General features: G+C 28.2%; 108 protein-coding genes, 1 tRNA gene, 1 riboswitch and 1 other annotated feature. Of the genes, 100 read left to right on the top strand and 9 right to left on the bottom strand.

Features of this window, described 5'->3' with window-relative positions; all coding sequences use genetic code 11:
• Positions 1 to 132 precede the first annotated feature (132 nt).
• From TY07_RS06820 to TY07_RS06805, 4 genes are all read left to right on the top strand, one after another.
• Positions 133 to 1,221 (top strand): iron-containing alcohol dehydrogenase family protein, encoded by a 1,089-nt coding sequence (locus TY07_RS06820; RefSeq protein ID WP_042397155.1) that lies wholly within the window; start codon positions 133 to 135, stop codon positions 1,219 to 1,221.
• 102 nt (positions 1,222 to 1,323) lie between these two features.
• A riboswitch (SAM riboswitch) is annotated at positions 1,324 to 1,546 on the top strand.
• A 244-nt stretch (positions 1,547 to 1,790) separates the two neighbouring features.
• Positions 1,791 to 3,542 carry a YeiH family protein gene (locus TY07_RS06815; RefSeq protein WP_042397153.1) on the top strand — a complete coding sequence of 584 codons (1,752 nt, stop codon included), beginning with the start codon at positions 1,791 to 1,793 and terminating at the stop codon, positions 3,540 to 3,542.
• A gap of 25 nt (positions 3,543 to 3,567) precedes the next feature.
• The gene (locus TY07_RS06810) at positions 3,568 to 3,801 is read left to right on the top strand and encodes a hypothetical protein (RefSeq protein ID WP_042397150.1); all 234 of its coding nucleotides are present in this window, start codon (positions 3,568 to 3,570) and stop codon (positions 3,799 to 3,801) included.
• A 328-nt stretch (positions 3,802 to 4,129) separates the two neighbouring features.
• Positions 4,130 to 5,122 (top strand): M28 family metallopeptidase, encoded by a 993-nt coding sequence (locus TY07_RS06805; protein ID WP_042397148.1) that lies wholly within the window; start codon positions 4,130 to 4,132, stop codon positions 5,120 to 5,122.
• Between the two features lie 248 nt (positions 5,123 to 5,370).
• Here the strand turns inward: TY07_RS06805 and TY07_RS06800 are convergent, their stop codons facing one another.
• The 3 genes from TY07_RS06800 to TY07_RS06795 all read right to left on the bottom strand — a co-directional run bounded on the left by TY07_RS06800 (position 5,371) and on the right by TY07_RS06795 (position 6,401).
• Positions 5,371 to 5,754: a hypothetical protein gene (locus tag TY07_RS06800; RefSeq protein WP_042397145.1), complete on the bottom strand. Its 384-nt coding sequence runs from the start codon at positions 5,752 to 5,754 to the stop codon at positions 5,371 to 5,373.
• 64 nt (positions 5,755 to 5,818) lie between these two features.
• Positions 5,819 to 5,950, bottom strand: coding sequence for a hypothetical protein (locus tag TY07_RS18715; RefSeq protein ID WP_278244472.1), 132 nt, complete (start codon positions 5,948 to 5,950; stop codon positions 5,819 to 5,821).
• 73 nt (positions 5,951 to 6,023) lie between these two features.
• A complete protein-coding gene (locus TY07_RS06795) occupies positions 6,024 to 6,401 on the bottom strand; it encodes a GNAT family N-acetyltransferase (protein WP_078061304.1) in 378 nt (125 codons plus the stop codon).
• Positions 6,402 to 6,808: 407 nt separating this feature from the next.
• Between TY07_RS06795 and TY07_RS06790 the strand changes: the two genes are divergently transcribed.
• The 3 genes from TY07_RS06790 (at position 6,809) to TY07_RS06780 (ending at position 9,512) form a co-directional block, all read left to right on the top strand.
• Positions 6,809 to 8,182 carry an MATE family efflux transporter gene (locus tag TY07_RS06790; RefSeq protein ID WP_341349573.1) on the top strand — a complete coding sequence of 458 codons (1,374 nt, stop codon included), beginning with the start codon at positions 6,809 to 6,811 and terminating at the stop codon, positions 8,180 to 8,182.
• A 300-nt stretch (positions 8,183 to 8,482) separates the two neighbouring features.
• Positions 8,483 to 8,558: transfer RNA gene (locus tag TY07_RS06785), tRNA-Met, on the top strand.
• 87 nt (positions 8,559 to 8,645) lie between these two features.
• A complete protein-coding gene (locus TY07_RS06780) occupies positions 8,646 to 9,512 on the top strand; it encodes a hypothetical protein (RefSeq protein ID WP_042397136.1) in 867 nt (288 codons plus the stop codon).
• Between the two features lie 96 nt (positions 9,513 to 9,608).
• Here the strand turns inward: TY07_RS06780 and TY07_RS06775 are convergent, their stop codons facing one another.
• Positions 9,609 to 10,310 carry a ferric reductase-like transmembrane domain-containing protein gene (locus TY07_RS06775; protein ID WP_042397133.1) on the bottom strand — a complete coding sequence of 234 codons (702 nt, stop codon included), beginning with the start codon at positions 10,308 to 10,310 and terminating at the stop codon, positions 9,609 to 9,611.
• A 417-nt stretch (positions 10,311 to 10,727) separates the two neighbouring features.
• Between TY07_RS06775 and TY07_RS06770 the strand changes: the two genes are divergently transcribed.
• The 14 genes from TY07_RS06770 to larC all read left to right on the top strand — a co-directional run bounded on the left by TY07_RS06770 (position 10,728) and on the right by larC (position 23,886).
• Positions 10,728 to 12,380: an EAL domain-containing protein gene (locus tag TY07_RS06770; protein WP_052330632.1), complete on the top strand. Its 1,653-nt coding sequence runs from the start codon at positions 10,728 to 10,730 to the stop codon at positions 12,378 to 12,380.
• Positions 12,381 to 12,595: 215 nt separating this feature from the next.
• The gene (locus TY07_RS06765; protein WP_042397128.1) at positions 12,596 to 13,189 is read left to right on the top strand and encodes a GNAT family N-acetyltransferase; all 594 of its coding nucleotides are present in this window, start codon (positions 12,596 to 12,598) and stop codon (positions 13,187 to 13,189) included.
• Between the two features lie 132 nt (positions 13,190 to 13,321).
• Positions 13,322 to 13,993, top strand: coding sequence for an amino acid ABC transporter permease (locus TY07_RS06760; protein WP_042397125.1), 672 nt, complete (start codon positions 13,322 to 13,324; stop codon positions 13,991 to 13,993).
• Positions 13,962 to 14,639 (top strand): amino acid ABC transporter permease, encoded by a 678-nt coding sequence (locus TY07_RS06755; RefSeq protein WP_042397122.1) that lies wholly within the window; start codon positions 13,962 to 13,964, stop codon positions 14,637 to 14,639. Before TY07_RS06760 ends, TY07_RS06755 begins: the two co-directional genes overlap by 32 nt.
• 1 nt (position 14,640) lies before the next feature.
• Positions 14,641 to 15,390 carry an amino acid ABC transporter ATP-binding protein gene (locus tag TY07_RS06750; RefSeq protein ID WP_042397118.1) on the top strand — a complete coding sequence of 250 codons (750 nt, stop codon included), beginning with the start codon at positions 14,641 to 14,643 and terminating at the stop codon, positions 15,388 to 15,390.
• A gap of 38 nt (positions 15,391 to 15,428) precedes the next feature.
• Positions 15,429 to 16,322 carry a cysteine ABC transporter substrate-binding protein gene (locus TY07_RS06745; protein ID WP_156327807.1) on the top strand — a complete coding sequence of 298 codons (894 nt, stop codon included), beginning with the start codon at positions 15,429 to 15,431 and terminating at the stop codon, positions 16,320 to 16,322.
• A 204-nt stretch (positions 16,323 to 16,526) separates the two neighbouring features.
• On the top strand, positions 16,527 to 17,975 hold the full coding sequence (locus tag TY07_RS06740; protein ID WP_042397112.1) for a leucyl aminopeptidase: 1,449 nt from the start codon (positions 16,527 to 16,529) through the stop codon (positions 17,973 to 17,975).
• Positions 17,976 to 18,044: 69 nt separating this feature from the next.
• Positions 18,045 to 18,428, top strand: a complete 384-nt coding sequence (gene gloA2 / locus TY07_RS06735; protein WP_042397109.1) for an SMU1112c/YaeR family gloxylase I-like metalloprotein — start codon at positions 18,045 to 18,047, stop codon at positions 18,426 to 18,428.
• A 107-nt stretch (positions 18,429 to 18,535) separates the two neighbouring features.
• Positions 18,536 to 19,147 (top strand): hypothetical protein, encoded by a 612-nt coding sequence (locus TY07_RS06730; protein ID WP_042397106.1) that lies wholly within the window; start codon positions 18,536 to 18,538, stop codon positions 19,145 to 19,147.
• Positions 19,148 to 19,166: 19 nt separating this feature from the next.
• On the top strand, positions 19,167 to 19,376 hold the full coding sequence (locus TY07_RS06725) for an ATP-binding protein (protein WP_042397104.1): 210 nt from the start codon (positions 19,167 to 19,169) through the stop codon (positions 19,374 to 19,376).
• Between the two features lie 377 nt (positions 19,377 to 19,753).
• Positions 19,754 to 20,398, top strand: coding sequence for a YoaK family protein (locus TY07_RS06720; protein ID WP_042397101.1), 645 nt, complete (start codon positions 19,754 to 19,756; stop codon positions 20,396 to 20,398).
• A 189-nt stretch (positions 20,399 to 20,587) separates the two neighbouring features.
• Positions 20,588 to 21,706 (top strand): aldo/keto reductase, encoded by a 1,119-nt coding sequence (locus tag TY07_RS06715; RefSeq protein ID WP_042397098.1) that lies wholly within the window; start codon positions 20,588 to 20,590, stop codon positions 21,704 to 21,706.
• 46 nt (positions 21,707 to 21,752) lie between these two features.
• Positions 21,753 to 22,505, top strand: a complete 753-nt coding sequence (larB, locus tag TY07_RS06710) for a nickel pincer cofactor biosynthesis protein LarB (protein WP_042397095.1) — start codon at positions 21,753 to 21,755, stop codon at positions 22,503 to 22,505.
• Complete coding sequence (gene larC, locus TY07_RS06705; protein ID WP_042397090.1) at positions 22,498 to 23,886, top strand: nickel pincer cofactor biosynthesis protein LarC; 1,389 nt, start codon at positions 22,498 to 22,500, stop codon at positions 23,884 to 23,886. Before larB ends, larC begins: the two co-directional genes overlap by 8 nt.
• A 63-nt stretch (positions 23,887 to 23,949) precedes the next feature.
• Here the strand turns inward: larC and TY07_RS06700 are convergent, their stop codons facing one another.
• Complete coding sequence (locus tag TY07_RS06700; RefSeq protein ID WP_042397087.1) at positions 23,950 to 25,017, bottom strand: PTS sugar transporter subunit IIC; 1,068 nt, start codon at positions 25,015 to 25,017, stop codon at positions 23,950 to 23,952.
• 204 nt (positions 25,018 to 25,221) lie between these two features.
• On the opposite strand from TY07_RS06700, the gene TY07_RS06695 reads away from it, so the two are divergent.
• The 3 genes from TY07_RS06695 to TY07_RS06685 all read left to right on the top strand — a co-directional run bounded on the left by TY07_RS06695 (position 25,222) and on the right by TY07_RS06685 (position 28,518).
• On the top strand, positions 25,222 to 26,442 hold the full coding sequence (locus tag TY07_RS06695) for a hypothetical protein (RefSeq protein ID WP_042397084.1): 1,221 nt from the start codon (positions 25,222 to 25,224) through the stop codon (positions 26,440 to 26,442).
• 778 nt (positions 26,443 to 27,220) lie between these two features.
• Positions 27,221 to 27,511, top strand: coding sequence for a hypothetical protein (locus TY07_RS06690; protein WP_042397081.1), 291 nt, complete (start codon positions 27,221 to 27,223; stop codon positions 27,509 to 27,511).
• 212 nt (positions 27,512 to 27,723) lie between these two features.
• On the top strand, positions 27,724 to 28,518 hold the full coding sequence (locus tag TY07_RS06685; RefSeq protein ID WP_042397077.1) for a histidinol-phosphatase HisJ family protein: 795 nt from the start codon (positions 27,724 to 27,726) through the stop codon (positions 28,516 to 28,518).
• A gap of 28 nt (positions 28,519 to 28,546) precedes the next feature.
• Here the strand turns inward: TY07_RS06685 and TY07_RS06680 are convergent, their stop codons facing one another.
• Positions 28,547 to 29,080, bottom strand: coding sequence for a hypothetical protein (locus tag TY07_RS06680; protein WP_042397074.1), 534 nt, complete (start codon positions 29,078 to 29,080; stop codon positions 28,547 to 28,549).
• A 432-nt stretch (positions 29,081 to 29,512) separates the two neighbouring features.
• Here TY07_RS06680 and TY07_RS18030 point away from each other — a divergent pair, with 432 nt between their 5' ends.
• The 56 genes from TY07_RS18030 to TY07_RS06405 all read left to right on the top strand — a co-directional run bounded on the left by TY07_RS18030 (position 29,513) and on the right by TY07_RS06405 (position 87,801).
• Positions 29,513 to 29,653 carry a hypothetical protein gene (locus TY07_RS18030; RefSeq protein ID WP_156327395.1) on the top strand — a complete coding sequence of 47 codons (141 nt, stop codon included), beginning with the start codon at positions 29,513 to 29,515 and terminating at the stop codon, positions 29,651 to 29,653.
• 129 nt (positions 29,654 to 29,782) lie between these two features.
• Entirely contained in the window at positions 29,783 to 30,925 is a 1,143-nt protein-coding gene (gene ytvI, locus TY07_RS06675; protein WP_172684719.1) for a sporulation integral membrane protein YtvI, read from the top strand.
• Between the two features lie 426 nt (positions 30,926 to 31,351).
• Positions 31,352 to 32,194, top strand: a complete 843-nt coding sequence (locus TY07_RS06670) for a helix-turn-helix transcriptional regulator (RefSeq protein WP_042397069.1) — start codon at positions 31,352 to 31,354, stop codon at positions 32,192 to 32,194.
• A 202-nt stretch (positions 32,195 to 32,396) separates the two neighbouring features.
• Positions 32,397 to 32,897, top strand: a complete 501-nt coding sequence (locus TY07_RS06665) for a PRC-barrel domain-containing protein (protein ID WP_042397066.1) — start codon at positions 32,397 to 32,399, stop codon at positions 32,895 to 32,897.
• Complete coding sequence (locus TY07_RS06660; protein ID WP_042397063.1) at positions 32,881 to 33,909, top strand: AI-2E family transporter; 1,029 nt, start codon at positions 32,881 to 32,883, stop codon at positions 33,907 to 33,909. The genes TY07_RS06665 and TY07_RS06660 overlap by 17 nt, the downstream gene beginning before the upstream one ends.
• Positions 33,910 to 33,971: 62 nt before the next feature.
• Positions 33,972 to 34,150 (top strand) — a binding site (T-box leader).
• 107 nt (positions 34,151 to 34,257) lie between these two features.
• Complete coding sequence (alaS, locus tag TY07_RS06655) at positions 34,258 to 36,906, top strand: alanine--tRNA ligase (RefSeq protein WP_042397059.1); 2,649 nt, start codon at positions 34,258 to 34,260, stop codon at positions 36,904 to 36,906.
• A gap of 137 nt (positions 36,907 to 37,043) precedes the next feature.
• Positions 37,044 to 37,301 (top strand): IreB family regulatory phosphoprotein, encoded by a 258-nt coding sequence (locus TY07_RS06650; protein WP_042397057.1) that lies wholly within the window; start codon positions 37,044 to 37,046, stop codon positions 37,299 to 37,301.
• A gap of 139 nt (positions 37,302 to 37,440) precedes the next feature.
• Positions 37,441 to 37,863 (top strand): Holliday junction resolvase RuvX, encoded by a 423-nt coding sequence (ruvX, locus tag TY07_RS06645; protein ID WP_042397054.1) that lies wholly within the window; start codon positions 37,441 to 37,443, stop codon positions 37,861 to 37,863.
• A gap of 224 nt (positions 37,864 to 38,087) precedes the next feature.
• Positions 38,088 to 38,363 (top strand): DUF1292 domain-containing protein, encoded by a 276-nt coding sequence (locus TY07_RS06640; RefSeq protein WP_042397050.1) that lies wholly within the window; start codon positions 38,088 to 38,090, stop codon positions 38,361 to 38,363.
• Positions 38,364 to 38,386: 23 nt separating this feature from the next.
• Complete coding sequence (locus TY07_RS06635) at positions 38,387 to 38,857, top strand: Fur family transcriptional regulator (protein ID WP_042397047.1); 471 nt, start codon at positions 38,387 to 38,389, stop codon at positions 38,855 to 38,857.
• A 55-nt stretch (positions 38,858 to 38,912) separates the two neighbouring features.
• Entirely contained in the window at positions 38,913 to 40,580 is a 1,668-nt protein-coding gene (locus tag TY07_RS06630; protein WP_042397044.1) for a ribonuclease J, read from the top strand.
• 337 nt (positions 40,581 to 40,917) lie between these two features.
• Complete coding sequence (typA, locus tag TY07_RS06625; RefSeq protein WP_042397041.1) at positions 40,918 to 42,744, top strand: translational GTPase TypA; 1,827 nt, start codon at positions 40,918 to 40,920, stop codon at positions 42,742 to 42,744.
• Between the two features lie 92 nt (positions 42,745 to 42,836).
• Positions 42,837 to 43,886 (top strand): endolytic transglycosylase MltG, encoded by a 1,050-nt coding sequence (gene mltG, locus TY07_RS06620; RefSeq protein WP_052330631.1) that lies wholly within the window; start codon positions 42,837 to 42,839, stop codon positions 43,884 to 43,886.
• A gap of 18 nt (positions 43,887 to 43,904) precedes the next feature.
• Positions 43,905 to 44,549, top strand: coding sequence for an O-methyltransferase (locus TY07_RS06615; protein ID WP_042397038.1), 645 nt, complete (start codon positions 43,905 to 43,907; stop codon positions 44,547 to 44,549).
• A gap of 4 nt (positions 44,550 to 44,553) precedes the next feature.
• Positions 44,554 to 45,798, top strand: coding sequence for a peptidase U32 family protein (locus tag TY07_RS06610; RefSeq protein ID WP_042397036.1), 1,245 nt, complete (start codon positions 44,554 to 44,556; stop codon positions 45,796 to 45,798).
• A 15-nt stretch (positions 45,799 to 45,813) separates the two neighbouring features.
• Complete coding sequence (gene udk, locus TY07_RS06605) at positions 45,814 to 46,431, top strand: uridine kinase (RefSeq protein WP_042397032.1); 618 nt, start codon at positions 45,814 to 45,816, stop codon at positions 46,429 to 46,431.
• Between the two features lie 44 nt (positions 46,432 to 46,475).
• Positions 46,476 to 48,104, top strand: coding sequence for a peptidoglycan D,D-transpeptidase FtsI family protein (locus TY07_RS06600; protein WP_042397029.1), 1,629 nt, complete (start codon positions 46,476 to 46,478; stop codon positions 48,102 to 48,104).
• A gap of 89 nt (positions 48,105 to 48,193) precedes the next feature.
• Positions 48,194 to 48,889, top strand: a complete 696-nt coding sequence (gene sigK, locus TY07_RS06595; protein ID WP_042397027.1) for an RNA polymerase sporulation sigma factor SigK — start codon at positions 48,194 to 48,196, stop codon at positions 48,887 to 48,889.
• 115 nt (positions 48,890 to 49,004) lie between these two features.
• A complete protein-coding gene (locus tag TY07_RS06590) occupies positions 49,005 to 50,060 on the top strand; it encodes a type IV pilus twitching motility protein PilT (protein ID WP_042397024.1) in 1,056 nt (351 codons plus the stop codon).
• A 550-nt stretch (positions 50,061 to 50,610) separates the two neighbouring features.
• Positions 50,611 to 51,732 carry a cell division protein FtsZ gene (gene ftsZ, locus TY07_RS06585; RefSeq protein WP_042397021.1) on the top strand — a complete coding sequence of 374 codons (1,122 nt, stop codon included), beginning with the start codon at positions 50,611 to 50,613 and terminating at the stop codon, positions 51,730 to 51,732.
• Positions 51,733 to 51,987: 255 nt separating this feature from the next.
• The gene (locus TY07_RS06580) at positions 51,988 to 52,788 is read left to right on the top strand and encodes a sigma-E processing peptidase SpoIIGA (protein WP_042397018.1); all 801 of its coding nucleotides are present in this window, start codon (positions 51,988 to 51,990) and stop codon (positions 52,786 to 52,788) included.
• A 9-nt stretch (positions 52,789 to 52,797) separates the two neighbouring features.
• Entirely contained in the window at positions 52,798 to 53,505 is a 708-nt protein-coding gene (gene sigE / locus TY07_RS06575; RefSeq protein ID WP_042397015.1) for an RNA polymerase sporulation sigma factor SigE, read from the top strand.
• Between the two features lie 82 nt (positions 53,506 to 53,587).
• The gene (gene sigG / locus TY07_RS06570) at positions 53,588 to 54,361 is read left to right on the top strand and encodes an RNA polymerase sporulation sigma factor SigG (RefSeq protein ID WP_042397011.1); all 774 of its coding nucleotides are present in this window, start codon (positions 53,588 to 53,590) and stop codon (positions 54,359 to 54,361) included.
• A 191-nt stretch (positions 54,362 to 54,552) separates the two neighbouring features.
• Positions 54,553 to 54,834: a YlmC/YmxH family sporulation protein gene (locus tag TY07_RS06565; protein ID WP_042397008.1), complete on the top strand. Its 282-nt coding sequence runs from the start codon at positions 54,553 to 54,555 to the stop codon at positions 54,832 to 54,834.
• Positions 54,835 to 54,894: 60 nt separating this feature from the next.
• Positions 54,895 to 55,353, top strand: coding sequence for a transcriptional regulator NrdR (nrdR, locus tag TY07_RS06560; RefSeq protein ID WP_042397164.1), 459 nt, complete (start codon positions 54,895 to 54,897; stop codon positions 55,351 to 55,353).
• Positions 55,354 to 55,590: 237 nt separating this feature from the next.
• Positions 55,591 to 56,331 (top strand): peptidoglycan editing factor PgeF, encoded by a 741-nt coding sequence (gene pgeF, locus TY07_RS06555; RefSeq protein WP_042397004.1) that lies wholly within the window; start codon positions 55,591 to 55,593, stop codon positions 56,329 to 56,331.
• A 19-nt stretch (positions 56,332 to 56,350) separates the two neighbouring features.
• The gene (locus TY07_RS06550) at positions 56,351 to 57,049 is read left to right on the top strand and encodes a winged helix-turn-helix domain-containing protein (RefSeq protein ID WP_042397002.1); all 699 of its coding nucleotides are present in this window, start codon (positions 56,351 to 56,353) and stop codon (positions 57,047 to 57,049) included.
• Positions 57,050 to 57,052: 3 nt separating this feature from the next.
• Positions 57,053 to 58,732, top strand: a complete 1,680-nt coding sequence (locus TY07_RS06545; protein WP_042396998.1) for a HAMP domain-containing sensor histidine kinase — start codon at positions 57,053 to 57,055, stop codon at positions 58,730 to 58,732.
• A gap of 243 nt (positions 58,733 to 58,975) precedes the next feature.
• Complete coding sequence (locus TY07_RS06540) at positions 58,976 to 59,824, top strand: phosphate ABC transporter substrate-binding protein (RefSeq protein ID WP_042396995.1); 849 nt, start codon at positions 58,976 to 58,978, stop codon at positions 59,822 to 59,824.
• 90 nt (positions 59,825 to 59,914) lie between these two features.
• On the top strand, positions 59,915 to 60,808 hold the full coding sequence (pstC, locus tag TY07_RS06535) for a phosphate ABC transporter permease subunit PstC (RefSeq protein ID WP_042396993.1): 894 nt from the start codon (positions 59,915 to 59,917) through the stop codon (positions 60,806 to 60,808).
• A gap of 2 nt (positions 60,809 to 60,810) precedes the next feature.
• The gene (gene pstA, locus TY07_RS06530) at positions 60,811 to 61,635 is read left to right on the top strand and encodes a phosphate ABC transporter permease PstA (RefSeq protein WP_042396991.1); all 825 of its coding nucleotides are present in this window, start codon (positions 60,811 to 60,813) and stop codon (positions 61,633 to 61,635) included.
• A gap of 96 nt (positions 61,636 to 61,731) precedes the next feature.
• On the top strand, positions 61,732 to 62,496 hold the full coding sequence (gene pstB, locus TY07_RS06525; RefSeq protein WP_042396990.1) for a phosphate ABC transporter ATP-binding protein PstB: 765 nt from the start codon (positions 61,732 to 61,734) through the stop codon (positions 62,494 to 62,496).
• Between the two features lie 96 nt (positions 62,497 to 62,592).
• Positions 62,593 to 63,249 (top strand): phosphate signaling complex protein PhoU, encoded by a 657-nt coding sequence (gene phoU, locus TY07_RS06520; RefSeq protein WP_042396988.1) that lies wholly within the window; start codon positions 62,593 to 62,595, stop codon positions 63,247 to 63,249.
• A 109-nt stretch (positions 63,250 to 63,358) separates the two neighbouring features.
• Complete coding sequence (locus TY07_RS06515; protein WP_042396986.1) at positions 63,359 to 64,696, top strand: radical SAM protein; 1,338 nt, start codon at positions 63,359 to 63,361, stop codon at positions 64,694 to 64,696.
• Positions 64,696 to 66,015, top strand: coding sequence for a ribosome biogenesis GTPase Der (gene der / locus TY07_RS06510; protein ID WP_042396983.1), 1,320 nt, complete (start codon positions 64,696 to 64,698; stop codon positions 66,013 to 66,015). The genes TY07_RS06515 and der overlap by 1 nt, the downstream gene beginning before the upstream one ends.
• Positions 66,016 to 66,017: 2 nt before the next feature.
• Positions 66,018 to 67,010, top strand: a complete 993-nt coding sequence (locus TY07_RS06505; protein WP_042396980.1) for an NAD(P)H-dependent glycerol-3-phosphate dehydrogenase — start codon at positions 66,018 to 66,020, stop codon at positions 67,008 to 67,010.
• A 258-nt stretch (positions 67,011 to 67,268) separates the two neighbouring features.
• The gene (spoIVA, locus tag TY07_RS06500) at positions 67,269 to 68,747 is read left to right on the top strand and encodes a stage IV sporulation protein A (RefSeq protein WP_042396977.1); all 1,479 of its coding nucleotides are present in this window, start codon (positions 67,269 to 67,271) and stop codon (positions 68,745 to 68,747) included.
• 187 nt (positions 68,748 to 68,934) lie between these two features.
• Complete coding sequence (locus TY07_RS06495) at positions 68,935 to 69,339, top strand: PBECR3 domain-containing polyvalent protein (protein WP_042396974.1); 405 nt, start codon at positions 68,935 to 68,937, stop codon at positions 69,337 to 69,339.
• A gap of 393 nt (positions 69,340 to 69,732) precedes the next feature.
• Entirely contained in the window at positions 69,733 to 70,701 is a 969-nt protein-coding gene (locus TY07_RS06490) for an asparaginase (protein WP_042396970.1), read from the top strand.
• Positions 70,702 to 70,970: 269 nt separating this feature from the next.
• Positions 70,971 to 72,335 carry an NCS2 family permease gene (locus TY07_RS06485; protein WP_042396967.1) on the top strand — a complete coding sequence of 455 codons (1,365 nt, stop codon included), beginning with the start codon at positions 70,971 to 70,973 and terminating at the stop codon, positions 72,333 to 72,335.
• A 273-nt stretch (positions 72,336 to 72,608) separates the two neighbouring features.
• Positions 72,609 to 73,490: a YicC/YloC family endoribonuclease gene (locus tag TY07_RS06480; RefSeq protein ID WP_042396963.1), complete on the top strand. Its 882-nt coding sequence runs from the start codon at positions 72,609 to 72,611 to the stop codon at positions 73,488 to 73,490.
• 13 nt (positions 73,491 to 73,503) lie between these two features.
• Entirely contained in the window at positions 73,504 to 73,773 is a 270-nt protein-coding gene (gene remA / locus TY07_RS06475) for an extracellular matrix/biofilm regulator RemA (protein ID WP_042396960.1), read from the top strand.
• The gene (gene gmk, locus TY07_RS06470) at positions 73,773 to 74,405 is read left to right on the top strand and encodes a guanylate kinase (RefSeq protein ID WP_042396957.1); all 633 of its coding nucleotides are present in this window, start codon (positions 73,773 to 73,775) and stop codon (positions 74,403 to 74,405) included. The genes remA and gmk overlap by 1 nt, the downstream gene beginning before the upstream one ends.
• A complete protein-coding gene (rpoZ, locus tag TY07_RS06465) occupies positions 74,386 to 74,604 on the top strand; it encodes a DNA-directed RNA polymerase subunit omega (protein ID WP_042396952.1) in 219 nt (72 codons plus the stop codon). Before gmk ends, rpoZ begins: the two co-directional genes overlap by 20 nt.
• A 2-nt stretch (positions 74,605 to 74,606) precedes the next feature.
• Positions 74,607 to 75,794: a bifunctional phosphopantothenoylcysteine decarboxylase/phosphopantothenate--cysteine ligase CoaBC gene (gene coaBC, locus TY07_RS06460; RefSeq protein ID WP_042396949.1), complete on the top strand. Its 1,188-nt coding sequence runs from the start codon at positions 74,607 to 74,609 to the stop codon at positions 75,792 to 75,794.
• Between the two features lie 86 nt (positions 75,795 to 75,880).
• Positions 75,881 to 78,088 carry a primosomal protein N' gene (priA, locus tag TY07_RS06455; protein ID WP_042396947.1) on the top strand — a complete coding sequence of 736 codons (2,208 nt, stop codon included), beginning with the start codon at positions 75,881 to 75,883 and terminating at the stop codon, positions 78,086 to 78,088.
• A 12-nt stretch (positions 78,089 to 78,100) separates the two neighbouring features.
• The gene (def, locus tag TY07_RS06450; RefSeq protein ID WP_042396944.1) at positions 78,101 to 78,544 is read left to right on the top strand and encodes a peptide deformylase; all 444 of its coding nucleotides are present in this window, start codon (positions 78,101 to 78,103) and stop codon (positions 78,542 to 78,544) included.
• An 11-nt stretch (positions 78,545 to 78,555) separates the two neighbouring features.
• Positions 78,556 to 79,482, top strand: coding sequence for a methionyl-tRNA formyltransferase (gene fmt / locus TY07_RS06445; protein ID WP_042396941.1), 927 nt, complete (start codon positions 78,556 to 78,558; stop codon positions 79,480 to 79,482).
• 17 nt (positions 79,483 to 79,499) lie between these two features.
• Positions 79,500 to 80,195, top strand: coding sequence for a zinc metallopeptidase (locus TY07_RS06440; RefSeq protein ID WP_042396938.1), 696 nt, complete (start codon positions 79,500 to 79,502; stop codon positions 80,193 to 80,195).
• A 10-nt stretch (positions 80,196 to 80,205) separates the two neighbouring features.
• Positions 80,206 to 81,519 (top strand): 16S rRNA (cytosine(967)-C(5))-methyltransferase RsmB, encoded by a 1,314-nt coding sequence (rsmB, locus tag TY07_RS06435; protein ID WP_042396936.1) that lies wholly within the window; start codon positions 80,206 to 80,208, stop codon positions 81,517 to 81,519.
• A gap of 45 nt (positions 81,520 to 81,564) precedes the next feature.
• Positions 81,565 to 82,596: a dual-specificity RNA methyltransferase RlmN gene (gene rlmN / locus TY07_RS06430; protein WP_042396932.1), complete on the top strand. Its 1,032-nt coding sequence runs from the start codon at positions 81,565 to 81,567 to the stop codon at positions 82,594 to 82,596.
• Between the two features lie 16 nt (positions 82,597 to 82,612).
• Entirely contained in the window at positions 82,613 to 83,329 is a 717-nt protein-coding gene (locus TY07_RS06425) for a Stp1/IreP family PP2C-type Ser/Thr phosphatase (protein ID WP_042396928.1), read from the top strand.
• Positions 83,330 to 83,331: 2 nt separating this feature from the next.
• Positions 83,332 to 85,479, top strand: coding sequence for a Stk1 family PASTA domain-containing Ser/Thr kinase (pknB, locus tag TY07_RS06420; protein ID WP_074431751.1), 2,148 nt, complete (start codon positions 83,332 to 83,334; stop codon positions 85,477 to 85,479).
• A 170-nt stretch (positions 85,480 to 85,649) separates the two neighbouring features.
• Positions 85,650 to 86,513 carry a ribosome small subunit-dependent GTPase A gene (rsgA, locus tag TY07_RS06415; protein ID WP_042396927.1) on the top strand — a complete coding sequence of 288 codons (864 nt, stop codon included), beginning with the start codon at positions 85,650 to 85,652 and terminating at the stop codon, positions 86,511 to 86,513.
• A complete protein-coding gene (rpe, locus tag TY07_RS06410; protein ID WP_042396923.1) occupies positions 86,513 to 87,160 on the top strand; it encodes a ribulose-phosphate 3-epimerase in 648 nt (215 codons plus the stop codon). The genes rsgA and rpe overlap by 1 nt, the downstream gene beginning before the upstream one ends.
• Before the next feature lie 2 nt (positions 87,161 to 87,162).
• Entirely contained in the window at positions 87,163 to 87,801 is a 639-nt protein-coding gene (locus TY07_RS06405) for a thiamine diphosphokinase (protein WP_042396919.1), read from the top strand.
• 312 nt (positions 87,802 to 88,113) lie between these two features.
• On the opposite strand, the gene rpmB is transcribed toward TY07_RS06405, so the two are convergent.
• Positions 88,114 to 88,305, bottom strand: a complete 192-nt coding sequence (gene rpmB, locus TY07_RS06400; protein WP_005213497.1) for a 50S ribosomal protein L28 — start codon at positions 88,303 to 88,305, stop codon at positions 88,114 to 88,116.
• A 219-nt stretch (positions 88,306 to 88,524) separates the two neighbouring features.
• On the opposite strand from rpmB, the gene TY07_RS06395 reads away from it, so the two are divergent.
• The 6 genes from TY07_RS06395 (at position 88,525) to TY07_RS06370 (ending at position 94,536) form a co-directional block, all read left to right on the top strand.
• Positions 88,525 to 88,875 carry an Asp23/Gls24 family envelope stress response protein gene (locus TY07_RS06395; RefSeq protein ID WP_042396914.1) on the top strand — a complete coding sequence of 117 codons (351 nt, stop codon included), beginning with the start codon at positions 88,525 to 88,527 and terminating at the stop codon, positions 88,873 to 88,875.
• 11 nt (positions 88,876 to 88,886) lie between these two features.
• Entirely contained in the window at positions 88,887 to 90,527 is a 1,641-nt protein-coding gene (locus TY07_RS06390) for a DAK2 domain-containing protein (protein ID WP_042396911.1), read from the top strand.
• 164 nt (positions 90,528 to 90,691) lie between these two features.
• Complete coding sequence (gene recG, locus TY07_RS06385) at positions 90,692 to 92,722, top strand: ATP-dependent DNA helicase RecG (protein WP_042396907.1); 2,031 nt, start codon at positions 90,692 to 90,694, stop codon at positions 92,720 to 92,722.
• 212 nt (positions 92,723 to 92,934) lie between these two features.
• The gene (rsmD, locus tag TY07_RS06380) at positions 92,935 to 93,486 is read left to right on the top strand and encodes a 16S rRNA (guanine(966)-N(2))-methyltransferase RsmD (RefSeq protein ID WP_042396904.1); all 552 of its coding nucleotides are present in this window, start codon (positions 92,935 to 92,937) and stop codon (positions 93,484 to 93,486) included.
• A gap of 15 nt (positions 93,487 to 93,501) precedes the next feature.
• A complete protein-coding gene (coaD, locus tag TY07_RS06375; RefSeq protein ID WP_042396902.1) occupies positions 93,502 to 93,981 on the top strand; it encodes a pantetheine-phosphate adenylyltransferase in 480 nt (159 codons plus the stop codon).
• 18 nt (positions 93,982 to 93,999) lie between these two features.
• Positions 94,000 to 94,536 carry an ATPase gene (locus TY07_RS06370; RefSeq protein WP_042396899.1) on the top strand — a complete coding sequence of 179 codons (537 nt, stop codon included), beginning with the start codon at positions 94,000 to 94,002 and terminating at the stop codon, positions 94,534 to 94,536.
• On the opposite strand, the gene ylbJ is transcribed toward TY07_RS06370, so the two are convergent.
• Positions 94,522 to 95,694, bottom strand: coding sequence for a sporulation integral membrane protein YlbJ (ylbJ, locus tag TY07_RS06365; protein WP_042396896.1), 1,173 nt, complete (start codon positions 95,692 to 95,694; stop codon positions 94,522 to 94,524). The genes TY07_RS06370 and ylbJ overlap by 15 nt on opposite strands.
• A gap of 48 nt (positions 95,695 to 95,742) precedes the next feature.
• On the bottom strand, positions 95,743 to 96,948 hold the full coding sequence (locus TY07_RS06360) for a nucleotidyltransferase (protein ID WP_042396893.1): 1,206 nt from the start codon (positions 96,946 to 96,948) through the stop codon (positions 95,743 to 95,745).
• A 230-nt stretch (positions 96,949 to 97,178) separates the two neighbouring features.
• On the opposite strand from TY07_RS06360, the gene pta reads away from it, so the two are divergent.
• The 14 genes from pta to TY07_RS06290 all read left to right on the top strand — a co-directional run bounded on the left by pta (position 97,179) and on the right by TY07_RS06290 (position 110,992).
• Positions 97,179 to 98,186: a phosphate acetyltransferase gene (gene pta / locus TY07_RS06355; RefSeq protein ID WP_042396889.1), complete on the top strand. Its 1,008-nt coding sequence runs from the start codon at positions 97,179 to 97,181 to the stop codon at positions 98,184 to 98,186.
• 34 nt (positions 98,187 to 98,220) lie between these two features.
• The gene (locus tag TY07_RS06350) at positions 98,221 to 99,420 is read left to right on the top strand and encodes an acetate kinase (RefSeq protein ID WP_042396886.1); all 1,200 of its coding nucleotides are present in this window, start codon (positions 98,221 to 98,223) and stop codon (positions 99,418 to 99,420) included.
• Between the two features lie 159 nt (positions 99,421 to 99,579).
• Complete coding sequence (locus tag TY07_RS06345; RefSeq protein ID WP_042396884.1) at positions 99,580 to 100,077, top strand: YceD family protein; 498 nt, start codon at positions 99,580 to 99,582, stop codon at positions 100,075 to 100,077.
• 12 nt (positions 100,078 to 100,089) lie between these two features.
• Positions 100,090 to 100,275, top strand: coding sequence for a 50S ribosomal protein L32 (gene rpmF, locus TY07_RS06340; protein ID WP_005213472.1), 186 nt, complete (start codon positions 100,090 to 100,092; stop codon positions 100,273 to 100,275).
• A 56-nt stretch (positions 100,276 to 100,331) separates the two neighbouring features.
• A complete protein-coding gene (gene plsX / locus TY07_RS06335) occupies positions 100,332 to 101,333 on the top strand; it encodes a phosphate acyltransferase PlsX (protein ID WP_042396879.1) in 1,002 nt (333 codons plus the stop codon).
• Positions 101,334 to 101,468: 135 nt separating this feature from the next.
• Positions 101,469 to 101,699 (top strand): acyl carrier protein, encoded by a 231-nt coding sequence (gene acpP / locus TY07_RS06330; RefSeq protein WP_042396875.1) that lies wholly within the window; start codon positions 101,469 to 101,471, stop codon positions 101,697 to 101,699.
• A 126-nt stretch (positions 101,700 to 101,825) separates the two neighbouring features.
• Positions 101,826 to 102,524 (top strand): ribonuclease III, encoded by a 699-nt coding sequence (gene rnc, locus TY07_RS06325; protein WP_042396872.1) that lies wholly within the window; start codon positions 101,826 to 101,828, stop codon positions 102,522 to 102,524.
• Positions 102,517 to 103,545, top strand: a complete 1,029-nt coding sequence (locus tag TY07_RS06320; protein WP_042396868.1) for an elongator complex protein 3 — start codon at positions 102,517 to 102,519, stop codon at positions 103,543 to 103,545. Before rnc ends, TY07_RS06320 begins: the two co-directional genes overlap by 8 nt.
• A 383-nt stretch (positions 103,546 to 103,928) precedes the next feature.
• Positions 103,929 to 107,486, top strand: coding sequence for a chromosome segregation protein SMC (gene smc, locus TY07_RS06315; RefSeq protein WP_042396865.1), 3,558 nt, complete (start codon positions 103,929 to 103,931; stop codon positions 107,484 to 107,486).
• A gap of 14 nt (positions 107,487 to 107,500) precedes the next feature.
• Positions 107,501 to 108,415: a signal recognition particle-docking protein FtsY gene (gene ftsY, locus TY07_RS06310; protein WP_042396862.1), complete on the top strand. Its 915-nt coding sequence runs from the start codon at positions 107,501 to 107,503 to the stop codon at positions 108,413 to 108,415.
• 308 nt (positions 108,416 to 108,723) lie between these two features.
• Positions 108,724 to 109,053, top strand: coding sequence for a putative DNA-binding protein (locus tag TY07_RS06305; RefSeq protein WP_042396859.1), 330 nt, complete (start codon positions 108,724 to 108,726; stop codon positions 109,051 to 109,053).
• Positions 109,054 to 109,069: 16 nt separating this feature from the next.
• Positions 109,070 to 110,419, top strand: coding sequence for a signal recognition particle protein (ffh, locus tag TY07_RS06300; RefSeq protein ID WP_042396856.1), 1,350 nt, complete (start codon positions 109,070 to 109,072; stop codon positions 110,417 to 110,419).
• Between the two features lie 38 nt (positions 110,420 to 110,457).
• The gene (gene rpsP, locus TY07_RS06295; protein ID WP_042396852.1) at positions 110,458 to 110,703 is read left to right on the top strand and encodes a 30S ribosomal protein S16; all 246 of its coding nucleotides are present in this window, start codon (positions 110,458 to 110,460) and stop codon (positions 110,701 to 110,703) included.
• 49 nt (positions 110,704 to 110,752) lie between these two features.
• Positions 110,753 to 110,992 carry a KH domain-containing protein gene (locus tag TY07_RS06290; RefSeq protein WP_042397158.1) on the top strand — a complete coding sequence of 80 codons (240 nt, stop codon included), beginning with the start codon at positions 110,753 to 110,755 and terminating at the stop codon, positions 110,990 to 110,992.
• Positions 110,993 to 111,018 lie beyond the last annotated feature (26 nt).

Here is a 111,018-nt window from a genome sequence, read left to right as displayed (position 1 = left end):
ATTTATCATTACCTTTTTTTATAGTGAAGTGATTTTGATATAGATAGAAAAATAAATTTTTATATGTAAAAATAGAAATTAAAGTATTATAATGGAAAATGTATAAAGATAAAGATTGGGGAGGAAATATTTATGAATAGTTATAGTGTATTTTTACCAAGTTATAGTGTAGGAGTTGATTCATATCAACAAATACCATATGTAACAAGAAGATATGGGAAAAAGGCAATAGTTATTGGGGGCAAAACAGCAATATCAAAATCAAAAGAAAGTATTTTAGAAGGAATAAAAGAATCTAACATAGAAGTTTTAGATTTTGTATGGTATGGGGGAAATGCTTCATATGAAAATGTAGAAGCATTACTTAATAATATAAAAGTTCAAAATGCAGATTTAATATTTGCAGTAGGTGGAGGAAGAGCTATTGATACATGTAAAGTTGTAGCAGATAAGTTAGACAAGCCAATGTTTTCATTTCCAACAATAGCATCTAACTGTGCTGCATGTACTGCTATTGCAGTAATGTATAATTCGGATGATACATTTAATGGATATTATTATCCAAAGGAACCAGCAGTTCATACTTTCATAAACACAAATATAATAGCAGAAGCACCAGATAATTTTTTATGGGCAGGCATTGGAGATGCATTATCAAAGCAATCTGAAGTACTGCTTGCAACAAAAGAAAAGAACCTTTCGCATACACCTTTATTAGGATCACAATTAAGTTGTGCTTGTGATGAACCATTGTTAAAATTTTCAGTTAAGGCATTAGAAGATTGTAAAAAGAATATTGCTTCATATGAGTTAGAGCAAATAGCTTTAGATATTATTATAAGTACAGGTTTGGTATCAAATTTAACTAGTGATGCTGAAAAATATTATTATAACAGTAGTTTAGCTCATTGTGTTTATTATGGTTCAACGGTTGTACCAGCATGTGCTAGTCATCTTCATGGTGAAATAGTATCATTTGGAGTTTTATGTTTATTAACTTATGATAAACAATTTGAAAAGCGTGATAGAATTTATGAATTCAATAAGAGTATTGGGTTACCAACATGCTTAGATGATATTGATGTTAAAAAAGAAGATGTTGCAAAAATGGTTAAGAAGATGAATGGAGTTACAGAGTGGTATTGTGCACCTTATGAAGTAACAGAAGAAAACTTTATTCAAGCAATTTTAGAAACTGATGAATATTCAAGGAATAAATAAATAATTATAAAATGTTAAAAGGAAAAAAGTATAAAAAAAGTTATTGACATACATTTATAAGAGGGTTATATTAATAACAACAACATTAAAATTAAATAAATATTCTTATCAAGAGTGGTTGAGGGACTGGCCCTATGAAACCCAGCAACCTGTTAATAGTTAGAAGTTAGCAGTTAGAAGTTAATAGTTTATATAAAAACAAAAATAGTTTTTATATTTTAGAAATTTGGTAGAATTTTAAAAATAACTAGTAACTAATAATTAAAAGCTCAAAACTATGGACGTGGTGCTAATTCCTGCAGCTTTTATAGCTGAGTGATAAGAGAGTAAATTAATAGGTGATTTTGCATGCACTAGAGTTTATTCTCTAGTGCTTTTTATTTTGCAAAAAATTATACATGTATATAAATTAAATTCTTATTTTAGAGTAGAGGAGGGTGAAGATCTAAGGAAAAATTCCTATTTAAAAATCAGTAATAATTAATAGCGCTATTAAAATTTAAGGTATTTAAAATTGGGGAATTAAAAAAGAATATTAAATTTTAAATAAATCAATAGGGGGTTATTCAATGTCAACACAAAAAATATCTAGCAAAAAACATAATATTAAAAACTTATTAAAATTTGAGGACTATTGGGCTATTATATTGGGGTTTACAATATTACTATGTACATTATTAGTATTTTCAATAAATTATACTAAGAGTATAAAAGCAGATTTAAACACTTATAACAGTATTCTGGAGGTAGAAGGAGAAAAGGCTCCATTTAAAACTATAGAATGGTACGAAGCAAATGATGAAAAAAGTTCGCTGAAATTTACTAGTATACCTTTCATATCTCAAATAAGTGAACTTTTCTCTAAACCATATTCTTGGAATGATGATCCATTAAAATCTATTTATTTAAGTAAAGAAGAGGCTTCTAAACTATCAGCTGAAAATGAAGCCAAATATGAACAAGCTATAGCTAATACAAGTGATGCAAAAGAAATAGCACAAGAATCTCAAAATGCTGCTGCAGAAGCAAATTATGAAGATAAAGATTTAAATGCAAAAGCTGAAGAAGATATAAATACTTGGTATGAATTAAAAGGAATTGAGGCTTCAGCTAAATCTGATAGTATTGTTGAACCTTATAATTTAATACCTGAATTAATAATTTTAGGAATTGTTCTTTGTATATTATTTTCAATTGGAATTCATTTTATGGGGAAATCAGTTAAGGAGTTTGCTCTTGGTTTTCCAGTAGTTTTTATAGTTGCAGTACTAGCATATATACTTGCAGCTCAAGTGAATTTAAAGGCTTGGGGACTTGAGTATGTTGTATGGGCATTATTAATTGGCTTTTTAGTAAGTAATACTATAGGAACACCTAAGATTGTACTAAAGGCTTCAGAAACTGAATTTTTCATTAAAACAGGATTAGTTTTATTAGGTTCAACAGTTTTGATTAATAAGATGCTTTTAATTGGTATTCCAGGTATATTTGTTACTTGGTGTGTAACTCCAGTTGTATTAATAACAACTTATTGGTTTGGACAAAAAATACTTAAGATAGAATCAAAATCTTTAAATATAACTATTTCAGCTGATATGTCAGTAAGTGGTGTATCTGCTGCAATAGCTGCTGCAAGTGCAAGTAAAGCTAAAAAAGAAGAGTTAACATTAGCTGTTGGAATATCTATTTTGTTTACTTCATTGATGATGGTAATAATGCCTTTAATAATAAAAAAGTTAGGGTTAAATCCAGTATTAGCAGGAGCGTGGATAGGAGGAACTGTAGACTCAACAGGGGCAGTTGTTGCTGCTGGTGAATTGCTTGGACCAGTAGCTCGTGATGTTGCTTCAACTATAAAAATGATACAAAACATTTTGATAGGGGTTATGGCTTTTGGAGTTGCTACTTATTGGAGTTTAAAAGTTGAAAGAAATCCTAGTAGTGAAAAGAATATTTCGGCAAAAGTATTGTTTAAAGAGATTTGGGTTAATTTTCCGAAATTTGTATTAGGTTTTCTATTTGCATCTATTTTATTTTCAGTTATTTATTTTATTCTTGGTAGCGATGTTGCTAATGTGTTTATTGATAAAGGTATGGTTAAATCTATAATTAGTCCATTGCAAGGATGGTTATTTTGTTTAGCATTTGCCAGTATTGGGTTATCTACTAACTTTAGAGATTTATTTAAGTATTTTAAAGGTGGAAAACCAATTATATTATACGTTTGTGGACAGGCATTAAATATATTATTAACTTTCTTAGCTGCTTATTTAATGTTTAATGTTGTATTTACAAATATAACAGAAAAGCTTTTGAAATAGTTAAATAAATGGGGAGGTTTTTATTATGATCTCAAAAGGGAAAAGTAAATTTTTAAGATGGTGTTATTTTATCGTAGGAAGTGGTTTATTATATTTATTTGCATTTGTATTTTTACCATATGCCTCTAAGGGATTGGGATTTGAAAATGCTCATAATAAAATTATAGAGGAAAAGATTGAAGCAGGGGCTTGGTATTATATATTTGTTGAAAAGGCTGAGCCTAGTGCTAATAATATTAAAAATAAATTGAGGTATTAATTATATAGATTTGTTTTGAAATAATATTATTTATAATTACTATAGTATAGATAGTAGATAATATAAGTATAAAAAAATAAGGGATGTCTATAATGACATGACTCACCTATAGTAGACAGTTAAAATAATAAAATTTTATATCATTTTAACTGTCTACTTGATAGGGGCAGTTTAGTTTCATATATTTTTATTGCATATTATAATACACTTGTTAATAAATCTTCAAATTAAATTTTTATAAACAAATTATTTAATATAGATTAATATTTACATAATATGGATAATATAAATAGATATAATAGTTTATTTAAGGAGAAGAAAGAAAAATATGATTTATAAGAAAATACTATTAGTTTTATCTATTTCAATTATTTCATTATCATTAATAAGTTGTAGTAAAAATGATTTATCTATTGATGCTACAGAAAATTCAAAGTCAATTGAAAGTAATGATTTAAAAGAAGAAGAGAATGAAGAAACTGTATCAATAGATAAGCAAGAAGTAATCAATAAGTTATGTTCATATGAATTTGAAGGTAGATGGATTGGAAGTGCAGGAAATGAGCTTGCTGAAGAATATATTAATGATTTATTTGGACAAATAGGATTAATTCCAATATTTAATGAAAGTTATAAGGAGGAATATACACAAGAAGTATATAAAAATTATGGATTGATTGCAGAAGATGACTATGGAGAAGTAAAGACGATTAATAATATTGTTGGGAAAATAGAAGGTAACTCTAATAATGCCGTAATAATTTCTGCCCATTTTGATCACATAGGAATACAAGATGGGAAAATAATAAGAGGAGCAATTGATAATGCATCAGGAGTATCCGTATTATTAGACTTAGCAGAAATTTTAAATAATAAATATTCAGTAAATGAACCAGCATTTGATATAATATTTTGTGCTTTTAATGGCGAAGAGTGCGGATTAACAGGAAGTGAAAAGTTTATTGAAGATATAAATGGAAAATATGATAATTTAATAAATATTAATATAGATTCTGTTGGATATAAAGATGGAGGGAAAGTAACTTTTTTAGATAGAAATACGGATACATCATTATATGAACCAATGAAAGAAGTTATAGAAAATAATGGGCTAGAAGTAGAGTTAAATACAGGCTTAAAAGGAACTGCTGATAGTGTTGAGTTTGACAGAGCAGGAATATCAGCAATATGTATAATTGATGAAAATGTAAAAGAGGTAATTCATACGGAAAATGATACACCTGAGTTAATAGATTATGATAGGTTAGATAAAGTAGTTAAATCAGTAGATGATTTTGTTAGTTCATTTAAATTTAATTAATATCTGTATAGTTAGATATAGAATTGTATTTACTATAATAAAGCGGATGTAATATATGATTTTATTTTAATTAGAAATTGAATTAGCAATTGTAGCTGTGGTTTTTATAAGTGTAGAGTATGTTTTAAAGAAAGGCTTTTATAAGAAAATAGATGACTAATAGGGTTGTTAATAATATTTTTGAATTGATCATAGAAAATAACGCATATTCAAAAATAGAATATGCGTTATTTTTAGTAAGTTATTATTTAAAATTGGTCTTCTATAATAGTATTCTTTTTAAAATAGAAAACTATTAGATAAAGAATTATGGATAATATAGTAGCTATAATATCATTAATATCAAAAGGGCTTTCTAGATACATGTCATGTATTATCTCTGATACTAAAGCTAATATAAAAATTATACTAGATGAAAAAATAGCTCTTTTAATTGTAAAGTTAAGCTTTTTAATATTAAGTGTAAATTCAGCCATCCAAATAAAGAACCATGTGGCAGATATATTTGGCATAATTCCTAATATAAAATTAATAATAGAATTATTAATTGATTGTTCTCTTAAAAATATTGTTATACTCCAAGTGATTATTCCAATAATTCCAAAAAAATAAGTTGTTGTTTTCTTGTTCATGATTCTCCTCTCATGTAGAAATTTTATCCTTCACTTTTAAGCATGATTTATTTCCCTTTTAATATTAATTATTTTTTCTTTCTCTATCAATTTCTTTAATTGCATCCTTTACTGCTTTCTTAATTGTAAAATATGCTACTAATGCAAATGCTCCAATAATTAACGTATATACAAATAATAATGCTAATAAGTCCATCTTTAAATTCCTACTATTACGTCAAGAATACTATATTACAATTATTCATAAGATCTATTTGATAAATTAAAACTTATCTAGTTAAATGAACTAAATATTCAGTAGTACCTTCTTCAAATTTTTTTTCACCAGTTAATTTGAATCCATGTTTTATATAAAAAGAAATTGCCTTTTCATTTTTTTCTAATGCCCAAAGATTATTAGCATCATAATCATTAATTACATATTCCATAAGTTCTTTTCCAATTCCTTTACTTTGAAAAAAAGTATCTACATATATTTTACAAATCTCTCTTTCTTTCATTTCAATAAATCCCTTTATTAAACCATCATCATAAACTAATATATTTTTTAATATTTCATCTTTTCCAAAATAATTATCAACCATAGTAACTACTTGTAATTCGCCAAAGGAAAATCCATCATCCTTAAAAATTGGCCAATAATTCATTCTATTATTAAAAACATATATTTCTGCTATTCTTGATAGATCTTTTTTGTTGCTTTTCTAATACTCATTTTTCCTATCTCTCTTTATAATCACCCATTAAATTACATAATAACATATTTTTTACAAACTATTTAATAGAATATTAACATGAATTAGAAAATAACTCCATTATTTTGTGTTCAGTAGTAAATTTTAAATTAAATAATAGAAAACAAAAAACATGTCAATGAAGAGTGCAATTTGTAATTCTATATTTAGAGTAATAATAATTAAGTGGCAAAATTAAGGGGATTTAATAATGACTAGCTTATTAAAAACATTAATAGTTTATTTATTTTTTATAAATAAACTGTATTTTACAAATAATATTTAAAAAGTAAAAGAATATGAAGGCGAGGGAAAATAAAATGAAGAATAATTTAGGTACGCAGCCAATAAATAAATTGTTAAGAAATTTTGCAGTTCCAAGTATAATAGCAATGCTTGTAAGTGCATTATACAATATAGTAGATCAATTTTTTATTGGAAGAAGTGTTGGAGAATTAGGGAATGCTGCAACTAACATAACATTTCCACTTACAACCTCATGTATTGCTTTAGCTTTATTATTAGGAATTGGAGCAGCATCAGCTTTTAATTTGACATTAGGTGAAGGAAAAAAGGAAAAGGCATTATATTATATAGGAAATTCTGCATTATTACTTTTTCTTTCAGGGATAGTTTTATGTATTATAATTCAGATATTTTTGGAACCTATGCTTAGATTTTTTGGATCACCTGATAATGTATTAGTTTATGCTAGGAATTATACAAGGGTAACTGCAATAGGTTTTCCATTTTTAATATTTTCTACAGGTGGGGGACATTTAATTAGAGCAGATGGTAGTCCTAAATATAGCATGTTATGTAATTTATCTGGAGCCATAATTAATATAATTTTAGACCCTATATTCATATTTGGATTTAATATGGGTATGGTAGGGGCAGGATTAGCAACAATTATAGGACAAATTTTTGCTGCATTTTTAGTATTAAGATATTTATTAAAATATAAAACAGGTAAAATAGAAAAGAAGCATTTAATACCGAAGTGGAATTTTGTAAGTAAAATAATTTCATTAGGTGCAGCACCATGCTTTAATCAGCTTGCAATGATGATTGTACAAATTGTAATGAATAAGTCTTTAACATATTATGGCGCATTATCTGTATATGGAGAGTCAATACCACTTGCATGTGCAGGAATTATAACAAAGGTAAATCAAATTTATATGTCAATAGTAATTGGGCTTTCTCAAGGGTTACAGCCTATTGTAAGCTTTAACTATGGAGCTAAGCTATATGATAGAGTTAAAAAGGCATATACTACAGCAATATCTTATGGTTTAGGTGTATCAGTAGTAGCTTTTCTTGCATTTCAGTTTTTGCCAAGGCAAATAGTATCTATATTTGGTTCAGGTTCTGAAGTTTATTATACTTTTGCAGTGAAGTATTTTAGGATATTTTTATTTTTTACATTTTTAAATTGTCTGCAACCTATATCATCTAATTTCTTTACTGCTATAGGAAAACCAAAGAAGGGTATATTTCTTTCTTTAACAAGACAGATTTTATTTTTGTTACCATTAATAGTTGTATTGCCTTTATTTATTGGAATTGATGGAATAATGTATTCTGGTCCTATTGCTGACTTTATTGCAGGAACTGTATCAATATTAATGATATATGTTGAGTTTAAGAATATAGGTACTAAGAGGGTTTCTCAAAAGAAGATTGTTTAATAATATTATTTTTATGAAACAGGGTTACCTATTATAAAGGTAGTAAAAGAAATGTTTAAAGTATTTCTTTTACTACCTTCAATCTTTGATAAACATTGTATGGAAGTAAACAACTTTATTTCTTGAAATAATAGATTGGAGCTCTAAATGATATTTAGTATTATCTGCTTGCATTTAAGACTCTAAGCTATCTCTTACACTTTAAAGCCATAATACAACATAATTCAACTTTGACTACAAATACTTATTAGATTATACTAAGGATACAAGTTAAGCAAGAGAGCTTATAAAACATAATATCGCGGGGTGGAGCAGTTGGCAGCTCGTTGGGCTCATAACCCAAAGGTCGTAGGTTCAAGTCCTGCCCCCGCAACCAAAAAATAAATCTTATATTTTTATAAGATTTATTTTTTTGCATAAATTATAAATAAAATTAAATTCGACTATGTAAGGAGATTAAGCTGTGAGAATAATACTAGAAAATAATCTATGTGAAAATAGACCATATATTAACCTAAAAAAACTATCACCAAAGACATCATTAAGAGTAGGTTCAATTGATGATCTTGGATTTAAAGGTACATATATAATAAATCAACATACACAAGCATTATCTAAAGATGAAAATTATACAGCAGAATATAGAAATGGAATTGAAAAAGTAACATTTTATACAGAAGATTTAAATGAAATGTTATTAGTTGATATAAATTACTCATTTAGAAGTGGTGATAGCTCTGCTAAATTTAAAGTATATTTGATTTTAAATAATATTAAATATGCATTACCATTTAATTATTTTGAAGATATTTATAGAAATTGTATGGATATATTATCAAAAGAACTAAATGGAACTGAAGAATTGTCTTACATAAAAAAAGCCTTTGATAATTTAAAAAAGGAAGAAATACCTGTAGATATAAACCTAAACTTAAAAAGGTTAGCAGAGTTTAAGGAAAGGGTAGATTATAAGAGAAATGTTGATTATTTTGTAATTAATAATATAGCTTCATCTATTTCAAAGTATGATATAAATAATAAAACTAATAAAATTAAAGTTACTGATAAAGTAAAGGTCTTAAGACATAATTATAAGACTAGACTTTATGAAGTTGTAACTCCTAATGATAATAATATTGTATCTTTAAAAGAAACAGATATTATCTGTAATTTAGGAGATGAAAATAATTTTCCAACAGTTGATATATATACTGAATATGGTCTTGGAAAGATATTAGACATTAATAATAATGTTATTCCAACTAATAACACTTTATCATTATTTGCTAATTTATTAGATTTAAAATTAGATGGTTTATTTAGAAATTAAAATAAAAATGGGGCTGTATCAGATTGAATTTATTAATTCAATCTGATACAGCCCTGTTATTTGGCGTTTATTAAGATAAATGTAAATTTATAGATTTTAAGACAGTACTGCTAGTTTCTTATTTTTAGATAAAGCTTTATTAATTCTAAGTACAGCATATGTTAAATAAACAACACTATAAACTAAAACATTTATAATATATTTAGTATTACCAGTTTTAGCTATAGGCATCATTATAAGCATTATGTGAAAATAAGTTAATCCATAAAAAGCATAAGCAAATCTTTGAAGGTTTTTCCAAGATTTGTACTTAATTTTTTTCCTTATGTTAGGGAAAGATGTAATCATAAGTGGAAGCATAATTGCAATTAACATTAAACTAACTATTGCAGCTAAAAGCATATTAAATGACATTGATTTTGGGTTAGTAAATAACGCAACAAAGTGATATCTACCAAAAATTATATTATGAGCAAGAGTAAGAATACATGCAATTATTGATAATTCAGCTCTTATAGGAAATAAAAGCTTCATAAGCTTACTACCATTTTTTAATGCACCAGTATACATAACTACTATAAATAATGATGTTGCAAAAGCACTATTTGTAAACAGTGGTAATATATAAAATCTTATGAATTCAGGGATATTAGCAATAGCACCAGTATATGAAATTGTAATTAGTATTATAGATATTATAGTAGCTAAAATATAACAAAATTTAGAGTGCTTTTTTATAAAAGCATGTCCAACTCCTATTATTAAAATAGTAAAAAATAAAGAAATTAATAAATTCATATAGTTCTCCTTTATAAAAGTATTTTTTTATTAAATTAAGTATATCTTAAGTAAAAAGTTCAATCAATAATAATTTTCAATTGATATATATTTTCAAATAAAACTTATGGAGAAATCAAATATAGAATTAAATTGAAATTTCAATATTGATATTAATAATATTCATTAAAAAACGTTATTTATAAATAAGAATTTCTTTATGTTTTAAATGATTTAAGTTGCAAATGAAAGTTCATAATTAAGGTTATAAAATTGTAAATGATTAAAAAATAAAAATAAGATATAAAAATAGTCAAAAGGGTTGAAATAGAATATGATTTTAGTAAAATAATAAAAGTAAAGATTGCGAAACTTGTCGAAAGAATATTATAGAAATGATAATAGTTAACAATATTATTAGTTGATTGGGTGATGAGAATGAATAAAAAAGGAATATTTATAATTGTTTCTATATTAATTATTATTTGTGGTATAAATTGTTTTTTTTATAAAGATACACATTTCATGTATATGAAGTCTAATTACAAAGAGAGAAAAATAAAGGTTGGATATTATTCATATTATCCCTATTATTATAAAGATAAAAAAGGGAATGTTCATGGATATTATCATGAATTATTAGATACTTTATGTTCTAATTTAAATATAGATTATGAATATGTAGATGTTAATATTAATACTGCAATAGAGATGTTAGAAAATGAAGAAATAGATATTTTAATGGGATTATATAATATACCAAATAAAAATTCTAAATTAATATATTCTGATAATCATATACAGTTTGATAATCGATACATATATATATATGGTGATATTAATGAAGTTAGATATGGAAATTTAAATTATTTAAATGGGAAAAAATTTACATATGTTGCTGGAGATATAAAAAGTGAATGGTTAATTCAACTGTTAAAGTATTATGGTATAAATGTTAAACCAGTAAAGGTTAAGACAAAGGATGAGTGTATAAAATTATTAAATTTAAAAGAAGCAGATGCACTATCTTCGAATAGAATTAATGAGGGGTTAGAAGCTTATAAAGAAACAATGAAGTATTATATAGGTGCTGTTTATATTGTTGGTAATGAGAAAAGTAAAGATGTCATAAAGTACTTTGATTTTTTCTTAAATAATAGTTTTACAAATAATAAAGTTGATAAACTTAGGTTTATATATAATAAATATTTTCGTAAAGATATAATTTTTAGGAATATTATATTAAGTACTCTTTCAATAGTAACAATTTTGGGTATTATATATATGATAATATATCCATTTATAAAAAAAATAATTATAAAACAAAGAGTTACTAAAAATATGAAAGCTGGAAACTTTTTATTATATTATCAGCCAATAGTAGATCCTTTTAAAAATATTGAGGTAGGATTTGAAGGTTTATTAAGATTAAAAGATAAAAACAATAAAATATTAACTCCTTTTACTTTTATTAAAGATATAGAAGCAGGAGATATGTTTTATGAACTAACACTTTGGATATTAGAAAAAGCAATTTGTGATTATAAAATAATAAGTAATTATGAAAATTACAAAAATAAAAATTTTTATATATCTATTAATTTATCATTTAGGGAGCTTGAAAATACAGAGTTTATAAATAAAGCAATTAAATTAGCAAAGGATTATAATATTAAAAAGGGAAGTATTTCTCTTGAAATTGTAGAGAAAGTTTATGCTAGAGATTTAGAAAAAATACAAATAGCAATATCTTTATTAAAAGAAAGTGGATATAAAATTGCAATAGATGACTTTGGAGTAGAATATTCTAATTTAAGTATTTTGGAAGAAATAGATTTTGATAGTATTAAATTAGATAAATGCTTTGCAGATAATATTTCAATATCAAAAATTACTAATGAGGTAATAGCATTTATATCTAAAATAACCTTAATAACAGATAAGATGCTTGTTATTGAAGGTGTTGAACAGAAATATCAAATTGAAGAAATAAAAAAAATAGTCAATAAAAATGTATATATACAAGGATATTATTATAGTAAGCCTATGAATATTGAAGAGTTAAAAGGGTTTTCAATAACTTTAAAGTAAGCAGCCTTCATGTAAGGTTGCTTTTTATTTTAGATAATTATATACACTTAGTATTTATTTAAAGGACATTTGTACAAAATATAATAAAACTTAACAATAATTAAGGGTACATAAGTACATTTTTTTAGTACCACAAAGCCTTAAATACAAAATTAATTAAAAATATAATAATTATATAAATAATTTATATTATATTAAAAAAGAGAGGAATTTTTATGGAAAGTTTCACGTTAAGAGAAGCAACAAAAGGAGACTCGAAAACTATTGCAGAGCTGGTTTATAAAACAGAAGATGATGCTGAGCACGTCTGGGGTTATGGAAATAAGGTTGAAATAATAAACAGAATAAAAATGTTAGTTGAATGCGAGGGTTCTAGGTATTCTTATAATAATGTGAAGGTGGCAGAAAAAGACGGAAAGGTTTGTGGAGCTATTATATTATTAAAAGGTAAAGACTTATCAAAGTTAGATCTAGCAACAAGTATAAAGTTAATTAAAAATATAAATGGAATAAAAAATAAGCTAAGATTTATTAAAGACCTTATTTTAGAGTTTAATTTTTTTGAATGTGAAGAAAATGAGCTTTATATTGCTAATTTAGCAACCTTTGAAGAGTATAGGGGAATGGGAATTGGAAAAGCTCTTATTAAATTGGCTGAAAATAATGCTAAGGAAGAAGGATATAAGATTTGCTCTTTACTAGCAAAGGATAAGAGTGTTAAAGGATTTTATGAAAAGTTAGATTTTGTTTTTGAAATGGAAGAGCCTTATTATTCACATGTTTTATATCGAATGGTTAAAGCTGTTTAAATATTAGGGTTTTATAATAAAATGTTATTTTTAAGATAAGAAGGAAAAACAGGTAAATGTGTAATAAGCATTTACCTGTTTTTTATATATATAGTATAGGTCAAATTTTATTATTGATTGGGGGGATAAAATATGGATATGAACTTTATACAAACTCACTATAAGTTATATGTAGAAGCTGGAATTTTAACTATAAAGATTGCAACAATAGGAATACTAGTATCATTAATTATAGGAATTATTTGTAGTTTAATTAATACTATGAAAATACCAGTACTTAAAACAATAGTTTCGATATATATTGAATTATCAAGAAATACTCCGTTATTAATTCAGTTATTTTTCTTGTATTTTGGATTGCCAAAGATAGGAATTGTCTTAAGTTCAGAAACTTGTGGAATTGTAGGACTAGCCTTTTTGGGGGGAAGTTATATGGCAGAAGCATTTAGATCAGGAATTGAAAATGTATCTGTAGTGCAACATGAATCAGCTTTAAGTTTAGGTATGACAAAATCACAAGTTTTTTGGCATATTATATTGCCACAGGCATTTGAAACTTCAGTTCCAGTTTTATGTGCAAATATTATTTTCTTAATAAAGGAAACTTCAGTATTTAGTGCTGTTGCTTTAGCAGATTTAATGTTTGTAGCTAAGGATTTAATAGGTATTTATTATAAAACAGATGAAGCATTATTTATGTTAGTTATAGCATATTTAATTATCTTGCTTCCTATTTCTTTAATTTGTACATTCATAGAAAGGAGGGTTCGTTATGCAGGATTTGGGGATTCGAGTGCTATTTGAGGGTAGTAATTTCTTAAGGTTATGCCAAGGTATTTGGGTATCTTTAAAAATTGCTTTAATTTCAATGATTCTTTCAGTAGGACTTGGAATTTTAATGGGAATAATAATGACCAGTAAAAATAAGGTTATTCGGGCAATTTGTAGAGTATATCTTGAAATTGTAAGAATAATGCCACAGCTTGTTTTATTATTCTTAGTATATTTTGGTGCAGCAAAACACATAGGAGCTAATTTTTCTGGTGGAATTGCTGCAATAATAGTATTTACTTTTTGGGGCACAGCAGAAATGGGGGACTTAGTAAGGAGTGCACTTATTGCAGTACCAAAACATCAATATGAAAGTGGATTTGCACTTGCAATGACAAAAACACAGGTATTTATACATATTATAATACCTCAAACTATTAGAAGGTTAATTCCATCAGCAGTGAATTTATTAACAAGAATGATTAAAACAACTTCTTTAGTAGTACTTATAGGTGTAGTTGAAGTTGTTAAAGTTGGAAAGCAAATAATAGATGCAAATCGTTATACTACACCAGATGCAGCACTTTGGGTATATGGGACAATTTTTATAATGTATTTTATAATTTGTTTTCCATTTTCAAAGTTGTCTGAAGTATTAGAGAGGAGGCTAAGGGATTAAAATGGGTGATAAAATATTAGAAGTTGAAAATTTAACTAAGTCATATGATAAATCAAAATTAGTTTTAAATAATCTTTCATTTTCATTAGAAAAAGGTGAGGTTGTAGTAATAGTAGGGCCTTCTGGGTGTGGTAAAAGTACTTTTTTAAGGTGTTTAAATAAGCTAGAAGAAATAGATTCAGGGAAAATTGTTTTAAATGGAAAGGAAATATCATCTGATAATAATAAGGTTCATGAAATTCGTGAAAAGATAGGTATGGTATTTCAAAGTTATGAGTTATTTCCAAACATGAATATAATGAAAAACTTAATTTTAGCACCAACTTTAGTACAAAAAAGAAATAAGGAAGAGGTTAAAGCAGAAGCTGAAAAACTTTTAGAAAGAGTAGGACTTTTAGATAGAAAAAATGATTATCCAAGGCAATTATCTGGAGGACAAAAGCAAAGGGTAGCTATTGTTAGAGCTTTAATAATGCATCCACAAATATTATTATTAGATGAAATAACTGCAGCATTAGACCCAGAAATGGTAAGGGAAGTTCTTCAAGTTGTATTAGAGCTTGCAAAGGATGGAATGACAATGTTAATTGTAACACATGAAATGGAATTTGCTAGAGCAGTAGCTGATAGAGTTATCTTTTTAGATAGTGGGAAAATTGTTGAAGAAGGATCACCAGAAGAATTCTTTACTAATCCAAAAACTGATAGGGCTAAGCAATTTCTTAATACATTTAGTTATGAAAGTGTATAAAGAATTAAAATTAATAAATTTAAAGGGGGATTTTTATCATGAAAAAATTCTTAGGAGTACTTTTATCAATCATGCTAGTTATGGGGCTTTTAGTTGGATGTGGTTCTAGTACAAATGGCTCAAGTAGTGCATCAAATGATGCGGGAAGTAGTGACACAAGTGGAAGTGCTAAGGCAAGAACTTTAGATGAAATTAAAGAGGATGGAAAAATTAAAATAGGCGTGTTTAGTGACAAAAATCCATTTGGGTATGTTGATTCTAATGGAGATGTTCAAGGTTATGATGTAGAGTTTGCAAAAAGAATAGGTAAAGATTTATTAGGTAGTGAAGATGAGGTAGAGTTTGTTTATGTTGAAGCGGCAAGCAGGGTTGAATATCTTAAGTCAGGTAAAGTTGATATAATATTAGCTAATTTTACAGTAACAGATGAACGTAAGGAAGCTGTTGATTTTGCACTTCCATATATGAAGGTTGCATTAGGTATAGTATCACCTGATAATGAATTAATTACTGATGTTGACCAATTAAAGGACAAGAAGCTAATTGTTGTTAAGGGAACAACTGCAGAAACATATTTCTCAGAAACTTATCCTGATTTGACTCTTGTTAAATATGATGAATATCAAGAAGCATATGATGCATTATTAGATGGAAGAGGAGATGCTTTTGCAACTGATAATACTGAAGCTTTAGCTTGGTCAAACCAAAATGAAGGCTTTACTACTGGTATAGAAAGCATAGGTAATATTGATACTATTGCACCAGCTGTACAAAAAGGAAATACAGAATTATTAAATTGGATTAATGATGAAATTAAAAGCTTAGCAGATGAAGAATTCTTCTTAAATGATTATAAAAAGACATTAGAACCTGTATATGGTGATGCTGTAAATCCTGAAGATATAGTAGTTGAAGGTGGAGAAGTAAATTAATATAAAGTTGATTGCGTAATGTAAAATTGCCTCTATGGAAAGTTTAACATTGTAGCTTTCTATAGGGGTAATTTTATGTTCAAATTGAAAAATTTGTAGAATGTAGTATAATAAAGAAAAGTTAGTAAATAAAATAGGAGATATACTATATAAAGTTTTAGGTTAAATTATATAGTATAAAGGATGAAAAGGAGAATAGTAGATATGATACAAGTAAAAGATTTAACTGTTGGTAGCTTCGAAGGAGCTATTACTCTTGTTTATGAAGATAAGCCAGCAAATAATGAAACTGTTGATATTTTAAAATCTAAGAAAGTTTTTGAAGGAAAAAGTGGCCAAGTATTTTATAAGACTACAAATGATTTAAATTATGAAATTTTTGTAGGTCTTGGAAAATATGAAGAGTTAGAAAGAACTGACTTAGTAAATGCAGTTATAAGAGGAATTAAACAAGCTGAAAAATTAAAGATAAATGAATTAAGTATTAATTTTATAAAAGCAAATGGATTATGCACTGGTGGAGTTACAAAATCTATAGCTCAAGGTGTAAAATTAGCAAGTTATAAATTTGATAAATATAAAGGAAATAATGAAGTTTATACTCCTAATGTAACTATAATAGGCGGGCCAAAAGAAAAGTTTGATAAGATGAGAGCAAAGATTGAAGAAGCAAGCAATGTTGCTGATGGAATTATTTTAGCTCGTGACTTAGTAAATGAACCAGCTAATATCTTATATCCTGAAACTTTAGCAGAAAGAGCTGTAGAAGCAGGAAAAGAAAGTGGATTTGAAGTAGAAGTATTTGATGAAAAGCAAATCGAAGCTTTAGGAATGAAAGCATTCTTAGAAGTAGCAAAGGGATCAGTTCATAAGCCAAGATTAATAGTTATGAGATACATGGGTAATGAAAATAGTGATGAAAGAGTTGGTCTTGTAGGAAAAGGTCTTACTTTTGACACTGGTGGATATTCACTTAAACCTTCAACATCTATGGATACAATGAAGAGTGATATGGGTGGAGCTGCAGCAGTTATAGGAACAATGCAAGCTCTTGCTAAAAATAAGGTGGAAAAAAATGTAGTTGCAGTAGTAGCAGCTTGTGAAAATGCTATTTCAGGTGGAAGCTACAAACCAGGTGATATTATAGGTTCTATGGCAGGTAAGACTATTGAAGTATTAAATACTGATGCAGAAGGTAGATTAACTTTAGTTGATGCTGTGACTTATATTATTGAAAAGGAAAAAGTAGATAAGGTAGTTGATGTTGCAACTCTTACTGGAGCTGTGTTAGTTGCACTTGGAACTGAAGTAACTGGAGTTGTAAGTAATAATGATGAGTTTTATGATGAACTAATTGTTGCTGCAAGAAGAAGTGGAGAAAAGTTCTGGAGATTACCTAATGATAAATGCTATAAAAAGTTATATAAAGGTGATTTTGCAGACCTTAAAAATACTGGTGGACGTTATGGTGGATCAATTACAGCAGGTATGTTCATTGGAGAATTTGTACAAGATAAGCCTTGGCTTCATTTAGATATAGCAGGAACTTCTTGGAGTGATAGTGGAAATGATACAACACCTAAGGGAGGAACTGGAGCACCAGTTTCTACTTTATATGAATTAGTTGTAAAGCATGAGTGTAAGCATAAATAATATATAGAAATTTATAAAGGGCAATCTTATATTTAGATTGTCCTTTATTTATAATAAGGAGCACAGTTTATGAGATTAAATAAGATACATCATATTGCAATTATTGCATCAAATTATGAAGTTTCAAAAAAGTTTTATACTGAGATTTTAGGCCTTGAGGTAATAAGGGAAGTTTATAGAAAGGAAAGAGATTCTTATAAGCTTGACTTAAAGCTTGGTGATAGTGAAATTGAGTTATTTTCATTTCCTAATGCACCAGTAAGACCAAGTTATCCTGAAGCAAGAGGGCTTAGACATTTAGCTTTTGAAGTAGATAATATTGATGAAGCTATAGCAGAGCTAAATTTACATGGTATCGAATGTGAACCAATTAGAATTGATGAATTTACAGGAAAAAGATTCACTTTCTTTGAGGATCCTGATAAATTACCGTTAGAATTATATGAAAGATAAATTTAAATATTATAATCATATAATATTTATTTTAGAAATTTAATATAGTATATTTTATAAATAATAAGTGTAATATTATAGTGGAACCATATTTTGGAGGAAGATCCATGTCATCAGACATTAAAGAAATAAGCAAGCTAAAAGAATTATTGTGTAGAAAAAAAGTTTCTAAAATAAAAAGTAAATACTACAAAGCTGAAAAGAAGATTTATAAAAAATATATAAGAGATAAAGAAGAGGATTCAGAGTTTTTACTAAAAAGTAGCTTTATTGAATTTAGAAAAAGATATTTTAACAATTTGTATACAACCATTAATAATATAGTTGATAATTCTATAGGTAACTTAGAAAGTGATATGCTTGAATATATTTCAGAACGAGATAGATATAGAACCTTTGAAGTTATATCATTAATAAAGAGCATATTTGATAGAAATCATATAATATGGGCACTTTATGATGAATATATTGAATGTAGAAAGGATGGGAAATGTCCTGAAACTATTATTATTGTTGTTGGACAAGAATATAGAAACATAGCTTTAAATATTTTCAATGTATTAGGGGAAAGAGTAAATAATGTAGTTTTTCTTATAAATAATATAAAAGTTCAACTTGCATTTACTTTTGAGATTGAAAATAATACTTATTATTTAACTAATAATAATATAAAATACTGCATTTTAGAAGATGAAAGAATACCTATATTAACACCATAAATAAAAATAATATAAGAAAGTGGAAATTGGACTTTCATTAGTTAAAGCTTTGGTTGAACTTCATAATGGATGTACTTATGTAAATACAGAAATTAAAGATGGGACAGAGTTTTGTGTTGAACTACCAATTAGAAAAATAAAAAATTCTCTTAATACTGATCTTAGAGAAAAAAGTATGGTTTCTAAGGTAGAAAAATTTAATATAGAATTTTCGGATATATACAATTAATAAAGGCATTCTTCATCATAATTAAATGATGATGGATGCTTTTATTATATTTTTTATACTATAAATAAGTTTTATTTTTAATAGAAAGATGAATATTTCTTTTTCTTATGTAAAATATTGTTTAATTGTACTGTGAAAGTTAAAATATTAATGTGGTAGGTAAAAATTTACATGTTAATTAGCTATAACTAAGATTTAAAATTTTAATTTAGTTAATGAAACTTGCTTTAAATATCAAATTTTAACCAATACTTTATATCAAAGACTTAGTAAAAGTTACATACTTAGTGATTTGGTTAGTTTAAAGTAAGCTATAGTGTACTCAGTGTGTGGAAGAATCAGAATTTTCTAGTTTAAATATAGTAAGGAGGCTAAATATGAGTAGTAGACAATATTCAGATTCATTAAGAGTAGGAATTTTGCTGGCATTAACAGGAGGATTTTTAGATGCATACACTTATATAAGTCGAGGCAATGTATTTGCTAATGCACAAACAGGAAATATGGTTATGCTTGGAATTAATTTTATGGAAGGTAATTTCAGAGGAATTATAAATTATATTATTCCTATTATTGCTTTTGCAATAGGAGTTTTGTTAGCTGAAGTAATAAGAACAAAATTATCAAAAAGTGAAAAGCTCCATTGGAGACAAGCTGTTTTAGCAATAGAAATAATATTATTAATATCTGTTGCTTTTATACCATTTGATTATGTGGCAAATACAATAATATCATTTATTTGTGCAATGCAAGTAGAAAGCTTTAGGAAGTTTCATGGAAATGCTTATGCAACAACAATGTGTACAGGAAATTTAAGAAGTGGTACAGAAAAGTTAGTTATATTTATAAGAAATAAAGATAAAAAACATTTAAAAATAGCATTTCAATATTATTTCATTATATTGATTTTTTGCTTAGGAGCAACAATAGGCGGTTTAATAACTTTAAATATGGGCTTAAAGGCTGTGTTAATTGCAATTATTCCATTAATATTAGCATTAATAGTAATGTCTTACGAATAAAATTATGAAGGGCATATAAAACTTTGAGTTTAGAATGTTTTGGATATTTAAGAGTTAATAAATTCCATAAAGTCCTTGACTTGGAGTTAACTTCAAGGAGTAACATTAATATAAAGGTTAAATTTTAACTAAAGAATAATTAAGGATAAAAGGAATTAGAGAAATTATTTTTTATATGAGGTGAAATTAATGGAATCAAAAAAGCTAGGATTTGGACTTATGAGACTACCGCTTACAGAAAAAGATAATCAAGAAAGTATTGATATGGAACAGTTAAATAAGATGGTGGATACTTTTATAGAAAGAGGATTTACTTACTTTGATACTGCATATATGTATCATAATTTTAAAAGTGAAATTGCTTTAAGAGAAGCAGTTGTTAAAAGACATAAAAGAGATACTTTTACTGTTACAACAAAAATGCCAACAATGTTTTTAAAAAAGGAAGAAGATTTAGAAAGAATTTTTAATGAGCAAATGGAAAAGTGTGGTGTAGATTACTTTGATTATTACTTGCTTCATAACTTAGGAGTAACTAATTATGAAATAGCTAAAAAGTTTAATGCATTTGATTTTGTTCAAAAGAAAAAAGATGAAGGAAAAGTTAAAAAGATAGGTTTTTCATTTCATGATACAGCAGATGTTTTAGAAACTATATTAACTGAACATCCAGAAGTTGATTTTGTACAATTACAAATTAATTATCTTGATTGGAATGATGGGGGAATTCAATCTGGTAAGTGCTATGAAGTGGCTAAAAAACATAACAAGCCAGTAATAGTAATGGAGCCAGTTAAAGGTGGAACATTAGCAAAAGTTCCAAAGGAAGCTGAAAAACTTTTTAAAGATTATAACAAGGATATGTCTATACCATCTTGGGCAATAAGATTTGTTGCTAGTTTAGATAATGTAATGATGGTTTTAAGTGGAATGTCTAATATGAATCAGCTTTTAGATAATACTGGGTATATGCAAAACTTTAAGCCATTTACAGAAGAGGAACATAAAATAGTAGATAAAGCAGTTGAAATTATTAATGAATCAATAGCTATTCCTTGTACAGCTTGTGAATATTGTGTTGCTGGATGTCCTAAAAATATAGCAATTCCAAATTATTTTGCATTATATAATGCTGAAAAACAAGCATTAAATTCAGGATTTTCAACTCAAAAGGTATATTATGATAATTATATAAAAACTAATGGAAAAGCTTCAGATTGTATAGTCTGTAGAAAGTGTGAAAAGAGTTGTCCTCAACACATAAAAATTACAGAAGAGTTAAAGAAGGTAGCTAAATTATTTGAATAATAATTTTAATATTATAGGGTAAAAGAAGGGCAATATGGAGGTAACTATGGAGACACGTGAGATATTAGAAAAAGTTAAAAACAAAGAAATTTCTATTGAAGAGGCTGAAGGATATTTTAAAAGAAAGCCTTTTGAGGAAATGGGATATGCAAAAATTGATACTCATCGTAAAGTAAGATCAGGATTTTCTGAAGTTATATTTTGTAGTGGAAAATCTGATGAGCATTTAATTAATATATTTAGCAAGCTATATGAAGCTGATGGTGAGGTATTTGGGACAAGAGCTAGTAGCCATCAATATGATTTAGTAAAAGCAAAATATCCAGAAGTAAATTATGATCCTATATCAAAAATATTAAAGATTGAAAAACAAGATAAAAAGCATGTTGGGAAAATAGTAGTATGTACAGCAGGCACTGCAGATATCCCTGTAGCTGAAGAAGCTGCGCAAACTGCAGAATATTTTGGTTCAAAGGTAAAACGTATTTATGATGTAGGAGTAAGTGGTCTTCATAGGTTACTTTCACAGTTAGAAGATATTCAAGATGCTAATTGTATAATTGCAGTTGCTGGAATGGAGGGTGCTATTGCAAGTGTAATAGGAGGATTGGTAGATAAGCCTGTTATTGCAGTACCAACATCTATTGGATATGGAGCAAATATGCATGGAATATCTGCATTATTAACTATGATTAACTCATGTGCAAATGGGATAGCTACAGTTAATATAGATAATGGATATGGTGCAGGTTATATTGCTACACAAATCAATAGATTGGGGGTAAGAAGTTATGAATAAGTTATACTTAGAATGTTACTCTGGAATTAGTGGAGATATGTTTGTAGCATCACTTATTGATTTAGGTGCAAGTGTTGAAGTTTTAGAAAATGCTTTAAAAAGTATACCAATACAGGGTTTTGAAACTAAAATAACTAGAGTTTCTAAAAGTGATATTGATGCTTGTGATTTTAATGTTATTTTAAATGAAGAATATAATAATCACGATCATGATATGAAGTATTTATATGGAGATAATAAACAAGAAAATTTAGGTGAAAATCATAATCATAATATAAATAATAATAGTAATAATGAGGAAAAAGAAATTTTAATTGAAGATCATAATATAAATAATCATTTGGATAATCATGAGGAAAAAGAAATAGCAGATTTAACAGCACATAATCATAGCCACCATGAACACAGAGGGTTAGAAGAAGTAATAGAAATTATAAATAATACTGACATTACTAAAAATGCTAAAGAAATTGCAATTAAGATTTTTAAAATCTTAGGTAAGGCAGAAGCAAAGGCGCATGGAGTTGAAATATCTAAAGTTCATTTTCATGAAGTTGGGGCTATAGATTCAATAGTTGATATTATAGCTGCAGCTGTTTGTTTGGATAATTTAAATATTTCAGAAGTTATTGTACCTGTTTTATATGAAGGAAGAGGATTTATAAGATGCCAGCATGGAGTAATTCCCGTACCAGTTCCAGCTGTAGTTAATATTGTTTCTGAATGTAAATTAAATATAAGTATAACGAATACAGAAGGAGAGCTAATAACTCCAACAGGAGCAGCAATAGTTGCAGCAATTAGTACTTCAAATAAACTTCCAGAAAAGTTTTCTATATCTAAAATAGGAATTGGTGCAGGTAAGCGTAATTATGAAAAAACAAGTATTTTACGTTCTATGATTATTGATGATATTTCTAATGAATATGAGGAATGTAACATTGAAAAAGATGATTATATTTATAAGTTAGAAAGTAATATTGATGATTGCAGTGGAGAAGCTTTAGGATTTGTAATGGAAAGGCTTTTTGAAGCTAAAGCAAGAGATGTATATTACACACCAGTTTTTATGAAGAAAAATCGTCCTGCATATAAAATTAGTGTGATTTGTAAAAAAGAAGATATAGAAAATATTGAAGAAATAATTTTTAAAGAAACTACTACTATTGGAATTAGAAAGCAAAAAGTAGAAAGAACTATATTAAAGCGTGAAATTATTAATATGAAAACATCATTAGGAGAAGTTCAAGTGAAAGTTTGTGAACTATCAAATGGAAAAAGAATTTATCCTGAGTATAGTTCTATAGTAGAAATATGTAAAAGTAGTGGTTTATCATATCAAGAAGTATATGACATTATAAGAAAAGAAGTAAATTTATAATTTTATAAAATAAATATGCCTCTAGAGTAATCTAATATTTAGATTGTTTCTAGAGGCAGTTTTTTATAAATCTAATGCCATATCACCATAATTAATCCATTGCTTCTTACGCATAAATTCAGAAATTATAAATGTAAGAAGAGCAGGAAGTACAAAGTGCATAACTATAATTTGTAATAATACTATTTTTGATGAAGCAGTTTGAGTCATAGTTTGATAAGCCATGATTTGTCCTACAAAACCGGCAGATCCCATTCCAGATCCAGTTGCATTATTGGTCATTTTTAAGAAGGTTGATGAAATAGGACCAAGAATAGCACTAGAAATTATTGCAGGAAGCCAAATAACTGGTTTTTTTATTATATTAGGAATTTGAAGCATAGATGTTCCAACACCTTGTGCAAGCAATCCACCAAATTTATTTTCTCTATAGCTTGCCACAGCAAATCCAACCATTTGACAACAGCAACCAATAACAGCAGCTCCTGCTGTAATTCCATCTAAATTTAATATTACACCAATTGCAGCAGAACTTATTGGTAAAGTCAATAATATACCCATAATTACAGAAACAAGCATTCCCATTATAAAAGGTTGTTGTTCCATTGCAAACATAATTATTGTTCCAAGCCAAGTCATAAATTCAGAAATTGGAGGGCTTAAAAGTAACCCAACTGTAGATCCAGCCCCTATACAAACAAGAGGAGTAATAATTATATCTATTTTTGTTTTACCAGCAATAAGATGTCCAATTTCTATTCCAACTAAAGCTGCAATAAATGCACCTAAAGGTTCACCAGGGCCAGCTAAAGTTATAACACCAGTATCAGTCATTATACTACCAGCAAGCAATTTTGTTGCAAATCCACCTACCATACCTGATACTGCAGCAGAAATTACTACTAAAGGAGTTTCTTTAAATTTATAAGCAACCCCAACACCTATTCCTGCACAAGTTGCAGCAGCAGCTATTTTACCTATTAAAAATATAGTTGACCCTAAATTACCAGAAATAAGATTTCCGATTTGTTGAAGAATTGTACCTATTATTAATGTTGAAAATAAGCCTAAAGCCATTCCACTTAAGCCATCTATAAATATGTGATGTAAATAATTCTTAAATTTTTGCATTTTGTTAATCCCCCTTTAACAAATCTGTGTATATACACATGTTTACATTAATTAAGTTTATCATAAATTTTACAATAAGGTCAAATACAATATGTTTTTATAAAAGGTGTTAAGTAATGTTATAAAAAGTGAAAATGTTGGTAAAACTTAATAAAAGTGAAAAGAAAATAAGTTTAAGGAATTGCAGAAGAGGAGAGAATATTAATGGTACAAAAATGTAATATATGTGGTAAAATTGCAAGTTATTTTGATGCTAATTTAGGAGAGTGGCTCTGTGAAGAGTGTTATAAGAAAAATTATAATAAAGTAAATTTAAATGATTATAGAAATAAAGTTAATTCTGAAAAATATGATGAAGAAATTCAAAATATGCTAAATGCTATGGAAAATATAATTGATGATATGATGAAAAATAAGATGGCAAAGCTAGATAAAAGATTTAATAGTACAAAATTTACTAATGATATAGAAGAAATATTAAAATCTATGCCTAGAAGTGATATAGAAAGTATAGCGGAAAGATTAAACTTTGCTAAAACTTATAAGTATAATAAAGATAAATTAATACATAACTTAATTAGTAGTTACAAAGAAAGAGTATTAGAAAAAATTTATCTTTTTAATGATAATGCATTAAAGGCGTTTAAATATTTTTCTAAAAATGATGGAATCACAATTTTAAATAATAGTGATCATAAATATATAAGATTTATGGAATATTTTATGTCTATAGGAATTTTATATCCAGCAAAAAATGAAGAAAAAAAAGCAGTATTAATAATGCCTTCTAATGTAAGGGATTTATTATCTGATTTAAATGATTTTAATTTTAGATTAAAAGTAAAAAACAATTCTAAAATTATTACTTTAGTTTCTGGAATGGCAAATGTTTATGGCGTATTAACTATAAATAATGTAGTAAATAAATTAAATAAATTTGGATTTGATAATATGGAATTTAAAGAAAAGTATGATGTTATTAATTCTGCCAGTAATTATAGTGTTTCTTACGTAATAAAAGATGGATATGTTTTTAATTGCAATATTAAGCATTATAAAAAATTATATGAAAAAATTGAAAGTGAAAGTAAATCAATTGAGTATAGAGAATATTCAGAAAAAGAATTATTAACATTTGGAAAAGATAATTGGCTAAGAAATAGTAAATATGGTAAAGAGTTTATTATAAATTTTACGAATTGCTTTGAACTTGATAATGAAGAAATAGATGAATTCTTAAATCAATTATATTATATAATTCAAGAAGATAGTTTAGATAATCTTCTTGATGAAGTTAGAGATATGATTGTTGAAGAAGATGGTAAAGAAGTTGGAGTAAATATTATAAAAGAATATGTATGTAACCTACCTATTTGGTACAAAAAGGGAAAAAGCATTAATGAAATAAAAGGTAAAAGTATTTAATTGTTAATAATAACAAGGTTTATTTTAATAAATTAATATAAAAACTAATAGTATTCCCTAAAATAGAAAATAAATTTCTTTTTTAGGGAAAATCTTTAAAAAAATATAGAAATATATATAAAGTGTGATATAATAAATTTGTAGAGGGAAAACGTATACAAATTTATGGGAGGGTTAAAAATGAAAGAGGATTTAAGAGTTGTAAAAAATGAAGAGGTAGTTAATGAAGAATTAAATAAAGATAAAGATGAAAATAAAAAAATTCTCAAAGAATATGAGGATGAATTAGGATACTAGAAATAACACACCAATTATTAGTATTAAAAAGATTTATTTAATTTTATTATTAACATATAAGAACTCATAAATGTAAGGTTATGGTATTGCGAAAATAAAAATTAGAGGGTAAATAATTTTTATAATTTCTATGGTATAAGGGTAATTTTTTAATTAGGTATAAAAGGGTATAAAGGGTATAAAGGGTTAAAAAGATAGTAATTAGGATAACTAAATTGCTATCTTTTTTTTGTTATAAAAGTGAAAAAAACTAGCAGTAAAAATATAAGAAAATATGTAAATATAACCTTTAAACTGATCTATAAATTAAATTAATTTTTTAAAAGAAAATAACTTGAAATATGATAATAATATCCAGCATAGTGGTGATTGTGGATTAAATTACCAACAAATCGATTGCAGGTTTCGACATAGGAAAATTAAAAGAAGCTATATAATAAGGTTGTAAACACTTTTGAAGTAAGTTCTAGGGGGATGGAATATGGGTAGACAAGAAAAGTTATTACAGGAATCAATAAAAGCTATAAATTTAATTAATGAAGTTAAAAATAGTACAAAAAAAGAAAATACATTAGTAGAAGTTACTGCTAATGAGTGTGGGGACACTATATTCTTTAAATTTAATAATGGGAAGATTGTAGAATATAGTTTAAGTGAAATTGGGTATATCTTTGAAGATGATTTAGAAGGGTTTGGGATATTTACTATTGAGGATTATAAGGATATATATGATAATCTTAAGTTAATTCAAAAGGAAATTGAAATTTTATAAAAGGTTACGGGTTTGTTTTAATAATTTAACTACTTATGTGTGATTATAAAAAGTTAGTACAGTATAAAATACAATAGTATTTTATATAGAAAGGGTGTACTGGCTTTTTATTTTTGTATTTCCTAGGAAATATTCCCAAATGTACAGGCGTTTTTAATTTGTGTTATACTTAATAGGTCATAGTAAAATTTATAGTATACAAGGAGAATTATATGTACTTAGTAGATTATCATTTACATTCTAATAATTCATTTGACAGTAATGCAACTATAGAATCAGTTTGTGAAGCTGCAATTGAAAATAAAATTAACGAAATTTGCTTCACAGAACATTTTTCAGTTAAAGAAGGAATAAAAAGTTATGGCTTTTTAAATTTAAAAAAATATAGTGAAGAAATAAGAGAATGTAGAGAAAAATACAAAGATAAATTAAGCATTAAAGTAGGAATAGAAGTATGTGAACCACATGAAAATGAAGAGGAGCTTAGAGAAGCAATAGAATATATTCCTTTTGATTTTATATTAGGCTCTGTACATAATTTTGATTATAACGTAGGGCTTAATACATATATGAGCAAAAATACAAAAGAAGAAAGTTATAGTAGATATTTTAAGGAAGTAAATAAGGTATGTACATCACCATATATTGATGTAGTAGCTCATTTAGATTTAATGAAAAGATATGCATTTAATACACATGGTAATTATGATTTTAATGAGTATGTTGATATGATTAAAGAAGTATTAACTAACATAATTAAAAGTGGAAAAGGTATTGAAGTAAACACTTCAACTTTAAGGTCAGTAGTAAATGAAACTATGCCATCAGTAGATATTTTAAAGTTATATCATGAGTTAGGTGGAACAATTATTACTGTAGGATCTGATGCTCACAAAAGTGAAGATGTTGGAGCTGGAATTAGAGAAAGTATTGAAGTTTTAAAGAATATTGGATTTAAGAATATATATAGATTTGAAAATAGAAAACCTATAGCAATAGAAATTTAATTAAAGCAAAAATAAAAGAATCAACAGCTTATTTAGCTGCTGATTCTTTTATTTTTATGTTTTTTGGTAAATTAGATTTAATTTGTCTTAATAAGCTTTTTGCATCATCACTTACTACGGTACAAATTAATAAATCAAATTTAGTAGTTACCTTTAATTCATAAAGATTTTCTTTACCTTTTTTTGATTTTTCTAAAACAACACTTTGTATTTCATTTAATTCAGCATAATTATTTTTTACTACAACGCAATCATTATAAATACCAAAAGTTGTGCAAGAAAGATGAATACAAGCAAATACAACTATATTAACTGCAACTAAGGCTATTAAATAGTAAGGTGATATATTATTTGCTATAGAGTATATTGCAAAAATAATACTAATAATAGCAAAAATAATTGAAGGTAGATAAGTTGTAATTGATGTTGTTTTAAAGCTAAATTTTAAATTGTTTTTATTTTTTAATATCTTTTTATAGTAAATAGAATAAACAACTGTTAAATAGTATACAGGTACTATTGTAAAGATTATTAAAAATATTGTGATCCAAATATTACTCATGGTTAGTCCCCCTAAAATATTTAATTATTACAAAAAAACGTATAAATAATATTTTAAACCAATAAATTTACATAATCAATATTATTATATGTTATAAATTTATGAATGTTTTATGAAATGAAAAAGATAAATATTTTAAGAGATAAATTAAAGTTATAAGTAAAAAATATTTATAACAAAAAAATATTTAAAGATTGAAAAATATATAAAAAGGTAAAATAAATAAATTTAATTTAAAAATAAAAAGACAGAATGTAGTATAAAAGTAGAAAATATAAAAAAAAGGTGCATGGAAAATATTTACAAATAATAATAAGAATAGTATACTAAACACATAGTAGTTCTTAGTTTTAAGTAATTCTTTATTATAAATTCTAACTACTAAATTTAAAGATTTTATAATGTATAAAGCTAAAGGGGTGATGCTTCTCAATGTCGTTATTAGAAGATGTTCAGTTCATGAACAAATATGATAGGGAGGGGGCTTGCGGAAAAATTAAAAACAGGCTTTTAATTAGTAATAAAATCAAGCCTTATAACGGGTGGAAAAAGGAGATGATCCGATTTATCTAATATACTTAGAAAGGAGGATAGACTTTTTTTATAATCATAAAGTAGATTTCGATTTTAATAAATAATTAAATAATGTATATATTAAGGAGCTACTTAAAAATAGCTCCTTTTATTTTTAAGTTTAAAAAGGTGGAAAGAATAAAAATGGAATATATTACTGCAATAGTTAAGAAAGTAAGACCTTTTGTAAGCATTTTAATTTTCTTTGGCGTATTTACAGTTGTGTTTATGCTTGTATCAGGAACTATAAAATATACTTTGCCATTTATTATTGGAATAATTGCAGCATCAATCTTAGAAAAGCCAACGGAAGCTCTTATTAAGAAGTTTAATATGCGAGGTGAAATAGCAGCGATTATTTCCACATTAGTTTTTTATGCTATTACAGTTACATTATTGGTGGTTGGGATTGTTTATTTTAGTTCTGAAATTAAGGATTTAGCTACAGATGGATATGAATATATTTATGATAATGGTTCTAAAATAGGAAATTTAGTTCAAAATTCACTATCAACATTTGAAAATATTGATGAGTCAGTTTTAGATACCTTAAGAAGTAATATTAATAAATTAATTTCAGATGCATCAAATTATATTTTAGAGCTTAGTGGAAGTGTAGTTAATTATATAATCAACATAATATCAGCACTACCTTATATTGTTTCGGTAATAATATTTGCTATATTATCAAGTTTTGTGTTTTTAAAGAAGTTTATCCAAAAGAGTTATTCACAAAATAAAGAAAATAAAATCAAAGAAGAAAGTGAATACGATAAATATATTAAAATAATCCTTGAAATTAAGGATGTTGTATTTAAGTATATTGGAACATATTCAATTTTAGTTTTTTGTACATTTATAATTACTTTTATAGGTTTTAGTATTTTAAAAATTCCATATACTTTACTGCTTAGTTTTATGTGTATGATTTTAGATTTGTTACCTATAGTAGGTATGATATTGGTCTTTTTACCTCTTATGGCTATTTACTTTTTTAGTGGTAAATATATAACTGTTATCTTCTTAATTATTTTATTTTCAGTAATAATGATAACTAGAAATATATTAGAGCCTAAATTATTATCAGCATCATTAGAATTATCACAATTAAGCGTATTAATTGCTATATTTGTTGGTTTAAATGCTGGTGGATTTAAAGGTATGATATATCTGATAGCATTATTTATTGGGTTTAATTTTTATAAGAAGTATGCAAATTTTGAGGGAAATTTTATAGAATGTAAAGATAAAATTAAAAATGAAGAACAGTAATAAAGTTGTAATGTTTTATTATAAAACAACTCTTCTAAGAATCATTATAGGTAGTAATATTAACTAATTTAAAGTTGGATTGAAAATTTTAATTTAGTTAATTTAAATTAATTGATATTCTAAGTCATAGATTTAGTTAGTATTAGTGTATGTTGTATATGGTATGCTAATTAAAACTATAAAGGAAAAAATTTAGATTAAATTAATTTTAAAAATAATTATGTAGTATATTATTTATTCAATATTACTATATATATAGTAGTATATAGATGAATTAATAATAAAGATTTATTTTAGTATTTGAAATTTAACTGTAGTAATTAATTATAAAAAGCAATAGTTTAGAACGAAAAAGATTTTAGGAAATATAGTTATACTGTAAGTCAAAATAAGAAGGTTAAGAAAGGAATACAGGGGGGAGTTGCTTTGGTTAAAATTTTAGTTGCTGATGATGAAGTTAAATATGGTGAGAAATTGCAATACAGTGTTGAAAAGGATATATTTTTAAAAGAGTGGATGCTAGGAAAAGTACAAAGTTGCGATTTAAAAAGGAAAATTAATAAGTTTGGTATAATATATACTAAATCTATGGCTTTAATTGTTATTAAGCCTTTAATAAGAAATGAATCATCTGATAAGATTGGTATTGAAACTGAAAGATTGAGTTTTGCAATTAGTAGTGTTGTTAAAGAAATAATGGGTAAATTTAAGGGGTTAAATATATTTGTTGATTCTAAAGACCAAGTGGTTGTTTTATGTGATGTAAATCCTATTAAGGAATGGCATTCGGTTGTAAATAACATTGAAAATGCAATTAATGCTAAATTAAATATTAATGTAGTTATTTGTGCATCATTTTTAAGAGAAGATCCTGTTCAAGTAAACATAGTATATAAATCTTTATGCAATAGATTAATAGACAAGAGTAAGAGACCAGATATGCTAATAGAGGTGCAAAAATATATTAATAGACATTATTTTAAAGAAGATTTGTCTATAGCCGAAATAGCAAATAAGATGGAAGTAAGTCAGACTTATTTAATAAGGCTCTTTAAGAGAAATTTGAAAATGACATTTGTTGAGTATTTAACAAATGTAAGAATAAAAAATGCTATAATTTTAATGAGGGATCCAACATTAACTTTAAGTGAAATTGCTGAATTAGTTGGCTATAACACACAACATTATTTTAACAATGTTTTTAGGAGACATGTTGGTATTTCACCTCAAGAGTATAGATTAGGTATAAGTAAAGAAAATAGATTATAATATAATTTAAATAATAAATAATGGAAAATAAAAATTTATAATGGATAATGGAAAAAGCAATTATGGTAAAACTATTACTATAGTTGCTTTTTATTTTGAAATAAATATCCAATAAATATATAAATGATAAATATAAAAAATTACTAATAATAACCATGAATTTTGTAAATACTAAATTTATTATCTTTATAGAGGTGAAATTATGGTTAAATGGAGAAACTTTTATTTAATGAAGATTTATGATTCTAAAAATAAATATATAGGAGTTGTAGATGATATTTCTATAGATTTTTATAATGGAGTTGTAAAGGGGTTTACAATTTCACCAGCATCTATATTTAAAAAACATACATATGTTTCTGTGGATTCAATTATTTCAGTTGATGAAATTATGAAAATTAAAAATACAAGTAGATTTGAAGGATTAAAGTTTAAGGAAATAAAATATATGGATATAATAAATAAAGAAAAGAAGCTTCTTGGAGTTCTTGAAGATTTAATTATAGATGAAAAAACTTTTGAAATAAAAGGTATGATTATAAGTTCAGGAATATTTGATAAAATGTTCAAGGGAAAGGAAGTTATAACTTTAAAACATTGTTCGCTTTGTGATGAGTATATTTTATATAATGGTAATTCAACTGTTAAGTTAAAGACTTTACCTCATAATTTAGGAGGAAATAAGGATGTTCAAAAAGTATAAAGGGTTAATTATAAAGTTAATAATTTTCATAATTATTGCTATTAGTATAGTAATGATATACGCTTTTGTTGAACCAATAAGGGCAGTTACTAATTTACTAATAATTTCAATAGTAATTGCTTATACACTAAAACCTTTAAGAAATTACTTTTGTGAAAAGCTCCATATTTCTTATAAAAAAAGTTCACTTTTAATTATATTATTACTTTTATTATCATTTGTAGGATTGATATATTGTATAGTTCCAACTATGTTAAATGAAAGCGGAAATTTTGGAGTTATGCTTGATAGTATTGAAGAATATATTTTAAGCTTAGCAGCAAGGTTTAAATTAGATAGGTTACCAATATTTGAAACAATTTATATACAAATTGGTGAAAAGATTAATATGATACTTAGCAATACATCTACTCATTTAGTAGATAATTTAATAGATATGGGAGAAAATTTAGTTACTCTTGCTATAGTACCTATTACAACTTATTATTTTTTAGCGGATTCAAAGCTTATTTATAATAAGCTATTATTAGTTCTTCCAACTGACAAAAGGGTAATAGTAAAAAATATAAATAAAAATATTGATAAAATATTAAGTAGATATATTTTAAGTCAATTATTGTTATGTTTAATAATAGGAGTTTTATCTTTCATTTTATTATTGATACTTAGAGTTAAGTTTCCTTTAGTTTTATCAATTATTAATGCAGTTGCTAATATTATTCCTTATTTTGGACCAATAATAGGGGGTGTACCTATTATATTTATAGCACTTACAGGGTCAGTTACTAAAGGAATAATTGCAGCTATTGGTGTTATTTTAATACAACAAGTTGAAGGTAATTTTTTGGCACCTAAGATTACTGGTGATAGCACTAATATGCATCCAATTATAATAATTATTTTGTTAGTTTTAGGTGATAAGATTGGAGGAGTAATTGGAATGGTATTAATAGTTCCAATTGCAGTAATAATAAAGGTAATTTATGACGATATAGACTATTACTTATTTTAAGTGTAAGACTGTTTATTGACATAAATGAATAAATGAAATATAATTTTGTCATAAATTAATAGCATAAAGCGATGAAAAGAATGAGTAAATATGATGTAAATATTAAGAGAGGAAGTGGGTGGTGAAAACTTCTTATTTAGCATATTGAAGCTATCTTGGAGCTTATTTTACTTTAAGTGATGTATTATTTTTATACATAATTAGGGTGGTACCGCGGAAATTATAAGTTTTCGTCCCTTTGTTTTTAGGGATGGAGACTTTTTTTATTAGTTGGATTCCTAAGAAACAAAAATTTGATTTAAGTTATTAATTAAATTACTAATAGAAAAAATGGAGGTAGTAAGAATCATGAAATTCATGGGAGCAAATGAATTAAGAGAAAGCTTTATTAGCTTTTTTGAATCTAAAGAACATTTAAGAATGGAGAGTTTTCCATTAGTACCTAAAAACGATAATAGTTTATTATTAATAAATGCAGGTATGGCACCACTTAAGCCATATTTCACAGGTATACAAAAACCACCAAAAACTAGAGTTACAACTTGTCAAAAGTGTATTAGAACTGGTGATATAGAAAACGTAGGAAAGACTTCAAGACATGGTACTTTCTTTGAAATGTTAGGTAACTTTTCATTTGGAGATTATTTTAAAAATGAAATTATTCCATGGTCATGGGAATATGTAACACAAGTTTTAAAATTACCTAAAGATAAATTATATGTAACAATTTATTTAGAAGATGATGAAGCATATGAAATTTGGACTACAAAAACAGATATAGATCCAAATAGAATATTTAGATTAGGTAAGGATGATAACTTCTGGGAAGTTGGAACAGTTGGTCCATGTGGTCCTTGTACAGAAATCCACTTTGATAGAGGTGTTGATGTAGCTCCTGTAACAAACGTAGATGATTTTGTTGCTGCATCTGATGCAGATAGAATAGTTGAATTCTGGAACTTAGTATTTATTCAATTTGATAAACAAGAAGATGGAAGCTATGCTCCATTAAAGAATAAAAACATTGATACAGGTATGGGACTTGAAAGAATTGCAACTATAATGCAAGGTGTTGATAACATATTTGAAATTGATACAGTTAAGAATATCTTAAATAAGGTATCTTCTTTATCGGGTGTAGAATATGGAAAAGATGCAAATTCAGATGTTTCATTAAGAATAGTAACAGACCATGTTAAAGCTGTAACTATGCTTATATCTGATGGAGTTCAACCAAGTAATGAAGGTAGAGGATATGTTTTAAGAAGACTTTTAAGAAGAGCTGCAAGACATGGTAGATTACTTGGAATAAAGGGATTATTCTTAAAGGATGTTGTAGAAGCTGTTGTTGAAAACTATGGTGGAAATTATCCAATATTAGTTGAAAATAAAGATTATATAACAAAGATAATCACTTTAGAAGAAGAAAGATTTAATGAAACTATTGATAGTGGAATGAACATCTTAAATGGATATATTAAAGAGTTAGAAGAAGCTAAATCTACAGTACTTTCTGGAGAAAAAGCATTTAAATTATATGATACTTATGGATTCCCATTAGAATTAACAGAAGAAATTCTTGAAGAAAAGAATATGACTGTTGACCACGAAGAATTTAAGAAGGAAATGGAAGCTCAAAGAGAAAGAGCTAGAAGTGCAAGAGGAGAAACTTCTTACATGGGAGCTGATGAAAACCCAATTAATAAAGTTAAAGCTGAAGTTGAAACTGAATTTGTTGGATATACAACTACAGAAGGAACTGGAAAAGTTGTAGTTCTTGCAACTGATGAAGCATTTGTAGAAGAATTAAATGAAGGAACTAAAGGTTATATCTTAACTGATAAGACTCCATTCTATGCTGAAATGGGTGGTCAAATTGGTGATACAGGTATAATAACTGGAGCTAATGGTTCTGCATATGTTTATAATACTAAGAAAAATGTTGGTGGTAAGACAATTCACTATGTTGAAGTTAAAAATGGAAGCATTAAAATAAATGAAGAAGTTACATTAACTGTTGATAAAGTGAGAAGAGCTTGCGTTTGTAAGAATCATACAGCAACTCATATGTTACAAGCTGCATTAAAAGAAGTTGTTGGAGCTCACGTTCACCAAGCAGGATCTTTTGTTGATAATGAAAGATTAAGATTTGACTTTACTCACTTCCAAGCTATGACAGCTGAAGAAATTCAAAAGGTTGAAGATTTAGTAAATGATAAAATAATGGAAGTTGATACTGTAGAAACTAAGCTTATGACAATTGAAGAAGCTAAAGAATCAGGAGCAACTGCACTTTTTGATGAAAAATACGGAGATAAGGTAAGAGTAGTTGCAGCTGGAGAGTTCTCTAAGGAACTTTGTGGTGGTACTCACGTATCTAACGTTGGAGAAATTGGATTATTTAAAATAGTTTCTGAAACAGGTGTAGCTGCTGGTATCAGAAGAATAGAAGCTTTAACAGGTAGAGCTGCTATAAAATATATGGAAGAAAAGCAAAGATTATTAAAGGAAGCTTGTGCAGCACTTAAATGTACTGAAAAAGATGTTTTAAAGAAAATATCTACTCAAGGTGCAGAAATTAAGGAAAAAGATAAGGAAATTGCAGAGCTTAAATCAAAACTTACAAGTGGAGCTTTAGATGATATCTTAAACAGTGCAAAAGATATTAACGGTGTTAAGACTATAGCTTATGGACTTGAAGGTGTTGATGGTAATGCATTAAGAGACTTAGCTGATAAGATAAGAAGCAAGATGGGTTCAGGAGTTGTTGTTTTAGTAAGTAACTTAGGTGATAAAGTTAACTTAATTACTATGGCAACTAAGGATGTATTAGATAAAGGAATACATTGTGGAAAGATAATTAAAGAAGTTGCAACTATTGTTGGCGGAGGCGGTGGTGGAAGACCAGATATGGCTCAAGCCGGTGGTAAAAAGCCAGAAAATATCCCTCAAGCTATAGAAGCAGCATTCCAAACAGTAGAAAATTTAGTAAAATAGTTAGTTGAAATAGTATACAATTATGTAAATTTAGGTTATAATATAGTTAGATAAAGTAATTAGTTAATATTTCAAATGATTAAAAATAAATAAAATACTTTCGTAAGGGGGTGAAGCTGCAAGTGTGCAGCCACGATATGGAAAATAATCTTGATAGAACAATGCAATTTGACTTAAACATTAACAAAGAGGATTTAACTAAATCAATTTTAAATGATGTATATACAGCATTGAAAGAAAAGGGATATAACCCAATAAACCAATTGGTAGGATATCTGATTTCAGGGGACCCTTCTTACATTACTAGTTATAACGGAGCAAGAGCTTTACTTAGAAAACTTGAAAGAGATGAAATACTTGAAGAGGTAATAAAATCTTATCTAGATATTAAATAAAAGGTGCCCGTTAACCGGGCACCTTTTGTTTATAAAAAAATTTAAAGTGTTATAAGTAAATAAAAGCTAGAAAAATAATTGGATAAAAGTTATTATAAATAAATACGTTACTTATTAAAAGAAATGCAAAGGAGTTTCTATGAGAATATTAGGACTTGATATGGGTTCAAAAACTATTGGAGTTGCTTTAAGTGATCCATTAGGATGGACAGCACAAGGTATAACAACTATTAGAAGAAGCAAAAAGGAACAAGATTTAGAAGAAGTTCATAAGATATGTAAGGAATACGGCGTTGAAACAATAGTAGTTGGATTACCTAAAAATATGAATGGAACTATTGGTGAAGCTGGAGAAAAGGCTTTAGAATTTTCAGAATTACTTAAAGAAAAAACAGGATTACCTATAGAGATGTGGGATGAAAGATTAACAACGGTTGCGGCACATAGAGCCATGTTAGAAGCCGATCTTTCTAGAAATAAAAGAAAGAAAATTGTTGATAAAATTGCAGCTACATATATATTACAAGGTTATTTAGATCGTATAAGATTAACATCTAAATAAGATAAAAAGTAATAGGTAAATATAAGTAAAAATAGATTTCCCAGGTGTTGGGTGAATTGGTTTTGATATAAAGTTATATAAATATCAAAAATTTTTTAAAAAGTTTTTATTGATAATTATTATTTATTAATTATTACCTTTTACTTAAAATTAACTGTTTGCAGTTTTAGTTTTTTATGTAATAATATAAGAAACAATTATGATGATAAAGAGGAGTTAAAATAATGGAAAAAGATTTAAAGACAATACAATTATTCGATGAAGATGGAAATGAAATAAACTTAAATGTGATAGCATTCTTTGATATGGTTAATCCAGAGACTGAAGAAAAAAGTGAATATGTTATAGTTCAAGAAGTTGGATATGAAGATGAAAATCCTTTTGCTTTAAAGGTAGTTAAAGATGAAGATAATGAAGATATGTTTGAATTAATTGATAACGAAGTTGAGTTAGCAGCTATAGAAGAAGCTTATAACACAATTTTCATGGATGAAGAATAAAAAAAAGAAATGAGGTGTTAAATATGAGCACTGTTAATGTGGATATTGAATTATTAAAAGAAAATTTAAAACAAAAGGGATATAAGTTAACGCCTCAAAGAAGAGCTATTGTTGATATAATCATCGAAAAAGAAGGAGAACACTTAACCGCAGAAGAGATATATGATGAAGTAAAGAAAGTATGTCCTGATATTGGTTTAGCTACAGTGTACAGAACGGTTTCGCTGTTAGAGGAAATAGGTGTTATTTTTAAATTAGATTTAAATGATGGTTGCAGCAGATATGAATTAGTGCATAGTGAAGAACAACATAGACATCATCATTTAGTATGTAATGAGTGTAAGGCTGTATATGAAGTTCAAGATGATCTTCTAGATGAATTAGAAGCAAGAATTGAAGGTACATATGGATTTAAAATTTTAGACCATAGTGTTAAGTTCTTTGGAATTTGTGCTGAATGCTGTAAAAAACATAAGGGTGAAAGTGAAGAGTAGTATTTAAATAGGTATTACTTGTAATTACATAAAAGAGAAAAGAAGGAGGGGACATATGAAGAATGAAAAAGCTAAGGTTAAGATTATACCTTTAGGTGGAGTTAATGAAATTGGGAAAAATTTAACTGCAATTGAATACAAGAATGATATTGTTGTAATTGATTGTGGATTAAAATTCCCTGATGAAGATATGTTCGGAATTGACTTAGTTATACCTGATATAACATACCTTATAAAAAATAAAGAAAAAGTATCTGGGATTTTCTTGACACATGGTCATGAAGATCACATTGGTGCATTACCATATGTATTAAAACAATTAAATGTTCCGGTTTATGGGACAAAATTAACATTAGGAATTGTTGAAACTAAATTAAAGGAGCATGGTTTATTAAGTGCTACTGAACTTGTTAGAGTAAAACCAAGAGATGTAATTAGATTAAACTCTGTTTCTGTTGAATTTATAAAGACAAACCACTCAATTGCAGATTCTGTTGCAATTGCTGTTCATACACCATTAGGAGTAGTGCTTCATACTGGTGACTTTAAGGTGGATTATACACCTATAGATGGAGAACCTATGGATTTTGCAAGATTTGCTGAATTAGGTAAAAAAGGTGTTTTAGCAATGATGGCTGATTCAACTAATGTTGAAAAGCCAGGATATACAAAATCAGAAAAAATTGTTGGAGAAAGTTTAATAAGAATATTTGGAAAAACTAAGGGAAGAATAATTATTGCAACATTTGCTTCTAATATTCATAGAATCCAACAAATAATACAGGCTGCTTCAGTATATGGCAGAAAAGTTGCTGTATCAGGAAGAAGTATGGAAAATATAATGAATGTTGCTATTGAATTAGGATATATTGAGGTTGATGATAATACATTAGTATCAATTGACCAAATTAATAAATATAATAACGATCAAGTTGTTATCATTACTACTGGAAGTCAAGGTGAGCCAATGTCTGCATTGTCTAGAATGGCTGCATCTGAGCACAGAAAGGTAAATATAGTTGAAGGAGATACAATAATTATTTCAGCTACACCTATTCCAGGAAATGAAAAGCTTGTATCAAAAGTTGTAAATCAATTATTTAAAAAGGGAGCAGAAGTTATTTATGATTCTGCAGAAAACATACATGTCTCTGGGCATGCATGTCAAGAAGAATTAAAGCTAATGCAAACTTTAGTAAAACCAAGACATTTTATACCTGTTCATGGTGAATACAGACATTTAAAACAACATGGTGAATTAGCGATTAAATTAGGATTAGATTCTAAAAATGTAGTTATTCCTGAAGTTGGAGATATTATAGAAGTTACTAGAAATGGTATTAAGAAAAATGGAACTGTTATTTCAGGACAAATATTTGTAGATGGCCTTGGAGTTGGAGACGTTGGAAATATAGTATTAAGAGATAGAAAGCATTTATCTCAAGATGGTATATTAACAGTAGTAGTTACTTTATCTAAAGAAACTAAAACTATAGTTGCTGGTCCAGATATTATATCTAGAGGTTTCGTATATGTTAGGGAATCTGAAGGATTAATTGATGAGGCAAGAGAAATAGTTAGAAATACTTTACTTGATTGTGAAGAAAAGAGCATTACTGATTGGGCAACATTAAAGTCCAATGTTAGAGATGAGCTTAGAAGCTATCTTTATGACAAGACAAAGAGAAAACCAATGATTTTACCTATTATAATGGAAATTTAAGTCGTAGTTGACAAGTTGCTGAGAAAATAGTAGAATAATTGATGGATTTGGAAATTGGATACGAGTGTATCCAATTTTCTTTTTGGGTAAAATATTTATAGGTTTACAAAGCTAAAAATCTAAATCTTAAGTACATAGTTGATTATCTTATTTCATTACATAATTTGATATTAATTATTTAGAGATTTAGTAATTTGAACTTTCATTAACTTAGCAAACCAAAAGCGATATGAACTTTGAATGCTTAGTTAAAAAAGAAAGATAAGCCTTTAAAATAAAAGCGATGAATTTAAATTTTATATTTAAGTTCAGAATTAAAGTTAATGGAGGAAATTAAATGGAATTAATAACTAGAGACGACATTAGAAATATAGCTATTATAGCTCACGTTGACCATGGTAAGACAACATTAGTTGATGCCATGTTTAAAGAAAGTCACGTATTTAGATCAAATGAAAAAATGGATGAAAGAGTAATGGACTCTAACGATTTAGAAAAAGAAAGAGGAATTACTATTCTTTCTAAAAACACTGCTGTAATGTACAATGGGACAAAAATCAATATAGTTGATACACCAGGGCATGCTGACTTTGGTGGAGAAGTTGAACGTGTACTTAAAATGGTTGACTCAGTTTTACTTGTTGTTGATTCTTACGAAGGACCAATGCCTCAAACTAAGTTCGTTTTAAAGAAAGCTTTAGAATTAAAATTAAAGCCAATCGTTGTTATAAATAAAATAGATAAACCAAATGCTAGACCAGAAGAAGTTATTGATGAAGTGTTTGACCTATTCTTAGAATTAGGTGCTGATGATGAACAATTAGACTTCCCAATAATTTATGCTTCAGCTAGAGAAGGATTTGCTAGATATAATGTTGAAGATACAAATGATGGTATGGAACCATTATTTAAAACAATAATCGATCATGTTGAACCACCAAAGGGATACATCGATGGACCATTCCAAATGCTTGTTACAACTTTAGATAGTAATGCTTTCGTTGGAAAGATTGCTATAGGTAAGGTACATAGAGGAACAGTTAAAAAGAACCAAAATGTTACTTTAGTAAGACAAGATGGGACAAAATCTAATTACAAAATCACAGCTGTATTTGGATACAATGGATTAAAGAGAGAAGAAGTTGAAGAAGCAGGACTTGGAGATATAATAGCAGTAAGTGGTATTATGGATGCTAATATTGGTGAAACAATTGCAGATGCTTCAAATCCAGAAGCTTTACCATTCGTTGAAATTGATGAACCAACACTTAACATGAACTTCATGGTAAATGATTCACCATTTGCAGGTAAAGAAGGAGAATTCGTTACATCTAGACATTTAAGAGATAGATTAATGAAAGAATTAGAAACTAACGTAAGTTTAAGAGTTAGAGAAATAACTCCAGATTGCTTCGAAGTATCAGGAAGAGGAGAACTTCACTTATCAGTTCTTATAGAAACAATGAGAAGAGAAGGATTTGAATTACAAGTTTCTAAGCCATCTGTTATATTCAAAGAAGAAAATGGTAAGAAGTTAGAACCAATGGAATACTTAACAATAGACGTTCCAGAAGAATTCATGGGTGCTGTTATGGAAAAAATGGGACCAAGAAAAGCTGAAATGGTTAATATGACATCTGCTGTTAATGGATATACAAGATTAGAGTTTATTATTCCTGCTAGAGGGCTTATCGGATTCAGAAATGAATTCATGACAGATACAAAGGGTAATGGTATCATGAACCACGTATTTGAAGGATATGCACCATACAAGGGTGAAATCGAAGCTAGAAGCAGAGGATCAATAGTTTCATTTGAACAAGGTGAAGCAATTGCTTATGGATTATTCAATGCTCAAGAAAGAGGTAGATTATTCATAACTCCAGGTACACCAGTATACCAAGGAATGGTAGTAGGAGAATGTGCTAGAGCTGAAGATTTAGATATCAATGTTTGTAAAGGTAAGAAGTTAACAAATACAAGAGCTTCAGGTTCTGATGATGCTGTTAAATTAGTACCAGTTACAACATTAACTTTAGAGCAATCAATTGAATTCATAGGAAATGATGAATTAGTTGAAGTTACTCCAGAAAGCATAAGAATCAGAAAGAGATACTTAGATGCTGCTGAAAGAAAGAGAATGATAAGCAGAAGCAAAAAATAATTATGTAAATTGTTTAAAATTTGATAGAAAAGTATTATAATAGTGAATAGCTAAGTGTTTTGGCTATTCACTTTTAAATACAGGGGGTATTTATGAAGAAAAGAGTTAAAAATACCAACAAATTAAAAAGAAGAAGAAAAAAGAGAAAAAGAAATTCTAACATAATTATTGGTTTGATATTGATTATTATTTTATTTTTAGGAATTTTTAAATTTACATCTACAATAAATAAACCACTTAAAATTTCTAATGAAGAAGTAGTTTTAGTTGAAGAGGGAGATAGCTTTTATAGTATTGTCTCAAAATTAAAAAGTGAAAATAAAATAAAAAGTCCATTGATTATAAAAATATATGCAAAATTAACTGGGCTAAATTTAGAAGTTGTTCCTGGTAGTCATACATTAGAAAAGGGAATGTCAGTAAAAGAAATTGCAGAAACTTTAAAGGATGCAAGTAACGCAAATGCAATAACTGTTACTATTCCAGAAGGTTTCAATATTGAAGATATTGCTACAAGACTACAAGAGCAGGAAGTATGTACTTCAGATGAATTTTTAAATGCAGTAAAGAGTTATCCATTGCCATCATACGTAAAGGATAATCCAGATAAAAGATATAATTTAGAGGGATTTTTATTTCCAGATACATATAGCTTTGAGATTGGCGTTGAACCACAGTACATAATTGAAACAATGATAAAGAGATTTGAAGAAGTATTTAAAGAAATTACTGCTAGTGATACTATCACTGAAGAGGAAGTTGAAAAAGTAGTTAATGTTGCATCTATTATAGAAAAAGAAGCAAGAGTTGATGAAGATAGACCATTAATTGCATCTGTTATTTATAATAGATTAAAGCAAAATATGCCACTTCAAATTGATGCAACTGTAATTTATGCACATGGATATTATATTGAAAGTGTCAGAAATAGACATTTAGCAATTGAATCAAAGTACAATACATATTTATACAAAGGTTTACCTGTAGGCCCAATATGTAATCCAGGTGTAGAATCACTTAAAGCAGCATTAAATCCTGCAAGTACAGATTATTTATTTTATCTGCTAGCATCTGATGATGAACATTATTTTACAAATAATTATGATGATTTCTTAAAGAAAAAAGAAGAATTAGGATATTAACATATACGGAGGTTTAGTATGAGTGGAGTTACCTACGACTATATGGAAGAATATATTAGAGGATTAATTCCTGAAAGTGAAGGAAAACTAAAAGAGTTAGAAGACTTTGCTAAGGAAAATGGAGTGCCTATAGCTCAAAAAGAAACAATAAAGTTTTTAGAGTTCATGGTAAGCATGAAAAAGCCACTTAGAATTTTAGAGCTTGGTACTGCTATTGGATATTCTGCAATTATAATGTATGAAGCAGCAGGATGTAATCCTCATATAACTACCATAGAGAGAAGCGAAGAAATGATAAAATATGCAAAAGAAAATATAAAAGCATATGGTTTAGAAAATAATATTACTATAGAGGCAGGAGATTGTCTTGAAGTATTAGAAAGATTAGAAGAACCTTATGATTTAATTTTCATGGATGCAGGAAAAGGTCACTATAATCACTTTTTACCACATTGTTTAAGATTATTAAAAGATGATGGAATAATAATTGCTGATAATGTGTTATTTAGAGGAATGGTTGCAAGTGATGATTTAGTTAAAAGAAGGAAAATTACAATAGTTAAGAGAATGAGAACTTACTTAGATTTAGTATCACAAGATAAGGACTTAATTACTTCTGTAATTCCAATGGGAGATGGAATTGCTATAACTAGAAGGAGGTAAATAAATGAGAAAACCTGAAATATTAGCTCCAGCTGGTAATTTAGAAAAGCTAAAAATAGCTATAGATTTTGGAGCAGACGCAGTATATATTGGTGGAGGCAAATTAAATCTTAGAGCATTTTCAAATAATTTTTCAAATGAAGAAATGATTGAAGGTATTAAATATTGTCACGATAGAGGTAAGAAAATTTATGTAACATTAAATGTTTTTGCTAGAAATCATGATTTGCCTTCAGCAGGAGAATACATAAAAGGTCTTTATGATATAGGTGTAGATGCAGTTATAGTTGCAGACCCATCATTAATTGCTATATGTAAAGAAGTAGCACCAGAATTAGAAATACATTTAAGTACACAAGCAAATACTGTTAACTGGATGGCAACTAAATTCTGGTATGATTTAGGAGTTAAGAGAATAGTATTAGCTAGAGAATTAACTTTTAAAGAAATAAATGAAATAACTGAAAATATTCCAAAAGGATGCGATATTGAAGCGTTTATTCATGGTTCAATGTGTGTAGCTTACTCTGGAAGATGTTTAATATCAAATTATATGATTAAAAGAGATGCTAATAAGGGAATATGCGGTAATGTATGCAGATATAAATATCACTTAGTTGAAGAAACTAGACCAGGTGAATATTATCCTGTAATAGAAGACGATAATGGAACATATATAATGAACTCAAAAGATTTATGTATGATTCATTATATTCCTGAACTTGTTAAGAGTGGTATTTATTCTTTCAAGATTGAAGGAAGAATGAAGAGTGAATTCTATGTTGCTTCTGTAGTAAAAGCATATAGAGAAGCGTTAGATAGTTACTGGGAAAATCCAAGCAACTATAAGTTTAAAGATGAATGGATGGATATGCTTAGAAAAGTAAGTCATAGACCATATCATACAGGATTCTACTTAGGTATTAATGGTGAGCAAAACTATGATGACGCTGGCTATGTTAGAGATTACGAAATAGTTGGTATGGTTAAATCATATGATCCGGAAACAAAGACAGCAACAGTTCTTCAAAAGAATAGAGTATTCGAAGGTGAAGAAGTTGAAGTTTTAAGACCAGAAGTTCCATACTTTAAAATTAAACTAGAAGATATGTATGATTTAGATAAAGATAAGAAAACTGATGTTGCTAATAGAGCACATATGATGTTTACTGTAAAGGTTGATGTTCCTTTAAAGGTAAATGATATGCTAGTAAAAGCAAATAACGTTATTAACATAAACAACAACTAAGGAGGAAATGCAGTAATGTCTAAACCAATATTAATAGGAATTACTGGAGGAACAGGCTCTGGTAAAAGTACAATTGCTGATGCGTTATATTCTAATTTTTCAAATGATTGTATTGCAATGATACAACAAGATATGTATTATAAGGATCAAAGCCATTTATCAATGGAAGAAAGAGTTAAAACAAATTATGATCATCCTATGGCTTTTGATAATGATTTATTAGTAGAGCATTTAAAAGCTTTAATAAATGGAGAGTCTATAGAAAAACCAAGTTACGACTTTACTGTACATAATAGAGCAAAAGAAACTACAACAGTTGAAGCAAGAGATATAATTTTAGTTGAAGGTATATTAATTCTTGAAGATCCAAGAATAAGAGAACTTTTAGATATTAAAGTTTATGTTGATACAGATGCTGATATTAGAATTCTAAGAAGACTTGTAAGAGATATTAACGAAAGAGGAAGAACTGTTGAATCAGTTGTAGATCAATATCTTAATATTGTAAGACCAATGCACTTACAATTTACTGAGCCTTCAAAAAAATATGCAGATATAATTATTCCTGAAGGTGGACATAATTATGTTGCTATAGATTTATTAATGGCAAAAATCAGAGATATATTAAAGTAACTTGAATAAAACACCTTTTCTTAGGCTAGAATTTAGCTAAGGAGGTGTTTTTTTTGTATGGTTTTAAAATTAATAATAAAAAATCACTTGCAGTGGGGATAGTATTTTTTAGCATTTTTATTGCTTTAACTATAAGATTATTTTTTCTAATGATAAAGCCAACTAGTACAGTTCAAGGAGAACTTGAAAATCATCAAGTTGAATATACTAGTGATAAGAATTATAAGATTTTTGATACTAATGGAGAAAGTTTAATAAATTATAAAAATAAATATGTAATGGTTCTTGATACAAAGCCTTTTAAGTTAAACAATTATGAAGAAACATTACAAGATTTATTAGCTTTGAATTTTATTATGAAATCTGAAGATGAATCTTTTAATTTTTCTGATATTATGCAACAAAGTGGAAAAATTTATTATAATATCACTAAAGAAACATACGATAAAATAAATAAACTTAATGATATAAAGGGAATATATACTTATGTTTATGATGAATTAGATTTAAAAGAAAGTTGGAGAGTTGAGAATATTATAGCATCAATTGATAAAGATAATGTTGAAGAAGGATCTTTTGAAAGTGAAGTTGTTAGTATAATACAAGATAATAAGAGACCAACTACTGGGTTTTATTTAGATGATAAATCTATTTATAGAACTAATGAAACAAATTCAGGTGTAAATAATAAGAATATAAGACTTACAATAGATAGTTCAATGTCAGATAAAATTAGAGATGTTTTAAAAGATGATTCATTTAGTAATTTAGATAATGTTGGTGTTGTTTTATTAGAAGCAAATACGGGTAAAATAAGAGCAATGGTTCAAAAAGATGAATCAGAAGCTAATGTAAATTTAGGAATAGGTCAATTAGGATTTGAACCAGGATCTATATTTAAAATTTTAACTGAGGCTATTGCATTAAATGAAGGGTTGGTAAATGTAACTGATACTTTTACTTGTAATGGAAATATTTGCACGAATTCAGGAAAGTCTTATGCTCATGGAACTTTAACAGTTAATAAAGCATTTGAGGTATCTTGTAATGATATATTTGCAAAATTAGGTCAATTAATAGGATATGAAAATTTGTTAAAGTATACAACTAATTTAGGATTATATAACAAAGTACTAGGTTTAGCAGGTGAAAATAGAGAAGAGGCAGTAGGGGTAATGCCAAAGCTAACTGATGGAGTAAGCAATTTTGCTATTGGGCAATGTGTAACTGTAACTCCACTTCAAATTGCTGGTGCTGTTAATGCTATAGTTAATGATGGTATTTATATTAAGCCATCACTTATCGAAGCAATTGTAGATGATGATAATAATGTTATAGAAAATATTCAAAATGAAGAAAATAGGATATTTACATCAACAACATCAAAATTAGTTAAAAATAGTATGAGTAATGTTATAACAAATGGTACTGGTACTGCAGCTAAGGTAGATGGTATAATACAAGGTGGTAAGACAGGTACAGCTACAGGTGAAGGTGGTGCAACAACTCACGGTTGGTTTGCTGGTTATTTTGAACTTGACAATAAATTATATACATTAGTAATTGTTGCTCCAAATATAAATGGTGTAGATGAAAATGGAACAGAACTTGCTGGAGGAAATACAGCAGCACCAATATATAGAGAAATAATAAAAGCATTAATAAGTGAATAAAATTTGGGAATAAAATTAATTTGCAATCTTCAAGCAATATTTTTAGAAAATATCATATTATATAATAAGCACTACTAGGAGGAAGCTTAGTGATATTTTTTAGTAATATTTTGGAGTTGTTCTGTACGAATTTTTTCCTTACAGGATATATTTCAGGTAACAACACTTTTCCACAGCCTTTGGATGAAAAAGAAGAAGAAAAATATCTTGAACTATTAAAATCAGGTGATAAGAAGGCTAAAGGAGTATTGATAGAAAGAAACCTTAGGTTGGTTGCACATATTGTGAAAAAGTATCAAATACCGAATAAAGATATAGATGAACTTATATCAATCGGTACAGTAGGGTTAATTAAAGCAATTGATTCATTTGATGCATCAAAGGGAACAAGATTAGCTACATATGCATCTAGATGCATTGAAAATGAAATTTTAATGCTCTTTAGAAGTAGTAAAAAACAAAAAGGAGAAACATTTTTACATGATCCGATAGGCGTTGATAAAGAAGGTAATGAAATAAGTTTAATTGATGTTTTAAGTAGTGATAAAGATTCTGTGGTTGATAAAGTTGAAACCAATATACAAATAAAAGCTCTTTATTCTAAAATTAATACAGCGCTAAGTGAAAGGGAAGGAGAAATTATAAGGATGAGATATGGATTGGTAGATGGTAAATGCAAAACTCAAAGAGAAATAGCAAGTCTACTTGGGATATCAAGATCTTATGTTTCGCGGATAGAAAAGAAAGCTTTAAAGAAATTAAAGAAAGAACTTACAACAAAATGACAAAAAAGGTAAAAAGTTTACAATGTTAGTTGTGATTTTTGGATTATTTTACTAAACTATAAATAGAGATAAAAATATGATATACGATTAGAGATTAGATTAGGGAGAAAATAATATGTATGTATTACAAGAACTTTTAAGAAAAACGATAGAAATGAAGGCATCAGATTTACATTTAACTGTTGGGTTGCCACCAACTATAAGATGCAATGGAAAACTTATCCACTTAGGAGATAAGAAATTATTACCAAATGATGTTGAAGAGTTTTCTAAAGAAATATTGCAAGAAAAATATGAGGAATATTTAAGTATTGGAGAGTTTGATACATCTTATTCTGCACAAGGAATCGGAAGATTTAGAGTAAATGTTTTTAAACAAAGAAATAGTGATGCTATAGCAATAAGAGTTATTGCACTAAAAATACCAACATTAGATGAATTAAAGCATCCAGCAGTTCTTAAAGATATTGTAACTAAAAAAAGAGGGCTTGTTTTAGTTACAGGACCTACAGGTAGTGGTAAAAGTACAACATTAGCAGCTATGATCAATGAAATAAATAATACAAGACAAGCACATATAATAACTTTAGAAGATCCTATAGAATACTTACACAAGCATAATAACTGCATCGTTAATCAAAGAGAAATTGGTAAGGATAGTAAGAGTTACGGAAATGCATTAAAAGCTATATTAAGAGAAGATCCAGATGTGATTTTAGTTGGAGAAATGAGAGATTTAGAAACTATATCAATTGCAATTACAGCTGCTGAAACTGGACATTTAGTATTTTCTACATTACACACAATTGGAGCAGCAAAAACTATAGATAGAATAATAGATGTATTCCCACCACATCAACAACAACAAGTTAAGATACAATTATCATCAGTATTACAAGCAGTTGTATCTCAACAACTATTACCTAATATTGAAGGCAATGGTCGTGTTGCAGCTTTAGAAGTAATGGTGAGTACTCCAGGAATACAAAACTTAATTAGAGAAGGTAAAACACATCAAATTGAATCAGCTGTTCAAACAGGTAATAAATATGGTATGAAAACTATGGATATGGCTATAGCTGAGTTATATAAAAAGGGTGTTATATCAATGGACACAGCAATGACATATGCAGTAGATAGAGAAACTTTAAAAAGATTAATGATTTTATAAAAATTTAAGGGCGTAAGAAATTACGTCCTTTTGTTATAAGTAAATTCAAACTTTAAGTTTAATAAATTAAATTTATTAAAATGAAGGGGATTTTAGAGTTTTCATAAATAAAATCCAATTATAATTTAGTGAATGAAAGTAGCTTATAAGAATAAATGTGAATATATATTTTCAATAAAAATAAAAAAATGTTAAAAGTTAGAGGAATTTTTAAAGTTTTGTTGAATATATTATATGATGAATTAAAATATAGTATTTTAAAATTAGCAATTATTATTATATAGAATAAAGATATAGAAGTAAATTATAGTACATTATAGGATAAAAGCAACATTTTTTGATCATTTTTTTATGAAATCTAAAAAAATCATTACAATTTTCTTCAATAGTTAGCATTTTACTATTGTTAACATATATGTAATGATGTAAAATTAGAGTACGGAATAATTTATGTTTAATACTATAATTAAGCTAATTAAGAAGAACTAATAAAGTAATATTATGAAAGTATTTTAATTACTAATAGAGAGAGTTTTAAGGAGGAGTTATTTTGTTAGATTTCGAGTTAGATATGCAGGAATTAACTAATATAAAGGTAATTGGATGCGGTGGTGGCGGTGGTAACGCCGTTAATAGAATGATCATTGAGGGGTTAAGAAATGTTGAGTTTATAGTTGTTAATACTGATAAACAAGCATTATTGCTTTCACAAGCTAATACAAAGATTCAAATAGGTGAAAAACTTACAAAAGGTCTTGGAGCTGGAGCAAATCCTGAAATCGGGAAAAAAGCTGCAGAAGAAAGTAGAGAAGAAATAGCAGAAGCAATAAAAGGTGCTAACATGGTATTCATTACTGCTGGTATGGGCGGAGGAACTGGTACAGGTGCTGCTCCAGTAGTTGCAGAAATTGCAAAATCTATGAATATTTTAACTGTTGGTGTTGTTACTAAACCTTTCCCATTTGAAGGAAAGAGAAGAATGAGACATGCTGAAATGGGATTAGAAAATTTAAAGCAACATGTTGATACATTAGTTATAATACCAAATGAAAAACTTCTTGCTATGGCAGATAAGAAAACAACATTATTAGATTCATTTAAATTAGCAGATGGTGTGTTAAGACAAGGGGTACAAGCTATTTCTGACCTTATTACTATACCAGGGGTAGTTAATGCCGACTTTGCTGATATTGAAACAGTAATGAAGGATAAAGGGTTAGCACACATGGGTGTTGGCTATGGAAAAGGCGATAATAAAGCACAAGATGCTGTTAGACAAGCAATTTCATCTCCTTTATTAGAAACTTCAATAGATGGAGCTACTGGAGTTATAATAAACTTTACTGGTGGAGTTGACTTAGGAGCAATTGAAGTTTATGAAGCTGCAGAAATAGTAAGAGAAGCAGCTGATATAGATGCTAATATCATCTTTGGTGCAGTTATAGATGAAACTTTAAATGATGAAATAAGATTAACAGTTATTGCAACAGGATTTGAAGAAGATAATGGTAAAGTAACTACTTCAGCACCTGAAGCAAAAATTGACCCAAAGCCTGTAGCAGAAACTATTAAGAAAGAAGAAGAACCTATTAAGGCAACTCATAATGATCCATTATTAGATTTAGATAGAGAAAGCGTTAATATACCAAGCTTCTTAAGATCAAGAAAGTAAAATTTAATAATTATAATATAAAATAAATAGAAATTGTAATAATTACAATTTCTATTTATTTTTTTGTTTTTAATTAAGGGTATAATTATATTATAAAAGTGATTAAAAATGAAATAAAAGATTTAATATTATATATAAGAATAATTGGGAAAAATATGTAAAAAAACTGTGTTTAAAAAATAAATTTACCTCCGTTAAAATGACAAAAAAAATTTAGAGATAAGGCTATAATTTATATATTGAGGTGATAGAAATATGGAAGTATATATTGATATTTATATATTTGAAAATGTAGTAATCAATTTATTCTTGCTATTACTTACTTTCAAATTATTAAGGTTTAGTTTTAATAAGAAGAATATATGCATTGCAGCGGTTTTAGGAGGCTTATACGGGTTAGTTATTTTTTGTAATGTAAATTTATTAAATTCCATAGCATTTAAATTATTGATACCTGCAATTATGATATATATTTCTTTAGAAAGTAAAAAATTTAAATATGTATTAAAATCGATATTGGTCTTTTTTATGTTAGCTTTTATGCTAGGAGGAATATGCTTTGGAGCTTTACAAATGCAAAACACATATATGATTGGACAGGCGTTTGTAGTTGAAAACAATTCAATAAAATATATAGTGTTATCTGTGGCGATTGTATTTATTTTTATAAATAGAATTATTGATTTACTTAAAGATAGAGCCTTAGTTAAAAATTTCTTATATGATATATATATTACCGAAGGAACAAGAACAGTACTAGTAAAAGGATTTTTAGATACAGGAAATGAATTAAGAGAGCCGGTAACAAATTTACCATGTGTTATTGTTGAGAATAACTATTTTAATCAATTTGATATTCCAGATGATAAAAAATTTATTATTAAATATGATACTATAAACGAAGTTGGAGAAGTTAAAGGTTTTAAAGGGAATATAATGATAAAAAATGAAGATAGTAATAGCTGGACAAGGGTTGATGCAATAGTATGCGGATGTGAGAGAAAGTTGAGCAAAGAAGATGAGTTCCAAGCTTTGTTATCAAGGGGTATAGTATAAGGAGGATATATGGGAAAATTAATTTTATTATTAAATAAGTTTTTATCTAAATTTAATATTTTCAGAAAAAGAGTAGATTATATAGGTGGAAATGATGCACTTCCACCACCACTAAAAAAGGATGAAGAAGAACAGTTAGTTGGAAAATTAGCAAGTGGTGATGAGGAAGTAAGAAATACTCTTATAGAAAGAAACTTAAGATTAGTAGTTTATATTGCAAGAAAATTTGAAAATACAGGAGTTGGAGTAGAGGACTTAATTTCTGTTGGAACAATAGGTCTTATAAAGGCAGTTAATACATTTAATCCTGAAAAGAAAATCAAATTAGCAACCTATGCATCAAGATGTATTGAAAACGAAATTTTAATGTATTTAAGAAGAAATACAAAAGTTAAGGCAGAAGTATCATTTTATGAGCCTTTAAATATAGATTGGGATGGAAATGAATTATTGCTATCAGATATATTAGGTACTGAAAATGATACAGTATACAATTTAATTGAAGACGAAGTTGACAAGCAATTATTATTTTTAGCATTAAAAAATTTAAATGAAAGAGAAAAAGAAATTGTGAAGTTAAGATTTGGTCTTTCAGGCAATACGGAAAAGACTCAAAAAGAAGTGGCAGATATGCTTGGTATATCTCAATCTTATATTTCAAGATTAGAAAAGAAAATAATAAATAGATTAAAGAAAGAAATAAATAAAATGATTTAAGGTTGTCTTTAGTATAAAACAATCCTCTAACGGAAATAATTTTAAATGCAGTATGTTATTACTTCTGAAGGAGTGATTGACTTTGATTATCAACAAAGTTGAAATTTGTGGGGTAAATACTTCCAAATTACCAGTACTAAAGGAAAAGGAAAAAAGAGAACTCCTATTAAAGATGAGAAACGGAGATACACAAGCAAGAGAAACTTTTATTAAGGGTAATTTAAGATTAGTTCTAAGTGTTATTCAAAGATTTAATAATAGAGGAGAAAATGTAGATGATTTATTTCAAGTTGGCTGCATTGGATTAATGAAATCAATAGACAATTTTGATTTATCTCAAAATGTAAAATTTTCTACATATGCTGTACCGATGATAATAGGAGAAATAAGAAGGTATTTGAGAGATAATAATTCTATTAGGGTAAGTAGATCTTTAAGGGATGTAGCTTATAAAGCTTTATTAGTAAGAGATAAATTGATAAAGGATAATAATAAGGAGCCAACAGTGTCCCAAATAGCAAAAGAATTAAATATACCTAGAGAAGAGGTTGTTTTTGCTTTAGATGCAATTCAAGATCCAGTTTCATTATTTGAGCCAATATATCATGATGGAGGAGATGCCATTTATGTAATGGATCAAATTAGTGATTCTAAGAATAGCGATGATAGTTGGCTAGAGAATATTTCAATCAAAGAAGCTATGAAAAAATTAAATGACAGAGAAAAATTAATTTTAACATTAAGATTTTTTAATGGAAGAACACAAATGGAAGTTGCAGATGAGATTGGAATTTCACAAGCGCAAGTTTCAAGATTAGAAAAAACAGCATTAAAGCATATGAGGAAGTATGTATAGGACTCTTTGAGTCCTATTTTTTTTGCTAAAAAGATGATATAATCTAAGATTATGAGGGGTGGACAAGTATTGATATTTTAAATACTTCTTAAGGTATAAACAAAGTATAAATAATTTAATAAAATGAAAGGTCACATCATATATATAAATATGGTAAAAGAAAATACATATTTAAGGTGGAGGAGATAATTATGGAGAGTGACTTAATTTTATATTCTGTAAATGCTATAAGAAGTATGGAGGTAGTTGATATATCAACAGGAAGTAAGCTTGGTTATATTAGAGATTTTAAAGTAGATTTAGAAACTAATAAAATAGTATCAATATTTTTACCTTCTAACAATAATAAAGGTTGGTTTTCTAAAGAGGATGATATAGAGATACCATGGGAAAAAATAGTTAAAGTGGGAGTTGACGTAATAATTGTAGATGCAACAGGTATAGAAATCAATCAAGATGAAAATAAAATATAGTATTAATTACAAAAAAAATGTATAATACAAATATAACTATAAGGGAAAGGCGTGATTTGTTTGAAGTGTCCTTTTTGTTTTTATGATGAAAGTAAAGTTGTAGATTCTAGATCAACTGATGATAACACAACAATAAGAAGAAGAAGGGAATGTAGTAGTTGTGGCAGAAGATACACAACTTATGAAAAAATTGAAGATATTCCGATTTTAGTTGTTAAAAGAGATTCTACAAGAGAAAACTTTAATAGAGAAAAAATAGTAAATGGACTTATTATTGCATGTCAAAAGAGACCTATATCTAGAAAGCAAATTGAAGAATTAGCAGAAGATATTGAAAAGAATATTTCTAATAATATGTTAACTGAAGTTGAATCAAGTGTAATTGGTGAAATGGTAATGGATAGGTTAAAAAATCTTGATGAGGTTTCATATGTAAGATTTGCATCTGTATATAGGGAATTTAAGGATATAACTACATTTATTGAAGAGATAAATGTATTAAGAACAAATAATAAATAAAATGGGCTACCTATGGGTAGTCTTTTTTATAGATATAATAAATCAATCAATCAAGGCAAATTACCTTGTTATTTAAGATTAGATAAGGATTTAATATACAATAATGATTATATATTTAAAAATATAAATCATAGAATGTTATTTCAAAGTTAAAATCATGTTAAAAGTTATATAGATTAATTGGTAAATGGATATCTAAAATGTTAAAATACACATATAGAAATATAGAGGTGGATTATGAATTATTTAAATGTTAATGATTTTAAGGTTTTTAAAGATTTTTGGGTTTTAGAAGGTGAAAAGATTAATTTAGTATTTTCTAATGCAGAAATGAATAGAAGCTTTAACAGACATACTGAAGAGGGAATAAATAACCTTTTATCATTAAAGGAAGACTTTAATGTTAATGAAGTGCAGTATATTAGACAAATACATAGTGACAAGGTTTTTGTTTATAAAGGTAATGACGAAGAATTTATTGAAAATGAAGGCGATGGAATAATAACAAATGAAAAGTCTGTTATAGTTGGTGCATTTACAGCTGATTGTGTACCAGTACTATTAGTGGATGAAGTAAAGTGTGTAGTTGGGGCTGTTCATAGTGGTTGGAAGGGAACCTTTAATGACATAAGCAAGAAGGCTGTAGAAAAAATGATTAAAGAATATGGTTCAAATGTTGAAGATATAAGAGCATATATTGGACCACATATAAGACAATGCTGCTATGAAGTATCTGAAGAACTAAAAGAAAAATTTATTGAAAAATTTAATATGATTCCTGAAGAAAATCTTTTTAATGGAAGAAATTTAAGCATGGAGCTTTGTATAGAAAGTGATTTAAAAACTATTGGATTAAAAGATGAAAATATATATTCATTAAAACTTTGTACACATTGTGAAAAAGAAAGTAAATTATTTTCTTATAGAGCTAGTAATGGTACTTACGGAAGGTTATTTTCATTTATTTATATTAAATAAAATTTTGGGGTGATAGAAAATGGCAAATGAAAAAATATTAGTGGTAGATGATGAAGAACATATTTTAGAACTTATAAGCTTTAATTTAACTAATAATGGATATAAAGTAATTAAAGCTAATAATGGAATTGATGCAGTAAGGCTAGCAATTGAAGAAAAGCCAAAGTTAATTTTATTAGATTTAATGATTCCTGGTAAAGATGGATATGATGTTTGCAGGGAAGTTAGAAGTAATAGTGAAATAAGAAATATTCCAATAATAATGCTTACTGCTAAAAGTGAGGAACTTGATAAAATATTAGGATTAGAATTAGGTGCAGATGATTATATCACTAAACCATTTTCTGTAAGAGAATTGCTTGCAAGGGTAAAAGCTGTGTTAAGAAGATTTTCAGTGGTTGAACCAGAAAGTAGTGTTTTGGTATTTGGAAATCTAAAAGCTGATTTTGAAAAAAGAGAAATACATGTTAAAGATAAAAAACTTGATTTAACACTTAAAGAATTTGAACTTCTTGAAATTTTAATTAGGAATAAAGGAAAAATACTAACTAGAGATACCTTACTTGATAAGATATGGGGATATGAATACATAGGAGAAACGAGAACAGTAGATGTTCATATAAGATATTTAAGAAAAAAAGTTGAAGAGGATGATAAAAATCCTAAGCTAATCGAAACTATAAGAGGAGTGGGATATAGATTTAATCCCAATTGTTAAAACATGAAAAAAAGAATTATAACATCAGTAATTATTACTGTAATTTTTGCTTTAATAATTGTAACTAGCTCGTTTATAGCATTAGTTAATATTAGTACAATAAATGATGCAAAAGAAACTCTAGCACTATATAATTCGATTTTAGCAAAGGAAGAAACTTTTAGTGAGGTAGATTTATCTTTATATAAATTTAAAGGAAATTTAGTGCGTTTTACTGTTATAAATAAAGATGGTGATGTAACGTTTGATAATGAAGTTAGTGGCCTTGATAATCATAATAATAGGCAAGAAATTATAGATGCTTTTGAAAATGGGACTGGCAGTAGTGTGAGATATAGTGAGAGTTTAGGAACTAATCTTGTTTATTATGCAACTAAAATTGATGACAATACGGTACTAAGAAGTTCAGTGTCAATAAGTGCAATTAAGGTATTTACATCAGGAGCTTTAAAGTATTATATTGCAATAGTAATTGCTGTGTTTATATTATCTTTAATATTTGCAATAAAACTTGTAAGAATAATAGTATACCCTATTAAAGAACTTGAAAAAGTTACAACGAAAATAGCAAATGGAAATTTAAATAAAAGAGCAATTGTTTATAATTATGATGAAATTGGGTTTTTAGCACAAACTTTTAACAATATGGCAGATCAGCTTGAAATAAAAATAAAGGATTCTTTAGATAAACAAAATAAACTTGAAGCTATTTTAGAAAGTATGGAAAGTGGCGTAATTGCTATTGATAATAATGAAAAAATAATTTTGATAAATCCATATTCTAAAAAGTTATTTGCTCTAAAGGAAGATATTATAGGAAAAAATTTATCAGATTGTATTATAGATTATGATTTAATAAACTTTATTAGAGAAATGCCTGAAATAGGTGCAAGAGAAATTAAATTATTTCATCCAGTGGAAAGAGAGTTAAGGGTTAAAAAGGCGCCAATTATTAGTGGTTCAAAAAATACAATGGGAGTTGTAATTTCTGTACTTGATATTACTGATATTAAAAGATTAGAAAACATGAGAAGTGAATTTGTAGCAAATGTTTCACATGAATTAAAAACTCCATTAACTTCAATAAAGGGATTTTCAGAAACGTTAAGATATGTAGAGGATAATGAAACTAAAAATAAGTTTTTAGATATTATTGATAAGGAATCGGAAAGATTAACTAATTTAATAAATGATATTTTAGTGTTATCTAACATAGAAAATCTTCATAAAATGGATCATGAATGTTTTAAACCAGGAGAAGTGGTTGAAAATGTTTTAGAAATAGTAAAAAGTCAAGCCTTAAAGAAAAATATATCTATTGAGTATAAAGATGAATTTAATAATAAAATCATAGGTAGTAAAGATAAATTTCATCAGTTAGCACTTAACTTAATTGAAAATTCAATAAAATATTCTAATGATGGGGCAATTGTTAAAATTAATTTAACTTTAGAGGGTGAATATTTTATATTTAAGGTCAGTGATAATGGTATAGGAATTCCTAAAAATGATATTCCAAGAATATTTGAAAGATTTTATAGAGTGGATAAATCTAGGTCTACAAGGGGAACTGGGCTTGGATTAGCTATAGTTAAGCATATTGTAAAATTGTTTAATGGAGATATAAGTGTAGAATCAGAACTTGGAGTAGGAAGTACATTTACTGTTAAAATTAAAAAATAATTATTATAAAAAATAATAAAAATGCAAATAAAGATAATGTAGTGAAATATTTTTATATTTCCTGCTTATCTTTATTTTTTTATTATTACAGAATAAGACAAAAATATACCAGTTTAACATTCTCTTAACATTTCTCTAACCCTATTTAACATTTTAGTAATATTAGTTTAACTTTAGAGGAATAATATTATTTGTGTAAGGTATATGAATAAAAAATTCATTTATGAAAGTGGAGGAATAAAAATGAGAAGTAAAAAATTGAAATTAATGGTAGGGGCATTATTAGTTACTATGGTTGGAGCTACATTTGTAGGATGTGGATCTAATGAATCAGCAGAAGGAGATAAAGCTGGTTCTGGAGCAGTAACTATTTCAATTTCAGGTTCAACTTCAGTAGGTCCATTAATGGAAAAAGTTCAAGAAATTTATGAAGAAGAAAATAGTAATGTTACATTAGAAATACAACAAAATGGTTCTGGAGCAGGAATTAAAGATGTTATTGGAGGAGTTTCAGAAATTGGAATGTCTTCAAGAGAATTAAAGGATGAAGAAAAAGGTTCAGTAGAGGGAACTACTATAGCATATGATGGAATTGCTTTATTAGTAAATCCAAATAATACTGTTAAAAACATATCTTTAGAAGATGTTAAAAAGATATATACTGGTGAAATAACAAATTGGAAAGACTTAGGGGGAGAAGATGCACCAATCGTAGTTGTTTCAAGAGAAGAAGGTTCAGGAACTAGAGATGCATTCCAAGAAATTGTTGGATATGAATCAGAAGAATTAACAAAAGATGCATCAATCTCAGATGGTAGCGGAGCTGTTAAAACTACAGTAGCTGGAAATAAAAATGCAATTGGATTTGCTTCTTTTGAATATATTGATGATACAGTTTCAGCTTTAAGTGTTAATGATGTTGAGCCAACAGCTGAAAATGTTAAAGCTGGAGATTATAAAATTTCTAGACCGTTCTTATTAGTAACTTCAAAAGATACTTTAACTGACGAAGGACAAAAATTAATTGACTTTGTATTAAGTTCAGAAGGTCAACAAATAGTAAAAGATAACAAATTAATAACTATAGAATAACAAAAATATATTGTAAAAATGCCTCTCATGAAGAGGTGTTTTTACAACATGAATCAATATTAGTGTGTTATTACCATTAGGAGGACTAAAATGGTAGAGGAAAATAAAAAAAATAAAAGTAAATACATCGTAGATAAAGTTACAAGAGCAATATTTTTAATATGTGCACTTATAGCGGTTGTAAGTTTAGTTTTAATAATAGGATTTGTATTTTATAAAGGATTAAGACCATTTTTTGCAGAAGGTAAATCATTTATTCAATTTATTTTTGGTACTGAATGGTATCCAACATCAGAAAATCAAAAGTATGGTATATTACCAATGATAATTGCATCTATTTATGGTACGATAGGGGCTTTAATAATAGGAGTGCCAATAGGCTTGTTAACAGCAATATTTATTTCAGAAGTAGCACCAAAAGGTGTATCAAAAATTATTATTCCGGCAGTTGAACTTTTAGCTGGAATTCCATCTGTATTATACGGATTATTTGGTTTGGCAGTAATTGTTCCATGGATACAGAATACCTTTAATTTACCACAAGGACAAAGTTTATTAGCAGTAATTATAGTTTTAGCAGTTATGATGCTTCCAACAATAATTTCAGTTTCTACTACTGCAATAAAGGCTGTTCCAAAAAGTTATAAAGAAGGATCTCTTGCGCTTGGAGCTTCACATATAGAAACAACATTCAAAGTTGTTGTACCTGCAGCAAAGTCAGGTATACTTGCAGCAATAGTTTTAGGTTGCGGTAGAGCAATTGGGGAAACAATGGCTATTATATTAGTTGGAGGAAATTCAGTTCAAATACCTACATCTATTTTTGATAAGGTTAGACCTCTTACAAGTAATATAGCTTTAGAAATGGGATATGCAACTCAATCACACCAAGAGTTATTATTTGCTACAGGTGTTGTATTATTTGCATTCATATTAATATTAAATTTAGTTATTTCTAAACTTTCTAATAAGGAAGGTAAGTAAAAATGAGAAAATTTAAAGAAAATATCTTAAAGATATTATTATATTTATCAGCATTAATAACTGTTGGGATTTTAGTATTTATAATAGGATTTATATTTTTAAAAGGATATAAACTTATAAACTTTAATTATTTATTTGGTGAATATAAACCATCAGGTGGTGGTGGAATTAAACCATTTATAATTTCAACTTTATATACTATTGGATTATCATTAGTTATTGCTACACCAATAGGTGTATTAGCAGCAGTTTATTTACAAGAATATGCTAAGCAAGGAAGATTAGTTAGAATAATTAGATATTCAACTGAAGCTCTTGCAGGTATACCGTCAATCGTATATGGATTATTTGGTGCAGCATTTTTTGTAACAACATTAAAGTTTGGGTATTCGCTTATAGCAGGATCTTTAACTCTTGCAATAATAATTTTACCAGTAATTATTCGTACAACAGAAGAAGCTTTAAAGGTAGTTCCTCCATCATATAGGGAAGCATCACTTGGACTTGGAGCAACAAGATTTCAAACTTTATACAAAGTTATACTTCCAAGTGCAATCCCAGGTATTCTTTCAGGGGTAATACTATCAATGGGGCGTGTAATTGGAGAATCAGCAGCACTTTTCTTAACAGCAGGTACAGTTTATAAAATACCTACAAGTATAATGTCAAGTGGTAGAACTTTAACAGTTCATGCATTCCTTGAAACTAAGGAAAAAGGTGATATTGCATCAGCAGCTGCTGCTGGAATAGTTTTAATTGTAATGATTTTTATTTTAAATCTTTTAGCTAAGTTTGTTAGCAAGAAATTTAATAAAGCAAATTATTAATATTTAATTTTAAGTATAGTGAAGTAATGAATAGTTTTTAATTATGATATGAAACTATTTTAATGAAAGAAAATCATAAGATTTTGAGGTGTAAATATGTCAAATATAATTAAGCCTGAGATTCAGGTTAAAAATTTAGAACTGTTTTATGGTGATAATAAAGCATTAAAAAATATAAATTTAGATATAGAATCGAAAAAGGTTACAGCATTAATAGGTCCTTCAGGATGTGGTAAATCAACATTTTTAAGAACTTTAAATAGAATGAATGATTTAATTGAAGGTGTAAAGATTAACGGTCAAATATTAATTGATGGAAAAGATATATATAAGGAATATGATGAAATAGATTTAAGAAAAAAGGTTGGTATGGTATTCCAAAAGCCAAATCCATTTCCTATGTCTATTTATGATAATATAGCTTATGGTCCAAGAATCCATGGAATTAAAGATAAAAAGAAATTAGATGAAATAGTAGAAACAAGTTTAAGAGGTGCAGCTCTTTTTGATGAAGTTAAAGATAGATTAAAAAAATCTGCTTTAGGCCTTTCTGGTGGGCAACAACAAAGATTATGTATTGCTAGGACTATAGCGGTTTCACCAGAAATAATATTAATGGATGAGCCTACATCAGCATTAGATCCTATTTCAACTAATAAAATGGAAGAACTTATGGATCAATTAAAAAAACAATATACTGTAGTAATTGTTACTCATAATATGCAACAAGCAGGAAGAATTGCTGATAAAACTGCATTTTTCTTATCAGGTGAAGTAATTGAATATGGTAAGACAGAAGATATATTCTACAGACCAAAGGATAAGAGAACAGAGGATTATATCACAGGAAGATTCGGATAAAATTTAAATTGGATAAAGTTAAGTATTGCTAAGTATATATTAAAATTTAAATATAAATATGATTTCAATGCAATTAAGTGAGTAGGGAGTGAGATAATGACAAGAAATCTTTTAGATAAAAGAATGAAACTTCTAAAGTCTGAGCTTGCTGAAATGGGAAGTTTAGTAGAAAAGCAAATATATAATAGTATAGAAGCTTTTAAAAATAAAGATATGGTCCTTGCAAAGCAAGTAATGGATAATGATGATAAGGTTGATGAATTAAATAGAAAAATTGAAGAGCAATGCTTAAAGCTTATGGCTATGGAATCTCCTGTAGCAACTGATTTAAGAAAGATATTTACTACTTCAAAGATAGTTACAGATTTAGAAAGAATGGCTGATTATGCAGTTGATATTTGTAAAATAGCTCAAAGAGTAGAACTTGATGTACTAGGTGAAGAATGCGAACCAATTTGGCAAATGGTTGATATTTTAAGAAAAATGATTAAAAAATCAATAGAAGCATTTGTTGCAAATGATGTAGAAGCTGCTTATGAAATTTGCAAAATGGATGATGAAGTTGATATTTTATATCGTGGATTATTCAATGATATGCTAAAGAAGATGGCAAAAGATGAATCAATCATAAATAAAGGAGCACAAATGTTATTTGCATCTAAGTACCTAGAGAGAGTTGGAGACCATGTTACAAATATTTGTGAATGGATAATTTTTTCGTCAAAAGGTGATTATGTAGACTTAAATGAGTAATAATAAAGAATATGGGGGAAACCTATATTCTTTTTTTGTTAGTTGACAAAAATAAAAATATTAGGTTAATATATCATAGAGATGGTAGGTAATTATAGGAGTGGACATTATGAAAAATGTAATAACAAGTGTAATGCCTGATAGTATTGCTGAAGAAGTCGGCATTGAGGAAAATGATATTTTATTATCAGTAAATGGAGAAAAGATAGTTGATATTATAGACTACAGGTTTTTAACGAACGATGAAGAAATAGTTTTAGAAATACAAAAACCAAATGGAGAGATCTGGGATTACGAAATAGAAAAAGACTATGGCGAAGAATTAGGTCTAGAATTTGGTGGCGGTATTATGGATAAGGCAAAAAGATGCAGTAATAAATGTATGTTTTGCTTTATAGATCAAAATCCTAAAGGTATGAGAGAAAGCTTATATTTTAAAGATGATGATTCGCGTCTTTCTTTCCTTCAAGGTAACTTTGTTACTTTAACTAATATGAAAGAGGAAGATATAGATAGAATTATTAAATATAGAATAAGCCCTATAAATATTTCAGTGCATACAACAAATCCAGAACTAAGAGTAAAAATGCTTGGGAATAGATTTGCAGGATCTGTTTATGATAGAATAAAAAGACTAGCAGAGGCTGGAATTGAAATGCATTGTCAAATAGTTCTTATACCAGAAGTAAATAATGGTGAAGAACTTAAGAGGACTATTACTGAATTATATGAACTATATCCTTCAGTTGCCAATGTTGCAGTAGTACCTATAGGAGTTACGAAGTATAGAGAAGGATTAGTTAAAGTAAAAACATTTAACGAAGAAACTTCAAGAAAAGAATTAGAAATGATTATGGAATTCCAAAAAAGATTTATGGAAGAAATAAATGATCCATTTGTAAGATTTTCTGATGAGTTTTATTTAGTTGCAGGCATAGATGTGCCTGAAGAAGATTTTTATAACGGATATGAGCAAATAGAAGATGGAATTGGAATGATTAGATGTTTCAGAGAAGCCATAAATTATACTGCTCAAGATTTAAATAAAAATATAAAAGGAACTTTTTCAGTACCAACAGGTAAACTTGCTTATGAAGAAGTAAAAAGTGGAATGAAAAAGTTAATGGACGTTAACCCTAATATTAAGATAGATACATATAAAATTATTAATAATTTCTTTGGTGAAACAATAACTGTTGCAGGACTTCTTACTGGAACTGATATTATTGGGCAATTAAAAGGAAAAATTAATAGTGAGTACTTAATCATGCCAAACAACATGTTTAGAAAAGGATATGAATTAGGCCCAGCTGAATATATCATGCTAGATGATACAAGAGTAGAAGATATAGAAAGAGAGTTAGGGGTTAAGGTTCTTGTATGTGATCATACAGGAGAAGATATAGTAAGCATAATAAACGATGCGTGTCAGGAGGAAATAAAATAATGGCAAAACCAATAGTTGCTATAGTTGGAAGACCTAATGTAGGTAAGTCTACATTATTCAATAAATTAGCAGGAAAAAGAATTTCAATAGTTCAAGATACACCAGGTGTAACAAGAGATAGAGTATATGCAGAGGCTGAATGGCTTAATCATACTTTCACAATGATTGATACTGGTGGTATAGAACCAGAAAACCAAGATATAATAGTTAAACAAATGAGAAGACAAGCAAATATTGCTATAGAAACTGCGGACGTAATAATGTTTGTAGTTGATGGTAAAGAAGGAATGACTGCTGCTGATAATGAAGTTGCAACAATGCTAAGAAAGTCTAAGAAGCCAGTAGTTTTAGTTGTTAATAAAATTGATAACTTAAAAGATGAAGAAAATGCTTGGGAATTCTACAATTTAGGTATTGGAGATCCAGTAGCTGTATCTGCAGGACAAGGAAAAGGACTTGGAGATATGCTTGATATGGTAGTTGAGCATTTTGATTCAATTGCTGCAAAAGAAGAAGAAGAAGATGACATAAAGATTGCTATGATAGGTAAACCTAATGTAGGAAAATCATCTTTAATAAACAGATTATTAGGAGAAGATAGATTAATAGTATCTGATATAGCAGGTACTACAAGAGATGCTATCGATAGTAAGATTGAATGTGAATTTGGTAAATTTACATTAATTGATACTGCTGGTCTTAGAAGAAAGAGCAAAGTTAAAGAAGAAATCGAAAGATATTCTGTAATTAGAACACTTGCCGCTGTTGAAAGAGCTGATGTATGTATTTTAATGATAGATGCTACAGAAGGTGTTACTGAGCAAGATGAAAAGATAGTAGGCTTTGCACATGAATTAAATAAGGCTATAATGGTTATAGTAAACAAATGGGATCTTATTGAAAAAGACGATAAGACTATGGATAACTATAAAAAAGACTTACAAAGCAAGCTTAAATTTATAAAATATGCTAAGTTCTTATTTATATCAGCATTAACTGGCCAAAGAGCACATAAAGTTTTAGAAGTTGCTAGAGAATGTTATGATAATTATGATAAGAGAGTTGGTACTGGTGTATTAAATGATGTTATAAGTAAAGCAATATTAATGAAAGAACCACCAGTAGTTGCATTAAAGAGATTAAAAATATACTATGCAACTCAAGTAGCAACAAAACCACCAAAGTTTGTATTCTTTGTTAATGATTCTAGCTGCAGACACTTCTCTTATGAAAGATACTTAGAAAATCAATTAAGAGATAATTTTGATTTCAGTGGTACTGGAATACAAATAGAATATAGGGAGAGAAAGGATAATTAATTATGAGTAAGGTGACTTTTTTAGGCGGAGGAAGTTTCGGAATTTCTTTAGCTATCTTATTAGCAAACAAAGGAAATATTGTATCAGTATATGATAGAGATAGTAGTGTTGTTGAGGATATCAATGTTAATAGACGAAATGATAAGTTCATTAAAGGATTAGATGTACCTAAAAATGTTACAGCTTATAATAATTTAGAGGAAGCAATACAAGATACAAATTATGTTGTATTAGCAGTTCCATCTCATGTAATTAGAAGTGCATCAAGAAGTATTAAAGGATTAATAAAAGAAGATGTACCGGTTATTTGTATTGCAAAAGGAATAGAAGAGGGAAGTAATAAAACATTAGTTGAGGTTATTGAAGAAGAACTTAATAATCCTGTAGTTGTTTTATCAGGACCAAGTCATGCTGAAGAAGTTTCTTTTGATATTCCAACAACAGTACTTACATCTTCTAAAAATATGAAGGTTGCTGAAGAAGTTCAAGATTTATTTATGACTAAAACATTTAGGGTATATACTAATGATGATTTAGTTGGTGTTGAAATTGGAGGAGCTGTAAAGAATATTATAGCATTAGCAGCTGGAGTTTGTGATGGATTAGGATATGGAGATAATACAAAGGCAGCTCTTATGACTAGAGGGATGGCTGAGATAGTTAGAATAGGAACTAAGCTTGGCGGAAGAGTAGAGACATTCTTAGGACTTACTGGAATGGGTGATTTAATTGTAACTTGTACTAGTATACATTCTAGAAATAGAAGGGCAGGATATTTAATAGGAACAGGTAAGACAAGAGAAGAAGCTGTTGAAGAAGTTGGAATGATTGTTGAAGGTATTAAGGCATGTCATGCATTTTATGATTTAAAAGAAAAGTTAGATGTTGAAATGCCTATAACAGATGCTTTATATAAAGTTCTTTTTGAAGGTAAGGATGCTAAAGAAATGGTAAGTGAATTACTACAAAGAGATAAAAAAGCAGAAAATTATTAATTATTAAAGAAGCTACAAGTTAATTTGTAGCTTCTTTTTTTAGAGTAAAATTTATTTTTTATTTATTATGTAAAAATATCATATTTACTTTTCCAACTACATATTTTTAACTATATAGATAATGAAAAAGATAAAGAAAAAACAAATGCATTTGAAGTTTATGAATTTTCATTAATTTATTAAAATTAAAAAAGTAGTATACTTTTTTTGACTATGGAATATATATATAGTGTTAAAAATAAATAGGAGGGTGTACTTATGGGTGATTTCAATATATATAAAGATATTGCGGAAAGGACTCAAGGGGACATATACTTAGGTGTTGTAGGTCCAGTTAGAACAGGGAAATCTACATTTATCAAAAAATTTATGGACCTTATGGTTATACCAAAGATTGAAAATACTTATAAAAAAGAAAGAGCTAAAGATGAATTACCACAAAGTGGTTCAGGAAAAACTATCCATACTACAGAGCCAAAATTCGTTCCGAATGAAGCTGTAGAAATTACAATTGATGATGATGTAAAATTAAAGGTTAGATTAGTAGATTGTGTGGGGTATATAGTTAAGGGGGCTTTAGGATATTTAGAAAACGAAGAGCCTAAAATGGTTAATACTCCATGGTATGAATATGAAATACCTTTTGAAGATGCAGCAGAAATTGGGACAAGAAAAGTTATTACAGATCATTCGACTGTAGGACTTGTAATTACAACAGATGGAAGTATAACAGGAATAGATAGAGAAGAATACGTTGAAGCTGAAGAAAGGGTTGTAGAAGAGCTTAAAGCTATAAATAAACCTTTTATAATTGTACTTAATACCAAGAACATAAACTCTCCAGAAACTGATACATTAAAGGATGAACTTGAAAAGAAATATGATGTAGAAGTTCAAGTTATGGATGTTTCAAATATGACTGAAAAAGATGTGGAAAAACTTTTTAAACATGTACTTAAAGAGTTCCCTGTAAAGGAAATAAATATTGATATGCCAACATGGGTAGAAAGCTTAGATCCTGATCATTGGTTAAAGAAAGAATTCTTTAAAATAATTAAGGGAATGTGTGATAGTGTAGATAAGATTAGGGACATAAAACCAGCATTTTATGATGCTAAACAAAATGAAAATTTAAGTGCATCTGATTTAAAACAAATAAAACTTGGTGAAGGAACAGCTAATATACTACTAAAGCCAAGTGAAACCATTTTTTATAAAGTACTTAGTGAAAATTGTGATGTTGATATTGAAAGCGAAAGTGATTTAATTGCGCTTGTAAAAGATTTAAATATAGCAAAGAGAGAATATGATAAAATCAAGGATGCATTAGTTGATGTTAGAGAAACAGGATATGGATTAGTTGCGCCACAATTAAGTGAAATGAAATTTGAGGAGCCTGAAATTGTAAAACAAGGAACAAAATTTGGTGTTAAATTAAAAGCAAGTGCACCATCTCTTCACTTTATAAAGGCTGATATTAAAACTGAAATTAGCCCAATCATGGGTTCAGAAAAAGAAAGTGAAGAGCTTGTTACAGCACTTATGGAGCAATATGAAAAAGATCCAGCATCATTATGGCAAAGTAATATGTTTGGTAAGTCGTTAGAAGTTTTAGTAAAAGAAGGCTTGCAAAATAAGTTATATAAGATGCCGGAAGATGTACAAGTTAAAATCCAAAAGACACTTCAAAAAATTATTAATGAAGGTAATGGCGGTTTAATTTGTATAATACTATAACATAGGGATAATCTGCTGCTAAATATTTATAATTTAGTAGTAGATTATTTTTTTATGTAAAAACACGAATATTAAAGAAAAAAATATAAAATATTTTCATTTTTTAGTGTAAACTGTCCATTTACTAGAATAGAATATATTAAGCAGATAGTATTATGCTTAATATATTATAGTGAAGAGGGATAGTATGGAGAGCAGATTTTGTACCTATAAAAGAGTAGGATATTTAAGGCAAAAGATAGCTAATGAGTTAGGTATAGAGTTTACTGGAGTGATATATGCCTCCCCAGGAGTGCTAAAGCATATTATGAAAAGACATGGAAAACAATTAGATAGGAAAACCAAGGCAAGCATTCTTGATTGGATGAAAAAAATTCTAGATGACCCTGACTATATTGGAATTTATAAAAATGGAGAGGGACAGACTGCTGTAGAATTTATTAAGAGGGTTTATACTAATTTGCTTTTAGGAGTTGAAGTTGATGAAGAAAAAGAATATATCTATGTAACAACTATGTATCCTATAACTGATAAAAAAATTGAAAATAGAGTTTATAGTGGTAAGTTAATTAATATTAAAGAAAATAAATAATTTATTTGCTATAAATAATTTGAAAATGTATAATATGAAATTGTGTATATAAATGATTATTGAGGTGAGAAAGGGCTCCTCATGCGCTGAGAATTTCAGTAACTAGAGATGCAGGAAGTGTCGACCTGCCAATAATTATTTAGTGAGTTAAGAGTGATAAGAGTTTGAAGTTAGAGTATATAAATAGAATGTTTAGGGTTAGGCCATTAATAATTTTTGAAAAAGAAATATAATTTATTAAATTTTACATGAATTAAATATTTTTGTAACTTAATACTTGTCATTTGTAACTTGAAAATTAAAACTAAAAAAGCCTTTATGTAGTTTAAAACTAAAAAGGTGAAATGGATAAAACGTATATTAGTTAAAGCGTAAAAAGTTGGGAGGATGAAAATGAAGAAAATAGCGGTAATTTTTAATGGCGGAACTATATCTATGAAGGTTGATGAAAGAATTAAAGCAGCAGTGCCTAGTTTAACTGGAGAAGAGATAATGTCAATGGTAACAGGTATAGAGGAATATGCAGAAATAGAGTCTTATAGCTTTTCAAGTATGCCGTCACCACATATGACTTTTGAGATGATGTTAAAGTTAAGTGAATTTTCAAAAGAGTTATTAAATAGAGAAGATATAGATGGTGTTGTTATTACACATGGTACAGATACATTAGAAGAAACAGCATATCTTTTAGATTTAACAATAAATAGTGACAAGCCTGTTGTAATTACAGGAGCAATGAGAAGTGGCTCAGAGTTAGGGTATGATGGACCTTCTAACTTAGCAGCGTCAATTTGTACGGCTATTTCTGAAGATGCAAAGGGTAGAGGAGTACTTGTATGTTTTAATGGTGAATTAAACTCTGCATCAGAAGTAATAAAAGCAAATTCTATGGCTTTAAATGCTTTTAGAACTCCTAATTTTGGACCTATTGGAATAGTTGATAATAATAAGGTAATGTTTTATAGAGAAGCTAAAAAATCTGAAAAGTATGAAGTGAAAGAAATAAATAAAGATGTAGCCGTTATTAAATGTGTTGCTGATATGGACTCTACATTAATTGATTTTGTAGTTGAAAAAGGTTTTGGTGGAATTGTTATTGAAGCTTTAGGAAGAGGAAATGTACCGCCTAGAATGGTTGAAGGTATAAAAAAAGCACTAGATAAGGAAATTCCGGTTGTTATTGTTTCAAGATGCTTTGAAGGAAGAGTACATGAATCTTATGGATATGAAGGTGGAGGAAAAATGCTTAAAGATTTAGGTGTAATCTTTGGGGATACTTTACCAGGACAAAAGGCAAGAATAAAGCTTGCATTAGCAATTAATAGTAATATAAAAAAGGAAGAAATTGAAAAACAATTTTAAATTACGAATATTACATAATTAAAATCAAACAACATACGTAAAAATGTTGACTTACAGGTAAGTATACCGTATAATTTAATTGTAAGGTAGCTTGTACATTCGTGTTTTAGTGTTGTTTGTTTGAAATTTAATATAATACGAATAATATTAGTGTTAATTTAGCTACAAAGTATATCTTATAACTTTGTAGCTTTTTTATTGTTAAAGCATGACTACTAAAATGAAACTAGCAATAGTTTTATAAATATAAAGTATAAGGGGAAATTATAATGGAAAATTTAACGATGAAGGAAAAACTTCTTCCTATTTTATCAAACAAAAAAGTTGATATGAAAAAGGAAATGATCGGTGGATTAACAACATTCTTAACTATGGCATATATTATCGCAGTTAATCCAAATATCTTATCTACAACGGGAATGCCAGCAGGTGCATTAGTAACTTCTACATGTTTAGCAGCTGGTATTGCATGTATTCTTATGGGTGTGTTTGCTAATTTACCATTTGCTTTAGCTTCAGGAATGGGATTAAATGCATACTTTGCATATACTGTTGTTGGACAAATGGGAGTTTCGTGGGAAATAGCATTATCTGCAGTGTTTATTGAAGGTATTATTTTTATTATATTATCATTATTTAAAGTAAGAGAAGCTGTTGTAAATGCAATTCCTAAAAATATGAAGTTAGCTGTAACTGGAGGTATTGGATTATTTATTGCTTTCATAGGTATGGTTAATGCAGGATTAGTTGTAGCAAATGAATCTACAATGGTTGAATTAGGACATTTTTCACCAGCAGTAATAATTACAGTAATAGGTTTAATTATAATTGCAGTTTTAGATAAAAAGAAAGTAAAAGGATCTATCCTTTGGGGAATTTTAATTTCATCATTAATTGCATGGGGATATGCTTTAATCAATACTGAGGCTGCAGCTGCACTTGGAATTTATTTACCAACAGGGGTATTTAAGTTTGAAGGAATAGGTGAAATTGCAGGTAAAGTAGATTTAGTGCATGCATTTAGTCCAGAAAATATTAAGATGTTTATTACAGTAATATTTACATTCTTATTTGTTGATTTCTTTGATACAGTTGGAACTTTAGTAGGTGTTTGTTCTAAGGCAAAAATGCTTGATAAAGATGGAAAAGTTCCTAATGCAGGAAAAGCCTTATTAGTAGATGCAGTTGGTACAACAGCAGGATCTTTATTAGGTGTTTCTACAGTAACTACTTATGTTGAAAGCTCAACAGGTGTTGCAGCAGGTGGAAGAACAGGATTTACAGCAATAACTACTGGAGTATTGTTTTTAATAGCAATGTTCTTCTCTCCAATATTTATAGCTATTCCAGGTTGTGCAACAGCACCAGCACTAATTTATGTTGGTTATTTAATGCTTGGAGCAGTTAAAGAAATTGACTTTGATAATATTACAGAAGGTGTTCCAGCATTCTTAACTATTGCAGCTATGCCATTAACATACAGTATTGGTGATGGTTTAACATTAGGAATATTATCATATGTAATTATTAATTTCTTATACAATATATTTTCTAAGAAAGAAGAGAAACATAACGTTTCTTGGATAATGTACGTATTAGCAATTATATTTATATTCAAGTTGATATTACTATAAGTGAGAGTCCAAATTTTAATTTGGCTACTCGAACTTACTCAGCGACGGTTAGGAGCAGAGTTTCCTTAAATAATTGACGAAAATATTAATATTTTATAACAAAAAGAAGTTAGAATTTATCTAGCTTCTTTTTCTTTGGAAAAAATAATTGTGAACAATTTGTTAACAAAATATTGACACTAAAGTACCTTAGGTTATAAACTAAATTTGTTATTAAGAACGCAATAAAATTTTATTGAAAGATAAAAAATAATAAGCGGTGAGGAGAATAATATGATAAGGAGTATGACTAGCTTTGGTAGAAGCAGTAGTGAAGAAGGCAAAAAAAGAATCTTTACTGTTGAAATGAAAAGTGTAAATAGTAGATACTTAGATGTAAATATAAGAATGCCTAAAAGTATAATTTCTTTAGAAGAAGAAATTAGAAAAATGATTAGCAATTCTCTTAGTAGAGGAAAAGTTGATGTATTTATTAACTTAAAAAGTTATAACGAAGGTAGTGGAATTCCTAAATTAGATATTAATTTAGCTCAAGAATATTTAAAATGTCTTAAGGAAATTGAAAATAACTTAGATGTTAAAAATGATATATCAGTAATGCAAATTGCACGATTCCCTGAAGTAATTACTATGGTTGAAGAAGAAGATAAAGTTGATGAAATGTGGGAAGAACTAAAGCCTTTAATAAGTGCTTCATTAGATATGATGATTGGTATGAGAGAAGTTGAAGGTAATAAATTAAAAGAAGATATATTAGTTAAAGTTAAGCAAATTGAAGAATTAGTAGTAAAGGTTGAAGAATTTGCAGACAGTATTCCAAAAGCATTTAAACAAAAACTAGAAGATAGATTAAAGGAATTATTAGGAGCAGTTGAAGTAGATGAAAATAGAGTAGCTACTGAAGTTTGTATATTAGCAGATAAGGCAACTGTTGATGAAGAAATAATAAGATTAAAAAGCCATATTAATCAAGTAAGAGAAACCTTAAAGTTAAACGAACCTATTGGAAGAAAGCTTGACTTTATTGTTCAAGAAATGAATAGAGAAACTAATACAATTGGTTCAAAATCTAGCGATATCCAAATGACTAATATAGTTATTGATATAAAAAATATACTTGAAAAAATTAGAGAACAAGTGCAGAACATAGAATAGTAGGAGGAGAAGAATGGGAATAAAATTAATTAATATTGGTTTTGGTAACATTGTATCAGCTAATAGATTAGTTGCAATAGTTAGTCCAGAATCAGCGCCGATTAAGAGAATAATCCAAGAAGCTAGAGATAGAGGCATGCTTATTGATGCTACTTATGGAAGAAGAACAAGAGCTGTTATAATTACTGATAGTGATCATGTTATTTTATCAGCAGTTCAACCTGAAACTGTTGCACATAGATTAGTAGTTAAAGATGAAGCTGTAGATGAGGTTGATGAATAATGCATAATAGAGGACTATTGATTGTAATTTCCGGTCCATCAGGTGCTGGAAAGGGAACCATTTGTAAGGCGCTTTTAGAAAAAAGAGATGATTTATTTATTTCTGTTTCAGCAACTACAAGAAGTCCAAGAGCAGGCGAAGTTGATGGTGTAAATTATCACTTCCTTACTAAAGAAGACTTTATTGCAAGAGTGGAAAAAAATGACTTTTTAGAGTATGCTAATGTTCATGGTAACATGTATGGAACTCCAAAGTTTAAAGTTGAGGAAATGTTAGCAGAAGGTAAAAATGTAATATTAGAAATAGATATTCAAGGTGCACTAAAGGTAAAAGAAAACTTTAGTGAAGGAGTATTTATTTTTATACTTCCTCCATCTATGGAAGAATTAAAGCATAGAATAATAAAAAGAGGAAGTGAAACTGAAGAATCATTAATGACAAGATTTAAAAATGCATATCAAGAAATAAACTATGTTTCTAAATATAATTATGCAGTAGTTAATGATGAAGTTGATACGGCAGTTACAAAAATAGAAGGAATAATTGCCGCAGAAAAATGTAGAGTAGATAGAATAAAAGATACAATATTAGATTCTAAGGAGGGCTTAATTCATGAACAACTCTATGATTAATCCATCAGTGGTGGACTTACTAAAAAAGGTAGAAGACAGATATTCACTAGTTATAGTGACATCAAGAAGAGCAAGACAAATAATAGATGGTGCTAAACCATTAACTTCAGTTTCTTCAAAGAAACCATTAACATTAGCAATAAATGAAGTAAATGAAGGTGAAATTTCTTATCATAAATGTGATGAAGGAAATAAATAGTTATGAGTAAATGTGTTGTTATTGGCGTTACTGGAGGAATTGCAGTATATAAAGCATTAGATGTAATTAGTGCTTTAAGAAAAAAAGATATTGAAGTTCATGTAATAATGACTGAAAGTGCATCAAAGTTTGTAAATCCATTAACATTTCAATCTATAAGTCAAAATATGGTTGTTACTGATATGTTTGCAGAACCTAAAGCATGGGAAATACAACACATATCATTAGCACAAAAGGCTGATTTAATGTTAGTTGCTCCTGCAACTGCAAATATTATTGGTAAGATTTCTAATGGAATTGCAGATGATATGTTATCAACAACTATAATGGCAACAAAGGCTAAGGTTCTTATAGCACCAGCTATGAATACAAATATGTATGAAAATAAAATAGTTCAAAATAATATTTCTAAATTGAAGGATTTTGGCTATAAATTTATTGAGCCAGCTAGTGGTAGATTAGCTTGTGGTGATGTTGGAATTGGTAAATTAGCAGATGTTAATACAATAGTTGAAAGAGTATTAGAAGAACTAGAAGAAAAAGAGCAGGATTTGTTAGGAAAGAAAGTACTGATTAGTGCTGGTCCAACTATTGCACCTATTGACCCAGTAAGATATATTACAAATAGATCAACTGGAAAGATGGGATATGCGATTGCTCAAGAAGCAAGAGAAAGAGGAGCAGAAGTTGTTTTAGTATCAGGTCCTACAAATTTAAATCCGCCTAAAGACGTAAAAATAATTAACATAAAAACTAATGAAGAAATGAAAAATGAAATTTTACAGTATTTTGAATGGGCAGATATAGTTATTAAATCAGCAGCTGTTGCTGATTATAAACCAAAAGAATACAGTGAAGAAAAGATTAAAAAGGGTGATGGTGACCTTAATCTTTGTTTAACTAGAGACAATGACATATTAAAATCTCTAGGAGAGATAAAAACACATCAAATTTTAGTTGGATTTGCAGCAGAAAGTAATAATGTACTTGAAAATGCAAATAAAAAGCTAAAAAATAAGAACTTAGATTTTATAGTAGCAAATGATATTACATCTTCTGATACAGGTTTTGGAAGTGAAGATAATAAAGTCGTCATTTTATCTAAAAATGATGAAAAGCTTGAACTTGAAAAAATGAGTAAAAAAGAAGTTGCAAGTAATATATTTGATATGATTTTAGAAAAGCGCTAATTGCGCTTTTCTTTATATAGTATTCAATTTTAAATATTAAATATGTGATTATATTATTTTGTAGCTTAAAGTAAGAAGGTGATAAGTTGAATTTATATGCTGAAATAATTGTAAATTCTGAAGCATTAGAAATAGATAGACCTTTTACATATAAAGTACCAGAAGAGTTTAAAAGTGATATTAAAGTAGGACAGATAGTAAAGGTTCCTTTTGGAAAAGGAAATAAAACATCTGAAGGCTTTGTATTAACAGTAAAAAATGAAGAAGAAGTTGACATAAAGTTTAGAACTAAAAATATCTCAACTATTTTAGTGAAAGAACCTGTAATTGATGCTGACAATATTAAGCTTATCGATTTTTTGAGGAAAAAGACATTATGTAAATATATAGATGCTTTTAGACTATTGATTCCTGTTGGTATAATGAAAGGTGCAAAGAATAAAAGTAAAAAGGTTATAGTATTAAAAAGTGAAGATTTAAGTAGTATACAAAAACCAGATGGGTATAAAGATATTATTGAATTTTTAAAAAATAATTCTGGAAAATATACTAAGAGTGAACTTATAAATCATTATTCAATTTCTCAATATAAATTAAATAAACTAATTGAAAAAGATATTTTAGCAGTAGAAGAAGAAACTGTTTTTAGATATAATAATAGAAAATATAATGATGATAATGCGAAGCAATTGACTATTGAACAGCAAAAGGTAATAAATCAGTACAATAGCTCTAGTAGTAATTTATTTTTACTTAAAGGTGTAACAGGTTCTGGTAAAACAGAAGTTTATATGAGACTTGTTGAAAAGGCTTTATTAGAAAATAAATCATCAATTATATTAGTACCAGAAATTGCACTAACTCCACAAATGATTGAAAGATTTAAAGGAAGGTTTGGAGTAAATGTTGCTTTATTTCACAGCAAGTTGTCTGATGGGGAAAGATTTGATGAATGGTTTAGGGTCAAAGAAGGAAAAGCAAAAGTTATAGTGGGGGCTAGAAGCGCTATATTTTTACCGGCACAAAACTTAGGGCTTATTATTATAGATGAGGAACATGAAAATACATATAAATCTGAACAAAATCCAAAATATCAAACAAAGGAAATAGCGGAATTTATAAGTGAATTAAAGAATTGTAAAGTAATTTTAGGTTCAGCAACACCAACTATTGAAACATACTACAGGGCATTAATTGGAGAGATTGAATTGTTAGAGCTTAATTCTAGAGTTGATGGTAAAGCAATGCCGCCAATGAATACTGTTGATATGAGAAATGAGCTTAGAAGTGGAAATAAATCATTATTTAGTAGAGAGTTATTTAACGCAATTGAAGATAGGTTGCAAAAAAGAGAACAAGTGATTTTGTTTTTAAATAGAAGAGGATTTTCTACCTTTGTTTCTTGTAGAAGCTGTGGGTATGTTTTTAAATGTGAAGAGTGTGATATTTCCATGACTTATCATAAAAATGGATTATTGGTATGTCATTATTGTGGGAAAACGCAAAGAGAACCTAAAGAGTGTCCAAAGTGCAAAAGTAAATATGTTAAGTTTTTTGGCGCAGGTACTCAAAGAGTTGAAGAAGAAGTAAAAAAATACTTTAAAAATGCAAGAGTAATAAGAATGGATGTTGATACTACAAGAGACAAAAATTCTTATGAAAGAATTTATAATAGCTTTAAAAATGGTGAAGCAGATATTTTAATTGGAACTCAAATGATTTCTAAAGGATTAGATTTTAAAAATGTTACATTAGTTGGTATTTTAGCTGCAGATATGTCTATAAATATACCAGATTATAGAGCAGCAGAAAGAACTTTTCAAATAATTACACAAGTAGCAGGGAGAGCAGGTAGAGGTGATAAACAAGGAGAAGTTATAATTCAAACTTATACTCCAGATCATTACAGTTTACAATATGCTATAAATTATGATTATGAAGGGTTTTATGATAAGGAGTTTACTATTAGAGCTATGATGAAATATCCGCCTTTTGGTAAATTATTGTTAATAAATGGTACAGCTAAAAAAGAGGATTTATTAAAGAATTTTATGCATAAAATATCTAATGTGATTAAACCTTTAGTAGAAAAGGAATTTGATGTTGAACTTTTAGGACCAATTCCATGTATGATTTCTAAAGTTAAGGATAATTATAGATGGCAAATTGTTATAAAAGGTGAATTTAATTCAGATTTTGCAAAAAAAATTAAAGAATTACTTTATGATGAGAACAAGAACGTATATAATGATATACGAATAAGTATAGATATAAATCCAAATAATTTATTCTAGGAGGACAAAAAGATGGCAATAAGAAAAGTTAGAACTGTTGGTGATGATGTTTTAAGAAAAAAATGTAAAGAGGTAGTTGAAATAACAAATAGAGAACTTACTCTTATTGAAGATATGGTAGACACTATGTATGAAGAAAATGGAGTTGGATTAGCAGCACCACAAGTAGGTATACTTAAAAGAATATTTGTTATAGATATTGGTGATGAAAATGGAGTTATGGTATTTATAAATCCAGAAATTTTAGAAACTAGTGGTACTCAATGTGATGACGAAGGGTGCTTAAGTATACCAGGAGAAACAAAGCAAGTTGAAAGACCTAATTATGTTAAAGTAAGAGCATTTAATGAAAAAGGTGAACAATTTGTTTTAGAAGGAGAAGAATTATTAGCGAGAGCTATACTTCATGAAAATGACCATTTAGATGGTATATTATATATTGATCATGTAAAATAGGAGGAAAGTTAATGAAAATAGTATTTATGGGAACTCCTGATTTTGCTGTTCCGTCATTAGAAGCTTTAATAGAAAAGTTTGGTGTAGAAGCTGTGTTTACACAGCCAGATAGACCAAGAGGAAGAGGAAAGAAAATGGTCTTTTCTCCAGTGAAAGAAGTAGCTGTAAAGCATGATATTAAGGTGTTTCAACCTGAAAAGTTGAAAGATGATAGAGAAGCAGTAGAATATTTAAAGGAATTAAAGCCAGATTTTATAATAGTAGTAGCATTTGGCCAAATATTAACTAAAGAAGTGTTAGATATACCTAAGTATGGATGTATAAATTTACATGCTTCATTATTACCAATGTATAGAGGTGCAGCACCATTAAATTGGGTTATAATTAATGGTGAAAAGAAGAGTGGTAATACAACAATGCTTATGGATGTTGGTTTAGACACAGGAGATATGTTATTGAAAGATGAAGTAGAAATTACAGATAATATGACATCTGGAGAACTACATGATATTTTAATGAACAGAGGTGGAGAACTTTTAATAAAGACTATTGAAGGATTAGCTGATGGTTCAATTAAAGGTGAAAAGCAAGAAGGAGAAACTTGCTATGCAAAAATGCTTTCTAAAGAAACTGGTAAAATAAATTGGAATAATTCAGCAGAATCTATCCATAATTTAATTAGAGGGCTTAATCCAAGACCTATAGCACATACTACTTATAAAGATGAAAATATGAAGATTTATGAATCAGAAGTTTTAGCTGAAAGTAGTAATAAAGAAGCAGGAACTATAATAGAAGTAAGCAAAAAAGGTATGAAAGTTTCTTGTGGAAAAGGTATATTATTAGTTAAAAAAATACAATTTCCAAATGGAAAACCACTTACGATTGAGCAATATATAAATGGTAAAGATATTGAGGTTGGATGTAAATTAGTATAATATGAAAGGAGAGGTGTATGATGTATCCTGGATTTTATTTTGATAGAACTATGATTTTATTGCTTCCTGCAGTTATAATTGCTTTTTGGGCACAAACGAAGGTTAGTAGTACTTATAAAAAGTATAAGTCTGTAAGAACAATAAATGGGTATACTGGCGAGAATATTGCAAGAATGATACTTGATTCAGCAGGTCTTTATGATGTGCCGGTTGTAGAGGTTAGAGGTGAGTTAACTGATCACTATGACCCTGTAAGTAGGCAAATTAGATTATCTACTGAAGTTTTTCATAGGGCTAGTATAGCATCAGCAGGAGTAGCAGCACATGAAGTTGGTCATGCAATTCAACATGCGCAAGCATATAAACCTTTAGTATTAAGAACATCTATAGCAAAAGCTGTTAATTTTAGCAGTCAAGCGTCAATAATAATCTTTATGCTTGGATTATTATTTAGTATCCCAATGTTAACAAACCTAGGGATTATATTTTTCACTGTAGCCGTATTTTATCAATTAGTTACATTACCAGTAGAATTTAATGCATCTAAGAGAGCTTTAAATATACTAGAAAATAAAAATATTCTATATGGTGATGAAATTAAAGGAGCTAAAAGTGTTTTAAGTGCAGCAGCTATGACTTATGTAGCAGCAGCATTAATGTCAATATTACAACTAATAAGATTAATTGCAATTAGCAATAGAAATAATGATTAAGAGGTAACGTATGAATAGTAGAGAAGTAGCATTAAACATAATTAATAGAGTTTTAATTGAAGGAGCTTATTCTAACTTAGTTTTATCTAATGAATTAAATGAAGTAGATTTAAACGAAAAAGATAGAGCTTTAGTAACGGAACTTGTTTATGGAACTATAAGAAGAAAAAAGACATTAGATATGATAATATCAAATTACATTAAAGATATATCATTAATGGATGAAAGAGTTTTAAATATATTAAGAATGGCAATTTATCAAATGCATTTCTTAGATAAGGTTCCTGAGTTTGCAGCTTGTAATGAAGCTGTTGAATTAGCAAAACAAATTTCAGTTCAAGATTCTAAATTAGTAAATGGAATACTAAGAAGTTATACTAAGAATCCTGATGATATGGATATTAAGGATAAGATTGATAGATTAGTATATCAATATTCTTATGAACCATGGTTTATTAGAATGATCTATAAACAATATGGTGAAGAAAATGGAAGAAAAATATTAGCGGGATTAAATGCTACACCTAAAGTAACTGTAAGAGTTAATACAAGCAAAGCTGATTATGATGAAGTATATGAAAGACTTGAAGAAATGGGATACGATGTAGAAGAAGGATATGCTTGTCCAGAAGCTATAATAATAAAGGGTGGTAGTTCTATAGAAAATAATGAATTGTTTAACGAAGGATTAATAACAGTTCAAGATGAAAGTGCTATGATTGTAACACCGCTTTTAGATTTAGAAAAAGGAGATATAGCATTAGATCTTTGTGCAGCTCCAGGTGGAAAGACTACTCATATGGCTGAACTTTTAGAAGGCGAAGGAAAAGTATACGCTTTTGATTTACATGAAAATAAGTTATCTTTAATTAAGGAAAACTTAGAGAGATTAGGATTAGATAATGTTGAAGTAGAAGCAATGGATGCAACAAAATTAGATTCTAGATATGTTTCATTTGCAGATAAGGTTTTAATAGATGTTCCTTGTTCAGGGCTTGGAATAATAAGAAAGAAACCAGAAATTAAATGGAATAAATCAAGAAAGTCTCTTAAGGATTTAGTTCCAACTCAAAGAGCTATTATGGAAAATGCTTGGACTTATTTAAAAACAGGAGGAACTATGCTTTATTCAACTTGTACTTTAAATGTTGAAGAAAACCAAGAAAATATTGAATGGTTCTTAAATAAGTACAAAGATGCTAAGGTAGAAAAAATATTCTTAGGTAACATGGATAACTTTATATACAATAATGATGGTTCATTAACAATATTACCAAATGAATATATGGATGGTTTCTTTGTTGCTAAAATAAGTAAGAAATAATAGTTTCTTAGTTACAAAGATAAGTAAGAAATAGTAGGTGAACAAATGTATAATGTTTTAGATTTCACATTAGAAGAATTACAAAGCTGGATGAAGGAAAATGGAGAAAGTGCTTTTAGAGCAAAACAAGTTTTTTCATGGATATATAAAAATATATGGAATTTTGATGATATGAAAAATATTCCTGTAAGTTTAAAGGAAAAATTAAAGGAAAACTTCATTATAGATATTCCTAAAATAGTTGAAGTATATGAATCTAGTGTAGATGATACGAAGAAAATATTATTATCTATGAAGGATAATAATTTAATAGAATGCGTACTTATGAAATACAAACATGGAAATTCAATATGTATATCTACTCAAGTTGGTTGTAGAATGGGGTGCAAATTTTGCGCCTCTACAATTGGCGGTAGAATAAGGGATTTAAGTGCAGGAGAAATTTTAGCAGAAATTATTGTTGCACAAAAATACTTAGGAGAAAGAATTTCTAATGTAGTATTAATGGGAAGTGGAGAACCGCTTGATAACTTTGATAATGTTGTGAAGTTTTTAAAATTAGTTAATGCAGAATATGGATTAAATATAGGTCAAAGACATATCACTTTATCAACTTGTGGAATTGTACCAAAAATAATTGAATTAGCAGATTTAGATTTAAGCATTACTTTGGCAATTTCTTTACATGCATTTAGCGATGAAAAAAGAAAGGTTATAATGCCTATTGCCAATAAATATACTATAGCAGAGATATTAGATGCTTGTAGGTATTATATGAATAAAACAGGCCGTAGAATTACATATGAGTATTCACTGGTATCAGGAGTTAATGATAGTAAAGAAGATGCAAAATCTTTATCTAAGCTTTTAAAGGATATGAATGGTCACGTGAATTTAATTCCAGTAAATGAAATAAAGGAAAATACATTAAAAAGACCATCTAAAAAAACTATTGAAGATTTTGAAGAAATATTAAAAGCACATGGAATTGAAGTAACAGTTAGAAGAGAAATGGGTACAGATATTAATGCTGCATGTGGGCAACTTAGAAGAAGTTATTTAGAAACACAAAAATAAAGGGGCGAAGAACAAAATGGTGGGTATAAAAAGTGATGTAGGTGTAGTTAGGTCGTTAAACGAAGATTATGCTGGATACATTGAAGAGCCTAGATACAGATTATATGTAGTAGCTGATGGTATGGGTGGTCATAATGCTGGTGAAGTAGCTAGCAAAATAGCTGTTGATACTGTTAAGGCTTATGTTAGAGATAATTATGAGAATGAAGGAAGTTCGGTCCTTGAAAATGCTGTAAGTTTTGCTAATTCTAAAATTTATGAAAGTGCAACAAGTGGTAGTGAGTATAGAGGAATGGGTACTACTTTAGTAGCAGCTTTGATTAGTAATGGAGAAATTATTATTGCTAATGTTGGAGATAGTAGTTGTTTTGGAATAAAGGATAGTACAATAGTGAAAATTACTAAGGATCATTCTTTAGTTCAAGAATTAATTGATTCTGGAACAATAACAGAAGAAGAAGGAAGAAATCACCCAAAGAAAAATGTTATTACACGTGCGTTAGGCACAAACAATATAGTAAAGATTGACATATTTAAATATGATTTGAGTTCTTATGATAAATATTTATTGTGTACAGATGGATTATCAAATGAAGTATTAAATGAAGAAATTTTGGAAGAGATAAATAAAGTTAATGACTACAATCATGCCTGTGACAAGTTGGTTTTATTAGCGAAAAGTCGAGGGGGAAGAGATAATATTACGGTCTTGCTATTTGGAGGAGAGGTGTAGAGATGATCGGTGAAGTATTAGGGAATAGATATGAGCTGATGGAAAAGATTGGCGAAGGTGGAATGGCTATTGTTTATAAAGCTAGAGATAATAAGCTAAGTAGATTAGTTGCCGTGAAAATATTAAAAAAAGAATTTGCCAATAACAAAGATATATCAGATAAGTTTAAAAAAGAAGCTACAGCGGTAGCCAATTTCTCAGATGCTAATATTGTAAATGTATTAGATGTTGGACATGAAGAAGAAGAAGATATTGATTACTTTGTTATGGAATATGTTAATGGTAAAACTTTGAAGGATTTAATTATTAGCAGTGGAAAACTGAATTATACTACAGCTATAAGTATTGCAATTCAAATAGCAAAGGCATTAGAATGTGCACATAAAAACAATATTATTCATAGAGATGTTAAACCACAAAATATTTTGGTTACAGAGAATGGATTAGTTAAGGTTACTGATTTTGGAATAGCTAAAAGCTCAACTTCAGCAACGATAACAAATACAACTACAATTATGGGGTCTGCTCATTATTTATCACCAGAACAAGCTAAAGGAGCATTTGTAGACTCAAGATCAGATATTTATTCTTTAGGTATTGTGTTATATGAAATGGTAACAGGTATACTTCCTTTTGATGGGGAATCGCCAGTTACAATAGCATTAAAACATATTCAATCTGAGCCTATTGAACCTAAAAAACAGAATCCAGCCATACCAGATAGTTTAAATAATTTAATTATGAAGTGTATGAGTAAGGAAAGTGTTAATAGATATCAAAATTGTAGAGAATTAATAAATGATTTACAAAAAATAAAGGAAAATCCTAGTGTGAATATTGGTACTAGAGATAATTATGATGATGGAAGAACTATTATAATGGAACCTATAAGAAGTGAGGATTTATTAAATAATCAACCTTCTAATGTAGCTTCTAAACAAAATAATAATACTAATAATAATCTTTATACTAAGTCTGATTTTGAAAATGATTATGATGACGAAGATGAGGATGAAGATGAAGACTCTTTCAATGATAAGAGAAATTCAAAAAAAGGAAATAGAAATAGAAATATTGGAATTATAGTAGGTATAGTTGTTATAGTTTTAGCTTTAATGCTTGGAATTACCTTTGGAAGTGGGTTAATTGGTGGTTCTAAGGTTCAAAGTGTAACAATTCCTAATATTGTAGGGATGCTAACTGAAGATGCTAAAAAAGAACTAGAAAAATTAGGGTTAAAATTAAATGTTATAGAAACTGTTGAGAGTGATAAAGAGGAAGGTACAATACTAGAAATGTCACCAGAAGCTGATGGAACTGCAAAAAAAGGTGATACAATTAATGTTAAGGTTTCAGGTGGCTTAGAAAAAATTACTGTACCTGATTTAAGAGATAGAGAAATTAATTATATTAAGGACTTTTTAGACCAAAAGGGTTTAAAATATAATATTACTGAAGAATATAATGATAGTGTAGAATATGGATATTTAATTAGACAATCACCAGATAAGGGCACTGAAGTACCGAAAGGATCAATAATAGAACTTACTATTAGTAAAGGACCAGAAGTAAAGTATGTTTCAGTTTCAAATTATTTAGGGCAAAATGTTGATAGTGCTAAGAGTGAGTTAGAAGGTTTAGGATTAGTTGTAAAATTAAAAGAGCAACAAACAGATAATGAATCAGAAAATGGCTTAGTATTAAATCAAACTATTGAAGCAGGTACTAAAGTATCAAGTGGATCTGCTATTACACTTACTTATGGAAAGTATACAGAAACTTCAATAGATGTTAGCCAATATATTAGTGTTGGAATGAGATTAGATGAAGCAGTAAGTAGTTTAAGCGCTGCAGGAATATCGTATACTATCTCAGGTGGAACACCTCAGGATGGAGATATGAGTTCATATGTTGTAAAAGGATTTAATAGCAAAATAAAAAAAGGTGAAAGCGTTAAAATCCAAATATCAAAAATTACTTCATCTGATAATAATGGTAATAATGGTAATAATGGTAATAATGGTAGTGATGTTAATGATGGGGAAGAAGATCAACCAACTAACACAAAACCAAATACAGATCTAGATAATACAGATAATACAACAAATAGTACTTATGATACTGGAATGGCAACTGATTCAGTAAGTTAAAGGTGCAAATAAAATATTCAGATTAAAAATATTTAAACTAAAAAATATATATAGTGGGATTACCATAGTGTAATCTCATTTTTTTTTTTAAATTTTATTAAATAAAATATTGCAATTGTTTTATAATAGTGTTTATTATAATTAAGAAGAGTAAAAAGTTTGGAGGTACTATGAAAGGAAAAATAATCAAAGGAATTGGTGGCTTTTATTATGTAAAAACTGCTGATGGACTAATAGAGTGTAAAGCAAGAGGAAAGTTTAGACATAGGGATATGAAACCACTTGTTGGAGATGATGTAGAAATAGTAGTAGAGAATGGGAAAGGTGTTATTTCTGAAATACATGAAAGAACATCTGAACTTATTAGACCAACAGTTGCTAATGTAACTCAAGCATTTGTTGTTTTTGCAATTAAGAATCCAGATATTAATTATGATTTATTAAATAGATTTTTAGTATTATGTGAACATAATAATATAAAAGCCATTGTTTGTTTAAACAAAGTAGATTTAGTATCTGATGAAGAAAGAGAAGTTGTAAAAGAAAAAATTAACTCCATAGGTTATGAGGTATTATATATTAATGCTAAGAAGGGATTAGGTGTTGAAGTTTTAAAAGAAAAGTTAGATGGTAATGTAACTGTGTTATGTGGACCATCTGGAGCAGGAAAATCAACATTAATTAATACATTGACTGAAAAATATCATATGGAAACTGGTGAAGTTTCAAATAAACTAGGAAGAGGAAAACATACTACAAGACATAGTGAGCTTATTGATGTACAAGATGGATACATAGTTGATACACCAGGATTTTCAACATTAGAAGTTACTTTTATAGAGAAAGATGATTTAAAATATTGCTTCCCAGAATTTGAAGAGTATAATAATAAATGTAAGTTTAGGGGTTGTTCACATTATAAGGAGCCTAACTGTGCAGTTAAAAATGCAGTAGAAGAAGGGAAAATTAATAAGGTTAGATATGATTTTTATATAAAAACACTACAAGAAATAATGGATGGGAGGAAATATTAATGGTTAAAATAGCACCGTCAATATTATCAGCAGATTTTTCAAAATTAGGAGAAGAAGTAATAAAGCTTCATGATGCAGGAGCAGACTTTATTCATATAGATGTAATGGATGGAGAGTTTGTACCTAATATATCATTTGGTATGCCTGTAATTAAAGCAATAAGAAATAAAACAGATAAAGTTTTTGATGTTCATTTAATGATTAATAATCCACAAAGGTACATAGATGATTTTATAGAAGCAGGAGCTGATATAATAACTTTACATTATGAATCAGAAAAACATTTAGATAGAGCTATTCAATATATTAAATCTAAAGGGATTAAAGCTGCAGTAGCATTAAATCCTGCAACTCCTACTGTTGTATTAAAAAACATTATTGGAAGCTTAGATATGGTTTTAATAATGTCTGTTAATCCAGGATTTGGAGGACAAAGCTTTATTCCTTACTCTTTAGATAAAATTAGAGAAGTAAAACAAATGGCAATTGAAGCAAATAACGAAGATATATTAATTCAAGTTGATGGCGGAATAGATAGCAATAATGTTAAAGATGTTGTTGAAGCAGGGGCAAATGTAATTGTTGCTGGATCAGCTGTATTTAAAAATGGAAATATAGAAGAAAATATTAAAGCATTAAGAGGCTAATAATGAAGTGTTTAATAATGTCTGGAGGTGTAAAACCAAAAGATGAAATTATAAAGCAATATGCAGATTTTTGCGATTTAATTATTGGAGTTGATAAAGGGTGTAATTATCTTTATGACTTAGATATAAAGCCTAATTATATAGTAGGGGATTTTGATTCTTCTAATATAGAAGTTATAGAAGCCTTAGAAAAAAGGGGATCTGTAAAATATAAATATAAATGTGAGAAGGATTTTACTGATTCTGAAGAGGCTTTTGAGCTTGCTATTTCTAGTGAAGTCACTGAGATATACTTTTTAGGAGCTACAGGGCAAAGATTTGATCATACATTAGGAAATTTAGGACTATTATTAAAGGCTTTAAAATATAATGTTAGAGCAGAAATTATTGATGATAGAAATAAAATATTATTAGTAAATTCTAATACAAGCATAAAAAATGAAAAAGAGTATAAATATATATCGTTTTTAGCATATAATGAAACTATAAGGGAATTTTCTATTAAGAAAGCAAAATATGAATTGAATAAATATAATTTAGAAGTTGGAGATTCACGAACTGTTTCAAATGAATTTATTTCAGATGAGATAGAAATAGAGCTTTCTAATGGAAATATACTTATAATATTTTCAAAAGATTAAAAAAACATGCACCATTTCACATTTTACTGCATACAATTAGTAGTAAGGAATGGTGTTTTTTATTTTATAAAGAGTAAATAGCACAAAGTTAGTTAAAGGGTAAATGAATGGAGGGAGAAAAATGAAAATTGTAGCAATTAAATTACCTAAATTTATATCATCAATTATTAAATTTTTTACTAGAAAAAAATAAGTACATATGAGAAAAATAACATATGTTATTAAGGATAGTATGCCTTTTATTTAAAAAAGTTTTAAAATAAGCAAATAAAAAATGCAATTGATTATATCAATTGCATTTTCTATTTGAACTTATATTGCTCTTTCAACCTTACCAGATCTAAGACATCTTGTACAAACGTGAACAGTTTTTGGTGTTCCGTTAACTAAAGCCTTTACTCTCTTTATGTTAGGAGCCCAAGTTCTCTTAGATTGACGATGTGAGTGTGAGTATTGAGTTCCAGATACTACACCTTTATTACAAACTTCGCATCTTCTTGCCACTTGAAAACACCTCCTTGTTATATGAAGATAATTTCTCTTCAATAGGACAAAATTGATTTTAACATAAGTTATATAAAAAAAGCAAGGCTATTTAAAAAAAATATTAAAAAAAATTATAAAATGACGGTAAATGAAGAATGAAAAGGATAAATTCTCTTGAATTAATATGGTAACTAATATACAATGTTTTATATGGAAAGATAAAAAGGAGGATTTTGTATGGTAGGATATTCAAATGACCTTGGAAGTATACATTACTCTGAAGAAGTATTAGCAAAAATAGTAGGATTATCAACAATGGAATGTTATGGTGTTGTTGGTATGGTATCTAAGAATGCTACAGAAGGCTTATGGGAGTTAATGAGAATTGAGAATTTAAGTAAAGGTGTTAAATTAAATTTTAACGATGAAGATAAATTAGTAATTGAATTATCTATAATGGTTGAATACGGAACTAAAATTTCTGTAATAGCTAATAATATTATTCAAAAGGTACGTTATAGTGTTGAAAATTATACTGGACTAAAGGTTGCTTCAGTTACGGTTAATGTTCAAGCGGTTAGAGTCTAGGAGGGAACAGGATGAAATATGATAGAATAAACGGCCATGATTTTTATAATATGGTTGTTAATGCTAGTAATAGATTGTTAGAGGAAAGTGACTTTGTTAATGCTTTAAATGTATTCCCAGTACCAGATGGTGATACTGGAACAAATATGTCAATGACATTTAAAGCTGCAGTTAAAGAAATTGAAAACTTAAACTCAGAATCTATTGGTGAAACTTCTAAAAAGTTAGCTAAGGGTGCTTTAATGGGAGCAAGAGGAAACTCAGGGGTTATCTTATCTCAAATACTTAGAGGTATTTCTAAGGGATTAGAAGGTAAAACAAGTGTAGATAGTGCTGAGTTAGCTAATGCTTTTGTTGAAGGAAGTAAGGCTGCTTATAAGGCTGTTATGAAGCCAACAGAAGGTACTATACTTTCTGTTATAAGAGCAGCCTCAGAAGGTGCTATAAAAAGTGATAAAACTGATATAGTTGAACTTTTAAATGAAGTGGTTAAAGAAGCAAAAGTAATGCTTGACAGAACTCCAGATCTTTTACCAGCTCTTAAAAAAGCTAAAGTTGTTGACTCAGGTGGTATGGGATTATATATCATATTACAAGGTATGCATGATGCATTAAAAGACGATATAAAGGCTGAAATAAAAGATATAGTGGCTAATGGTTCAACAGGAACAAATGCACAAGGAACTGAAGAAATAGACATAAAGTTCGGTTATTGTACAGAATTTATAATATTAGGAGATGCTTCAAAGGCAAAAGCATTCCAAGATGAAATAGAACCATTAGGAGATTCTATGATCGTAGTTGGATATGATGATGTTATCAAGGTACATATCCATACAAATGATCCAGGATTAGTTTTATCTAAAGCTGTAACTGTTGGTGAATTATCTAAGATTAAAATAGATAACATGAGAGAAGAGCATAGAGAACTTTTAACTTCTAAAGAAGAACAAGAAGCTGCAAAGCAAGTTGAAGCTGAAGTTGCAGCAGAAAAGAAGAAATATGCATTTATTTCAGTAGCTATGGGTGAAGGAATAACTCATGTGTTAAAAGATTTAGGAGTTGACTATGTTATTGAGGGTGGTCAAACAATGAACCCATCTACTCAAGATATGATGGAATGTATTTCAAAGTTAAATGCAGATCACATATTTATTTTACCTAATAATAAAAATATAATTATGGCAGCTACTCAAGCTTCTGAAATCTCTGAAAAGGACGTAAGAGTTATACCAACTAAGAGTATTCCACAAGGAATAACTTGTATTACAATGTTCAATGCTGAACATGAAGTAGATGAAAATGAAGCTGCATTAATGGAAGCATTAGAACTTGTTAAGACAGGCTCTGTTACTTATGCTGTTAGAGATACTGAAATGGATGGTATTGAAATCAAAGAAGGTAATATGTTAGGACTTGTTGAAGGTAAGATCAATAAGGTTGGTAATGATTACTTTGAAGTAGCAGAAGAAGTTCTTGAATCTATGGTTGATGAAGATAGTGAACTTATAACTATTTTCTATGGTAAAGATGTAGATGAAAGTAAAATAGAAGAATTCACAGAAAAATTAGAAGAAAAATATGAAGATTGTGATGTACAATTCTACAAAGGAGATCAACCTTTATATTACTTCATAATGGCTGTAGAATAATTATTTAAAGTACAGGAAGATTATCTTCTTGTACTTTATTTTTTTATTATACTATTATAAAATTATATTTAAGATTTTATAAGAAATTGTATTATTATTATTATTATTATTATATTACAGTTTCGTAAAATATATTTGTAATTTTACAGATTAGGAGAAGTTTTATGGATATATCACAAGATGTAAAATGTTTAAAGGGAGTTGGACCAAAGCTTTTAGAAAAATTAAATAAATGTGGAATTTTTTCTGTGTTAGATTTACTTTTGTATTTTCCTAGGGATTATGAATTTTTAAGAAGTAATATTCCTTTTAACGAAATTGATGAAGAAGATAAGCAAGTTTTATCTTGTGTTTGTGTTGGAATAGATAGAGATGTTAGAACTAAAACAGGAAAAACTTTAACAACTATTAGATTTAATTATTTAGGACATTTAGTTTTGGGGAAATGGTTTAATCAGGGATTTATAAAAAATACTTTTAAAATAGGTCAAAGTTATGATTTAATGGGAAAGTTCAAAAAGGTAACTAATAGATTAGAAGTTATTAACCCTATTATTGGAGTTAAAATGGCAAAGGAAAACGAAATAGTACCTAAATATAGTTTAAAAGGTGATTTAAGCGATAAGATTTTAATTAAGCTTATAGGGAATTGTTTGGAACAAATAACAATTAGGGATAACTTACCTAAATATCTATTAGATAAATATAAAATGACTAATTTAGATTTTGCTATTAAAAATATACATTTTCCTAAAGGGAGAAGGGAACTTGAATTAGCAATAAACAGATTGAAATTTCAAGAGCTATTTACTTATTCAATGAAACTTTTAATGTTAAAAAAGAATCTTAGGACTAAGAATGGAATTACATTTCAATTAGTTGATGAATTAAGAGATTTAAAAGCTGCACTTCCCTATAGTTTAACAGATGCACAAACAAGGGTTGTGCGAGAAATATTAAGAGATCAAAAAAGTCCCTGGCCGATGAATAGATTAGTTCAAGGGGATGTTGGTAGTGGAAAAACAGTAGTTGCATTAATTGCAATGTTTAATGTAGTTAAAAACGGATATCAAGCTACATTAATGGTGCCAACAGAAATATTAGCAAATCAGCATTATTTAGAGGCGAAGAAATTATTAGAACCATTTAATATACATATAGAATTATTAACTGGAAGTACATCAATGAAAGAAAAAAGACGTATTAAGGAACTTATTACAACGGATGAGCCGCTTATTGTAATTGGTACTCATGCATTAATACAAGAAGATGTTGATTTTAAAAATTTAGGAATGGTAATTACGGATGAACAACATAGATTTGGGGTTGAGCAAAGAAGCAGATTGATTAATAAGGGTAGAAGACCTGATGTAATGGTAATGACAGCTACACCAATTCCAAGAACTTTAGCTTTATATGTTTATTCGGATTTAGATATTTCTGCTATAGATCAGCTTCCACCTGGAAGAAAACCTATAGATACAAGATTTTTTAATGAAAATGAAAGAAATTCCGCTTATGATTTAGCTTTGGATGAAATAGAGAAGGGTAGACAGGTTTACATAGTATGTCCACTAATTGAAGAAGATGAAGATATGAAATTAAATTCTGTAGAAAAACTTTATAATGAATTAAGTGATGGTATGTTTAGGGGTATACCAATAGAAATTCTTCATGGAAAAATGAAGCCAAAAGAAAAGGATGAGATAATAGGAAGATTTAAAAATAATGAAACAAAAGCTATTATTTCAACAACGGTTATTGAAGTTGGAGTTAATGTACCTAATGCATCTGTAATGATAATTGAAAATGCTGAAAGATTTGGTCTTGCACAATTACATCAATTGAGAGGAAGAGTTGGTAGAGGTAGCTATGAATCCTATTGTTTTTTAATTGCAAAAGCAAAAAGTGAAAATACCAAAAAGAGAATGGAAATAATGACGACTTCAACTGATGGTTTTTATATATCAGAAGAGGACTTAAAGTTAAGAGGTTCAGGTGAAATGTTTGGTAGAAGGCAAAGTGGAGATGAAGAATTTATTTTAGCTAATATATATGATGATTTAAATATATTAAAATGTGCTAAAAGCGAAGCAAGGTTATTACTTGATTCAGATGAACCAGAAAAGGTAAAGTTCTGTAACGAAGTTAAAAATTCATTAGAAAGATGGAGTAAATATATCTGTTTTAATTAAGTGAACCTCCAAATTTTAATTTGGTTAGGTGAACTTACTCATCCGACTGAAAGGAGGAAGAGTTTCATATAAATTAGCTCCAAATTTTAATTTGGTTAGGTGAACTTACTCCTATGAGCAAAAGTAAAGAGTGAATTTCCATTAATAAAAAAATTGTTAATAAATTAATTATATGTTAGAATTATTATGTTAATGACAAAGGAGGAAATTAAATGAGAATTATAGCAGGAAAAGCAAGAGGACGTAAGTTAATACCTCCAGCAACTATGGAAACTAGGCCGACTTTAGATAGAGTTAAAGAAGCTATGTTTAGTACTATACAAAATCATTTATTAGATGCGATAGTAATTGATGTATTTGCTGGAACTGGTAGCTTGGGTTTAGAAGCAGCAAGTAGAGGTGCTAAAGAAGTATATTTAGTAGATAAGAGTGCTGTAACATTTCCATTATTAAAAGAAAATGTTGATAATTTAAAATTTAGTGATTTTTGTTTTCCTTTAAATAAGGATTCGTATGATGTGTTAAGGGATTTAGCTAAAAAAGGAAAGGTAATGGATGTTATTTTTATAGATCCACCTTATTGTAAAGAGATGATTCCTGAGGCAATGAAAATTATAGAAGAAAATAAAATGTTAAATGAAGATGGTATTATAGTTACTAAAATAGATTCTATAGAAGAAATATATGAAGGTTATGGTAGCATAAAGTTATACAAATCTAAGAAATATGGTAATACAACAGTTTGTTATTATAAAATTAATTAACTTAGGGAGAAGAATATGAGAGTAGCAATTTATCCGGGAAGTTTTGATCCTATTACTAATGGGCATTTAGATATTATTACAAGAGGGTCTAAAGTTTTTGATAAACTTATAGTTGGTGTATTGGTTAATATCGACAAGGTAGGATTGTTTTCTATTGAAGAGAGGGTAGAATTAATAAAAAGAGTAACATCACATTTACCTAATGTAGAGGTTGTTAGTTTTAATGGGCTTTTAGTAGACTTAGCAAGAAAATATGATGCAAAGGTTATACTTAAAGGATTAAGGGCTGTAACAGATTTTGAATATGAATTTCAAATGGCGCTTATGAATAACCAGTTAGATTGTGAGATTGAAACATTGTTTATGACTACAGCTGCTGCGAATTCATTTTTAAGTTCATCATCAGTAAAGCAGGTTGCAAAGTTTGGTGGCAAAATTAATGGATTAGTTCCAGATGAAATAGTTGAAGATGTTGTTAAGAAAATTAAGGGATAGAAGTTAGGGGGAATATTTTTGGAGAATATGGATTCGAGTGTATATGAATTGTTAGAATACCTACAAGATATGGTGGAAAATTCCGCGAAAATGCCTATTACAGGTAAAACAATAATTGATAAAAAGGAATTTAATGAAGTAATTGAACAAATCATGAATTGTCTTCCAGATCAATTTAAAAAGGCGCAATGGATTGTTAGTGAGAAGGATAGAATTCTTGCTGATGCGCAAAAAGAATATGATAGTGTAAAAAAAGAAACAATTGAAATCATGAAGCAAAATGTTGAAAGTCATGATATTGTAAGAGAAGCAAAGTTAAGAGCTAATGAAATAATAGCTTTAGCACAAAGAGATGCTAAAGCTATTAGAATAGGATCTAGAGAATATTCAAATGAAATATTAACACAATTAGATGCAGAAATTGAAAAGCAAAAAGTTGCATTAATAAAATCTATGCAAGATTCATTTGAAAAAGTGGCAAAGGATATAGATGATAACTTAACACAAACAGGCACTATAATTAAAGAAAATATAGCAGAATTAAGAACGATGTAATTTCTTTGATATTGCAATAATTAAAGTACATATCAGTGATAGTAATATAAATAAGTAAATTATTATTGTAATATTGTAGTTATCAGGAATAAATGTTGATGTATAAGCAGTGTATTTAAGTGTAAATACACTGCTTATTACAAATGTAATAAAGAAGCTAATTATTCCTTGAATCAATTTATAAAAGCTATATTTTGCTAAAGATACATTGTATTTTGATACAAATGAGCTTATTTGAGCTATTACTGATAATCCGGAAAAAGAACAAATAAAGCTAATTATAGATAACTTAAAGGGGATTGTTAAAGGTAATGTAGTTATAAGTTTACAACCATTTGTAAATTCTACACTACCTAAAAATATACCATAAAGTGAATACTGAGGAAGATTTAAAAAATTTTCTATATTACTAAAAATAATGCTTATATAAGCATTATTTTTTATTATGCTTATAATTATAGAAAATAAAACTACAAAAGAGCCAACTTGTAAAGTTGTATTTACACCATTATCAAGTGCAGATTTTAATGCAGTTCCAAAATTAATATTGGATGTATTTGCTGGAACTTCCTTCATATTTGATAGATTTTTACTTTGTTTAATTGTTAAAATACCTACAATCATTGGAGCTAAATAATTACCTATAAGTAAAATAAATCCTAATTTTATATCTCCGAGCATTGTGGCTCCGATAGATCCTATTAAAAACATAGGGCTTGCATTACTTGCAATATTTAATAATCTTTCAAATTCTTTTCTGTCTATGTAACCTAAAGAGTAAAGATCGCAACAATATTTGCAACCAAGGGGGTAACCACTTAATATACTTGCTACTATTGGAAAAGATGATGATTTTGAAAGTTTTAATGGTTTGCAAAACAAAGGTCCTAGAATTTTAGAATATAGACTGACACCGTCATAGGAAATTAGTAAATTACATATAACTGAAAAAGGAAAAATTGTTGGAACTATAGTCTTAACTACTAGATTTACCCCTACTAAGGCAGCGTCAATACAACTTTGAAGATTAGAAACAAATAAAAAAATAAATACTGTAATTAAGATACACATAAAATAATTTTTGTTAACTTTTAATAATTTGAATAAAAGTAACAGTAGTAAAAATATGATTATTAGTAAAAAAATAATACTATACATGGTCATCCCTCCCATCTATAGTATTTATATGCTGTATATATTGTAATATTAATATTTTATTATAGGACTTTTAAGATAATCATTATAAGGATTAACTTTATTATTTAATATTGAATAAGCAGCTGTTGCTTGTAAATCAAATTTTAATAATGGATTATCTGAAAATCTTGGTACTTTAGTTATTAAAGGAATAGAAGAATTACTTTTAATTAATGAAAGAATTTCTCTTCCTTTTTTATTGAAGCCTAAAACTCTAGCATATAAGTTGTTAGTATCTTCTATATTTTTAAAACAATCATTATCAAGTCCTAGATATATGTGTGTAAGTAATCTTGAAATCTTACTATATGTATATCTTTTGCTTTTTATTTTTAATATAAATTCATCGTATGAATTAGATGAAGATATTTCTTTAATTATTTTATTTTCTAAACCTTCTGTTATTTCATAAAGATTGTTAAAATTTATACAGTTAGTTTGGATTTTGTACTTAATATACTTGAACATTTCTTCATCGAAGATAAAATCATAATTCTCTTCTTGCAATTTACTAAAAATTTCATAAGACTCTAATGGAATCAAATTTTTAATATTTTCAATAGGGGATGAAGATTTTAAAACTTCTCTAATTGAAGTTGCAGAAGAGAAAGAAGTAGATATCTCTTTATCGTTATAATTTGAACCTTCACGCCTTAAGGTTACAGGATTAATGGAACTTCCTAGTTTTAAAATAGCTTTTATATATTCAATACCTAAAATGTTATTTGATGAAGTGACGATATTATTTATATCTTCATCATTTAAATATTCTATTAAGCTTTTTTCTCGAGATTTTGCAAAAGTAAGACCTAATGATAAATTTCTTTTCAATAAATTTTGAAAATCAGAATCTTCGCTTACAAGGACCTTAGCAATTTCTAATAGTTTTTTGCTGTCCCCGCACTCGGAGCCAAAGAAAATATTATCAACTACTCCTAAAGAGTTTAATATTGAAACAGCACCTTTTGCAAAAAATTCTGCAGAAGAGACAGCATAAAAAGTTGGAAGTTCTATTATTAAATCAACTCCATTATTTAAAGCCATTTCAGTTCTTTGCCACTTGTCTACTATGGCAGGGCCGCCTCTTTGTACAAAGTTTCCACTCATAATGCATATTACACCATCACAGTTTGTTTGTTTCTTTGCTTCTTCTAAATGGAATTTATGACCATTATGAAATGGATTATATTCAGTAATTATTCCTGTTATATTCATATTTTAACTCCTTTTTGGGAAATATAAAAATATTATAGCATAGAGGAGGAAAAGTGAAAGGTTTTATATAATATAAATATTATATAAGATTTAAACGTGTATAAAATTCAGAAAATTTATAATATAAAGAATTAATTTTTTGCGCAATTTAGGTATTGAAATATATGCATACATGGGAGTATATTAGTATTGTTGATGAGACCGTATAAATTCGAAAGGGGAAATTAGATATGGAACTTATGGATAAATTATGGAACGCTGCTAAAGAAAATAAGCAAAGAATTGTTTTACCTGAAGGTGATGAGGAAAGAACAATTGTTGCAACAGAAAAAATCCACAAATTAGGTTTAGCATTTCCAATCTTAATCGGTAACGAAGAAAAAATATTACAAAAGGCTAAAGAGCTTGGAGTTGATTTAACAGGAGTTGAAATTATAAATCCTGAAAAATCAGATAGACTACAAGATTATATAAATGCATTTTATGAGTCAAGAAAAAATAAAGGTATGACTATAGAAAAAGCAGATAAAATCGTTAGAGATCCATTATACTTTGGAACAATGATGGTAAAGTTAGATGATGCTGATGGAATGGTTTCAGGTGCTGTTCATACAACAGGTGATTTATTAAGACCAGGTTTACAAATTATAAAAACTGCACCAGGGGTTTCAGTAGTATCAAGTTTCTTTATTATGATGGTACCAGGATCTAAGTATGGAGAAAATGGAATGTTATTATTCTCTGACTGTGCTGTTAATCCAAATCCTAATTATGAACAATTAGCTGCAATTGCAATTGCAACAGCTGATACAGCACGTAACCTTTGTAAGGTTGAACCAAGAGTTGCTATGTTATCATTCTCAACTATGGGAAGTGCAGACCATGAAATGGTTGACAAGGTTAGAAAGGCAACAGAACTTGCAAAAGAGTTAAGACCTGATTTATTAATTGATGGTGAGCTTCAATTAGATGCAGCTATAGTTGAAAGTGTTGCAGCTCAAAAGGCTCCAAATAGTAAAGTTGCAGGTAAGGCAAATGTATTAATATTCCCAGATTTACAATCAGGAAATATTGGATATAAGCTTGTTCAAAGATTTGCAGGAGCTGAAGCTATAGGACCAATGTGTCAAGGATTTGCAAAGCCAATTAATGACTTATCTAGAGGATGTAACTCAGAAGATATCGTTAATGTTGTTGTTTTAACAGCAGTTCAAGCACAAGCTCAAAATACAAAATAGACAAAAATTAAATAGTTTTAAGAGGTGTTCAAAAATGAAAGTATTAGTTATAAACTGTGGAAGTTCTTCACTTAAATATCAATTAATCGATATGTCGACAGAAGAATCATTAGCTCAAGGATTAGTTGAGAGAATAGGAATTGAAGGCTCTGTTTTAACTCAAAAGGTTGAAGGTAGAGATAAATACATTATAAAACAACCAATGGCAGATCATAAGGATGCAATAAAGCTAGTTTTAGAAGCTTTAGTTGATGAGAAAAATGGAGTTATTTCATCTATGGATGAAATCTCAGCAGTAGGACATAGAGTTGTTCACGGTGGTGAAAAATACAATCAATCAGTTGTAATAAACGATGAAGTTAAGGCATACATAGAAGAATGCTTTAAATTAGCACCACTTCACAACCCAGCTAATATGATAGGAATTAATGCTTGTGAAGAATTAATGCCAAATACACCAATGGTAGCTGTATTTGATACTGCTTTCCATGGAACTATGCCAGAAGAAGCATACATTTATGCTTTACCATATGAATTATATCAAAAACATGGAATAAGAAAATATGGATTCCACGGTACTTCTCATAAATATGTTTCTCAAAAAGTAGCAGAAGTTATGGGAAGAGATATTAAAGATTTAAAAATAATCACTTGTCATTTAGGAAACGGTGCAAGTGTATGTGCTGTTAAAAATGGTGTTTCTGTAGATACTTCAATGGGATTCACACCACTTGAAGGAGTTGCTATGGGAACTAGATGTGGTAACATTGATCCAGCAATAGTTACTTTCTTAATGAAAGAAGAAGGTTTATCAGCTGATGAAGTAAATGATTTAATGAACAAAAAATCAGGTGTTCTTGGAATTTCAGGAATAAGCTCAGATTTCAGAGATATTGAAGATGGAGCATTCAAAGATAAAGATCCAAGAGCTATATTAGCACTTAAAGTATTTGAATATAAAGTAAGAGCTACAATAGGATCTTATGCTGCAATTATGGGCGGAGTTGATGCTATAGTATTTACTGCTGGTGTTGGAGAAAATGGTCCAGAAACTAGAGAAGAGTGCTTAAAGGGATTAGAATTCTTAGGAGTAGAAGTAGATAGAGAAGCTAACAATGTTAGAGGTAAGGTAAGAGAAATATCAAAACCAGGATGCAAAGTTAAAGCATTTGTTATACCTACAAACGAAGAATTAATGATTGCAAGAGACACTTTAGAATTAATACAAAAGTAATTATGTAAATAAGCTTGACTTTTATGTCTTAGCTTTATATAATAAATTGTGTTTGAATTCAGTAAATTTTGGCGAGGAGTGAAAAATCGCTTGGCTCGAGCTATACATAAAGTATAATATACCTTTAAAGGTATGAGGAAATCTTCCAGAGCATAAGATATGATTATTAATTTTTCAGATTTATTGTCTAAAAAAAATAGGAAAAAAGAAATATCTTTATCATTCGAGTTAGAACCTTTTGAATTCGAAGGAGAAGAAATTAGAGCAATTGAAAAAGTTGATGTTAAAGGGGTTGCAATATCTGAAAAAGATGTTATATTAATAGAGGCTTCGATAAAAACAAAACTAAAGTTAAATTGTTCGAGATGCTTAGATACCTTTATCTATCCAATAGATATTGATATAGAAGAAAGGTTTACAAACGATCCAGATCTTGAAGATGATGGAATAATGTTTGTAGATGGTGATACAATTGATATTACCGAAATTATTGAAAATTGTATTATTTCAACCTTACCTATCAAAAGACTTTGCAAAGAGGACTGTAAAGGACTATGTTCTGTATGCGGTGCGAATAAAAATGTTGAAAATTGTAGTTGTTTAGATTATGATGTAGATGTTAGGCTTGCAAAGCTTAGAGAGTTGTTTGGGGAATAAGGAGGTGTAATAATGGGAAATCCAGCTAGAAAGACATATAGAGCAAAGAGAGATTCTAGAAGAGCTCAAACTTTTAAGTTAAGCTTACCAGGAATAGTTGAATGTCCACAATGCCACGAAATGAAGATGGCTCACAGAGTTTGTAAGAACTGTGGATTCTACAAAGGTAAAGAAGTAGTTGCTTCAACTGAAGAATAAAAGAAAGTCATTTGACTTTCTTTTCTTTGTATATAAAGAAATAAGGGGTGAAAGAAATGAGAATTGCTATAGACGGTATGGGTGGAGATAATGCACCACAAGCAGTTATTAATGGTGTTATTCAAGCTTTAAATGAATATAACGATTTGGAATTTTATATTACAGGCCCAGAAGAGGTTATTAAGGAGCAGTTAGCAAAGGAAGGTTACAATGGTGACAAAATTAACATAGTTGATGCTAAAGAAGTTATAAGTACTAATGAGCATCCAGTTATGGCTATACGAAAGAAAAAAGATTCAAGTCTTTGTAAAGCTTTAAGTCTTGTTAAAGAGAAAAAGTGTGATGCAGTATTATCTGCAGGAAGCACTGGAGCTTTTTTAGCTGGCTGTAATTTTATAGTTGGAAGAATTAAGGGGGTTAAAAGACCAGCCTTAGCACCTATTATGCCAGGAAAGAATGCACCATTTATGATTGTTGATGCTGGAGCAAATGTAGATTGTAAACCGGAATATTTAGTTCAATTTGCACATATGGGAAAAGAATATTATAAAGGTGTGCTAAATGGTGAGAATCCTAGCATTGGATTAGTTAATATTGGAGCAGAAGAAGAAAAAGGAAATGATTTAACAAAGAATACATACCAATTATTAAAGAATGAAGAAACTCTTAATTTTATTGGTAATGTTGAGCCTAGAGATGTTACTTTAGGGGATACAAATGTACTTGTTTGTGATGGCTTTGCAGGGAATACTATATTAAAGATGTATGAGGGTACGGCATCAACAGTATTAAATATTGTTAAGGACGGTATGTTATCTTCAGGGATAACTGCAAAAATTGGTGCACTTTTATTGAAACCTGTTTTTAAAGATATAAAGAAAAGATTTGATTATAAGGAATATGGAGGGGCTCCTTTCTTAGGTGTTGATGGTATATGCATTAAAGCACATGGAAGTTCAGATGGGAAGGCCTTTAAAAATGCTATAAGACAAAGTAAACAATTTTATGATAATAAAGTGTTAGATAAAATTAAAGTTGAATTAGAATTAAAAGCATAAAAAGTTTATTTAATATTATGTATTTAGAAATTTATAATCTTTAAATTTATTTTCATAATAAATATAAGTAATGCATATTGACTGTATTAAAAATATATAATATTATCTAAATGGGTGTGTTTAGGAGGTGAAAGAATGTTTGAGAAAGTTAGAGAAATCATTGCTGATAAGTTAAGCATTAGTGAAGATGAAATTACTATGGATTCATCATTTTTAGAAGACTTAAATGCAGATTCTTTAGATATCGTTGAGTTAATAATGGCTTTAGAAGATGAGTTAGATATGGAAATACCAGACGAAGATGCTGAAGGTTTTGTAACTGTTGGCGATGTAGTTAAATATGTAAAGTCACATGTTGAGGAATAAATAAGATCCCGCAGAATTTGCGGGATTTTATGTTATAAATTACTTTAAGTAAAATTTATCAAATAGTTTATTCTTGAATTTGTTTTTGTAAGCAAGTTGAAGAATAAACTTGAAGGAGTGTAAAAAATGAATAATTTCTATCAGAAAGAAGCGGAAGAAATAATAGGGATTAAATTTAATGAACCTAAATTATTGCTTACGGCTTTAACACATTCATCTTATGCAAATCAGCATAGAGATGAAGAGTATAATGAAAGATTTGAATTTTTAGGAGATGCTATTCTTCAAGTATGCATAACTGAATACTTATTTTTAAATTATAAAGATAAAAGCGAAGGTGAATTAACAAAAATTCGTAGTTTGATTGTTTGTGAAAATTCATTATATGAAATAGGTAAATCTCTTAATTTAGGATATCTTTTAAGAATGAGTAAAGGTGAAGAGTTAACAGGAGGGCGTGAAAGAGTTTCATTAATTGCCGATGCAGTTGAAGCTTTAATTGCAGCTATATACTTAGATAAGGGATTAGAATTTACTAAGGATTATATTATAGGTAGATTTGAAGAAATAATTAAAAAAGCGATAAATAATGATATTATTTTAGATTATAAGACTAGATTGCAAGAATATCTTCAAAAAAATGGTGAAATATCGATAGTTTATGAGCTTATTAAGTTTGAAGGACCACCACATAGAAGAAAATTCTACACAAAACTAATTATTGATAATAAAGAATTAACATGTGGAGAAGGATATAGTAAAAAAGAATCTGAACAAAATGCAGCAAAGGCAGCATTAGAAATTTTGGAGGAAAAAAATGAGTAAGAATTATTATATAATTCCTATTTTTATTTCACATCAAGGATGTCCTCATCAATGTGTTTTTTGTAATCAAGATAGAATTGCAGGGAAATATGAAGAAGTATTTGCTGAAGATGTAAGAAATACAATTGAAGAGTATTTAAGCACAATTAACAAAGGTGCTACAGTAGAAGTATCATTCTTTGGTGGAACATTTACAGCTATTAGTGTGGCTAAACAAAAAGAATTGCTAGAAGTAGCTAGGGAATATAAACAAAAAGGGTTAATTAACAAAATAAGGTTATCTACAAGACCAGATGCCATATCTCCATATATTTTAAGTTATTTAAAGGAATACTGTGTAGATATAATTGAGTTAGGAGTGCAATCCTTAAATGATGAAGTATTAAGAAAATCAGGAAGAGGTCATTCTGTAGAGCATGTTGAAAAAGCATCAAAATTAATAAAGGAAGCTGGGTTCACTTTAGGGCATCAAATAATGCCAGGATTACCAGGTGATAATTTTGAAATAGATATTGAAAGTGCTAAAAAATCTATAGCAATGAAGCCAGATATTTGTAGAATATATCCATCATTAGTCATTAAGGATACTCCAATGGAAGATATGTATAATAGAGGAGATTATAAGCCTTATTCATTAGATGAAGCTGTATATATTTCAGCAGAAATGTTAAAATTATATAATGAAGCTAAAGTAAAAGTAATAAGAATTGGCCTTCAGCCAACAGATACTATTACTACAGGAAAAGATATAGTTGATGGTCCTTTCCACCCTGCATTTAGGGAACTTGTTGAAGGGTATTTAATTTGTGAAAGTCTAAAGGAAAAAGCGCCACAAGAAAAAGATATAATTATAGAAATAAATGAAAAAGATATTAGTAAATTATATACTAATAGAAAGTATTATTTTAATAAATTTTTAAATAGCAGAAATAGCAAGACATATGTACATACAAATAATAAAATAAAAAAGGGTAGGCTAAAATTAACTGTTATTGAAAAAGTAGAAGAATTTAAAATATAAACTGAATTTTAAGCTTAAGATAGAGTTTTAATTTCTCATTAAGATTAAAATTTCATATTTAGGGCTGTGCCAGTTGTTATCTCTATACTAAAGAAGTGAGAGTGTTACAGATAGCTAGCCATGAGATAAATTTGACTTATATGACAAGGGCAAGGGGTACAAAATAAGGAATTAAGCAATCTTTATTTACACCTTTTGAATCTTGTCATTGCTTTATTGATATTTCTTTAGCTTTAATATAAACTAAAGGAAGAATGGAGTGTGTTATTTATGAAGGCAAAGACAAGACAAAAAATGCTTTATGTTATTACAGTGTTTATGCTAATTGCATTTATACTTGGGTTAGTACCAGCAATTTTCTAAATTAGATAAGGAGTGTATTTATGTTTTTAAGGTCGCTTGAGATACGTGGATTTAAATCTTTTGCAGATAAAACAGAGCTAAGGTTTAAAAAAGGTGTAACAGCAGTAGTTGGACCTAATGGTAGCGGTAAGAGTAACGTATCTGACTCTGTAAGATGGGTTTTAGGAGAGCAAAGTGTTAAGAGTCTTAGAGGGGGGAAGATGGAAGATGTAATTTTCTCTGGGACTCAATTTAGAAAACCTCTAGGACTTGCACAAGTATCTCTTACATTAGATAATTCAGATGGTGAATTAGCAACTGAATATAATGAGGTAACTGTTACAAGAAGAATATTTAGATCAGGTGAAACAGAATATTTAATTAATAATCAAAAATGTAGATTAAAGGATATTACTGAATTATTTATGGACACAGGAATAGGTAAAGAGGGATATTCTATAATTGGACAAGGTAAAATAGATGCTATATTAAGTGGTAAACCAGAAGAGAGAAGAGCTCTTCTTGAAGAGGCAGCAGGAATTGTAAAATATAAGTCTAGAAAAGAAGAAGCAGAAAAAAGGCTTGATAATACAGATAATAATCTTGTTAGAATTAGAGATATTATTGCTACATATGAAGAAAGACTAGAGCCATTAAGAGTTGAAAAAGAGAAGGCTCTAAAATATAAAGAGTTGGCTGAGCAGTTAAACGTTAAAGAGGTTTCTGTTTTAGTAAACTATATTGATAAAGTATCTATAGATATTGAAGGATTAAGTTCTGAAATAGAAAAGAGACAAGAAGTTGTAGATAAAAAGAGGGAAGAACTTAGAAGATTTAAAGAAGAACTTGATAAACTACAAGAAAAAGTCGAAGGCTTAGAGAGAAAAAATAAGTTAGAAAAAGAAGAATATTATAATAAAAAAGAAGAACATTCTAATCATAATAGAGATATTGAACTTTTTAATGAAAGAATTAATAATTTTACTTCATTAATTGAAAAAGAAGAAAATGAAATAAAAGGACTTAAAGATTCTTTAGATAGATTATATATTGAAAAAAGAGAGTTAGAAGAAAGTTTAAATGCTAAGGCTCAGGAAAATAAAGATAAAACTACTGAAATAAGAGAGATAGAATCTTTAATTAATGAAATTACTATAAAAATAGATAAAACACAAAGAGAGTTATCAACTCTTAAAAATAATGAGTATGAAATTATTTCTAAGAATTCGAATATTAATAATAGTATTCAATTATTAGAAAAAGATATTAAAGATAAAAATGAAATTGAAGAGTCTTTAGAAAGTTCTATAGTAACTTTAGAAGGTAATTTAGCTATAAATGTAGGAACTATTGAAGAATTTAAGCAAAAGCTTAAAAATACAAGAGATGATATTTCAAGTATTGAAGAGGAAGTAGTTTCTATAAGAAAAGAATTATCTAAGACGCATTCTAATTTAAATAATAAAGATAATAAGCTAAAGATGTTATCTAAGAAAATAAATGAATCAGAAGCAACTCATACAACTTTATCTAATTTAGAAAAGCATTATGAGGGATATAATAGGACTGTTAAGAATTTAATGGATCATATTGAAAAAGGGCGAGTACAAGGAATAAAAGATATTAAGGTTCTTGGAGAAGTTTTTGAAGTAGAAAAGCAATATGAAACAGCTATTGAAATTGCATTAGGTGGATCAATTTCTAATGTTATTACGGTTACTGAAAATGATGCGAAAAATTTAATATCTTATTTAAAATCAAGAGGTCTTGGAAGAGCTACATTCTTGCCACTTAATATAATTAAGGGGAAAAGATTAGATGTACCTGTAGAAATTCAAAAAGCTAAAGGATACTTAGGGATTGCATCAGATATTTTAAAGTATGATGTAAAATATAAAGGTGTAATTGACTACAACTTAGGTAGAACTATTATTGCTGAAGATATGGATTGTGCTCTTAATATTTCTAAAATAGGAAGACATAATTATAAGATTGTAACTTTAACTGGTGAGGTAATTAATCCAGGGGGAGCACTAACTGGAGGAAGTATTCAGGGGAAGAATGCAAATCTTCTTGGTAGAAAAAGAGAAATTGAAGAGCTTGCTTCAAATATTTTAAAGTTAAAAGAAACTTATAATAATGAAGTTAATGTGTTTAATGAAATAAAACGTACTATTAAAGAGTTAGACGAGGAAATATTAAATAAAAGAGAAGAAATACACAGTAAAAACATCGAATTAACAGTTTTAGATGGAGATATAAAAGCGCTTGTTAATGATGGAGATAAGCTAAGTAAAGGTATAGAAAAAGCAAAAAAAGATATAGAAGAAAATAAACGTAATATTAAGTATTTAATTGAAAAACTTGAAATTAAGAAAGAAGAGTTAAATAAATTAGATGCAAAAAGAGAAGAACGTAAAGAAAGATTAAAAGTTATAGAAGAGGAATTAGTTAATAATACTAAAGAAAGAGAAAGACAAAAGGAATTATTAGTTAATTTAAAGGTTAATAGTGCTACATTAGAAGAAAGTCTTCAAGGTCAAAGAATGCAATTATCATCTAAAAATTTAGAGATAAGAGAAAAAGAAGTAAAAATGAAGCAATTATTAGTAGGTATAGCTAATAACAAAGACAATATAAAAGCTTTAGGTGAAGATGTTAATAATAAGAAAAATGTATTAAAGGAAATTGAAGTAAGAGTAATAGAACTTGAAAATATTTTTAAGGAAGATGAAATTTTAAAAGTCAAAATTAAAGATGAATATAAAGTTAAAGAAAGTTCTACTAATGAAATAATTGAAGCTATAAGGATAGATGAAGGTGAGCTTAATAAAAGGGCAATACAATTTGCTAGAATAGAAAGCGAACAGGAGTCATTATATAATAGATTGAATACAGAATTAAATTTAACTCTTGCAGAAGCAAAAGAAATTGCTATAGAAGTTGAAAGTGTTAATGATTTAAAAGAAGAAATTTCAATACTTAAATCAAAGATAGCTTCTTTAGGAACTGTAAATTTATCAGCAATTGTTGAATATGATGAAGTTTGTGAAAAATATGAATTTATGTCATCTCAAGAATTAGATTTACAAAAGGCTAAAGAAGAGCTTATTGGGGTTATTGAAGAAATGACAATCCAAATGCAGGAGTTATTCAAAGAAAACTTTAAGATTTTAAACGAAAACTTTGGAGAAACTTTTAGAGAATTATTTAAAGGTGGTAGTGCAGAGCTTATTTTAGGTGGAGATGATATATTAAATTCTAATATAATTATTAATGTTGAACCACCAGGGAAGAAGCTTCAAAACATTAATTTAATGTCAGGGGGAGAAAAGGTTCTTTCTGCAATTGCATTATTATTTGCAATATTGAAAATGAAACCTACGCCATTCTGTATTCTTGATGAAATAGAGGCTGCTTTAGACGATGCAAATGTTTATAGATATGCAGAATTCTTAAAAGCATTTTCTGAAAATATTCAATTTATAGTAATAACACATAGAAAAGGAACAATGGAAGCTAGTGATGTAATGTATGGTATAACTATGGAAGAAAAGGGAATATCAAAAGTAGTATCAGTAGACTTATCTAATAATTAGGAGGAGTTAAGATTATGTTTGGAAAATTATTTAACAATCTTAAAAATGGATTAACTAAAACAAGAAATGCGTTAACAGATAAAATAAATGAAGCTTTAAATTTAGCTGTAACTATTGATGATGATTTATATGAGGAATTAGAAGAAATACTTATAATGGCTGATATAGGTATGGATACTACTATGGAAATTATCGATAGATTAAAAGATAAAATAAGAAAAGAAAAAATTAATGATGTTGAATTAGTTAGACCTGCATTAAAGAGTGTAATAGCTGATATGATGAAGGATAATAATGAAGAAAGTGAAGAAAGTATTACTGGAAAAGAAGTAATTTTGGTAATAGGTGTAAATGGTGTTGGTAAAACTACTAGTATAGGTAAACTTGCGGCAATGAATAAAGCTGAAGGGAAAAAAGTTTTACTTGCAGCAGCAGATACTTTTAGAGCTGGAGCTATTGATCAATTAGTTGTTTGGAGTGAAAGAGCAAAAGTTGATATAGTTAAGCATGAAGAAGGATCAGATCCTGCAGCTGTAGTATTTGATGCTATTAATGCTTCTAAATCAAGAGGTGTTGATTTGCTAATTTGTGATACAGCAGGTAGATTACACAACAAGAAGAACTTAATGGATGAGTTAGGTAAAATTAATAGAGTAATAGATAGAGAGTTATCTGGCGCTCATAAGCAAACTTTATTAGTTTTAGATGGAACAACAGGTCAAAATGCTGTAATTCAAGCTAAGCAATTTATGGATGTTTGTCCGATAGATGGAATAATATTAACTAAACTTGATGGAACAGCTAAAGGTGGAGTTGTAATTTCAATTAAAAATACTTTAAACATACCTGTTAAGTATATAGGTGTAGGAGAGGGTATTGATGATTTACAAGTTTTCGATCCAGAAAGCTTTGTAGAAGCACTATTTTAGTTAAAAGTTAAGAGTTAAGGGTTAAATTTAGCTGGTGCTAAATTTATAAAATATATAAAACTTCTTAAAGAAGTTTTAATCCTAACTATTAACTATAAACTCAAAACTATTAACTAAAAAAATTTGTTGCTAAAAATTATTTTACTAATTAAAATAACTATAGATACCAATAGGTATAAAATCATAGGAATAGCAGTAGTTTAGCACTTTATATTGAGATTTAAAAAAAATAATTAAGTGTTAAGTAAAAATACTTGACACCTAATTATTATTCTGTTAGAATCTCATATGTGGGTAAGGTGATATGCATGGAAGATAGAGTTGAGATTTCCTTATTAATGGATTTTTATGGTCCATTACTTACGGAAAAGCAAAAAGGTATCATGGAGCTATATTACAATGAGGATTTATCATTAGCTGAGATTGCTGAATTAAACAACACGAGTCGCCAAGCGATTCATGACCTTATAAAAAGATGCTATAAACAATTTCTAGCCTATGAAAGTAAATTAAATTTACTACAAAAGTCTTTTGAAAAAGAAAAGAAAATTATTAATTTATTAGAAAAAATTAATGAGAAATATTCTTTATCAAATGAAGATTATACGAGTTATAAAGAAGCACTAGAAAATTTATAGGCATAGGAGGGTTACCATGGCTTTTGAAGGTTTAGCTGATAAGTTACAAGAAACGTTTAAGAAACTTAGAGGCAAAGGTAAATTAAGTGAAAAAGATATAAAAGAAGCCATGAGAGAAGTAAAACTTGCATTATTAGAAGCTGATGTTAACTTTAAAGTTGTAAAAACTTTTGTTAAAAATGTTAGTGAAAAATGTGTAGGTAGTGAAGTTTTAGAAAGCTTAACACCTGCTCAGCAAGTCATCAAGATTGTTAATGATGAACTTACAGATCTTATGGGTGGTAGTGAAAGTAAAATTAACTTCTCAAGTGTAGGACCAACTGTTATTATGTTAGTTGGGCTACAAGGAGCGGGTAAAACCACAATGGCTGGTAAACTTGCACTACAATTAAGAAAAGACAAGAACAAGAAACCTCTTTTAGTTGCATGTGATATATATAGACCAGCAGCTATTAAACAATTAGAGGTAGTAGGAAAGCAAATTGACATTCCAGTTTTCCAAATGGGTGATAAAATTAGCCCTGTACAAATTGCCAAAGAAGGTATAAAATACGGTAGGGAAAACGGAAATAATGTTGTAATTATAGATACAGCTGGTAGACTTCATATAGATGAAGAGCTGATGACTGAACTTAAAGATGTAAAGGCTGAAGTTAATCCTTCAGAAATCTTACTTGTTGTTGACTCAATGACAGGGCAAGATGCTGTGAATGTTGCAGAAACCTTTAACGAAGCACTTGATATCTCAGGAGTTATATTAACAAAGCTTGATGGAGATACAAGAGGTGGAGCTGCTTTATCAATTAGACATATGACTCAAAAACCAATTAAATTTATTGGTGTTGGGGAAAAGATGAACGATTTTGAAGTATTCCATCCAGATAGAATGGCTAATAGAATATTAGGTATGGGTGATGTACTTTCATTAATCGAAAAGGCTCAAGAAGCTATTGATGAAAAAGAAGCTAAAGAGTTAGGTCAAAAAATGATGGAAAATGACTTTACTTATGATGACTATTTAACTGCTATGGAGCAGATGAAAAAATTAGGATCATTGAGTAAAATCATGGAGATGATACCAGGGGTTCCTAAGGAAATGAAGGAAATTGACTTTGATGCTGGTGAAAAGCAATTAGCTAGAGTAAAAGCAATAATACATTCAATGACTCCAAAGGAAAGAAGAAACCCAAAACTTATAGTAGGATCTTCTTCAAGAAAGAAGAGAATAGCTATGGGGTCTGGTACATCATTACAAGAAGTTAACAAACTCATAAAAGGACACGAAATGATGAGAAAGCAAATGAAGCAAATGAAGTCATTGACTAAAAAGTCCAAGAAAGGTCTATTTGGTAAATTACCTTTTTAAGAGTTTATATATATAACCCTTTGAAGGAGGTGAAATTAATGGCAGTAAAAATCAGATTAAGAAGAATGGGTGCTAAGAAAGCTCCTTTCTACAGAGTTGTTGTTGCTGATTCAAGAAGCCCAAGAGATGGTAGATTCATCGAAGAAATCGGGTACTACAATCCAATAACAGAACCTGCAGAAATCAAAATCGATGAAGAAAAAGCTACAAAGTGGATCAACAATGGTGCACAACCTACAGATGTAGTTAAGAGATTATTCAACACAGTAGGTCTTAACAAGTAATTTTTGGGAGGTGAACTCTGCATAGTACATAATGTATTTGCAGACTCTTATGAAAGATTTAGTTGAAATAATTGCTAAATCCCTAGTGGATAATCCTGATGAAGTTCGTGTAAATGAAGTTCAAGGAGAGCAAGACTTAATTCTTGAATTAAGGGTTGCTCCTGAAGATATGGGTAAGGTAATCGGTAAACAAGGTAGAGTAGCGAAAGCTATTAGAACCGTAGTAAAAGCCGCAGCACTAAACGAAGATCGAAAAGCAGTAGTTGAAATTATCGATGTAAAGAGTTAGGATTTTCCTAACTCTTTTTTTATTAT

Origin of the sequence: Clostridium saudiense (assembly GCF_000577815.1) — a bacterium.
GTDB classification, from domain to species: domain Bacteria; phylum Bacillota; class Clostridia; order Clostridiales; family Clostridiaceae; genus Clostridium; species Clostridium saudiense.
Note: the sequence above shows the minus strand (reverse complement) of the source record. Positions and strands in the feature narration are given on the sequence as shown.

Excerpts from the sequence above, each read along its gene's own strand:
- TY07_RS06345 (WP_042396884.1), top strand. The coding sequence starts at position 99,580 with ATGATTATTAATTTTTCAGATTTATTGTCTAAAAAAAATAGGAAAAAA.
- TY07_RS06750 (WP_042397118.1), top strand. The coding sequence starts at position 14,641 with ATGGGTGATAAAATATTAGAAGTTGAAAATTTAACTAAGTCATATGAT.
- plsX (WP_042396879.1), top strand. The coding sequence starts at position 100,332 with ATGAGAATTGCTATAGACGGTATGGGTGGAGATAATGCACCACAAGCA.
- TY07_RS06695 (WP_042397084.1), top strand. The coding sequence starts at position 25,222 with ATGGTACAAAAATGTAATATATGTGGTAAAATTGCAAGTTATTTTGAT.
- TY07_RS06290 (WP_042397158.1), top strand. The coding sequence starts at position 110,753 with ATGAAAGATTTAGTTGAAATAATTGCTAAATCCCTAGTGGATAATCCT.
- smc (WP_042396865.1), top strand. The coding sequence starts at position 103,929 with ATGTTTTTAAGGTCGCTTGAGATACGTGGATTTAAATCTTTTGCAGAT.
- TY07_RS06540 (WP_042396995.1), top strand. The coding sequence starts at position 58,976 with ATGAGAAGTAAAAAATTGAAATTAATGGTAGGGGCATTATTAGTTACT.
- der (WP_042396983.1), top strand. The coding sequence starts at position 64,696 with ATGGCAAAACCAATAGTTGCTATAGTTGGAAGACCTAATGTAGGTAAG.
- ffh (WP_042396856.1), top strand. The coding sequence starts at position 109,070 with ATGGCTTTTGAAGGTTTAGCTGATAAGTTACAAGAAACGTTTAAGAAA.
- TY07_RS06810 (WP_042397150.1), top strand. The coding sequence starts at position 3,568 with ATGATCTCAAAAGGGAAAAGTAAATTTTTAAGATGGTGTTATTTTATC.
- TY07_RS06700 (WP_042397087.1), bottom strand. The coding sequence starts at position 25,017 with ATGCAAAAATTTAAGAATTATTTACATCACATATTTATAGATGGCTTA.
- sigE (WP_042397015.1), top strand. The coding sequence starts at position 52,798 with ATGGGAAAATTAATTTTATTATTAAATAAGTTTTTATCTAAATTTAAT.
- gloA2 (WP_042397109.1), top strand. The coding sequence starts at position 18,045 with ATGAGATTAAATAAGATACATCATATTGCAATTATTGCATCAAATTAT.
- rpe (WP_042396923.1), top strand. The coding sequence starts at position 86,513 with ATGGTTAAAATAGCACCGTCAATATTATCAGCAGATTTTTCAAAATTA.
- TY07_RS06590 (WP_042397024.1), top strand. The coding sequence starts at position 49,005 with ATGTATGTATTACAAGAACTTTTAAGAAAAACGATAGAAATGAAGGCA.
- mltG (WP_052330631.1), top strand. The coding sequence starts at position 42,837 with ATGAAGAAAAGAGTTAAAAATACCAACAAATTAAAAAGAAGAAGAAAA.
- coaD (WP_042396902.1), top strand. The coding sequence starts at position 93,502 with ATGAGAGTAGCAATTTATCCGGGAAGTTTTGATCCTATTACTAATGGG.
- fmt (WP_042396941.1), top strand. The coding sequence starts at position 78,556 with ATGAAAATAGTATTTATGGGAACTCCTGATTTTGCTGTTCCGTCATTA.
- TY07_RS06480 (WP_042396963.1), top strand. The coding sequence starts at position 72,609 with ATGATAAGGAGTATGACTAGCTTTGGTAGAAGCAGTAGTGAAGAAGGC.
- larB (WP_042397095.1), top strand. The coding sequence starts at position 21,753 with ATGGAGACACGTGAGATATTAGAAAAAGTTAAAAACAAAGAAATTTCT.
- TY07_RS06390 (WP_042396911.1), top strand. The coding sequence starts at position 88,887 with ATGAAATATGATAGAATAAACGGCCATGATTTTTATAATATGGTTGTT.
- ylbJ (WP_042396896.1), bottom strand. The coding sequence starts at position 95,694 with ATGTATAGTATTATTTTTTTACTAATAATCATATTTTTACTACTGTTA.
- TY07_RS06770 (WP_052330632.1), top strand. The coding sequence starts at position 10,728 with ATGAATAAAAAAGGAATATTTATAATTGTTTCTATATTAATTATTATT.
- TY07_RS06395 (WP_042396914.1), top strand. The coding sequence starts at position 88,525 with ATGGTAGGATATTCAAATGACCTTGGAAGTATACATTACTCTGAAGAA.
- pstA (WP_042396991.1), top strand. The coding sequence starts at position 60,811 with ATGAGAAAATTTAAAGAAAATATCTTAAAGATATTATTATATTTATCA.
- TY07_RS06730 (WP_042397106.1), top strand. The coding sequence starts at position 18,536 with ATGTCATCAGACATTAAAGAAATAAGCAAGCTAAAAGAATTATTGTGT.
- pstC (WP_042396993.1), top strand. The coding sequence starts at position 59,915 with ATGGTAGAGGAAAATAAAAAAAATAAAAGTAAATACATCGTAGATAAA.
- TY07_RS06660 (WP_042397063.1), top strand. The coding sequence starts at position 32,881 with ATGTTCAAAAAGTATAAAGGGTTAATTATAAAGTTAATAATTTTCATA.
- TY07_RS06630 (WP_042397044.1), top strand. The coding sequence starts at position 38,913 with ATGAAGAATGAAAAAGCTAAGGTTAAGATTATACCTTTAGGTGGAGTT.
- def (WP_042396944.1), top strand. The coding sequence starts at position 78,101 with ATGGCAATAAGAAAAGTTAGAACTGTTGGTGATGATGTTTTAAGAAAA.
- TY07_RS18715 (WP_278244472.1), bottom strand. The coding sequence starts at position 5,950 with ATGGACTTATTAGCATTATTATTTGTATATACGTTAATTATTGGAGCA.
- TY07_RS06720 (WP_042397101.1), top strand. The coding sequence starts at position 19,754 with ATGAGTAGTAGACAATATTCAGATTCATTAAGAGTAGGAATTTTGCTG.
- TY07_RS06690 (WP_042397081.1), top strand. The coding sequence starts at position 27,221 with ATGGGTAGACAAGAAAAGTTATTACAGGAATCAATAAAAGCTATAAAT.
- pknB (WP_074431751.1), top strand. The coding sequence starts at position 83,332 with ATGATCGGTGAAGTATTAGGGAATAGATATGAGCTGATGGAAAAGATT.
- gmk (WP_042396957.1), top strand. The coding sequence starts at position 73,773 with ATGCATAATAGAGGACTATTGATTGTAATTTCCGGTCCATCAGGTGCT.
- TY07_RS06755 (WP_042397122.1), top strand. The coding sequence starts at position 13,962 with ATGCAGGATTTGGGGATTCGAGTGCTATTTGAGGGTAGTAATTTCTTA.
- acpP (WP_042396875.1), top strand. The coding sequence starts at position 101,469 with ATGTTTGAGAAAGTTAGAGAAATCATTGCTGATAAGTTAAGCATTAGT.
- TY07_RS18030 (WP_156327395.1), top strand. The coding sequence starts at position 29,513 with ATGTCGTTATTAGAAGATGTTCAGTTCATGAACAAATATGATAGGGAG.
- TY07_RS06405 (WP_042396919.1), top strand. The coding sequence starts at position 87,163 with ATGAAGTGTTTAATAATGTCTGGAGGTGTAAAACCAAAAGATGAAATT.
- TY07_RS06665 (WP_042397066.1), top strand. The coding sequence starts at position 32,397 with ATGGTTAAATGGAGAAACTTTTATTTAATGAAGATTTATGATTCTAAA.
- TY07_RS06650 (WP_042397057.1), top strand. The coding sequence starts at position 37,044 with ATGGAAAATAATCTTGATAGAACAATGCAATTTGACTTAAACATTAAC.
- TY07_RS06505 (WP_042396980.1), top strand. The coding sequence starts at position 66,018 with ATGAGTAAGGTGACTTTTTTAGGCGGAGGAAGTTTCGGAATTTCTTTA.
- spoIVA (WP_042396977.1), top strand. The coding sequence starts at position 67,269 with ATGGGTGATTTCAATATATATAAAGATATTGCGGAAAGGACTCAAGGG.
- TY07_RS06320 (WP_042396868.1), top strand. The coding sequence starts at position 102,517 with ATGAGTAAGAATTATTATATAATTCCTATTTTTATTTCACATCAAGGA.
- TY07_RS06610 (WP_042397036.1), top strand. The coding sequence starts at position 44,554 with ATGAGAAAACCTGAAATATTAGCTCCAGCTGGTAATTTAGAAAAGCTA.
- rsgA (WP_042396927.1), top strand. The coding sequence starts at position 85,650 with ATGAAAGGAAAAATAATCAAAGGAATTGGTGGCTTTTATTATGTAAAA.
- TY07_RS06685 (WP_042397077.1), top strand. The coding sequence starts at position 27,724 with ATGTACTTAGTAGATTATCATTTACATTCTAATAATTCATTTGACAGT.
- TY07_RS06795 (WP_078061304.1), bottom strand. The coding sequence starts at position 6,401 with ATGAATTATTGGCCAATTTTTAAGGATGATGGATTTTCCTTTGGCGAA.
- TY07_RS06360 (WP_042396893.1), bottom strand. The coding sequence starts at position 96,948 with ATGAATATAACAGGAATAATTACTGAATATAATCCATTTCATAATGGT.
- pta (WP_042396889.1), top strand. The coding sequence starts at position 97,179 with ATGGAACTTATGGATAAATTATGGAACGCTGCTAAAGAAAATAAGCAA.
- TY07_RS06635 (WP_042397047.1), top strand. The coding sequence starts at position 38,387 with ATGAGCACTGTTAATGTGGATATTGAATTATTAAAAGAAAATTTAAAA.
- rpoZ (WP_042396952.1), top strand. The coding sequence starts at position 74,386 with ATGAACAACTCTATGATTAATCCATCAGTGGTGGACTTACTAAAAAAG.
- recG (WP_042396907.1), top strand. The coding sequence starts at position 90,692 with ATGGATATATCACAAGATGTAAAATGTTTAAAGGGAGTTGGACCAAAG.
- remA (WP_042396960.1), top strand. The coding sequence starts at position 73,504 with ATGGGAATAAAATTAATTAATATTGGTTTTGGTAACATTGTATCAGCT.
- TY07_RS06565 (WP_042397008.1), top strand. The coding sequence starts at position 54,553 with ATGGAGAGTGACTTAATTTTATATTCTGTAAATGCTATAAGAAGTATG.
- phoU (WP_042396988.1), top strand. The coding sequence starts at position 62,593 with ATGACAAGAAATCTTTTAGATAAAAGAATGAAACTTCTAAAGTCTGAG.
- TY07_RS06515 (WP_042396986.1), top strand. The coding sequence starts at position 63,359 with ATGAAAAATGTAATAACAAGTGTAATGCCTGATAGTATTGCTGAAGAA.
- TY07_RS06765 (WP_042397128.1), top strand. The coding sequence starts at position 12,596 with ATGGAAAGTTTCACGTTAAGAGAAGCAACAAAAGGAGACTCGAAAACT.
- rlmN (WP_042396932.1), top strand. The coding sequence starts at position 81,565 with ATGTATAATGTTTTAGATTTCACATTAGAAGAATTACAAAGCTGGATG.
- rpsP (WP_042396852.1), top strand. The coding sequence starts at position 110,458 with ATGGCAGTAAAAATCAGATTAAGAAGAATGGGTGCTAAGAAAGCTCCT.
- pgeF (WP_042397004.1), top strand. The coding sequence starts at position 55,591 with ATGAATTATTTAAATGTTAATGATTTTAAGGTTTTTAAAGATTTTTGG.
- TY07_RS06760 (WP_042397125.1), top strand. The coding sequence starts at position 13,322 with ATGGATATGAACTTTATACAAACTCACTATAAGTTATATGTAGAAGCT.
- coaBC (WP_042396949.1), top strand. The coding sequence starts at position 74,607 with ATGAGTAAATGTGTTGTTATTGGCGTTACTGGAGGAATTGCAGTATAT.
- TY07_RS06305 (WP_042396859.1), top strand. The coding sequence starts at position 108,724 with ATGGAAGATAGAGTTGAGATTTCCTTATTAATGGATTTTTATGGTCCA.
- TY07_RS06740 (WP_042397112.1), top strand. The coding sequence starts at position 16,527 with ATGATACAAGTAAAAGATTTAACTGTTGGTAGCTTCGAAGGAGCTATT.
- TY07_RS06745 (WP_156327807.1), top strand. The coding sequence starts at position 15,429 with ATGAAAAAATTCTTAGGAGTACTTTTATCAATCATGCTAGTTATGGGG.
- TY07_RS06790 (WP_341349573.1), top strand. The coding sequence starts at position 6,809 with ATGAAGAATAATTTAGGTACGCAGCCAATAAATAAATTGTTAAGAAAT.
- TY07_RS06495 (WP_042396974.1), top strand. The coding sequence starts at position 68,935 with ATGGAGAGCAGATTTTGTACCTATAAAAGAGTAGGATATTTAAGGCAA.
- alaS (WP_042397059.1), top strand. The coding sequence starts at position 34,258 with ATGAAATTCATGGGAGCAAATGAATTAAGAGAAAGCTTTATTAGCTTT.
- ruvX (WP_042397054.1), top strand. The coding sequence starts at position 37,441 with ATGAGAATATTAGGACTTGATATGGGTTCAAAAACTATTGGAGTTGCT.
- pstB (WP_042396990.1), top strand. The coding sequence starts at position 61,732 with ATGTCAAATATAATTAAGCCTGAGATTCAGGTTAAAAATTTAGAACTG.
- TY07_RS06440 (WP_042396938.1), top strand. The coding sequence starts at position 79,500 with ATGATGTATCCTGGATTTTATTTTGATAGAACTATGATTTTATTGCTT.
- TY07_RS06490 (WP_042396970.1), top strand. The coding sequence starts at position 69,733 with ATGAAGAAAATAGCGGTAATTTTTAATGGCGGAACTATATCTATGAAG.
- typA (WP_042397041.1), top strand. The coding sequence starts at position 40,918 with ATGGAATTAATAACTAGAGACGACATTAGAAATATAGCTATTATAGCT.
- TY07_RS06775 (WP_042397133.1), bottom strand. The coding sequence starts at position 10,310 with ATGAATTTATTAATTTCTTTATTTTTTACTATTTTAATAATAGGAGTT.
- TY07_RS06580 (WP_042397018.1), top strand. The coding sequence starts at position 51,988 with ATGGAAGTATATATTGATATTTATATATTTGAAAATGTAGTAATCAAT.
- udk (WP_042397032.1), top strand. The coding sequence starts at position 45,814 with ATGTCTAAACCAATATTAATAGGAATTACTGGAGGAACAGGCTCTGGT.
- rpmF (WP_005213472.1), top strand. The coding sequence starts at position 100,090 with ATGGGAAATCCAGCTAGAAAGACATATAGAGCAAAGAGAGATTCTAGA.
- TY07_RS06805 (WP_042397148.1), top strand. The coding sequence starts at position 4,130 with ATGATTTATAAGAAAATACTATTAGTTTTATCTATTTCAATTATTTCA.
- TY07_RS06350 (WP_042396886.1), top strand. The coding sequence starts at position 98,221 with ATGAAAGTATTAGTTATAAACTGTGGAAGTTCTTCACTTAAATATCAA.
- rsmB (WP_042396936.1), top strand. The coding sequence starts at position 80,206 with ATGAATAGTAGAGAAGTAGCATTAAACATAATTAATAGAGTTTTAATT.
- rsmD (WP_042396904.1), top strand. The coding sequence starts at position 92,935 with ATGAGAATTATAGCAGGAAAAGCAAGAGGACGTAAGTTAATACCTCCA.
- TY07_RS06715 (WP_042397098.1), top strand. The coding sequence starts at position 20,588 with ATGGAATCAAAAAAGCTAGGATTTGGACTTATGAGACTACCGCTTACA.
- TY07_RS06545 (WP_042396998.1), top strand. The coding sequence starts at position 57,053 with ATGAAAAAAAGAATTATAACATCAGTAATTATTACTGTAATTTTTGCT.
- TY07_RS06550 (WP_042397002.1), top strand. The coding sequence starts at position 56,351 with ATGGCAAATGAAAAAATATTAGTGGTAGATGATGAAGAACATATTTTA.
- TY07_RS06680 (WP_042397074.1), bottom strand. The coding sequence starts at position 29,080 with ATGAGTAATATTTGGATCACAATATTTTTAATAATCTTTACAATAGTA.
- rnc (WP_042396872.1), top strand. The coding sequence starts at position 101,826 with ATGAATAATTTCTATCAGAAAGAAGCGGAAGAAATAATAGGGATTAAA.
- TY07_RS06820 (WP_042397155.1), top strand. The coding sequence starts at position 133 with ATGAATAGTTATAGTGTATTTTTACCAAGTTATAGTGTAGGAGTTGAT.
- ftsY (WP_042396862.1), top strand. The coding sequence starts at position 107,501 with ATGTTTGGAAAATTATTTAACAATCTTAAAAATGGATTAACTAAAACA.
- TY07_RS06485 (WP_042396967.1), top strand. The coding sequence starts at position 70,971 with ATGGAAAATTTAACGATGAAGGAAAAACTTCTTCCTATTTTATCAAAC.
- TY07_RS06800 (WP_042397145.1), bottom strand. The coding sequence starts at position 5,754 with ATGAACAAGAAAACAACAACTTATTTTTTTGGAATTATTGGAATAATC.
- larC (WP_042397090.1), top strand. The coding sequence starts at position 22,498 with ATGAATAAGTTATACTTAGAATGTTACTCTGGAATTAGTGGAGATATG.
- TY07_RS06425 (WP_042396928.1), top strand. The coding sequence starts at position 82,613 with ATGGTGGGTATAAAAAGTGATGTAGGTGTAGTTAGGTCGTTAAACGAA.
- TY07_RS06640 (WP_042397050.1), top strand. The coding sequence starts at position 38,088 with ATGGAAAAAGATTTAAAGACAATACAATTATTCGATGAAGATGGAAAT.
- TY07_RS06815 (WP_042397153.1), top strand. The coding sequence starts at position 1,791 with ATGTCAACACAAAAAATATCTAGCAAAAAACATAATATTAAAAACTTA.
- TY07_RS06615 (WP_042397038.1), top strand. The coding sequence starts at position 43,905 with ATGAGTGGAGTTACCTACGACTATATGGAAGAATATATTAGAGGATTA.